This window comes from Mesorhizobium sp. P2_F5, assembly GCF_056403715.1.
In genome coordinates, this window is sequence record NZ_JBFUEY010000006.1 from 111,511 (window position 1) to 222,522 (window position 111,012).

General features: G+C 62.2%; 113 protein-coding genes, 1 tRNA gene, 3 pseudogenes and 1 riboswitch (1 of these 118 only partly in view). Of the genes and pseudogenes, 72 read left to right on the plus strand and 45 right to left on the minus strand.

The annotated features are described in order from the left end of the window. Positions 1-157 carry the final stretch of an acetolactate synthase large subunit gene (locus AC1DYO_RS11165; protein WP_477263103.1) on the plus strand. The gene continues 1,397 nt to the left of window position 1, outside the view, so 157 of the gene's 1,554 nt are visible here — the last part of the coding sequence; the start codon falls outside the window, past its left edge; its stop codon occupies positions 155-157. A 4-nt stretch (positions 158-161) separates the two neighbouring features. Here the strand turns inward: AC1DYO_RS11165 and AC1DYO_RS11170 are convergent, their stop codons facing one another. Then, on the minus strand, positions 162-464 hold the full coding sequence (locus AC1DYO_RS11170) for a BolA family protein (protein ID WP_477263105.1): 303 nt from the start codon (positions 462-464) through the stop codon (positions 162-164). A gap of 168 nt (positions 465-632) precedes the next feature. Between AC1DYO_RS11170 and AC1DYO_RS11175 the strand changes: the two genes are divergently transcribed. From AC1DYO_RS11175 to AC1DYO_RS11205, 7 genes are all read left to right on the plus strand, one after another. Beyond that, the gene (locus tag AC1DYO_RS11175; RefSeq protein ID WP_142866468.1) at positions 633-1,262 is read left to right on the plus strand and encodes a J domain-containing protein; all 630 of its coding nucleotides are present in this window, start codon (positions 633-635) and stop codon (positions 1,260-1,262) included. A 123-nt stretch (positions 1,263-1,385) separates the two neighbouring features. Then, a complete protein-coding gene (gene cobS / locus AC1DYO_RS11180) occupies positions 1,386-2,372 on the plus strand; it encodes a cobaltochelatase subunit CobS (RefSeq protein ID WP_181058211.1) in 987 nt (328 codons plus the stop codon). 11 nt (positions 2,373-2,383) lie between these two features. Then, on the plus strand, positions 2,384-4,282 hold the full coding sequence (gene cobT / locus AC1DYO_RS11185; protein ID WP_477263107.1) for a cobaltochelatase subunit CobT: 1,899 nt from the start codon (positions 2,384-2,386) through the stop codon (positions 4,280-4,282). Continuing rightward, positions 4,279-5,301: an esterase-like activity of phytase family protein gene (locus tag AC1DYO_RS11190; protein ID WP_477263109.1), complete on the plus strand. Its 1,023-nt coding sequence runs from the start codon at positions 4,279-4,281 to the stop codon at positions 5,299-5,301. Before cobT ends, AC1DYO_RS11190 begins: the two co-directional genes overlap by 4 nt. A 31-nt stretch (positions 5,302-5,332) precedes the next feature. Beyond that, positions 5,333-6,733 carry a hypothetical protein gene (locus tag AC1DYO_RS11195; RefSeq protein ID WP_477263111.1) on the plus strand — a complete coding sequence of 467 codons (1,401 nt, stop codon included), beginning with the start codon at positions 5,333-5,335 and terminating at the stop codon, positions 6,731-6,733. A gap of 193 nt (positions 6,734-6,926) precedes the next feature. Continuing rightward, complete coding sequence (locus tag AC1DYO_RS11200; protein WP_477263113.1) at positions 6,927-7,298, plus strand: ArsR/SmtB family transcription factor; 372 nt, start codon at positions 6,927-6,929, stop codon at positions 7,296-7,298. Beyond that, positions 7,295-7,798, plus strand: coding sequence for an SRPBCC family protein (locus AC1DYO_RS11205; protein ID WP_477263115.1), 504 nt, complete (start codon positions 7,295-7,297; stop codon positions 7,796-7,798). The genes AC1DYO_RS11200 and AC1DYO_RS11205 overlap by 4 nt, the downstream gene beginning before the upstream one ends. A gap of 36 nt (positions 7,799-7,834) precedes the next feature. On the opposite strand, the gene AC1DYO_RS11210 is transcribed toward AC1DYO_RS11205, so the two are convergent. The 3 genes from AC1DYO_RS11210 to rpmB all read right to left on the minus strand — a co-directional run bounded on the left by AC1DYO_RS11210 (position 7,835) and on the right by rpmB (position 9,611). Beyond that, complete coding sequence (locus tag AC1DYO_RS11210; RefSeq protein ID WP_477263117.1) at positions 7,835-8,509, minus strand: hypothetical protein; 675 nt, start codon at positions 8,507-8,509, stop codon at positions 7,835-7,837. 3 nt (positions 8,510-8,512) lie between these two features. Further along, complete coding sequence (locus tag AC1DYO_RS11215) at positions 8,513-9,193, minus strand: queuosine precursor transporter (RefSeq protein ID WP_477263119.1); 681 nt, start codon at positions 9,191-9,193, stop codon at positions 8,513-8,515. A 121-nt stretch (positions 9,194-9,314) separates the two neighbouring features. Then, positions 9,315-9,611: a 50S ribosomal protein L28 gene (gene rpmB / locus AC1DYO_RS11220; RefSeq protein ID WP_023670682.1), complete on the minus strand. Its 297-nt coding sequence runs from the start codon at positions 9,609-9,611 to the stop codon at positions 9,315-9,317. A gap of 262 nt (positions 9,612-9,873) precedes the next feature. Here rpmB and AC1DYO_RS11225 point away from each other — a divergent pair, with 262 nt between their 5' ends. From AC1DYO_RS11225 to AC1DYO_RS11235, 3 genes are read left to right on the plus strand one after another with little or no spacing between them, the layout of a single operon-like run. Further along, entirely contained in the window at positions 9,874-10,674 is an 801-nt protein-coding gene (locus AC1DYO_RS11225) for a DUF3108 domain-containing protein (protein ID WP_477263121.1), read from the plus strand. A 29-nt stretch (positions 10,675-10,703) separates the two neighbouring features. Beyond that, positions 10,704-11,591: an aromatic amino acid exporter YddG gene (gene yddG, locus AC1DYO_RS11230; RefSeq protein ID WP_477263123.1), complete on the plus strand. Its 888-nt coding sequence runs from the start codon at positions 10,704-10,706 to the stop codon at positions 11,589-11,591. Further along, positions 11,588-12,262 (plus strand): lysoplasmalogenase, encoded by a 675-nt coding sequence (locus AC1DYO_RS11235; RefSeq protein WP_477263125.1) that lies wholly within the window; start codon positions 11,588-11,590, stop codon positions 12,260-12,262. Before yddG ends, AC1DYO_RS11235 begins: the two co-directional genes overlap by 4 nt. On the opposite strand, the gene AC1DYO_RS11240 is transcribed toward AC1DYO_RS11235, so the two are convergent. After that, on the minus strand, positions 12,259-12,690 hold the full coding sequence (locus AC1DYO_RS11240) for a cupin domain-containing protein (protein ID WP_477263127.1): 432 nt from the start codon (positions 12,688-12,690) through the stop codon (positions 12,259-12,261). The two genes, AC1DYO_RS11235 and AC1DYO_RS11240, sit on opposite strands and share 4 nt — an antisense overlap. Positions 12,691-12,710: 20 nt before the next feature. Continuing rightward, positions 12,711-13,478 (minus strand): hydroxyacylglutathione hydrolase, encoded by a 768-nt coding sequence (gloB, locus tag AC1DYO_RS11245; protein WP_477263129.1) that lies wholly within the window; start codon positions 13,476-13,478, stop codon positions 12,711-12,713. Positions 13,479-13,577: 99 nt separating this feature from the next. On the opposite strand from gloB, the gene AC1DYO_RS11250 reads away from it, so the two are divergent. The 3 genes from AC1DYO_RS11250 to AC1DYO_RS11260 all read left to right on the plus strand — a co-directional run bounded on the left by AC1DYO_RS11250 (position 13,578) and on the right by AC1DYO_RS11260 (position 17,175). Continuing rightward, positions 13,578-14,360: a class I SAM-dependent methyltransferase gene (locus tag AC1DYO_RS11250; RefSeq protein ID WP_477263131.1), complete on the plus strand. Its 783-nt coding sequence runs from the start codon at positions 13,578-13,580 to the stop codon at positions 14,358-14,360. A 137-nt stretch (positions 14,361-14,497) separates the two neighbouring features. Next, positions 14,498-16,318, plus strand: a complete 1,821-nt coding sequence (locus AC1DYO_RS11255; protein WP_477263133.1) for an ABC transporter ATP-binding protein/permease — start codon at positions 14,498-14,500, stop codon at positions 16,316-16,318. Positions 16,319-16,380: 62 nt separating this feature from the next. Further along, positions 16,381-17,175, plus strand: coding sequence for a DUF1194 domain-containing protein (locus tag AC1DYO_RS11260; RefSeq protein WP_477263314.1), 795 nt, complete (start codon positions 16,381-16,383; stop codon positions 17,173-17,175). A gap of 52 nt (positions 17,176-17,227) precedes the next feature. Here AC1DYO_RS11260 and AC1DYO_RS11265 read toward each other — a convergent pair whose 3' ends face one another. Both AC1DYO_RS11265 and AC1DYO_RS11270 read right to left on the minus strand, forming a co-directional pair. Further along, positions 17,228-18,163 (minus strand): glycosyltransferase family 2 protein, encoded by a 936-nt coding sequence (locus AC1DYO_RS11265; protein ID WP_181061838.1) that lies wholly within the window; start codon positions 18,161-18,163, stop codon positions 17,228-17,230. A 1-nt stretch (position 18,164) separates the two neighbouring features. Further along, a complete protein-coding gene (locus AC1DYO_RS11270) occupies positions 18,165-19,160 on the minus strand; it encodes a glycosyltransferase (protein WP_477263135.1) in 996 nt (331 codons plus the stop codon). Positions 19,161-19,442: 282 nt separating this feature from the next. Between AC1DYO_RS11270 and AC1DYO_RS11275 the strand changes: the two are divergent. Continuing rightward, positions 19,443-19,765, plus strand: a pseudogene (locus AC1DYO_RS11275) (DUF1330 domain-containing protein). Positions 19,766-19,774: 9 nt separating this feature from the next. On the opposite strand, the gene metW reads toward AC1DYO_RS11275, so the two are convergent. Both metW and metX read right to left on the minus strand, forming a co-directional pair. Then, positions 19,775-20,389, minus strand: a complete 615-nt coding sequence (gene metW / locus AC1DYO_RS11280; RefSeq protein ID WP_477263137.1) for a methionine biosynthesis protein MetW — start codon at positions 20,387-20,389, stop codon at positions 19,775-19,777. Next, positions 20,386-21,555 (minus strand): homoserine O-acetyltransferase MetX, encoded by a 1,170-nt coding sequence (gene metX, locus AC1DYO_RS11285; protein ID WP_477263139.1) that lies wholly within the window; start codon positions 21,553-21,555, stop codon positions 20,386-20,388. The genes metW and metX overlap by 4 nt, the downstream gene beginning before the upstream one ends. 60 nt (positions 21,556-21,615) lie before the next feature. Then, positions 21,616-21,693, minus strand: a riboswitch (SAM riboswitch). A gap of 128 nt (positions 21,694-21,821) precedes the next feature. Here metX and hisC point away from each other — a divergent pair. Next, the gene (gene hisC, locus AC1DYO_RS11290; protein WP_477263141.1) at positions 21,822-22,931 is read left to right on the plus strand and encodes a histidinol-phosphate transaminase; all 1,110 of its coding nucleotides are present in this window, start codon (positions 21,822-21,824) and stop codon (positions 22,929-22,931) included. Between the two features lie 6 nt (positions 22,932-22,937). Next, entirely contained in the window at positions 22,938-23,873 is a 936-nt protein-coding gene (locus AC1DYO_RS11295; RefSeq protein ID WP_477263143.1) for a prephenate/arogenate dehydrogenase family protein, read from the plus strand. A 9-nt stretch (positions 23,874-23,882) separates the two neighbouring features. Here the strand turns inward: AC1DYO_RS11295 and AC1DYO_RS11300 are convergent, their stop codons facing one another. Further along, positions 23,883-24,818 carry a sugar kinase gene (locus AC1DYO_RS11300; protein ID WP_477263145.1) on the minus strand — a complete coding sequence of 312 codons (936 nt, stop codon included), beginning with the start codon at positions 24,816-24,818 and terminating at the stop codon, positions 23,883-23,885. 65 nt (positions 24,819-24,883) lie between these two features. Then, positions 24,884-25,882: a DUF2125 domain-containing protein gene (locus tag AC1DYO_RS11305; RefSeq protein WP_477263147.1), complete on the minus strand. Its 999-nt coding sequence runs from the start codon at positions 25,880-25,882 to the stop codon at positions 24,884-24,886. Positions 25,883-26,004: 122 nt separating this feature from the next. Here AC1DYO_RS11305 and AC1DYO_RS11310 point away from each other — a divergent pair, with 122 nt between their 5' ends. Beyond that, the gene (locus AC1DYO_RS11310; RefSeq protein ID WP_477263149.1) at positions 26,005-26,550 is read left to right on the plus strand and encodes a gamma-glutamylcyclotransferase; all 546 of its coding nucleotides are present in this window, start codon (positions 26,005-26,007) and stop codon (positions 26,548-26,550) included. On the opposite strand, the gene AC1DYO_RS11315 is transcribed toward AC1DYO_RS11310, so the two are convergent. After that, on the minus strand, positions 26,540-27,520 hold the full coding sequence (locus tag AC1DYO_RS11315) for a quinone oxidoreductase family protein (RefSeq protein ID WP_477263151.1): 981 nt from the start codon (positions 27,518-27,520) through the stop codon (positions 26,540-26,542). The two genes, AC1DYO_RS11310 and AC1DYO_RS11315, sit on opposite strands and share 11 nt — an antisense overlap. A gap of 167 nt (positions 27,521-27,687) precedes the next feature. Here AC1DYO_RS11315 and AC1DYO_RS11320 point away from each other — a divergent pair, with 167 nt between their 5' ends. The 3 genes from AC1DYO_RS11320 (at position 27,688) to AC1DYO_RS11330 (ending at position 30,468) form a co-directional block, all read left to right on the plus strand. Next, entirely contained in the window at positions 27,688-28,656 is a 969-nt protein-coding gene (locus AC1DYO_RS11320) for a GlxA family transcriptional regulator (protein WP_477263152.1), read from the plus strand. Positions 28,657-28,813: 157 nt separating this feature from the next. After that, complete coding sequence (locus AC1DYO_RS11325; protein ID WP_477263154.1) at positions 28,814-29,761, plus strand: aldo/keto reductase; 948 nt, start codon at positions 28,814-28,816, stop codon at positions 29,759-29,761. 80 nt (positions 29,762-29,841) lie between these two features. Continuing rightward, positions 29,842-30,468, plus strand: a complete 627-nt coding sequence (locus AC1DYO_RS11330; protein WP_477263156.1) for a LysE family translocator — start codon at positions 29,842-29,844, stop codon at positions 30,466-30,468. Positions 30,469-30,475: 7 nt separating this feature from the next. Here AC1DYO_RS11330 and AC1DYO_RS11335 read toward each other — a convergent pair whose 3' ends face one another. Then, positions 30,476-31,276 carry a lysophospholipid acyltransferase family protein gene (locus tag AC1DYO_RS11335; RefSeq protein WP_477263158.1) on the minus strand — a complete coding sequence of 267 codons (801 nt, stop codon included), beginning with the start codon at positions 31,274-31,276 and terminating at the stop codon, positions 30,476-30,478. A 116-nt stretch (positions 31,277-31,392) separates the two neighbouring features. Beyond that, positions 31,393-32,298 (minus strand): LysR family transcriptional regulator, encoded by a 906-nt coding sequence (locus AC1DYO_RS11340; RefSeq protein WP_477263316.1) that lies wholly within the window; start codon positions 32,296-32,298, stop codon positions 31,393-31,395. A gap of 103 nt (positions 32,299-32,401) precedes the next feature. Between AC1DYO_RS11340 and AC1DYO_RS11345 the strand changes: the two genes are divergently transcribed. Then, positions 32,402-32,953, plus strand: coding sequence for a carboxymuconolactone decarboxylase family protein (locus tag AC1DYO_RS11345; RefSeq protein WP_477263160.1), 552 nt, complete (start codon positions 32,402-32,404; stop codon positions 32,951-32,953). Positions 32,954-32,991: 38 nt separating this feature from the next. Beyond that, positions 32,992-33,624 (plus strand): pyridoxamine 5'-phosphate oxidase family protein, encoded by a 633-nt coding sequence (locus AC1DYO_RS11350; protein ID WP_477263162.1) that lies wholly within the window; start codon positions 32,992-32,994, stop codon positions 33,622-33,624. 96 nt (positions 33,625-33,720) lie between these two features. Here the strand turns inward: AC1DYO_RS11350 and AC1DYO_RS11355 are convergent, their stop codons facing one another. The 3 genes from AC1DYO_RS11355 to ftsE form a co-directional block, all read right to left on the minus strand. Further along, positions 33,721-34,446 (minus strand): YdcF family protein, encoded by a 726-nt coding sequence (locus AC1DYO_RS11355; RefSeq protein ID WP_477263164.1) that lies wholly within the window; start codon positions 34,444-34,446, stop codon positions 33,721-33,723. Positions 34,447-34,580: 134 nt separating this feature from the next. After that, the gene (locus AC1DYO_RS11360) at positions 34,581-35,570 is read right to left on the minus strand and encodes a cell division protein FtsX (protein ID WP_477263166.1); all 990 of its coding nucleotides are present in this window, start codon (positions 35,568-35,570) and stop codon (positions 34,581-34,583) included. After that, on the minus strand, positions 35,563-36,222 hold the full coding sequence (gene ftsE, locus AC1DYO_RS11365; protein WP_023685344.1) for a cell division ATP-binding protein FtsE: 660 nt from the start codon (positions 36,220-36,222) through the stop codon (positions 35,563-35,565). Before ftsE ends, AC1DYO_RS11360 begins: the two co-directional genes overlap by 8 nt. Before the next feature lie 180 nt (positions 36,223-36,402). Between ftsE and AC1DYO_RS11370 the strand changes: the two genes are divergently transcribed. The 3 genes from AC1DYO_RS11370 (at position 36,403) to AC1DYO_RS11380 (ending at position 38,184) form a co-directional block, all read left to right on the plus strand. Continuing rightward, the gene (locus tag AC1DYO_RS11370; protein WP_477263168.1) at positions 36,403-37,047 is read left to right on the plus strand and encodes a hypothetical protein; all 645 of its coding nucleotides are present in this window, start codon (positions 36,403-36,405) and stop codon (positions 37,045-37,047) included. A gap of 26 nt (positions 37,048-37,073) precedes the next feature. Next, positions 37,074-37,616 (plus strand): hypoxanthine phosphoribosyltransferase, encoded by a 543-nt coding sequence (hpt, locus tag AC1DYO_RS11375; protein WP_477263170.1) that lies wholly within the window; start codon positions 37,074-37,076, stop codon positions 37,614-37,616. Positions 37,617-37,812: 196 nt separating this feature from the next. Continuing rightward, positions 37,813-38,184, plus strand: coding sequence for a response regulator (locus tag AC1DYO_RS11380; protein WP_477263318.1), 372 nt, complete (start codon positions 37,813-37,815; stop codon positions 38,182-38,184). Positions 38,185-38,190: 6 nt separating this feature from the next. Here the strand turns inward: AC1DYO_RS11380 and AC1DYO_RS11385 are convergent, their stop codons facing one another. Beyond that, positions 38,191-39,141, minus strand: coding sequence for a DMT family transporter (locus AC1DYO_RS11385; protein ID WP_477263320.1), 951 nt, complete (start codon positions 39,139-39,141; stop codon positions 38,191-38,193). A gap of 222 nt (positions 39,142-39,363) precedes the next feature. On the opposite strand from AC1DYO_RS11385, the gene AC1DYO_RS11390 reads away from it, so the two are divergent. Next, complete coding sequence (locus AC1DYO_RS11390) at positions 39,364-40,227, plus strand: LysR substrate-binding domain-containing protein (RefSeq protein WP_477263172.1); 864 nt, start codon at positions 39,364-39,366, stop codon at positions 40,225-40,227. An 18-nt stretch (positions 40,228-40,245) separates the two neighbouring features. On the opposite strand, the gene AC1DYO_RS11395 is transcribed toward AC1DYO_RS11390, so the two are convergent. From AC1DYO_RS11395 to AC1DYO_RS11405, 3 genes are all read right to left on the minus strand, one after another. Beyond that, the gene (locus tag AC1DYO_RS11395; protein ID WP_477263174.1) at positions 40,246-40,617 is read right to left on the minus strand and encodes a glyoxalase superfamily protein; all 372 of its coding nucleotides are present in this window, start codon (positions 40,615-40,617) and stop codon (positions 40,246-40,248) included. 41 nt (positions 40,618-40,658) lie between these two features. Further along, on the minus strand, positions 40,659-43,271 hold the full coding sequence (locus AC1DYO_RS11400) for a TIGR02302 family protein (protein WP_477263176.1): 2,613 nt from the start codon (positions 43,269-43,271) through the stop codon (positions 40,659-40,661). Positions 43,272-43,408: 137 nt separating this feature from the next. Then, positions 43,409-44,350 carry a threonine/serine dehydratase gene (locus AC1DYO_RS11405; protein ID WP_477263178.1) on the minus strand — a complete coding sequence of 314 codons (942 nt, stop codon included), beginning with the start codon at positions 44,348-44,350 and terminating at the stop codon, positions 43,409-43,411. Between the two features lie 50 nt (positions 44,351-44,400). Here AC1DYO_RS11405 and AC1DYO_RS11410 point away from each other — a divergent pair, with 50 nt between their 5' ends. Then, positions 44,401-44,703, plus strand: coding sequence for an ArsR/SmtB family transcription factor (locus AC1DYO_RS11410; RefSeq protein WP_477263180.1), 303 nt, complete (start codon positions 44,401-44,403; stop codon positions 44,701-44,703). 20 nt (positions 44,704-44,723) lie between these two features. On the opposite strand, the gene lysA is transcribed toward AC1DYO_RS11410, so the two are convergent. The 3 genes from lysA to argH all read right to left on the minus strand — a co-directional run bounded on the left by lysA (position 44,724) and on the right by argH (position 47,756). Beyond that, on the minus strand, positions 44,724-45,992 hold the full coding sequence (lysA, locus tag AC1DYO_RS11415) for a diaminopimelate decarboxylase (RefSeq protein ID WP_477263182.1): 1,269 nt from the start codon (positions 45,990-45,992) through the stop codon (positions 44,724-44,726). A gap of 65 nt (positions 45,993-46,057) precedes the next feature. Further along, complete coding sequence (locus tag AC1DYO_RS11420) at positions 46,058-46,264, minus strand: hypothetical protein (RefSeq protein ID WP_112562243.1); 207 nt, start codon at positions 46,262-46,264, stop codon at positions 46,058-46,060. Between the two features lie 91 nt (positions 46,265-46,355). Continuing rightward, positions 46,356-47,756: an argininosuccinate lyase gene (gene argH / locus AC1DYO_RS11425; protein ID WP_477263184.1), complete on the minus strand. Its 1,401-nt coding sequence runs from the start codon at positions 47,754-47,756 to the stop codon at positions 46,356-46,358. Positions 47,757-47,791: 35 nt separating this feature from the next. Here argH and tlpA point away from each other — a divergent pair, with 35 nt between their 5' ends. Continuing rightward, positions 47,792-48,487 (plus strand): thiol:disulfide interchange protein TlpA, encoded by a 696-nt coding sequence (tlpA, locus tag AC1DYO_RS11430; protein ID WP_477263186.1) that lies wholly within the window; start codon positions 47,792-47,794, stop codon positions 48,485-48,487. Here the strand turns inward: tlpA and AC1DYO_RS11435 are convergent. Next, a complete protein-coding gene (locus AC1DYO_RS11435) occupies positions 48,484-50,931 on the minus strand; it encodes a bifunctional diguanylate cyclase/phosphodiesterase (protein WP_477263188.1) in 2,448 nt (815 codons plus the stop codon). The genes tlpA and AC1DYO_RS11435 overlap by 4 nt on opposite strands. A gap of 85 nt (positions 50,932-51,016) precedes the next feature. Next, positions 51,017-51,247 carry a hypothetical protein gene (locus tag AC1DYO_RS11440; RefSeq protein WP_477263190.1) on the minus strand — a complete coding sequence of 77 codons (231 nt, stop codon included), beginning with the start codon at positions 51,245-51,247 and terminating at the stop codon, positions 51,017-51,019. Between the two features lie 264 nt (positions 51,248-51,511). On the opposite strand from AC1DYO_RS11440, the gene AC1DYO_RS11445 reads away from it, so the two are divergent. The 5 genes from AC1DYO_RS11445 (at position 51,512) to AC1DYO_RS11465 (ending at position 56,789) form a co-directional block, all read left to right on the plus strand. After that, complete coding sequence (locus AC1DYO_RS11445) at positions 51,512-52,864, plus strand: extracellular solute-binding protein (protein WP_477263191.1); 1,353 nt, start codon at positions 51,512-51,514, stop codon at positions 52,862-52,864. Positions 52,865-52,987: 123 nt separating this feature from the next. Beyond that, entirely contained in the window at positions 52,988-53,872 is an 885-nt protein-coding gene (locus AC1DYO_RS11450) for a carbohydrate ABC transporter permease (protein WP_477263193.1), read from the plus strand. Between the two features lie 7 nt (positions 53,873-53,879). Then, positions 53,880-54,794: an ABC transporter permease subunit gene (locus AC1DYO_RS11455; protein ID WP_181061801.1), complete on the plus strand. Its 915-nt coding sequence runs from the start codon at positions 53,880-53,882 to the stop codon at positions 54,792-54,794. 14 nt (positions 54,795-54,808) lie between these two features. Then, the gene (gene ugpC, locus AC1DYO_RS11460; RefSeq protein ID WP_477263196.1) at positions 54,809-55,909 is read left to right on the plus strand and encodes a sn-glycerol-3-phosphate ABC transporter ATP-binding protein UgpC; all 1,101 of its coding nucleotides are present in this window, start codon (positions 54,809-54,811) and stop codon (positions 55,907-55,909) included. Positions 55,910-55,985: 76 nt separating this feature from the next. Continuing rightward, positions 55,986-56,789, plus strand: coding sequence for a phosphodiesterase (locus AC1DYO_RS11465; RefSeq protein ID WP_477263198.1), 804 nt, complete (start codon positions 55,986-55,988; stop codon positions 56,787-56,789). A gap of 85 nt (positions 56,790-56,874) precedes the next feature. On the opposite strand, the gene AC1DYO_RS11470 is transcribed toward AC1DYO_RS11465, so the two are convergent. From AC1DYO_RS11470 to AC1DYO_RS11480, 3 genes are all read right to left on the minus strand, one after another. After that, complete coding sequence (locus AC1DYO_RS11470) at positions 56,875-57,957, minus strand: ABC transporter ATP-binding protein (RefSeq protein WP_477263200.1); 1,083 nt, start codon at positions 57,955-57,957, stop codon at positions 56,875-56,877. After that, complete coding sequence (locus AC1DYO_RS11475; RefSeq protein ID WP_477263202.1) at positions 57,954-59,528, minus strand: ABC transporter permease; 1,575 nt, start codon at positions 59,526-59,528, stop codon at positions 57,954-57,956. The genes AC1DYO_RS11470 and AC1DYO_RS11475 overlap by 4 nt, the downstream gene beginning before the upstream one ends. A gap of 154 nt (positions 59,529-59,682) precedes the next feature. Then, positions 59,683-60,690, minus strand: coding sequence for an iron ABC transporter substrate-binding protein (locus AC1DYO_RS11480; protein ID WP_477263204.1), 1,008 nt, complete (start codon positions 60,688-60,690; stop codon positions 59,683-59,685). 205 nt (positions 60,691-60,895) lie between these two features. Here AC1DYO_RS11480 and AC1DYO_RS11485 point away from each other — a divergent pair, with 205 nt between their 5' ends. From AC1DYO_RS11485 to AC1DYO_RS11495, 3 genes are all read left to right on the plus strand, one after another. After that, on the plus strand, positions 60,896-61,432 hold the full coding sequence (locus AC1DYO_RS11485; protein ID WP_142866419.1) for a sigma-70 family RNA polymerase sigma factor: 537 nt from the start codon (positions 60,896-60,898) through the stop codon (positions 61,430-61,432). 1 nt (position 61,433) lies between these two features. Further along, complete coding sequence (locus AC1DYO_RS11490; protein WP_477263206.1) at positions 61,434-62,072, plus strand: NrsF family protein; 639 nt, start codon at positions 61,434-61,436, stop codon at positions 62,070-62,072. 200 nt (positions 62,073-62,272) lie between these two features. Then, positions 62,273-64,207, plus strand: a complete 1,935-nt coding sequence (locus AC1DYO_RS11495; protein WP_477263208.1) for a PAS domain S-box protein — start codon at positions 62,273-62,275, stop codon at positions 64,205-64,207. Positions 64,208-64,235: 28 nt separating this feature from the next. Here AC1DYO_RS11495 and AC1DYO_RS11500 read toward each other — a convergent pair whose 3' ends face one another. From AC1DYO_RS11500 to AC1DYO_RS11530, 7 genes are all read right to left on the minus strand, one after another. After that, positions 64,236-65,114: a 3-hydroxybutyryl-CoA dehydrogenase gene (locus AC1DYO_RS11500; RefSeq protein WP_477263210.1), complete on the minus strand. Its 879-nt coding sequence runs from the start codon at positions 65,112-65,114 to the stop codon at positions 64,236-64,238. Between the two features lie 120 nt (positions 65,115-65,234). After that, on the minus strand, positions 65,235-66,164 hold the full coding sequence (locus AC1DYO_RS11505; protein ID WP_477263212.1) for an electron transfer flavoprotein subunit alpha/FixB family protein: 930 nt from the start codon (positions 66,162-66,164) through the stop codon (positions 65,235-65,237). 20 nt (positions 66,165-66,184) lie between these two features. Continuing rightward, on the minus strand, positions 66,185-66,934 hold the full coding sequence (locus AC1DYO_RS11510) for an electron transfer flavoprotein subunit beta/FixA family protein (protein WP_023671670.1): 750 nt from the start codon (positions 66,932-66,934) through the stop codon (positions 66,185-66,187). A 216-nt stretch (positions 66,935-67,150) separates the two neighbouring features. After that, positions 67,151-67,951 carry a rhomboid family intramembrane serine protease gene (locus AC1DYO_RS11515; protein ID WP_477263214.1) on the minus strand — a complete coding sequence of 267 codons (801 nt, stop codon included), beginning with the start codon at positions 67,949-67,951 and terminating at the stop codon, positions 67,151-67,153. A 31-nt stretch (positions 67,952-67,982) separates the two neighbouring features. Continuing rightward, positions 67,983-68,564 carry a cob(I)yrinic acid a,c-diamide adenosyltransferase gene (locus AC1DYO_RS11520; protein ID WP_477263216.1) on the minus strand — a complete coding sequence of 194 codons (582 nt, stop codon included), beginning with the start codon at positions 68,562-68,564 and terminating at the stop codon, positions 67,983-67,985. Positions 68,565-68,583: 19 nt separating this feature from the next. Further along, entirely contained in the window at positions 68,584-68,775 is a 192-nt protein-coding gene (locus tag AC1DYO_RS11525) for a twin transmembrane helix small protein (RefSeq protein ID WP_112562259.1), read from the minus strand. A 23-nt stretch (positions 68,776-68,798) separates the two neighbouring features. Then, on the minus strand, positions 68,799-69,665 hold the full coding sequence (locus tag AC1DYO_RS11530) for an SDR family oxidoreductase (protein WP_477263218.1): 867 nt from the start codon (positions 69,663-69,665) through the stop codon (positions 68,799-68,801). A 60-nt stretch (positions 69,666-69,725) separates the two neighbouring features. Here AC1DYO_RS11530 and AC1DYO_RS11535 point away from each other — a divergent pair, with 60 nt between their 5' ends. Beyond that, positions 69,726-70,574 (plus strand): YihY/virulence factor BrkB family protein, encoded by an 849-nt coding sequence (locus AC1DYO_RS11535; RefSeq protein WP_181061787.1) that lies wholly within the window; start codon positions 69,726-69,728, stop codon positions 70,572-70,574. A gap of 70 nt (positions 70,575-70,644) precedes the next feature. Here AC1DYO_RS11535 and AC1DYO_RS11540 read toward each other — a convergent pair whose 3' ends face one another. Then, positions 70,645-71,550 carry a DMT family transporter gene (locus tag AC1DYO_RS11540; RefSeq protein WP_477263220.1) on the minus strand — a complete coding sequence of 302 codons (906 nt, stop codon included), beginning with the start codon at positions 71,548-71,550 and terminating at the stop codon, positions 70,645-70,647. A 215-nt stretch (positions 71,551-71,765) separates the two neighbouring features. On the opposite strand from AC1DYO_RS11540, the gene AC1DYO_RS11545 reads away from it, so the two are divergent. Then, positions 71,766-72,053 carry a hypothetical protein gene (locus AC1DYO_RS11545; RefSeq protein ID WP_477263222.1) on the plus strand — a complete coding sequence of 96 codons (288 nt, stop codon included), beginning with the start codon at positions 71,766-71,768 and terminating at the stop codon, positions 72,051-72,053. A 54-nt stretch (positions 72,054-72,107) separates the two neighbouring features. On the opposite strand, the gene gluQRS is transcribed toward AC1DYO_RS11545, so the two are convergent. Further along, positions 72,108-72,983, minus strand: coding sequence for a tRNA glutamyl-Q(34) synthetase GluQRS (gluQRS, locus tag AC1DYO_RS11550; RefSeq protein ID WP_477263223.1), 876 nt, complete (start codon positions 72,981-72,983; stop codon positions 72,108-72,110). A 74-nt stretch (positions 72,984-73,057) separates the two neighbouring features. On the opposite strand from gluQRS, the gene AC1DYO_RS11555 reads away from it, so the two are divergent. Further along, positions 73,058-73,699 (plus strand): DNA-3-methyladenine glycosylase family protein, encoded by a 642-nt coding sequence (locus AC1DYO_RS11555; RefSeq protein WP_477263225.1) that lies wholly within the window; start codon positions 73,058-73,060, stop codon positions 73,697-73,699. Between the two features lie 128 nt (positions 73,700-73,827). Then, a complete protein-coding gene (locus tag AC1DYO_RS11560) occupies positions 73,828-74,385 on the plus strand; it encodes an HNH endonuclease (protein ID WP_008874122.1) in 558 nt (185 codons plus the stop codon). Between the two features lie 401 nt (positions 74,386-74,786). Here the strand turns inward: AC1DYO_RS11560 and AC1DYO_RS11565 are convergent, their stop codons facing one another. Continuing rightward, a complete protein-coding gene (locus AC1DYO_RS11565) occupies positions 74,787-75,305 on the minus strand; it encodes a disulfide bond formation protein B (protein ID WP_477263227.1) in 519 nt (172 codons plus the stop codon). Positions 75,306-75,397: 92 nt separating this feature from the next. Then, positions 75,398-75,982: a YqaA family protein gene (locus AC1DYO_RS11570; protein ID WP_181062068.1), complete on the minus strand. Its 585-nt coding sequence runs from the start codon at positions 75,980-75,982 to the stop codon at positions 75,398-75,400. A 387-nt stretch (positions 75,983-76,369) separates the two neighbouring features. Between AC1DYO_RS11570 and AC1DYO_RS11575 the strand changes: the two genes are divergently transcribed. From AC1DYO_RS11575 to AC1DYO_RS11585, 3 genes and pseudogenes are all read left to right on the plus strand, one after another. Continuing rightward, a tRNA-Leu gene (locus AC1DYO_RS11575) sits at positions 76,370-76,454 on the plus strand. A gap of 691 nt (positions 76,455-77,145) precedes the next feature. After that, positions 77,146-78,302 (plus strand): annotated as a pseudogene (locus AC1DYO_RS11580) (IS30 family transposase). A gap of 151 nt (positions 78,303-78,453) precedes the next feature. After that, entirely contained in the window at positions 78,454-80,406 is a 1,953-nt protein-coding gene (locus AC1DYO_RS11585; RefSeq protein WP_477263229.1) for a mechanosensitive ion channel family protein, read from the plus strand. 179 nt (positions 80,407-80,585) lie between these two features. Here the strand turns inward: AC1DYO_RS11585 and AC1DYO_RS11590 are convergent, their stop codons facing one another. After that, entirely contained in the window at positions 80,586-82,304 is a 1,719-nt protein-coding gene (locus AC1DYO_RS11590; RefSeq protein WP_477263231.1) for a hypothetical protein, read from the minus strand. Positions 82,305-82,428: 124 nt separating this feature from the next. On the opposite strand from AC1DYO_RS11590, the gene AC1DYO_RS11595 reads away from it, so the two are divergent. The 4 genes from AC1DYO_RS11595 to cls all read left to right on the plus strand — a co-directional run bounded on the left by AC1DYO_RS11595 (position 82,429) and on the right by cls (position 85,167). Continuing rightward, positions 82,429-82,737 (plus strand): hypothetical protein, encoded by a 309-nt coding sequence (locus tag AC1DYO_RS11595; RefSeq protein ID WP_477263233.1) that lies wholly within the window; start codon positions 82,429-82,431, stop codon positions 82,735-82,737. Positions 82,738-82,855: 118 nt separating this feature from the next. After that, entirely contained in the window at positions 82,856-83,029 is a 174-nt protein-coding gene (locus tag AC1DYO_RS11600) for a hypothetical protein (RefSeq protein ID WP_477263235.1), read from the plus strand. A gap of 38 nt (positions 83,030-83,067) precedes the next feature. Then, on the plus strand, positions 83,068-83,394 hold the full coding sequence (locus AC1DYO_RS11605) for a hypothetical protein (RefSeq protein WP_477263237.1): 327 nt from the start codon (positions 83,068-83,070) through the stop codon (positions 83,392-83,394). A 336-nt stretch (positions 83,395-83,730) separates the two neighbouring features. Then, positions 83,731-85,167: a cardiolipin synthase gene (cls, locus tag AC1DYO_RS11610; RefSeq protein ID WP_477263239.1), complete on the plus strand. Its 1,437-nt coding sequence runs from the start codon at positions 83,731-83,733 to the stop codon at positions 85,165-85,167. Between the two features lie 69 nt (positions 85,168-85,236). On the opposite strand, the gene AC1DYO_RS11615 is transcribed toward cls, so the two are convergent. Next, a complete protein-coding gene (locus tag AC1DYO_RS11615) occupies positions 85,237-85,698 on the minus strand; it encodes a hypothetical protein (protein WP_477263241.1) in 462 nt (153 codons plus the stop codon). 542 nt (positions 85,699-86,240) lie between these two features. Between AC1DYO_RS11615 and AC1DYO_RS11620 the strand changes: the two genes are divergently transcribed. The 4 genes from AC1DYO_RS11620 to AC1DYO_RS11635 all read left to right on the plus strand — a co-directional run bounded on the left by AC1DYO_RS11620 (position 86,241) and on the right by AC1DYO_RS11635 (position 88,968). Next, entirely contained in the window at positions 86,241-86,768 is a 528-nt protein-coding gene (locus tag AC1DYO_RS11620; protein WP_477263243.1) for a hypothetical protein, read from the plus strand. A gap of 324 nt (positions 86,769-87,092) precedes the next feature. Continuing rightward, positions 87,093-87,569: a hypothetical protein gene (locus AC1DYO_RS11625; RefSeq protein ID WP_477263245.1), complete on the plus strand. Its 477-nt coding sequence runs from the start codon at positions 87,093-87,095 to the stop codon at positions 87,567-87,569. Positions 87,570-87,754: 185 nt separating this feature from the next. Next, complete coding sequence (locus tag AC1DYO_RS11630) at positions 87,755-88,222, plus strand: BA14K family protein (RefSeq protein WP_477263247.1); 468 nt, start codon at positions 87,755-87,757, stop codon at positions 88,220-88,222. Positions 88,223-88,503: 281 nt separating this feature from the next. Next, positions 88,504-88,968, plus strand: coding sequence for a histidine kinase (locus AC1DYO_RS11635; RefSeq protein ID WP_477263249.1), 465 nt, complete (start codon positions 88,504-88,506; stop codon positions 88,966-88,968). A 25-nt stretch (positions 88,969-88,993) separates the two neighbouring features. Here AC1DYO_RS11635 and ppk2 read toward each other — a convergent pair whose 3' ends face one another. Further along, on the minus strand, positions 88,994-89,818 hold the full coding sequence (ppk2, locus tag AC1DYO_RS11640; protein ID WP_477263251.1) for a polyphosphate kinase 2: 825 nt from the start codon (positions 89,816-89,818) through the stop codon (positions 88,994-88,996). A 48-nt stretch (positions 89,819-89,866) separates the two neighbouring features. Next, complete coding sequence (locus AC1DYO_RS11645) at positions 89,867-91,546, minus strand: SulP family inorganic anion transporter (RefSeq protein ID WP_477263253.1); 1,680 nt, start codon at positions 91,544-91,546, stop codon at positions 89,867-89,869. 82 nt (positions 91,547-91,628) lie between these two features. Here AC1DYO_RS11645 and AC1DYO_RS11650 point away from each other — a divergent pair, with 82 nt between their 5' ends. The 20 genes and pseudogenes from AC1DYO_RS11650 to AC1DYO_RS11745 all read left to right on the plus strand — a co-directional run bounded on the left by AC1DYO_RS11650 (position 91,629) and on the right by AC1DYO_RS11745 (position 110,661). After that, on the plus strand, positions 91,629-92,186 hold the full coding sequence (locus AC1DYO_RS11650) for a CYTH domain-containing protein (RefSeq protein WP_477263255.1): 558 nt from the start codon (positions 91,629-91,631) through the stop codon (positions 92,184-92,186). 137 nt (positions 92,187-92,323) lie between these two features. After that, a complete protein-coding gene (locus AC1DYO_RS11655; RefSeq protein ID WP_477263322.1) occupies positions 92,324-93,202 on the plus strand; it encodes a CHAD domain-containing protein in 879 nt (292 codons plus the stop codon). Positions 93,203-93,419: 217 nt separating this feature from the next. Further along, positions 93,420-93,746: a hypothetical protein gene (locus AC1DYO_RS11660; protein WP_477263257.1), complete on the plus strand. Its 327-nt coding sequence runs from the start codon at positions 93,420-93,422 to the stop codon at positions 93,744-93,746. A gap of 418 nt (positions 93,747-94,164) precedes the next feature. Continuing rightward, entirely contained in the window at positions 94,165-95,133 is a 969-nt protein-coding gene (locus AC1DYO_RS11665) for an ABC transporter substrate-binding protein (RefSeq protein ID WP_477263324.1), read from the plus strand. 68 nt (positions 95,134-95,201) lie between these two features. Then, positions 95,202-95,861, plus strand: a complete 660-nt coding sequence (locus AC1DYO_RS11670) for a L,D-transpeptidase (protein ID WP_477263259.1) — start codon at positions 95,202-95,204, stop codon at positions 95,859-95,861. A 133-nt stretch (positions 95,862-95,994) separates the two neighbouring features. Next, positions 95,995-96,213, plus strand: coding sequence for a hypothetical protein (locus AC1DYO_RS11675; RefSeq protein WP_477263261.1), 219 nt, complete (start codon positions 95,995-95,997; stop codon positions 96,211-96,213). An 82-nt stretch (positions 96,214-96,295) separates the two neighbouring features. Further along, positions 96,296-97,402, plus strand: coding sequence for an AI-2E family transporter (locus tag AC1DYO_RS11680; protein WP_477263263.1), 1,107 nt, complete (start codon positions 96,296-96,298; stop codon positions 97,400-97,402). Next, positions 97,399-97,854, plus strand: a complete 456-nt coding sequence (locus AC1DYO_RS11685; RefSeq protein WP_477263265.1) for an ion channel — start codon at positions 97,399-97,401, stop codon at positions 97,852-97,854. Before AC1DYO_RS11680 ends, AC1DYO_RS11685 begins: the two co-directional genes overlap by 4 nt. Before the next feature lie 360 nt (positions 97,855-98,214). Continuing rightward, positions 98,215-99,339 carry an HlyD family secretion protein gene (locus AC1DYO_RS11690; RefSeq protein WP_477263267.1) on the plus strand — a complete coding sequence of 375 codons (1,125 nt, stop codon included), beginning with the start codon at positions 98,215-98,217 and terminating at the stop codon, positions 99,337-99,339. After that, on the plus strand, positions 99,329-100,363 hold the full coding sequence (locus tag AC1DYO_RS11695; protein ID WP_477263269.1) for a DUF2955 domain-containing protein: 1,035 nt from the start codon (positions 99,329-99,331) through the stop codon (positions 100,361-100,363). The genes AC1DYO_RS11690 and AC1DYO_RS11695 overlap by 11 nt, the downstream gene beginning before the upstream one ends. Positions 100,364-100,772: 409 nt before the next feature. Continuing rightward, entirely contained in the window at positions 100,773-102,140 is a 1,368-nt protein-coding gene (locus tag AC1DYO_RS11700; protein WP_477263271.1) for a DUF3300 domain-containing protein, read from the plus strand. Between the two features lie 25 nt (positions 102,141-102,165). Then, complete coding sequence (locus AC1DYO_RS11705; RefSeq protein WP_477263326.1) at positions 102,166-103,122, plus strand: DUF2950 domain-containing protein; 957 nt, start codon at positions 102,166-102,168, stop codon at positions 103,120-103,122. 48 nt (positions 103,123-103,170) lie between these two features. Next, positions 103,171-104,514: an NAD(P)/FAD-dependent oxidoreductase gene (locus tag AC1DYO_RS11710; protein WP_477263273.1), complete on the plus strand. Its 1,344-nt coding sequence runs from the start codon at positions 103,171-103,173 to the stop codon at positions 104,512-104,514. Between the two features lie 141 nt (positions 104,515-104,655). Continuing rightward, positions 104,656-104,919, plus strand: coding sequence for a hypothetical protein (locus AC1DYO_RS11715; protein WP_477263275.1), 264 nt, complete (start codon positions 104,656-104,658; stop codon positions 104,917-104,919). A 262-nt stretch (positions 104,920-105,181) separates the two neighbouring features. Continuing rightward, the gene (locus AC1DYO_RS11720) at positions 105,182-106,468 is read left to right on the plus strand and encodes an alpha/beta hydrolase (RefSeq protein WP_477263328.1); all 1,287 of its coding nucleotides are present in this window, start codon (positions 105,182-105,184) and stop codon (positions 106,466-106,468) included. Positions 106,469-106,620: 152 nt separating this feature from the next. Next, the gene (locus AC1DYO_RS11725; protein WP_477263277.1) at positions 106,621-107,631 is read left to right on the plus strand and encodes an Lnb N-terminal periplasmic domain-containing protein; all 1,011 of its coding nucleotides are present in this window, start codon (positions 106,621-106,623) and stop codon (positions 107,629-107,631) included. Between the two features lie 191 nt (positions 107,632-107,822). Beyond that, a pseudogene (locus AC1DYO_RS11730) lies at positions 107,823-108,876 on the plus strand (sodium/glutamate symporter); the annotation flags it as partial. A 9-nt stretch (positions 108,877-108,885) separates the two neighbouring features. After that, positions 108,886-109,068 (plus strand): hypothetical protein, encoded by a 183-nt coding sequence (locus AC1DYO_RS11735; RefSeq protein ID WP_477263331.1) that lies wholly within the window; start codon positions 108,886-108,888, stop codon positions 109,066-109,068. A gap of 158 nt (positions 109,069-109,226) precedes the next feature. Further along, the gene (locus tag AC1DYO_RS11740) at positions 109,227-109,352 is read left to right on the plus strand and encodes a hypothetical protein (RefSeq protein ID WP_477263279.1); all 126 of its coding nucleotides are present in this window, start codon (positions 109,227-109,229) and stop codon (positions 109,350-109,352) included. After that, entirely contained in the window at positions 109,345-110,661 is a 1,317-nt protein-coding gene (locus AC1DYO_RS11745) for a hypothetical protein (RefSeq protein ID WP_477263281.1), read from the plus strand. Before AC1DYO_RS11740 ends, AC1DYO_RS11745 begins: the two co-directional genes overlap by 8 nt. Positions 110,662-111,012: the final 351 nt, after the last annotated feature.

Below are 111,012 nucleotides of genomic sequence, written 5' to 3' on the forward strand. Positions count from 1 at the left end.
CATGCTTGACCTCGACCATCCCGCGCTGGACTGGGTCGCGCTGGCCAACGGCATGGGCGTCGAAGCGGCCCGCGCCGACACCTGTGAGCGCTTCGACGCGCTGCTCGACAGCGCCCTGTCGCGGCCCGGGCCGTTTCTGATCGAAGCGGTGATCTGAGGGCTTACCAGCGGGTCTTTTCGCCGGGTGCTGCCGGTTCGATTGCCAGCGCATGGACGCCGGCCTGCAGCTCCGCAGCCAGCAGTTCGTTGACGGCGCGGTGGCGGTCGATGCGGCTCATGCCGGCAAAGACGGGCGAGACGATGCGAACACGGAAATGCGTCTCGCCGGTGCCGTCATAGGCGCCATGATGGTCGGAGCCGTCGTGGTGATGGCCGGCATGAAGGTGGCTTTCATTGACAATCACTAGCCGCTCCGGCGAAAACGCCTTGTTCAGCTTGTCTTCCATGGTCGCCTGTATGGACATCGCCACTTCCCTTCACCATATCTGCAAGGCGTGATCGGGAAATCGGGATCGATCTCGCTAAGCCGCCTCAAAAATCGCCATTCGCCCTGCTTTATGCCGCGATTCAGCGGTTAGGGCGATCATCGCGAAAATGTCAATTCTTGTTTCGCACGTGCGAACAGCCCATAAATGGGTGAGATGAAACCGTACCCCAAATATTTCGAGAAGATTCGGATCCGTCCCGAAAAGGACGCGGAGCTGAAGTCGCGCTCGCCAATCTGCCAGTGGGACGGTTGCAAGGAGGCCGGCACCCATCGCGCGCCGGTCGGCCGCATGAAGGAAGGCGAGTATTTCCAGTTCTGCTTCGACCATGTGCGCGAATACAACAAGGGTTTCAACTACTTCTCCGGCGTCCCGGACACCGAGATCGCCCGCTTCCAGAAGGAAGCGATGACCGGCCACCGGCCGACATGGAAGATGGGCCTCGCCGGCGCTTCGACCCGCTCTTCGCCCGATATGGCGCAAATGCGCTCCGGCCGCGCCGGCTATTACAACCGCATGCGCGATCCCTTCGACCTGTTCAAAGGCCCGAAAGACCCGCGCGAGGCGCGCGAACGCAAGGCCAAGCCGCTTGAGGCCAAGGCGCTGGAAACGCTTGGCCTTGATACAAAGGCGACTGGCAAGGACATCAAGGCGCGCTATAAGGAACTTGTGAAGCGTCACCATCCGGATGCGAATGGCGGCGATAGAGGTTCGGAAGACCGGTTCCGCGATGTGCTGCAGGCCTATCGCGTGCTCAAGCAGGCGGGTTTGTGCTGAGCGACCCAACGGTTCGTGTCGTTTTCCAACTTTCATAAGGGTGGAAAAGGCTCTAAGACCGCCCCCGGACAAAATCGATTGCCGGCGAAATGAGGCATTTCGCCCGTGGAGACGTGGATAGAGATGAACAAGGTCGATCGCGACATCGCCAATTTGCCGGACACGACAGTGTCGGTGAAGGACAAATTCGGCTTCGACTCCAAGATGGTGGTGCCGGCCTATTCGGTAACCAGCGAACATGTGCCGGACATCGATCCGGACTATCTGTTCGACAAGGCGACGACGCTGGCAATCCTGGCCGGCTTTGCCTACAACCGCCGCGTCATGGTCTCGGGCTATCACGGCACCGGCAAGTCGACGCATATCGAACAGGTCGCCGCCCGCCTCAACTGGCCTTGCGTGCGCGTCAACCTCGACAGCCATGTCAGCCGTATCGATCTCGTCGGCAAGGACGCCATCGTCGTCAAGGACGGCTTGCAGATCACCGAATTCCGCGACGGCATTCTGCCCTGGGCCTACCAGCACAATGTCGCGCTCTGCTTCGACGAGTATGACGCCGGCCGTCCGGACGTCATGTTCGTCATCCAGCGCGTGCTGGAATCGTCGGGCCGCCTGACGCTGCTCGACCAGAGCCGGGTCATCCGTCCGCATCCGGCGTTCCGGCTGTTTTCGACCGCCAACACGGTCGGCCTCGGCGACACCACCGGCCTCTATCACGGCACACAGCAGATCAACCAGGCGCAGATGGACCGCTGGTCGATCGTCACCACACTGAACTATCTGCCGCACGACAATGAGGTGAACATCGTTCTGGCCAAGGCCAAGCACTATCGCGACGGCAAGGGCAAGGAGATCGTCAACAAGATGGTGCGGGTCGCCGACATGACGCGCTCGGCCTTCATCAATGGCGATCTGTCGACCGTGATGAGCCCGCGTACCGTCATCACCTGGGCCGAAAATGCTGAGATCTTCGGCAATATCGGCATGGCGTTCCGGCTGACCTTCCTCAACAAATGCGACGAGCTCGAACGCTCGGTGGTGGCCGAGTTCTACCAGCGCGCCTTTGGCGAGGATCTGCCCGAGAGCGCCGCCAACGTGGTGCTGGGCTAAGCAGAGCCTCGATGGCGGGTCCGGGCGACAACACGCGCAACAAGTCGAAGACGGGGTCTGAAGCCGACAGCTTCAAGCGCGCCGTCACCGTCTGCATGCGCGCCATTGCCGGCGACAAGGAACTTGAGGTCGGGTTCGCCAAGGACCGGCCGGCGCTAGCCGGCAGCCGTGCCCGCTTGCCGGAGCTGCCGAAGAAAGCCTCGAAAGAGGATATCGCCATCACCCGCGGCCTCGGCGATTCCATGGCGCTGAAGCGCGCCTGCCACGATCAGCGCATCCACACCAAGCTGGCGCCGGAAGGCAAGCTGGCGCGCTCGATCTATGACGCCGTCGAACAGGCCCGCGTCGAGGCGATCGGCAGCCGCGCCATGCAGGGCGTCGCCGACAATATCGGCTCGATGCTGGAGGACAAATACGCCAAGGCCAACCTTGTCGACGTCAAGGACAAGGCCGACGCGCCGATCGAGGAAGCCCTCGCTTTGATGGTGCGCGAGAAGCTGACCGGACGGCCGATTCCGAAGAGCGGCGAGCGGCTGGTCGAACTCTGGCGCCCCTGGGTCGAGGAGAAGGCCAAGGCCGATCTCGACGGACTGTCGGCCAAGCTCGGCGACCAGCAGGCCTTCGCTCGCGTCGTGCGCGACATGCTCGCCTCGATGGAGATGGCCGAGGAACTCGGCGACGACCAGGAGACCGAAGACTCCGAGGACAATGACGAGAACCAGCCGCAAGGCGAGGAGCAGAGCGAGGAGGGCGGCGAAGATGATTCCGGCTCCGAGCAGTCGCAGTCCGAGGATGCCGAAGCGTCGGCCGATGACGAACAGTCGTCCGAGACGGAGGCCTCCGACGCCACCGCCGACGACCTCTCCGACGATGACGACGCGGACGCCGAAACGCCGGGCGAAGCACGCCGAAACGACAACCCCTTTACCAATCTGCCGAAAGAGATCGACTACAAGGTTTTTACCACCGCCTTCGACGAGACGGTCGGTGCGGAAGAGCTGTGCGAGGAAGAAGAACTCGACCGGCTGCGCGCCTTCCTCGACAAGCAACTGGCCAATCTTTCCGGCGTCGTCGGGCGGCTCGCCAATCGGCTGCAACGGCGCCTGATGGCGCAGCAGAACCGCTCCTGGGATTTCGACCTCGAAGAGGGCTATCTCGACCCGGCGCGGCTGGTGCGTGTCGTCATCGACCCGATGCAGCCGCTGTCGTTCAAGCAGGAGCGCGATACCAAGTTCCGCGACACGGTGGTGACGCTGGTGCTCGACAATTCGGGTTCGATGCGCGGCCGGCCGATCACGGTTGCCGCCACCTGCGCCGACATATTGGCGCGTACGCTGGAGCGCTGCGGTGTCTCCGTCGAGATCCTCGGCTTCACCACGCGGGCGTGGAAGGGCGGGCAGGCGCGCGAAAAGTGGCTCAAGGACGGCAAGCCGCCGAACCCCGGCCGGCTGAACGATCTGCGTCACATCATCTACAAATCCGCCGACCATCCGTGGCGCCGCGCCCGGCGCAATCTCGGCCTGATGATGCGCGAGGGCCTGCTCAAGGAAAACATCGACGGCGAGGCGCTGCTGTGGGCGCACAACCGGCTGATCGCCCGGCCCGAACAGCGCAAGATCCTGATGATGATCTCGGACGGCGCCCCGGTCGACGATTCGACGCTGTCGGTCAACCCAGGCAATTATCTCGAGCGCCATTTGCGCGCCGTCATCGAACTGATCGAGACGCGCTCGCCGGTCGAGCTTCTGGCCATTGGCATCGGCCACGATGTCACCCGCTACTACCGACGCGCCGTCACCATTGTCGATGCCGAGGAACTGGCCGGCGCCATGACCGAGCAGTTGGCCTCGCTGTTTGCCGAGGAAAACGCGCGCGACACACGCCGCGGCGGCTATCGGCGCGCCGGATGATCTTCTTGCGCGGCGGCTACAGGCAGACGCTCTTCGCCGCCACTGCCTTGTTCGGCATGGCTTTTCCGAGTCTTGCCGCCGGTCCAAGCTCGGTCGAGCCGGTTGAAGTCTCGGCACGGCCGATCAGCTCGTTCCAGATAGGCCATGACGGGAAAATGTTCGGCCCGCTGGAGTTCGTCGGCGGGCTGGAAATGACGTCGCCGACCCGTGATTTCGGCGCGCTGTCGGCATTTCGGTTCCTGAAGCCCGGCAGCGATTTCATCGGCGTGGCCGACACCGGCTTCTGGTTCTTCGGCTCGATCACCCACGATGCCGACAAGCATCCGTCAGGCGTCCAGAATTTCCGCATGCAGCAGATGGTCGATGAGAAGGGCCGGCCGATCGACAAGAAATGGCAGGTCGACGCCGAGGGCCTTGCGGTCAAGGACGGCATTGCCACTGTCGGTTTCGAGCGCAACCAGCGCGTCGCCCAGTTCAAGATCGACCCCGACAATATGAAGGCGCCTTTCAAGCAGCTGGACTTCCTGGTTCCGGCTCACGAGCTTCGGCAGAACCGCGGCTTCGAGACCGTTACCCACGCCAATCCTTACGGCCAGCATGAGGGCGGGTTGGTCGTGGTCTCGGAAAAGAGCCTCGACAAATCAGGCAACATCTATGCCGCCATCATCGAAGGGCCGCACAAGGGCGTCTTCACGGTCAAGCGCAATGGCGATTTCGACATCACCGACGGCGCCTTCCTGCCGGATGGCGACCTGCTGCTTTTGGAGCGCAGTTTTTCGATGGCTGGCGGGGTCAGGATGCGGTTCAGGCGCATCTATGGCGAAAGCGTCGAGAAGGGCGCTGTTGCCGATGGGCCGGTGCTGATGGAAGCCGACATGGGCTACCAGATCGACAATATGGAAGGGCTTGACGTCTGGACCCGTGATGACGGCGCGCTGATGGTGTCGCTGATCTCGGACGACAACCATTCGATCCTGCAACGCAACCTCTACCTGGAATTCATCCTGCACGAGGATTGAGCCGACCGGATTTCGGCTTTCCCGTTGCACCATGCACGGTTTGGTAACGCCGAATCGGCAAACTGCCGTGCAATCCCAGGTTTCAGTCGGGCGACGCCTTTGGAACCGTGCAACCGGTTCCGGACCCATGACGAGTGTCTCATCCGTATCTCGACAGCAGGTGGCCCTGCAATTGCTGCTGAGAGGCGATTCCGGTGAAAAGCCGAAACCGGTTGGCCTGCTGACCGATGGCCCAAGCCTTCGCCGAGGCGACAGCGCGCAGAAAAGTGCGCTGGAGAGGATCATCAAACTGTCGATGGAAGGGGCCTGGGCCAGCAATGGATTTCTGGTCGTGATGCCCGTCAACGCAGAGTTCATCGAAACCGGATCCGGCAACGACACGGTCAACATTACCTCGTCCGGCGATGACACCGCTCCAAACTACATCTCGCTCGGAGACGGAAACGATCGGCTCAATCTCGTGGCCATCGAGGATGCCACGTCAGACTACTGGCAGGGCAGCACAACGGCAGGCGCCATGGCGCTGAAGGCATCCGATGCCGTCAACCACGAAATCTCCGTCTTCGTGCCAGACGGTCGCGGCATCTTCGCCGGCGCCGGCAATGATGTCGTCAACATTGCTGCCGGACGGGATGTCTATAGCGTCTCGGCCGGCGAAGGCGACGACACGCTTACCGTTTCCGCGGGACGGGACATCTCAGGCATCTGGGGCGGCGACGGACGCGATGTGCTTGCCCTTGCGAGCGGAATGAACATCGCCAACATAACCGGTGACGCCGGCGACGATATCATCGCCGTTGCGGCGGGCAATGAAGCGCGCAGCATTTCAGGCGGCCACGGCCGCGACATCATCACTGTCTCCGGGCAAACGGTCGGTGATATCTCCGGCGGCCAGGGCTCCGATATCATCACGATCGCGAGCGGGCAGGCCGTCTTTGGCATCCGTGGAGACGATGGTGATGACACCATCGCCATCGCCACCGCCAAGGTCGATCGCGTCGAGGGTGGTCGCGGCGATGATACGATCAGGATCAATGCACGCACTGCCGATGCGATTTCGGGCGGGCTGGGCGACGACAGGATCGATCTCACGGGCACCGACAAGGCCAAGCTGTTCTTCGATCGTGGTGACGGCAAGGACATCGTCCGCGTTGCCGGAGAGACCACGATCGTCTTCGCCGAGCGTTCAATCGACGACGCCGACATCAGCTATGGCGACGGCAAGATCACCATCTCCTTTGCCGACACTGGCGATTCCGTGACGCTGGATTACAGCGCGGCGACGTTGAAAGGATCCACGCCCGAATTGAGCTTCGAGGATACAGACCATACCGACGTCCGCCGCGAAGCGCCGCATGGCTGGAATGCTTCCACCCTGTACCGGTATTTCGACGCTCACGGCGCAGGCGGTTTCTCGCTCACCCTGAAATAAGGCGCATCCGCTTTTTCACGGCCGACCGCCTTGCTGCGGCAGTTGCGATCCGGACGGCTTTGCGCCTTACGATTGGCCTTTCGTTTGTCCCTCGCTTTCAATCCTGCCTGGCTTGAGCCGGTCGATCGCATCACTTCGTGAAAATACTTTAGTCGCGACTTGACAATTTTCCGGCGTCGGAATACTCAAGCCCATGCTTAACTATTCCGAGATCGACAGCATCCTGCGAGCTCTTGTCGAGCCGACACGCCGCCAGATCCTGGAAAGGCTGAGCCGCGGACCGGCGACCGTCAGCCAGCTGGCGGAGCCGTTCGGCATGACCTTTGCCGCCGTGCTGCAGCATTTGCAGGCGCTGGAAGCCTGCGGGCTGATCCGCAGTGAAAAGATCGGGCGGGTGCGCACCTGCAGGATCGAACCGGGCGGGCTCGCTCCGCTCGCCGACTGGATCGCGGAACGCCGCATTCCGGCGGAACGCCACCTTGACCGCCTTGGCCAGATCCTGGCCGAGACGGACCCCAAAGACCAATCCCCCAAGAAAAATCAGGACAAGGACCAAGAGCAATGAACCAGATCGCCCCCGTAGAAGAGCACTCCGCCATCCACTCCACCTTCACCATCGAGCGCACCTATCCCCAATCGCCGGCCAAAGTCTTCCATGCCTTCGCCGACAAGGCGACGGTGCGGCGCTGGCGGGTCGGGGGCCACGGCTTCACCATCGCCGAGTTCAGCTTCGACTTCCGTGTCGGCGGCGCCGAGGTGTCGCGGTTCAGCTACGAGGGCGGCCCGGAGATCAGGCTCGACGCGCAGTTCCAGGACATTGTTCCCGACCAGCGCATCGTGTTTTCCTATCGGATGGCCGTCGGGCCGCAGCCAATGTCGGCGTCGCTGACCACCGTCGAGTTGTCGCCTTCCGGTGACGGCACCCGCCTGACCTTCACCGAGCAAGGCGTGTTTTTCGATGGCGTCGATTCGGCGCAAGGTCGCGAAGAGGGCACGCGCGGACTGTTGGAAGCCCTTGCCGCCGAACTGTCGAGACAGGTTTCATCAACAAGCGGGCGGTATTGAAGGCGATCCGCCCGCCTTTGCCGCTAAGACGGCAGACTATCGCGTGTTGGTTGCGATCCAGATCACGTGGCGCGCGCCGCGCTTGCCGTTGGCGCGCGTCTTCACCTCGTCCACGACAAAGCCCGCTTGCTTGAGCCTGCGCGTAAAGCCGCTGTCCGGCCCTTGCGACCAGACCGCCAGAACACCGCCCGGCTTCAGTGCGGCACGCGCCGCGCCGAGGCCCGCAGCGCCATAGAGGGCATCGTTTGCCTTGTAGACGATGCCCTCGGGACCATTGTCGACATCGAGCAGGATGGCGTCCCAGGCGGCCTTGTCGGATCTTATGATATGCCCGACATCGGCTTCGCGGACGCTCACGCGGGGATCCTCAAGGCAGCCGTCGAAAAGCTCTGCCATCGGGCCGCGCGCCCAAGCGATAACCGCAGGTACCAATTCGGCGACGGTGACGCCTGCGTCGGCGCCCAACTCGGCGAGGGCGGCGCGCAGTGTAAAACCCATGCCGAGCCCGCCGATCAGGATTTTCGGTTGGATGTGCCCAGCGATTCTCTCGCAGGAAAGTTTTGCCAGCGCTTCCTCGGAGCCACTAAGGCGGCTGTTCATCAGCTCGTTGGTGCCGAGCATGATCGAGAATTCAGCGCCGCGCTGCTTCAGGCGCAGTTCCTGTCCGCCATCCGGCGTTTTGGCCGAGTCGAGCTGGACCCAAGGGATCACAACCTAGACCGCTACGGCCGGCTGGCTCCAGCGGGCGGCGAGCAGCCGGTAGGGGATCAGCGCCACCACGGCGATGATCAGTTTCACCGAGAGGTCGCCGAGCGCCCAGGACACCCAGCGCATGGTCTCGACCGGCAGCACACCCATCAGCGGCGCCGTCTCCAGCGCGAAGCTGTCGTTCGGGCCGGCGAAGGCGAAGAGGGCCGAAAAGGCGACGCTGAAGAACACGACAGTGTCGAACACCGAGCCGACCAGCGTGCCGACGATCGGGGCGCGCCACCAGCTCTGCCGGCGCAGCCGGTTGAACACGGTGACGTCGAGCAATTGCGCACAGAGGAACGCCGCACCCGAAGCCGCGGCAATGCGTACCAGCCGGTTGGCGGCGGTCTCGAATTCGATCAGGCCGTGACGGAACAGGAAGGGCGGGACGAGGATCGAGCAGATCACCGCCGTCATGAAGCCGACAAAGACGATACGCCGCGCCACGGTCGGGCCGTAGCGGCGGTTGGCAAGGTCGGTGACCAGGAAGGAGAACGGGTAGGTGAAGGCGCCCCAGGTCAGGATGTCGGCCAGCGACAGACCGCCGACCTGGCCCTGCATCGGGAACTGTACGAGGATGTTCGATGCCACGACGACAAGCGCCATGGCGGCCACAAAGGGCAGATATCGCGAGAAGGAAGTCATTTTTTTATCCTGGGTAATGGAACCAGCCAGGCGCTATCCGCAGTCCGGATCGCGCTGCCTTATAATTTTGAGCATCGGATCGCTCCGATGCCCAAGGCGGTCGTCCCCCGCCTTAAAGTCTTTAAGCTGCGGGCTGGTCGGCCAGCTTCTTGGCGATCTGCTTCTTCAAGAGGCGCGCGCGCTGCGACAATTCCTTGGCGTCGGCCTTGGCCAGGAAGGCGTCGAGGCCACCGCGATGCTCGACCGAACGCAGCGCGTTGGCCGAAATGCGCAGGCGCACATTCTGGTTCAGCGCTTCCGAAATCAGTGTCACATTGACGAGGTTCGGCAGGAAGCGGCGCTTGGTCTTGTTGTTGGCGTGGCTCACATTGTTGCCGGTCTGGACTGCCTTGGCAGTGAGTTCGCAGGTACGGGACATGGTTCTAACCTTCAGTTCTTTCTAAGCCTGCCAAACCTTCGTTCCCGCGCCGGGTGGCGCGCGGTTTCGGTCAGGCGGCCTTATGGAAAAAGTTGGCGTTCCATAGTTGCATTTCGCCGAGGCGTCAAGCTCCGGCTTCCCCTGACATCCGGCGGCCTTTTCATATTAAGGCCGGAATTCAGCCTATAAGCGGTCGCATAGGGACATGCTAGGCCGGAGTTGCCCATCTGCGGCTTGGAAAATTCAAGGAACGATCCCCGCCATGCTTCGCTCGTCACATGCCGTTGTCGCCATGCTTGCCGTTGCCTTGCCGACCTCGACGCTTGCCGCCGCACCGGCAGCCACCGCACAGTCCTTCAAGGGCGAATATACGGTTTCGTTCCTCGGCCTTTCGGTGGCAAAGGCGAAATTCTCCAGCCATTATCAGGGCGATAGCTATTCCATCGACGGCACCGTCTCCAGCGCCGGCATCGCCACTTTGTTCGACGATACGAGCGGCACCATCTCGTCAAAGGGCAAGATCCTGGGCCAGCAGATGCAGCCGCAGGCGTTTCGCGCCGATTACAAGTCCGGCAAGAAGGCTTCCGTGGTCGACATCCGCTTTGCCAATGGCGCGGTGACCGCCACCCAGGTCATTCCCGAGCCGAAAAAGCGCAATCCCAAGACCTGGATACCGCTGGGTGGCAACGATCTGACATCGGTGCTCGATCCGATGGCCGCCACCGTCATCCATGCCGACAGCCTCGACAAGGTCTGCGGACGCAAGGTGAAGTTCTATGACGGCGAGATGCGCGCCGACCTGACACTGACCTACGCCTCGAAAGGCTCGATCTCGGTCAAGGGCTACAAGGGCGACACCGTCACCTGCAAGATGAGCTTCGAGCCGGTGGCGGGCTACCGAAAGGGCCGCAAGGCGCTGAATTACCTGAAGAACAAGAGCCAGATGATGGTGACGTTTGCACCGCTCGGCCAAACCGGCGTATATGCGCCGATCCACGCCACGGTCGGGACGCAGATCGGCACCTTGACCGTCAGCGCGGGGCGTTTCGAAGCTGTTGAATAGGCGTGCTTTGCGCGCCGCCGGAGATGGGCATGGCGCGCGCAACACTGATCGGTTTCTCGGCGGTTGCCATGTGGGCGCTGCTGGCGTTGCTCACCGACGCGTCAGGCGCCGTGCCGCCTTTTCTTTTGTCGGCCATCACCTTCACCATCGGCACCGCGGTCGGGCTGGTCGCCCGGCTGTTCATGCCGGTGACCGATAAAAGCCAGAAGATCCCGCGCCAGGTCTGGGTGATCGGCATTGCCGGCCTGTTCGGCTACCACTTCTTCTACTTCACCGCGCTACGTAACGCGCCAGCGGTTGAGGCGAGCCTGATCGCCTATCTGTGGCCGCTGTTGATCGTGCTCGGCTCGGCGCTGATGCCGGGCGAGAAGCTGGCCTGGAACCATGTCGTCGGCGCGCTGCTTGGGCTGGCCGGCACCGTCCTCATCGTCACCAAGGGCGGCGGCCTTGCCTTCGATGCGCGCTACACTTTCGGCTATGCGATGGCCGCCGTCTGCGCGTTGCTGTGGTCGTCCTATTCGCTGCTGTCGCGGCGTTTTCCGGCGGTGCCGACCTCGATCGTCACCTGGTTCTGTGCAGCCACGGCAGCGCTTTCCCTCGTCTGCCATCTCCTGCTGGAGCAGACAGTTCTGCCCGATGGTCCCGGCCAGTGGCTGGCCGTGCTCGGTCTCGGGCTGATGCCGGTGGGCGCCGCCTTCTACGCCTGGGATATCGGCGTCAAGCGCGGCAACATCCAGGTGCTCGGCGCGGCAAGCTATGCAGCACCGCTGCTATCGACGCTGGTGCTGATCGCGGCCGGCGTCGCCGAGCCATCGCTGCGCATCCTTGCCGCCTGCGTGCTGATCACCGGTGGCGCGGCCTTGGCGGCGAAATCGCTGTTCCTGCGCAAGCCGGCAACGGGTGGAGCAAGCGCATGACGATGCCGTTTGCCGGCGGCATCGACGCCAATGCCAATGCGACATTGATTTTTTCGCTGGTGGCGGCGGTGATCTACGCCTTCACCCTGGACATGCGGCCGACGCTGGCCCGCTCGGCGGCAAAGACGCTGGCCGTGGCCATGCTTGCCGTGCTGGCCTTCATGCAAGGTGGGCCGCTGCTGCTCGTCGCGGCTCTGGCGCTAAGCGCCGTCGGCGACGCCTTCCTGTCGCGTGACGGCGAAAAGGCCTTCCTCGGTGGATTGGCCAGTTTCCTGGCGGCGCACATCCTCTATGTGCCGCTCTTCCTGCGTAGCGGCAGCGGGCTGGATGTGCTGGGCGCTGAGACATGGCGCGGCGCCATCGCACTCGCCATGGCGGCTTTCGTTGTCGTCATGCTGGCGGCGCTCTGGCGCCGTGTCGGCCCCGGCCTGCGCCTGCCGATCGCCGTCTATATCGCGGCCATTCTGGCGATGGGCATCTCGGCGTTGACGCTCGACAATCCGTGGGTCATCGGCGGCGCCGTCCTGTTCATGGCGTCGGACGGGCTGCTTGCCGCAGAGAAATTCCTGGTGCCGGCCATCGCACCCTATCGCGCCGGCATCCGCTACGCGGTCTGGGCGCTGTACTACGCCGCACAACTGGCCATTACGCTCGGTTTCTTGCTAGGTTAGGGCTGCCAGCCAGGTTCGGCCATCTCGAAGGCGGCGAAGTCGAAGCCCGGCGCCACGGTGCAGCCGACCAATGTCCATTCGCCTAGGCTGCGCGCCGACTGCCACCAGCCGGCCGGCACGACGATTTGTGGCCGCTCGCCTGCCGCCAGCTCAATGCCGAGCACCTGCTCGATCACCTGGTTAAACTTTGGACTGCCTTCCTCGCACATCGACAGCGCCAGTGGCGCCCCGGCATGGAAATGCCAGACCTCGGCAGCGTCCTTGACCCGGTGCCATCCCGAAATCTGGTCCTGCTCAAGGAGAAAATAGATCGCTGTCGAATGGCCACGCGCACCGCCGGCGCCGTCGCGAAACGTCTCGGCATACCAGCCGCCTTCCGGATGAGCCTTGAGGCCAAGCGTGGCGATGATTTCAGCGGCGCTGGTCATGGCTGTTCCCAGAACGATGCTCAGAAATTGTCCTTGCGCTTGCGGATCTCGGCGAACACGTCGGCGTCGGAGGCCTTTTCCATGCCGAGATGCTTGCGGATCGCCGGGTCGTGCCAGCGCAGGAACGGATTGGTCGACAGTTCCTCGCCGATCGTGGTCGGCAGCGTCGCCTTGTTGCCGGCGCGCAGCGTCTCGATTTTCGCCGCCCGTTCCTTCAGCGCCGAATTGGTCGGGTCGACGGTCAGCGCAAAGCGGGCATTCGAAAGCGTGTATTCATGGCCGCAATAGATGACCGTGTCTGCCGGCAGCGCGGCGAGCTTCTTCAGCGATTCATACATCACCGGCGGCTTGCATTCGAACAGCCGGCCGCAGCCGAGCGCGAACAGCGTGTCGGCGGTGAACGCCACTTTCGAGGCCGGCAGGTGATAGGATACATGGCCCGCCGTGTGACCAGGCGTGGCGATGACGTCGATCCGCTCGCCGCCGAGATGGACGACCGAGCCTTGGCCGACGGTCTCGTCGATGCCGGGGATCTTTTCCTTTTCCGCTTCCGGCCCGACGATGCGTAGCTTGAAGCGCTCCTTCAGCGCCAGATTGGCCTCGACATGGTCGACATGGTGATGGGTGGTCAGGATCATCGTCGGCTTCCAGCCGGTACGCTCGATCGCGGCCAGGATCGGCGCTTCTTCGGGTGCGTCGATGATCGCGGTCTCGCCGCTTTTGGGGTCATGCACCAGCACGCCGAAATTGTCGCTGCGGCACATGAACTGTTCGACTTCGACCGGCATTTTCATCTCTCCATCTGTCGCCGCAGACATAGGGCGCTTGGCCCTCGATGTCATCCGGCTTTGTTGAACTTAGGGAGCATCGCAGCTACCGTCCCGCGCATGCATTCCGATATTGTCGATCTTCGTTCCTTCTATTCGACCACGCTCGGCCGCCTGGCCGAACGCTCGATCACCATGGCGCTGTCCTCGATATGGGCTGCCGTGCCCAATGAGCGGCTGGTCGGGCTTGGCTATACCTTGCCGTGGCTGGAGCGGTTCGGCACCGATGCCGAGCGGGTGTTTGCCTTCATGCCGGCAACGCAGGGCGCCGTGGTCTGGCCGGCGAGTGGGCCGACTTCGACGGCACTGGTCTTCGACGAGGAATTGCCGCTGGTCGATTCCTGCATCGACCGCATGTTGCTGGTGCATTCGCTCGAACATGTCGAAAACCCGCGCGAAACGCTGAACGAGATCTGGCGGGTGCTGTCGCCGGCGGGCCGCGTCGTCATCGTCGTGCCCAACCGGCGCGGCGTATGGGCGCGTTTCGAGCACACGCCGTTCGGCAATGGCCGGCCGTTCTCGCGCGGCCAGCTCACCGAATTGCTGCGCGAGGCGAACTTCACGCCGGCCTCCTGGTCCGACGCGCTGTTCTTCCCGCCATCGCCGCGGCGCTTCATGATGCGGTTCCACAATGTGCTGGAACGCGCCGGCCGGCGGTTCTGGCCGATCTTTTCCGGCGTCATCGTGGTCGAGGCGCAGAAGCGGCTCTATCAGGGCGTGCCGGCCGCGCAGCGCGCCTCGCGCCGCGTCTTCGTGCCGGCGTTGTCGCCGCACGGCGCGACGCGGCTTGGCCGCCGGGCCGAAGGGGTGACATCGACCGCGCGTCAGGTGACACCTTCGTGATCATGATGAAAACTGGTGTTGCGTGGGGTTTTCCCACCTATCTGTCGCAGATGCATTCGCGGTCGGTTTGAGCGGCGGATGCCTTCAAATCCCTCCATCCGGTTTCAGCACCGCTGTTGAACGCAAGGACCCAGGCCATGGCTGATCACCCGGACACGAACGCCGCCGCCCAGCCGGTTACCGTCGAAGCCAGCAGCCTGCGCGAACAGGTGGCGACCATCAAAAGGGCGCTGGTCGGCTCGCCAGTGCGCAAATGGCTGGTCTGGACGTCGGTCGGCATCATGGCGGTCATCGTCGCGACGTCGATCGGCCAGGTTCTGCTCAACCGCTGGAACCAGCCCTTCTACGACGCGCTGGCACGACGCGATATGGCGGCCTTCCTGCACCAGCTGATGATCTTTGCCATGATCGCCGGCACGCTGCTGGTGCTCAACATCGCTCAGACCTGGCTCAACCAGATGATCCGGCTGAAATTGCGCGAGGCGCTGACGCTCGACCTGATCGACCAGTGGATGCGGCCGGCACGGGCCTTTCGGCTCGCCAATGCCGGCGCCATCGGCGTCAATCCCGACCAGCGCATGCAGCAGGATGCCGCGCATCTGTCCGATCTGTCGACGGACCTCGGCGTCGGACTACTGCAATCCTTCATCCTGCTGGTGTCCTTCGTCGGTGTGCTGTGGCAATTGTCGTCAGGCTTCGTCTTCCACATCAATGGCTGGTCGTTGGCCATTCCGGGCTACATGGTCTGGGCCGCGTTCCTCTATGCCGGCATCGCCTCCTGGCTGAGCTGGCTGGTCGGGCGGCCGCTGATCCGTCTCAACAGTGATCGCTACACGCGTGAAGCCGAGCTGCGCTCCTCGATGGTGCGCGTCAACGAGAATGTCGATGCCATTGCGCTCTACCATGGCGAAGCCGATGCCAAGACACGGCTCGAAATGGACCTCGGCACGGTGTTGGGCGCGATGCGGCGCATCTATACCGCGCAGATCAACCTGTCCTGGGTGACCGACACCTATGGCTGGATCACCGTGGTGGCGCCGATCCTGGTGGCCTCGCCGGTCTATTTCTCGGGCGACATCAGCTTTGGCGGGCTGATGATGGCGGTCGGCGCCTTCAACCAGGTGCACTCGTCGCTGCGCTGGTTCATCAACAACATCGGCGGCATCGCCGACTGGCGCGCGACGCTGATGCGTGTCGCCGACTTCCGCATCGCGCTTGATGAAACCGATGTGCTGCACGACAAGGAAAGGCGCATCGAATTCGGCGACAACCCCAATGGCAGCCTGACGTTCGAAAAGCTCCAGGTGGCCTCGCCCGAGGGCTGTACCAAGCTTGCCGACAGCCATGTCGAAATCCATCCCGGCGAGCGCGTCATGATCACCGGCGACCCAGGCGCCGGCAAAACATTGTTCTTCCGCGCCATCGCCGGCCTGTGGCCATGGGGCAGCGGACGCATCGGCCTGCCGGCGGGAGAAACCCCGATCTTCGTGCCGCGCGTCCCATATTTCCCGGTAGGCACGTTGCGCGAGGTCCTCGACCACCCGAACGGACCAGCGCCGGCGAGCGATGCCGACATTTCGGCGGTGCTCGCTGAGGTCGGTCTCGAGCGGCTGTCGTCCTCACTCGGCCGCACGGCGCGGTGGGATCACGAACTGGGCGATGACGAGCAACGCGCGCTCGCCTTCGCCAGACTTGCCTTGCGGCAGCCGAAATGGGTGATCATCGACGAGGCGATGGATGCGTTCGACGGTCCGTCGCTGCGGCGCGTGCTGTCGATGCTGGAAAAACGCCTGCCCGACACCGCGATCCTCAACATCGGGCGCGGCCTGCACAATGGTTTCTTTCCCCGCGCGTTGAGCATCGTGAAGGATACGGAAGCGGCGGCGCTGAAGCGCGCCCACGTCAGGGCCGGTGCCATCGACCCGCCGCCAAAGGCGACCCACCGGCGAAAGAAGTAGCTGGGGCTTTATTTCGCCGCGATCGCGGCGAAGATTCCGATGGAAACATCGTGGGTCCGGCCATGCTCGACGCGCTCAGCCTGCTTGCCTGCCTTGCCTGCACCACGCCCGTGGCTGCTCCGGCCAATGCCGTTGCCGTCGATGTCGAACTGGTGCTGGCCGTCGACATCTCGCAGTCGATGGATGAGCGGGAGTTCGCGCTGCAGCGCGCCGGCTATGTCGAGGCGCTCAGGCATCCCGATTTCATCAACGCTGTGCGCTCGGGCACCACCGGCCGCATCGCGCTTGCCTATTTCGAATGGGCAGGCGTCGTGCGCGAGGATGGCGTCATCGCCTGGCAGGTCATCGACAGCCAAGAGAGCGCCAACGCCTTCGCCGACAGAATAGCCGCGCGGCCGTTCCGCAGCTTTCGCGGCACCTCGATTTCTGGAGCGCTTGCCTTCGGCGCCGGACTGTTCGAGGGCACCGGGTTCGATGCGCCACGCAGCGTCATCGATATTTCCGGTGACGGTCCCAACAATACCGGGTTGCCGGTCGCCACGACACGCGATGCCGCGGTGGCCAAGGGCATCGTCATCAACGGCTTGCCGATCCTGATCAGTCCGTCGCCGACCTTCAGCCATCTCGACAAGTATTATGACGACTGCGTCACCGGCGGGCCCGGCTCCTTCGTGCTGCCGATCTACGCGGCCTCCGAATTCGCCACCGCCATACGCCGCAAGCTGATCCTGGAGGTGAGCGGCATTGCCGATGCGACCGTGGTCCCGATCGATGCCGCAGCGCCCATGGACTGCCTGCAGGGCGAACGTGACCGGCGGCTTTACTCCGACCCGTATCTACCGGAACTCGACAAATGAGGTTTTGAGGCATTTCCGGAGGGAAAGCAGCAGTGCGGCTTCCCGGGAAGTTTCAGGCCGGCCGGGCACCGTATTTGTCGCGAAATTCGGCGTAGAGATCGCGGCGCCAGCGCCGGCCTCCGACATAGCCACGCAACAGTTGCGGCACCGAATAGCCGAGCGCCTTCGACGAGCGGTTGGCGATATAGCCGGAGAAGGCCTGCGAAACCCTGCCCTTGAGCGCGTCGGCGATGATCTGCCGGGCGATCATGTAGGGCGGAATGTCGGGATAGCGGTCGGCGATGTAAGGGTGCTTGTCGATCAAACTGGCATAGGCTTCGACATAGCCGTCGCGCTGCCCGGAGATCGAATTCTCCGAATTGTACTTTTTCCAGTCGATCACTTCGGACAGTTGCGCGCCGCTGCGACGGGCAAAGCGCAGCAGCAATTCGCGATCCTGCATGCGCGTGACGTCGCTGTCGTAACCGCCGATGGCCAGCAGCGACTCGCGCCGGGCAGTGATTGCCGATCCGGCAATGAAGATCGTCTGGGCGACGAGGGCCCGCTCCAGTGTGTCGCGGCTCAGAAACGCCTCGCGATTGACGCAATTGGTGCGGCGATTGCCCTTCAGCGACACAAACGAACTGATCAGCACCTCGAGCGAGGTATTGTTGTCGAACCGCTGCAGCGTCCGCTCCAACCGGTCGGGCAAATAGACATCGTCTGAATCGAGAAACGCGACCACCGGTGCCCGGGCCCGCTCGATACCGGCATTGCGGGCGGCATTGGCACCGCGCCATTTCGAACCGACATAAATCAGCCGGGGGTCACGGATTTCGGCAAGTGCCGCGGCCGTGCCGTCGGTCGAGCCGTCATCGACGACAATATGCTCGAATCGGGTAAAATTCTGCGCCAGAACGCTTTCGACGGCACGCACGACCTTGCTGCGCCGGTTGTGCGTGGGCGTGATCACCGAGATAAGGGGCTCGATATCCAAGGTCTTGGCCATTTCAGCTGTGACCCACATAGAGAGGCACATGTTCCGGTTCATCCCGGACCAGACCAAGCGCCATGGCCATCTGGGAAACAAAAACCAGGGTGCAAAAGACCAACCCGACGATCAGGGCAAACGGAATCTGCCAGACTGGCATTCCGAGTTGTGCCGCATGCGCAACGACGCGCCGGCTCAATCGCCAGAATGTTGAAAACCAGTGCCTTGTCGCCTTCAGCATGCGCCTGCCTTGCGATGATGATTCCAGCGCCACATATTTGCGGTCCGCGTCGCGCCCGGTAACCAGGGCGCGCCAGAAGAAAAAGCGCCAGCCGCGCGGGGCATAATGGCTGGCCCGGGCATCGACCCTGACAAAGTCATATCCGCTTTCTCGTAACTGGCTCGTCAGCAATGTGCAAGAAACCTTGAAACCGTTGCTAGCAGGGTAGGGGTGGTTGGCTAACCAGATTCTACGAAAAGCGCAATTGTTGGCGTTCATTGCCCGCTTTGAAGCGAAACGCTGGTCGCCCTCGCGCAGGGGGAAGAACCACAGAAGGGCAAAGGTGCGCGAGGTGAAATCGTCGCAGTCGAGATAGGTGTAGCCACTCACGGCAGTCTTCGTCGGGTCCCCCAGCGGTTTGAGCAGCGCCGGCAGCCAGCCTTTCTCAACAATCGTATCCGAATCGGTGAAAATGACGACGTCGCCCGTTGCAAACTGGGCGCCCTTGTTTTTGACCTCATAGTATCGGCCGCCGGTGCAGGCGCCGAAGACCAGGTTTGCTACCGTGCCAAGTCGCGGGACAAGTTCGCCGATGCGCTGCTGGAGCAGCGGCGTATCGGTATTCTGCCCGCTGTGGACGATAATAAGCTCCGGTTTGGCGTACTGTTCGTCCGCCGTTGCCCTTTCGATCTCGCGCGCCAAAGCAGTGAATGCAACGCCAATCTCATCTTCGTTGATGGACTTGGCATTCTCCATTTCGACAACAATCGAATAGGTCGGATTTTTCCGTTCCATGCCCCGCTCAGTATCACCTGCGAGGCAACGCTACAAAGAACATGTTCCCATGTCATCACGCGATGCGAGCGGCGACCAGCCTGAAATGACGAATTTCGAGCCTCGCGCCCCAATGGCAACACCCTCGCAGGATCGGGAGCCGTGCGTTGGAGGGAGGATAGGCGTGCCGCCTCGATGGCCGCGTTCCTATTACCTCAGGCGTAGTCGACCGATGGCCATCGTACCGGCAGATTGCGCCCACGAAGCCGGTCGTTCGGCTCCGTTTGAACAGGGAGTTCCGTCATGACCGCTTACGCCGTCGCCCATATGCGTCAAGTCACGATGGGCCCGCAGATTGTCGAGTATCTGCAGAGGATCGATGCCACATTGGAGCCATTCCGGGGGGGCGCTTTCTTGTCCATGGCGGCGACCTGGAGGTGATCGAGAACGAATGGCCCGGGCATCTGATCGTCATCGAGTTCCCGGACAAGGCGCATGCGCGCGGCTGGTACAATTCGCCTGCCTATCGGGAGATTCTGGCCTTGCGTACCGACAACTCCCACGCCGATGTGGTCATCGCCGACGGTGTCAGGCACCCGCACAAGGCCACGGACGTGCTGGAATAGGGGCAAACTCTACCGTTTCAGCAAGAACACCGCCTGCTGGCCGAAGAAATTCCAGAACCACCATGGCATCGACAGGCCGATCTTCTGGCCGTTGCCGTCGAGCGCGGTGGCTTTTTCGACCGAAGCGCCGAGCTCTTCGACCAGGTTGACGAAGTCGCGGATGGTGCAGAAGTGGATGTTGGGCGTGTCGTACCAGGAATAGGGCAGGTCCTCGGTCACCGGCATCCGTCCCTTGAAGAACAACGACAGCCGCACCCGCCAATGGCCGAAATTGGGGAAGGAGACGATGGCGCGGTTGCCTATCCTCAAGAGTTCGTCGAGCACCAGCTTCGGGTTGCGGGTCGCCTGTAAGGTCTGTGACAGGACGACGAAGTCAAAACCCTTGTCGGGATAGAATTCGAGGTCGGTGTCGGCATCGCCCTGGATGACCGAGAGGCCGCGCGCCACGCATTCGTTGACGCCGCGCTGCGACAGTTCCAGTCCGCGGCCGTCGACCTGCTTGGTTTCCTGCAGGAGTTCGAGCAACAGGCCGTCGCCGGAGCCGACATCGAGCACCCGCGACTGCGGCGGGATGAGGCCAGCGACGACTTCGAGGTCGACGCGCTGGGCGCGGTTGACGCTCATGAGGCGAGCCCTCTCGCCCTTGCGGCGGAGCCGATGAAGCCGTTGATGGCGGCGAACAGTTCCGGCTCGTCGAGCAGGAAGGCGTCATGCCCGCGATCGGTGTCGATCTCGACGAAGGAGACCGAGGCGCCGGCGGCGTTGAGCGCATGCACGATCGAGCGGCTCTCCTCGGTCGGGAACAGCCAGTCCGAGGTGAAGGAGACCAGGCAGAAGCGCGTCTTTGTGCCGGCAAAGGCATCGGCCAGCCGGCCGCCATGGTCGGCGGCGAGGTCGAAATAGTCCATCGAGCGGGTCATGTAGAGATAGGAATTGGCGTCGAAGCGGTCGACGAAGGTCATGCCCTGGTGGCGCAGATAGCTTTCGATCTGGAAATCTGCGTCGAAACCGAAGGTCAGCGCGTCGCGATCCTGCAGATTGCGACCGAATTTCCGATGCAGAGCGGCTTCCGACAGATAGGTGATGTGGGCGGCCATGCGCGCTACCGCCAGCCCTTTTTCAGGGCGCTTGCCGTGCTCGAAATATTTGCCGCCATGCCAGTCCGGGTCGGCCATGACAGCCTGCCGGCCAACCTCGTGGAAGGCGATGTTCTGTGAGGAATGGCGTGCGCCGGTGGCGATCGGCAGCGCCGAGAAGACACGCTCGGAATAGCACGACGCCCATTCCAGCACCTGCATGCCGCCCATCGAGCCGCCGAGCACGCAAAACAGCTTCTCGATGCCGAAATGGTCGACCAGCATCAGCTGCGCCCGCACCATGTCGCGGATGGTGATGATTGGCAGGTCGAGCCCGTAAGGCTTGCCGGTGGCGGGATTGGTCGAGGCCGGGCCGGTGGAGCCGAGACAGCCGCCGATGACGTTGGAGCAGATGACGAAGAAACGGTTGGTGTCGATGATCTTGCCGGGGCCGATCAGCACTTCCCACCAGCCGGGCTTGCCGGTCACCGGATTGGTGTTGGCGACATGCTGGTCGCCGGTCAGCGCGTGGCAGACCAGGATGGCGTTGGTGCGCGCGTCGTTCAGCGTGCCGTAGGTCTGGTAGGCGATCTGGAATGGCGACAGAAGTGTGCCGGCGTCGAGCTTCAGCGGCTTGTCAGGGCCGAAACGCAACACCGGGCTCGACGGGTTGTCGGCCTCGTTGTTGGTTTTTGCAGCGCGGAGCGCGGTCATGTGACTCTCCTTGCCCGCCGTCAGGCAATAAAAAACCGGCAATGCGATCGCAAAGCCGGTTACGTCACGCAAACGGCCCTTTAGCGAGTTGTTTAACGTGGCTGCAAGCCGACCGGCCAAATCACCACGGAAGTTCTGCGTTCTTCTAGAACTCGCGCGGCCCGGCGTCAACGGCAAGCTATTGCCGCCGCCTCTCGACATTCGCGGCCACGGCTTGTATTTCCGCTGCGGCCTCCGGACGGAGGCATTCTCGACGGATTTGCGACATGGACAAGACAGCGGACAAGGCACGGCCAACGCCCCGCGCGGGCATCATGGACATCGACGCCTATGTGCCTGGCAAGAGCACCGCGCCGGCCGGCGTCGCCAAGGTCCATAAATTGTCGTCGAACGAGAACCCGCTCGGCCCGTCGCCGAAGGCCATCGAGGCCGCGCGTGAAGTCGCGGCCAGGCTCGACGTCTACCCCGACGGCACGGCCCGCCGGCTGCGCGAGGCGATCGCCGAAGTGCATGGCCTCAACCCGGCAAACATCATCTGCTCCAACGGCTCCGACGAGATTTTGGGCCTTCTGGCGCAAACCTATCTGGCGGCCGGCGACGAGGCCATCATCACCGAACACGCCTTCATGATCTACAAGATCTACATCCAGTCGGCCGGCGGCACACCGGTGACGGTCAAGGAGACCGACGAGCGCGCCGATGTCGACGTGATCCTCGCCGCGGTGACGCCGCGGACCAAGATCGTCTTCCTCGCCAATCCCAACAATCCGACCGGCACCTATTTGCCGTTCCAGGAGGTCCGCCGTTTGCATGCCGCCCTGCCGGGCAATGTGCTTCTGGTGCTCGATGCCGCCTATGCCGAATATGTCCGGCGCAACGACTACGAGGCCGGCATCGAGCTGGCGGGCAGCGAGCAGAACGTCGTCATGACCCGCACATTTTCCAAGCTCGGCCTAGGCGGCGCGCGCATCGGCTGGATGTATGGCCCGCTGCACATCGTCGATGCGATCAACCGCATCCGCGGTCCTTTCAACGTCAACGCGACGGCAATCGAGGCCGGCATTGCCGCCATTCGCGACCGCGCCCATGTCGAGCGCAGTTCGTTGCACAACGAGACCTGGCTCATCTGGCTGAATGAACAGCTAACGAAGCTTGGGCTCAGGGTGACGCCCAGCGTCGGCAATTTCATCCTCATCCACTTTCCCGACGACAAGAAGCATTCTGCAGAGGCGGCGGACGATTACCTCACCCAGCGTGGCTATATATTGCGGCGGGTTACCGGCTATGGCTTTCCCAACGCGCTGCGCATGAGCGTCGGTACCGAAGAAGCCAATCGCGGCGTGATCGACGCCCTCACGACATTCCTGAAAAGCTGAAACAAGATGACGTCACCGATGTTCGAGAAAATCGCGCTGGTCGGCATCGGCCTGATCGGCTCGTCGCTGGCCCGTGTCACCCGCCGCGAGGGTCTCGCCCGCCATGTCGCCATCGCGACGCGCAGCCCGACCACGCTGGCGCGGGCGAAGGAGCTCGGTCTTGGCGAGAGCTACACCACCGACGCCAAGGAAGCCGTACGTGACGCCGACCTGATCATCGTTTCGGTGCCAGTAGGCTCATCAGGCGAGGTGGCGGAGGAGATCGCGCCGGCGCTGAAAAAAGGCGCCATCCTCACCGATGTGGGTTCGACCAAGGCCTCGGTGATCGCGCAAATGCAGCCTTATGTGCCGGCCGGCGTGCATTTCATCCCGGGACATCCGCTGGCGGGAACCGAGAAGTCGGGCCCTGATGCCGGCTTCGCCGAGCTGTTCGAAAACCGCTGGTGCATCTTCACCCCGCTGCCGGGCACCGATCCGGCTGCGCTGGAAAAGCTCTCCGAGTTCTGGCGCCGATGCGGCTCCAACATCGACACGATGGACCCGCAGCACCACGACATGACGCTGGCCATCGTCTCGCATCTGCCGCACATCATCGCCTACAACATCGTCGGCACCGCCGACGATCTGCAGTCGGTTACCAAGTCGGAAGTGATCAAATATTCGGCTTCGGGTTTCCGCGACTTCACCCGCCTTGCCGCTTCCGACCCGACCATGTGGCGCGATGTGTGCCTGCACAACAAGGACGCCATCCTCGAAATGCTGGCGCGCTTTTCAGAAGACCTCGCCTCGCTGCAGCGGGCGATCCGTTGGGGCGACGGCGAAAAGCTGTTCGACCTGTTCGCCCGCACGCGCGCCGTGCGCCGCTCGATCATCGAGGCCGGCCAGGATATCGATGTGCCGGACTTCGGCCGCCAGGCAGTCGAGCATCCCAAAGGGAGCTGATATTCAGGCTTAGCCTTGTTGGGATGTCGGCCAGGTCGTCGCGACCATCGCCATTGTCTCGGCTCGGTCTGGCGCTCCCAGCCGGCCACCAAAACGCTGGCATTTGAGCGCGGCGGCGGCGCTGGCAAAGCGCAACGCCTGCTCGATGGGCATGGCTTCCGCGAGCCCGACGGCAAAGGCGCCGTGAAACACGTCGCCGGCGGCCAGCGTGTCGACCGCCTTGACCTTCGGCGCTGCAATGTGGCGAACGCAGCCGGCGGACCGGTCATGCCACCAGCTTCCCGCCGCTCCGCCGGTCACCGCGACGAAGGCATCGGTGCGGCTGGCGAGATCCGCGCAAGCGGTTTCCGGGTCCAGCGCGTGGCCGCAGACGATGCGTGCCGCCGTCTCCGAAGCGACGATGTGCGAGGCCAGCGGCAACAGACGCTCCAGCACCTCCAGCGGCGCCGTGTCGGCATCAAGGATCGCCGGACGGCCGGCGCTGCGCGCGGCGGTCAAGGCAAGTGCAGCGGCGCCCGGCCAGCGCACGTCGACCAGCACGGCGTCGAAGCCGGAAAGATCGGCGACAGGCAGCGCCTCGGGATCAGCCTGCGCCTTCGGGTCGTAGAAAGGCACGATGATGCGTTCGCCATGGGCGTCGACCAGGATAGAGGCCAGCGCCGAACGCGCGCCTTTGACGCGGCGGACAAAGCTGCAGTCGACGCCCTCGGCTGCGATGCCGGCCAGCAGCTGGTCGCCGACGGCGTCGTCACCCGCACTGGCCCACAGGAACACCTCGGCGTCGAGACGGCGCGCGGCGCAGGCCGCACTTGTCGCCATGCCCGCAGCGATCTGGACGCCGTCCGAGGCGATGAACTTGCCCTGGTGCGTGGGCAAGGTTTCGACGCGCAGGATCGTATCCAGCGTCAGCGCCCCAACGCTGAGCAGTTTTACTGGCCGGCTCATGTGTTGTTGGCTTGGCTAGGCATGGATCTTCCCCCAAAAGCGGTTCCCGCCCTTGGGATCATGGTCTACTCGAGCGGCTTGATCTTGCCCAGTGGAATGAAGCCGAGCGAGGCCTTGCCCTTCACCACCTTAAGCGGCATCGACGGTTCGTTACCGAGCAAAGCCAGGCCGGCAAAGCCCTGCTCGATCTGGCTCTTCTGCTCGGGGATCGCTGTGGCGAGAATTGCCGCCACGGCCTTGGGATCCTTGAGCTTGATCGTCAGGTCGGCATTGACCAGACCATTTTCGTCGACCGATACCGGGCCCGAAACGGTGATGCGCGCCGTTCCCGAGGACAGGTCGAGCTTGTGGATGTCGGCCGCCTGGCCGCGCAGGCTCTTGGCCTGCGTCTTCATCAGCGCCACGCCGTTCTTCAGCGTCGCGTCGCCGCTGCCGTCGAGCGGCGGCAGCACCCGCCCGCCGATCGCGTCGGCATCGATCTCAAGATCGGTGAAGCTTCCGACATAGCCGACGTCCAGGCCGTCGGGCTGCAGCGCCCCCGCCGCCGTTCCGGCGCTGAACAGCGAGACCGGGTCGGTGTCATCAGCCGGATCGGTCTGACCGGACAGGCCCTCGGCCTGCAGCGAAATGCTGCGAGGCAAGGGCCAGGACAGCTTTGCATTCGCCTGCAGATTGTCCCAGTCGATCCATAAAGGCGTGATCCCGGGAACTGACGTCCGCAGCGGCCCGCGCAACTCGGCGGCGGGCGACAGCGGGCGGATGAGTTCGGCCACGAAGTTGAAGCTGCCGGTCGATGCGGCGACGTTCCTGGTGTCGTCCTCGTAAGCCAGCGTGTCACAGGAGACGGCAAAGCTCAGCGGATAGCCGCTGACCGTAAGGTTGGCGCAGCCGGCCTCGATGCCTTTGGTGTTCAGCTCCGCCACCGCCTTGTCGGCTTCGCTCTTGACGCGGCCGGCAACATAGAACCAGACGGCGCTGTAGACGCCGAACAGCATGACGGCGACAGCGGCGAGCCAGAACAGCCGGCGGGGTAACTTCGACGGGCGCTCGTCAGTAGACGTCATGCTGCGGCTTTCATTAACGCGGCGTGTTGCGGGTGGACTGTGGTTTACGCAACAAGCAAATAGACAGAAGAGCACCGATTCCGATGCGGCGTCGTCACTCTCGTGCAATCAGGCTTGGCGATATGGGCGATTTTTGGGTTTTTGGCTACGGCTCGCTGATCTGGCGGCCGGGATTCGCGCATGTCGAGACCCGCCGCGCCCGCCTTTACGGCTATCGCCGGTCACTCTGCGTCTATTCCTTCGTGCATCGCGGCACGCGTGACCGGCCGGGTCTGGTGCTCGGCCTCGACCGCGGCGGCTCCTGCATCGGGCTGGCCTTTCGCGTGCCCGGCGAGTTGCGCGACGAGGTGCTCGCCTATCTGCGCGAGCGCGAACTGGTGACCAACGTCTATCTAGAACGCACACTCGATATCAGCCTCGACGGAAGTGGCGCCGCTGCGGCTGAGAGAGTGAAAGCGGTCGCCTACATCGTCGACCGCCAACATGAACAGTATGCCGGCGGGCTCGATGCCATGCATGCGGCAAGCGTCATCCGCGGCGCCGTCGGCCAGTCCGGAAACAATGAGGACTATGTGGTGAGTACGGTCAACCACCTCCAGGCACTGGGTATCAGGGATCACTGGCTGGAAGAGGTGGCGAGACGGGTCGCGCCCAACGCTACATCGTGAAAATCTGTTTTCCCAGATCGGCGCGATCGAGGCTGTTTGCGACGGCAAGCTTGAACTCGGTCAGCGGGTGGATGCCGCCGACAGGAATATGGAAGCCAGGCTGGCCGAAGATGTCGACAATCTCGCGCAGTATCGGCCGGTCGGCTGCGACAGGCGGCGAAAAGAAGTAGCGATAAATGTTTGCCCTGATTTCGGCGCCGCTCAGCAGCACGTCGAAATTGTGCAGTTCGAAACGCTCGGCGCTCATGCCGCCGTTGATGACCATCTGCCCGCCAAGAGCAAGGGTGCGGATCAACTCGCCGCTGGCAGGCCCGCCGACATTGTCGATGATGCCGTTCAGTCCCGCGCCGCCGGTCATGTCCATGATGGCCTCCCGGATGTCGCCCTTCACGTCCGACAGGTCGAGGATGGCGGTGGCGCCAAGCTCCTTCAGGTCCAGCCTTTGATGCTGGCGTCGCACCACCGCGATGACGTTGATGCCGCGCCGTTGGGCGAACTGCATCACCATGGTTGAAATCGAAGAATAGCCAGCCGTGACCGCCAGCCACTGGCCAGGCTGCACCCTGGAATCCACCAGCAGGTCCCAGGCCGTGATCGGGTTCACCATCTGCCCGGCGCGTTCGGCGGGATAGTCGGCGGGCAAAGAGATCAGCCACTCAGCGGGAATGGCGGCGTATTCGGCCCAGGTGTTGTAGTGGCTGAAGGCGACAAGCGTGCCGGGTTGCAGCGCAATGCCTGTCCCTGCCGCCTCGACAATGCCGGCACCATGATTTCCGGCGATCTGCCGGGGAAAGTGCGGCTTCTTCGGTTCGGGATAGAGGTTCTGGATGAACAGAAAGTCGCCCGGGTTGACCGAAGCCGAGACCATCCTGACCAACACCTCGCCATCGCCGACGCGCGGGGTGGGAACGTCATCCAGGTAGAGCACGTCCCGCGGCGAGCCGATCTCGTCGAACACAATTGCTTTCATGTCGGTCTCCAAATGGGCCAGCGGTCTGGACGCGACCGGGCCAAACACGCCGATACATGCATCGGCGCGGCGGACCTTATGGGCGGTCGCCGAAAATCAGAATTGGCAGATTTGACAATCTATGTGCTAAACTTGCCATGTATTTTGTTCGTGCATGAGAAGGCACCTTGGCCGACCAACCCCTCCACGCCGTGATCTGGCTGCCGTCGACTTTCTATTCGGCGGTCGCCGCGACGCTGGTCGAAATGTTCGACCTGGTGAACACCCTTCGCGGCGCACCGGCGATCTCCTTCGAATTCGTGGCCCGGCAGGCCGATGCCACGACGACGTCGGGAATTTCCTTTCATACGAAGCGCGAACCCTCGCAGCGGATGGACCTGCTGATCCTGCTTGCCATGCCCGGCATGCGGGTGCCGGAGCTTGTTGCCGCGCTGGCGCAAGAGAGCCGCCATGCCGCGCCGCTGATCACCAGGGCACAGCGTGACGGCGCCATCATCGCCGCGCATTGCGGGGCCGGTTATTTCCTGGCCGATGCCGGCCTTCTCGATCGAAAACGGGCGACGATCTCCTGGTGGCTGAAGGACGATGCCCAGCGCCGTTTCCCAAAAGTGCGCTGGGACGCGTCGCGCGTGCTGGTCGGGGACGGCCGGATCTATACTTGCGGCGGCGGCTTTTCAGGCCTGGAACTCGGCAAGGCGCTTCTCAAGGATCTTGGCTTCGTCCAGGAGGAGCGGCTGGTTCGCAAACTGCTGGTGCTGCCGCCGTCGCGCCAGAGCCAGGCGCCATATGAATTCCCGCTCACCGATCTGCTGCCCTTGCATGAGCCGTTGCGTGACCGCCTCGAAGCCCTGGCAAGAAGCCAGCTCAGAATGCTCGACCTTGCCTTGCTTGGCGCGCAACTCGGCCTGTCGCCACGAACGCTGGCGCGCCGGTTTGCCGATGAATTGCACACGACTCCCGGCCGATGGATTCAGGACCAACGGCTCGAGGCCGCCAAGACGCTTCTCGAAAGCACCAAGCTTGGTATTGCGGAGATATGCTATCAGGTCGGCTATCAGGATGCGGCCTCGTTCAGCCGGCTTTTCAACCGCATAGTCGGACTGCCACCCGGCGAATACCGGCGCCAAAGCCAGTAGACAATTGGCCAGGTGTGGGCGAAGCGGTCGCGCCTTTGTGAAGCGCTGGTCCGCTGGAAAATTGGCCGAGGCCTTTGACCTCGGCGCGGCGAGACCTAGCTTAGCTGCGGCCCGAAGCATTCGGGTTCGCCCGCCGCCAGCCTCACGGAGCCCAATCTTGCAGAAACGTCGTCTCGGTCAAACCGACCTTTCCATCGCGCCGCTGGTTCTGGGCGGCAATGTCTTCGGCTGGACTGCCGACGAGAAGACCTCCTTCGACCTGCTCGACCGGTTCGCCGGCGCCGGCCTCAACGCCATCGATACGGCGGACGCCTATTCGCGCTGGGTGCCCGGCCACAAGGGCGGTGAGTCCGAAACCATCATCGGCAAATGGATGAAAGGCCGTGGCAACCGCGACAAGATCGTCGTTGTCACCAAGGTCGGCTCGGATATGGGGCAAGGCAAGAAAGATTTGTCGGCCGCCCATATCGAAAGGGCGGTCGAGGCGTCGCTCAAGCGGCTGCAGACCGATGTGATCGACCTCTATTTGTCGCACTGGCCGGACCCGACCACGCCTTACGAGGAGACGCTCGGCGCCTATGAGAAGCTGCTCGCCGACGGCAAGGTCCGCCATATCGGCGCCTCGAACCTCGACGCCGGCCAACTGCGCGCCGCGCTCGATGTGGCCAGCCTGCGCGGACTGCCGCGCTACAGCGTGCTGCAGCCGGAATACAATCTCTACGACCGCTCTTCCTTCGATGGACCGCTGCGTGATCTGTGCGCGGCGGAGGATATCGGCGTCATCACCTATTTCGCCCTCGCCAAGGGGTTTTTGAGCGGCAAATACCGCAGCGAGGCCGATCTTGGCAAAAGCGCGCGCGGCGGTGGCGTGAAGGCCTATCTCAATGCGCGCGGCATGCGCATCCTGGCGGCGCTCGACACTGTGGCGGCGCGGCATTCGGCCAAACAAGCCGAAGTGGCGCTTGCCTGGGTGATGGCGCAGCCGGGCATCACCGCCCCGATCGCCAGCGCCACGACGCTCGACCAGGTGGATAGCCTGGTTCGCGCCGCATCGCTGAAGCTCAGCGCGGAGGATATCGCGGCGCTGGACAAGGCCAGCGCCTAGCCTGAGCAGTTCGGCACGATCGTTCAAGACGACGGCAGTCCGGCTTGCCACACTGCTCTCCAGCATCGTGGGAGAGGAGAATGGCCGCAGACATTCTTGCGCAGGCGCAGCCCTGGCAGCAATTGCTGGCGCTGGTGCTGGCGGCAACGATCGTCATGGGCAGTCCAGGCCCGGCAACGATCAGCGTCACAGCGATTGGCGCGGCCTTCGGCCTGCGCAATTCGCTTCGCTATGCCTCGGGAATTGTTCTCGGCACGGTCGCTGTGCTGCTGGTGGTGGCCACCGGCGTCACGGCCATCCTCACCTCGATCCCGGGGGTAGCGCCGGTGCTGGCGGTCGCTTCTGCCGCCTACATCCTCTACCTCGCTTACAGAATAGCGACGGCGCCGCCGCTGGCCGCGCGCGAGTGCGGGGCAGTGCTGCCGACCTTCTTCGGCGGCTTCCTGCTTGCCGTCGCCAATCCGAAAGCCTATGTGGCGATTGCCGCCGTGCTTGCCGGCTCCTCGACCGCAGCCGGCGCCGATGCTCTCGGTGTCCCGGCAAAGCTGGCGGTCCTCACCCTTATGATCGTCGCAATCCATGTGCTGTGGCTGCTGGCCGGCGCGGCTTTCGCCCGCACCCTGCGCCAGCCGCTGGCGTCGCGGATCATCAACCTGGTGTTCGCGGCAACGCTGGTGCTGACCACCGCGCTGGCGGCGTGGCCGTAAGCCGAGGTCAGGCTTTGGTCTTTACGGCCGCGGCGAGTTCGGCCAGCCGCTTGACCGCCGTCGGCGGCATGGACGGCGGATTGGGTGCCAGTGATGCCTCGATCAGCAGCTGGTCGCAGGCGGCTTCCGTCTCGCCGATCAGCCGGTCCATGAATTCGTCCTTGCCGAGCCCCGGCGGAATCGGCGGCAGGAAGCGGGCCTTGATGGTGCCGGGGTAGCGCATGAATTTGCGGCGTGGCCAATAGAGGCCTGCGACATGGGCGACCGGCACCACCGGAACGCCAAGCTGCGCATAGAGCTCGACAATGCCGTATTTGTAGGCCGGCTCATCGCCCGGCGCCCGGCGTGTGCCTTCGGGATAGATGATCAGCTGGCGCGGATTGCGTGCCATTTCCTGCTTTGTCGAGGCAACGACCTGCTTCAACGCCTTGGAGCGGCTGCCGCGATGGACCGGGATCATCCGCATCTTCAGGATGTACCAGCCGAAGAAGGGGATCCAGGTGAGCTCGCGCTTCAGGATATAGAGCGGGTCGTGGAGGAACGGAAAGAAAGCGATCGCGTCCCAGAATGACTGGTGTTTCGGCGCCAGGATGAAGGAGCCTTCGGGCAGGTTTTCGCCGCCGGTGATGTCGCTCCTGGTGCCGGCGATCTTCTCGTAGAGCCACAGGCTGGTGCGCGACCAGAATTTCGGCACGAACCAGGCGCGGTGGCGCGGCGACAGGAAATAGTACGGGGTCCAGAGGATCATCTGGACGATCAGATTGACGTAGAAGACGAAGTTGAACGCCAGCGAGCGGATATAGAGCATGCGGGGAAGGGCCTGTTGAGGAGGTGTGCGTTGGTTACACCAAGCGCGGGCAAAAAGGAAACGCCGCAATGGCCTGATATAGGCAGGCTCGCTGTCGATCCGCAGCCAGCCTCAGCTCACCACGTCGCCTGCAGCAGCCGCTGCTTCAGCCGCGGGGCGGCGAAATCGAGAAAGGCGCGCAGTTTCACCGGCAGCAGGCCCTGGCCGGCATGGACGAGACTCACCGGCCATGGCTGCGGCTCGAAGGGCCGCAAGACCGGGACGAGTACGCCGGAGCGCACCGCGTCCGCGATCTGGTAGGACAGCACCCGCGTCATCCCGGCGCCGGCGATCGCGGCATCGATCGCCGCTTCCGCGGTGTTGACGCGCAGGCGCGAGCGGATCGGCACGATCAGTTCGCCCTTGCCGTCGGCAAAGCTCCAGCTGGCGAGAGCTGCCGATCCCTCGAAACTGATGCACGCGTGCGCCGTGAGATCCTGCGGGATTTGTGGCGCGCCATACCTGGCCAGATAGGCCGGGCTCGCGCACACGACGCGGCGGATCGAGCCGACACGGATGGCGATCATGTTCGAGTCTGGAAGCTGGCCGATGCGGATGGCGAGATCTAGGTGTTCATCGACCAACTGGGTTACCCGGTCGGCCAGCGTCAGGCGGATGTTCACCTGCGGGTAGGCCGCGAGGAAGTCAGTTACGACCGGCAAAACATGCAGGCGGCCAAAGACGATCGGCGCTGTGATGATCAACTCGCCGGTAGGCGCGCTGTATTCGCCGGCGGCGGTGCGCTCGGCTTCGCCGACCTCATCGAGAATTCGACGGCAGGCGGCAAGATAGGAATGGCCTGCGTCGGTCAATGTCAATCGGCGCGTCGAGCGGTTCAGCAGGCGTGTCTGGAGGTGCCGTTCCAGCTCGGAGACCTTGCGGCTGACCGTTGCAAGCGGAACGCCGGAACCGCGCGCGGCGGCGGAAAGGCTGCCGGCCTCCACCGTCGCCACGAAAAGGGACATGGCTTCGAGACGATCCATCACTTCTTTCATTAATTGGAAGGGTTGATTGCGAAAATACCATCTACATCCGAGATATGGAAGGTCGCATATGGGCTGGACGCACTCCAAAAAGGAAGTCTCCATGCCCCGTATCGCTACGCCTTCGTCCATTGCAGACGCCCCGGCCACCACCCAGCCCATGCTGCGGGCCGTCGAGAAACAACTCGGCGTGGTGCCGAACCTGTTCAGGATGGTCGCCAACAGCCCGGCCGCGCTCGAGGGCTATCTCGGCATGTCGGGGGCGCTCGCCAAGGGTCGCCTGCCGGCGCCTACGCGCGAGCGCATCGCGCTGGCCGTCGCCGAAATCAATGGCTGCAGCTACTGCCTTTCCGCGCACACCTATCTCGGCAAGAACCTCGCCAAACTCGGCGATGCCGAGATGATCGCCAACCGCCATGGCGGCTCCACGGATCCGAAGGCGGCAGCGGCGGTGCGCTTCGCGGCCAAAGTCGCGCATGCTCGCGGGCACGTCGATGATGAGGATCTCTCCGCCGTCAGAATGGCCGGCTATGACGATGGAGAGATCATAGAGATCGTCCAGCACGTCGCCCTGAATACCTGGACCAACTATATCAACGAGGTCGCCGGGACCGAGATCGATTTTCCGGTTGTCGCTGCCCGCGACGCGGCCTGAACGAGCAGCGCAAGCCCGGTCAGAGGAAGGACGCTTCCATGAACGCTCATACCTTCACCAGCGATGTCGCCTTCACACCGACGGTCAAGGCAATCCAGACCCGTAAAGGATCGCGCAAGGGCTATGCCAGCGCCGAGGAGCGTGGTGGATGGCGCGCCCATATCACGCCAGATCTGGCCGACTTCATCGCGGCGCAGACCAGCGTGTTTCTGTCGACGGCTAATCGCGAGGGCCAGCCCTATATCCAGCATCGCGGCGGGCCTGCCGGCTTCCTCAAGGTGCTGGACGAGAAGACCATCGGCTTTGCCGATTTCTCGGGGAATAGGCAGTTCATCACCCAGGGCAATCTTGCCGACAACAATCAGGCGTTCCTGTTCCTGATCGACTATGCGCATCGGCAGCGCGTCAAGATCTGGGGTACGGCGCGCGTCGTCGAGGACGATGCCGAGCTTTTGGCCAAGCTGATGCCGCAGGACTACAAGGCGCGCCCAGAGCAGGTCATCCTGTTCACCGTCTCGGCCTGGGATGCCAATTGTCCGCAACACATTCCGCAGCGCTTCGAGGCTGCAGATGTGGCGGCAGCACTTGCCGAACGCGACAAGCGGATTGAGCGCCTTGAACAGGAAATTGCGCGGCTGCGCGGCACCTCGGATGGCACGGCCAAGGGATAATCGGCGCCGTCAGAGCCGTTTGTTGGACGCAATTCCCAAGGGAAAGCGCACGCGCTTTTCCCGGGAAAACCGTTAAGCACTTTTCCTGGAATTGCTTTAGTCCTTGGCGGTCGAAACCTCGGCCAGCGCGACGCTGTCGGCGGACTGGCGGACCGGGACGATGCCGCGCGCCAGCGCCAGCAGATATTTGCTGTATTCGGTCAGAAGCACGCGCAGCGCTTCCGGCTTGGTCAGCCAGTCGCCATTGTCGAGATTGGTGTTGACCACGGGATAGGGTTCAAGCTTTGCGCCATGCAGCAGGCGGCCCATTTCCAAGAGGCTGCGCGGCATGTGGTAATTGTTGGTGACCAGGATGACGCTGCCATAGGCGTGGCTCTCCACCCATTTGGCGCTTTCCTCGGCATTGCCGATCGTGTCGAGCGCAGCGCGGTCGATGTCGACGCAGCAGGAAAACAGTGCCTTGTCGCCGCCGGTTGCGGCCTGCAATTGGCGGCGGCTGGCGGAGGGATGCACGCCTGAGATCAGCAGCCGCTCGCCCTTGCCCGAGGCAAGCAGATCGAGTGCGGCGTCGAGGCGGGCCTGGCCGCCGGTCAAAACGATGATCGCGTCGGCCTTGGCCGGATTGGCCGGGGTGGTCATGTGGCTGACCTTGCTGGCGAACCAGCCGAAGCCGCCGGCAAACAGCGCCACCAGCAGCAGCAGACAGAGGGAAGCGAGCCGCAGCGCGGTCCGCAAACGACTCGGGCCGGTGCGCACACGCGGACGCGCACCCACCACTGGCATCTGTCCAGCCGTCCCGGTCGAGTTCCGCGCGTCCATCATCCTATGGTTAATCCTGAAATGCCGCTTTGATAAGGAAAAAAGCGCACATTGCGTTACGTCGTTTTTCGATCCGTGATCGCCCCGTTGTTCCTGTCCTTGGCCTCCGAACTGTTTTTCGCCTCTGCCGTCATTGTTCAACTCGCTTCCGGCTGGCGGACATCGATGTCGCTGAGATAGGCGACGACGGTGGCGTGCGAGGTCGCTGCCGTCAGCCCGCCGATCACCAGAACCATCAGGCCGACGCCGAGATAGCCGGCCGATCCGATGGCGAAATTGCCGAACAAAGCGGTGGCCTGGTCGGCCTGCGGCGTTGCCATGTTGCGCGACGACCACCAGGAAAAGACGATGAAGACGAGGATCGCGGCGGCCCCGCCGGCGGCAGCGCCCTTCATGCCGGTGACCAGGAAATGCCAGCGGAATTCGCGCGCGATAAAGCGCGCTTCGGCGCCGACGAAATGCAGCACTTCGATGATATGGCCGTTACCGGCCATGGCGCCGCGCGTGGCGAACACCACCGTCAGCACCGTCGCCGACAGCATCAGCACCAGCACGGCGATACCGATGGTGACCGTGGTGCGGGCCATGGCGACCAGCCGATCGACCCAGGTGCGGTGATCGTCGAGCGAAGCACTTGGCAGCTTCGGCGTGATCGCCGCGCGGATGGCGGCAAAGTCGGGCGGGCTGGTCTCGTCGATGGTGACGATGATCAGCCGCGGCACCGGCAGTTCGTCGATGTTCAGCCCCGAGCCCAGCCATGGCTCCAACAGGCGGGCCGTCGCATCGCGATCGATGATCTTGGTCGCTTTCACGCCGGGGAACTCACCGGCGATCTGCGAGGCCTGGGCAAGGGCCGCCTCCATGTCGAGGCCGTTGACCGGCTTGATCTGGATCGTCGCCTCTCGCGAGATCTGGTTCTCCCACACCGAGGCGGTGTCGCGCACCAGCGTCACCGCGCCGAAGGTCAGGCAGGACAGGAAGGTCATGATGGCGATGACCAGCACCAAGGCGCGGCCGGCAATGTTCTGCGCCGGCACGATAGGCGCCATGCGGCGCTGGACGCGCTGCATCGTGCCTGCCGGCTCCGCGACCTCTTCATGCAGCTGTTCGGCGGATAGCTCAGTCATAGATATCCAGCCTTCCGCCGGCCAGGATCATGCGGCGCGCGTCGACCTGCTCCATCAGGCCGAGATCGTGGGTAGCGATCACCACCGCGGTGCCGAGACGGTTGAGCTCGATGAACAGTCGTAGCAACCGGCGCGCCAGCGGTGGGTCGACATTGCCGGTCGGCTCGTCGGCGAGCAGGATCTCGGGCTGTTCGATCAGCGCGCGGGCAATCGCGGCGCGCTGCTTTTCGCCGCCCGACAGGACCGGCGGCAGTACATGCATGCGCTCACCCAGCCCAACCCATTTCAAAAGTTCGGTGACGTCGGTGCGGTAACTGGCTTCCTCGCGGCCGCGCACGCGCAGCGGCAGGGCGACATTCTCATAGGTGGTCATGTGGTCGAGCAGGCGGAAATCCTGGAACACCACGCCGATGCGGCGTCTCAGATGCGGCAGCTCGGCGCGCGAGATGCGCGAGCGGTCCTTGCCGAAAATGGTGATCAGCCCGCGCGTCGGCTTCAGCGACATGAACAGAAGGCGCAGCAGCGTCGTCTTGCCGGCGCCGGAGGGCCCGCTCAGGAACTGGAAGGAGCTCTCCGGAATGTGCAGGGAGATGTCGCGGAGGATTTCCGGACCCATGCCATAGCGGAGGCCGACATTTTCGAAGCGGATCACGTGCGACGACCTGAAATGTGTGGCGGCGGCGTGCCAGCCCTTTCTGTCCAACGACCATCGGCCGCCATGGTTAACCGTCGGTTAATTTTCGCTGTTTTTGAATGCGTCACAAGGGTTCCGGTGGGGAAGCGTTAACCATTTCCATTTACGCAAAAGAAACGAAGAGCGAACAGCGGGGCCATGATGGCTGAGCAACGAACCGCGCGCCCGGTTTCCGGCGAAATCATGACCGGGCTGGGGACAAGTGTCGCGCCGGAATTGTGGCCTGTGGCGACCGACATCGTCGATGCCGATTATGAGGTGCTCCCGCGCCTGGTTCCGCGCATGGAGGCGGCCTCGCTGCCGGAGCGCGGCATTGCAACGCCGTCGATGGCGGGCATGAAGATGCTGTGCAAGCCGGAAGCCGCAACCGTGCGGCCGCCGGCGTCACGTGGCGGGCCAATCTTCTGGATCGCCGGCGTCAGTGCTGCGCTCGCCGCCTTCTGGGTCTCGGGCGGCCACGCGCTGGTGCGCCAGACGCGGTTCTGGACGGTCGAACAGCCGGCGGGCGCCGTACTTAGCATTGCCGGCGTCACCTCGCGTGTCGACGCATCCGGGTCCACCCCTGTGCTGTTCGTCGATGGCGAGGCCGTGAATGACGGGGTGAAAGCCGGGCCGTTGCCGGCGCTGGAAATCCGCGTCACCGGCAATGACAGCCGCATTACGCGCTATACGCTGGGGACATCCAACCGTTCGCTGGCGCCCGGCGAAAGATTCGGCTTTTCCAGCCGTCTCGACGTGCCTAGAAACGGTGTGAAGGCCGTCTCGGTCACTTTCGCCGGTTAGGCGACGATCTCTCGGAAAGGTTATTGATGCCAGTTGTGCGCGGCAAGGACATCGAAGTCCTGTTTTCGGCGTCCGCGATCGCGCGGCGCAATCTTGAACTCGCCAAGGAGATCGCCGAGCACGATTACCACGACCTGCTGGTGATTTCGGTGCTGAAGGGCTCCTTTATCTTCGCCGCGGATCTCATTCGCGCCATGCACGATGTCGGGCTGTCGCCGGAGGTCGAATTCATCTTCATTTCCAGCTATGGCGCCGGCACCACCAGCGGCGAGGTGAGGGTGCTGCGCGACATCGACAATGAGGTCGTCGGCCGCGACGTGTTGCTGATCGACGATATCCTCGAATCAGGCAAGACGCTCTCCTTCACCCGCAATCTGATGCTGTCGCGCGGCGCCAAAAGCTGCGCCATCGCGGTGCTGCTCGACAAGCGCATGCGCCGCCAGACCGAGCTCAACGCCGACTATGTCGGCTTCGACTGCCCGGATTATTTCGTCGTCGGTTACGGAATGGACGTCGCCCACGCTTTCCGCGAATTGCCATTTGTCGGTGTCGTCAAAGGCGACGCTTGAGACCTTTTGATAATTCTACTCCGGCGGCCATTTGGCGCGGTTTCCTGCGCTTCCGATGCTCACGGACTTGAATGTCCGCTGCGCTCCGGTTCTCGCAAACCACACCAACTGACTCACCGGAGCGAATTCTAAAAAGGTCTCATCGACGCTTCAAATTTTCAGGAAAAGTCAACTTTTGCCCGCCAAATTCCGGCGCATGGCAAAGCTTCTGATCGTCGAGGACGATGAGTCCGTCCGCACCCTCGCCGCCCGCGCGCTCGAACGCGCCGGGCATTCAATCGACATTGCCGCCGATGGCGCACAGGGGCTGGCGATGATCAGCGCGGCGGGTGGCGGTTACGATCTCGTCGTCTCCGACATCCGCATGCCGGAGATGGACGGCATCGAGATGGCGATCGCGGCGGCCAGGCTCTTTCCGGCGATGAAGATCCTGCTGATGACCGGCTATGCCGACCAGCGCGAGCGCGCCGAGGAGTTGAACGGCATCATTATCGATGTCGTACAAAAGCCCTTCACGCTGGCGGAAATCCGCTCGCGGGTCGACCAGGCGCTCGCCTGTTTCGCCTGATACGCTTCAGGCAGCATCCTGGCTTGCAGTAAGGACCGGCCCGGCGCTCCTGCGCCGTTCGGTGTTGAGCGCGAGCAGCCCGGCGCCGATGATCAGCGCCGCACCGATGGCGGTGGTCGAGCGCGGCACCTCGTTGAAGAACAGAAATCCCCACAGCGGCGACCAGATGATCCCGGTGTATTCGAAGGTGGCGACGCGGTTGGCGGGCGCCAGCCGGTAGGCCTGCGACAGAAGAATCATGCCCGCCGAAGCGACGAAACCGCAGGCGGCCATCTTGAGGAAGTCCGGTGTCGTCGGCCAAACCCATGGCCGCACCAGGAATTCGAGGCTGGGGTGGACCGCGTGGGTTATGCCGACAAGCCAGAACGTGCCGGCAACCAGGGCAGCACCGACGAGGTAGGCGCCGTTCTGGTAGAACGCCATGACTGTGGAGGATTCGGTGTCGCCGATCTTGCGCGCCATCAGCTGCGAAAAGCCGTAGAGCAGCGCCGAGCCCAGCGACAGCAGCGCCGCCCAGTCGAACAGGCCGGCGCCCGGGCGCAGCATCACGACCACGCCCAACATGCCGATCAGCACGGTGGCGAGCGTCTGCCAGGAGACGCGTTCGCCGAGATAGGGCCCTGCCATCGCCATGATGAACAGCGGCGCCATGAAGTAGAGCGCCACCGCATCGGCGAGCGGCAGAGCGGCGATCGCCAGATAGTAGACGGTATAGGAGCTGAACTGGATGAAGGCGCGTGTCGTCAGCAAGCCAAACCGCTTCGAGGCAATGGCGCGCAAGCCGACATCGGCACGAACGAGAACGATCAGGATCGGCAAGGCAACGATCGAGCGGATCCACATTACCTCGGTTACGGGATAGCCACCCGACACCGCCTTGACCAGCGGGTCCTGGAGCGAGAACACCAGCACGCCAAGGCACAGGCTGATGATGCCGAGAACGATCCGGTTGCGCATGTCGTTCAAGTGGCCCCTTGCCTGCCCGCAGCCGCCCGGCCGTGGGGTAAAAAGAACCCGCCACCGTTTCGGGCAGCGGGTATGAGTGAGGACTCTTCGATTGGTCCGCAACCGATTTCGCGGCCGCATATCCAATGGGTAAGCGGACTATCGTCCGGCGTTTGACATGTTGCAAACGAATTGGAATGATACCAGCAATCAAATTTGCTTATGACGGATTCGATGCGACCAACCCTCGACAGCGATCTCCTGCGCACCTTCGTCGCCATTGCCGAAGCGGGCAATTTCACCCGCGCGGCGGAGCAGGCCGGCCGCACGCAGTCGGCGGTGTCGATGCAAATGAAGAAGCTCGAGGAGCTGGTCGGCGACAGCCTGTTCGAGCGCGGCTCGCGCGGCGTCGCCCTGACGCGCCGTGGCGGCGAGCTGATCGTCAATGCCCGTCGCATTGTTTCCCTGCTTGACGAAACGGCGGCATCGATGGCGGCGGCCCCGCTCGGCGGGCCGGTGCGTATCGGTATCCCGGAGGAATATGGCCACGCCATTCTGTCGCGCGCGCTCGGTGCTTTCTCCAAGCGCCACACCAAGGTTGAGGTCACCGTACGATACGCACATTCAGGCGCGCAGCTGGCGGCGCTGGCTGCCGGTGAACTCGATCTCGCCGTGGTCTTCGAATGGCAGGATCCTGGCAGCGGCGAGGTGCTGATGCACGATCCGACGGTGTGGGTGACATCCAGCCTGCATCACATGCATGAGGAACGGCCGGTGCCGATCGCGCTCTACAACCGGGCCGGCTGGTGCAAGGATTTCGCCATCAAATCGCTGGAGCAGCGTGGGCTGGCCTACCGTGTTGCCTACACCAGCGACACCACCGGCGGGCTGAAGCTTGCCGTCACCTCGGGACTGGCGATCGCCCCGATCTCGCACAGCAACATTCCCGACGGCTGTCGCGAGCTCACCGCCGCGGACGGGTTCGGCCACATCGATTCCTCGAATGTGGTGATGCATCGCAATCCCAATGCCTCAGGCGAGGCGATCGACGGCATGCAGGAGGCGATCCGCGACGCGTTCGTCAACAGGTCCGATTAGGCTCTTTTCTGGACCTGCTCAGCCCGCCGTATCTTCATAGAAATGCAGGCGGTTACCGAAGGGGTCGGAGACCGACACTTCGCGGCTCTGCCACGGCGTGGTTTCCAGCCCCGGCCGCGCGAAGCGGTATTTCTTGCCGATGAGTTCGCGGTGCAGTGCGGCGATGTCCTCGACCTGGATGCGCATGGCGATGCCCGGCGCGCCATCGCCGTGATGTTCGCTGAGATGCAGCACGCAGCCGTCGCGGATTACACCCATGTAGAGCGGCGCATTGTCGTCGAAGCGGTGCTCGAACTCGACTTCGAAGCCGAGGAAGTCGAGGTAGAATTCACGCGCCTTGGCGATGTCGAAGATGCGCAGGATGGGCGTTACGGCACCGAGTTTCGGCATGGCGCTGATACCATTCAGTTCGACGGATGTTGCCTTGGAGGCTACTTCAGCTCCAGCAGCCGCTCAAGGTAGCTGCGCTCGATGTCGGGGCTGAGCGCGTTGCCGAGCCGCTTGCGGATTGCTTCGAGGATCTGGCGGGCGCGCTGCACGTCGATCTCGTCGGGCACCTTTACCGAATCGCCGAAATCAGGTCCGCGGCTGGCGCGCGGCCGTCCGAGCGGATCGCGGTCGGCGTCCTGTTGGCGGCCGCCTTCCTGGCTGCCGCCCTGGTCGCCCTGCATCGCCTGCAGCTGCTTCATCATCTCCTTGGCGCCCTTGCGTAGCGCTTCCAGCGCGCGACCCTGGTGGCCGACAGCCTGGTCGCCTTCACCTTGACCAAGCGACTTTTCGGCATTGCCCATGGATTTGCCGGCGTCGCCAAATCCCTCATTGGGCTGCATGCCCATGCCTTCCAGGCCCTTCTTCAGCTTGTCGAGTTCGCTTTGCAGCTGGCCCTGGCCCTCCTGCAGCTGCTTCATCGCATCGGCGAATTCCTGCGCCGTCATCGGCTTTTTGCGGGCAAGCGGATCGCGGTCGTCACCGGGGCCGGGTTTGTCCTGATCCTGTCCGCCGAGCTGCTGGTCGCCATCCTGCTGCTGGTCTTGATCTCGCTGGCCCTGGCCGCGCTGCATCTGGTCCATGCGGTAGGTGTCGTTCATCATCTCCTGCTGGCGGCGCATGATCTCGCCCAGCTTGTCCATCTGCTGGCGCATCTCGCTGTCCTGCTCGCCGCCTTGCTGCTGACGGCCGGCCTGCAGGTTGTTCATCATGTTTTCCAGCTGCGACAGCAGTTCTTGCGCCTTGTCGCGGTCGCCTGATTTCGCCAGGTTCTCGATCTGGTCCATCATGCGGTCGATGTCGCTCTGGCGCAGCTCGCGGCCGTTCTGCTGCATCTGCGGCGCGTTCGGGTTCTGCTTGGCGCGCTCGGCGAATTCCTGCAGGAATTCGTTCATCGCCTCGCGCAGTTCCTTCATCGCCTTTTCGATCTCTTCATCGCTGGCGCCACGCTTGATGGCATCCTGCAGCGCCTGCTGCGCCTGGCGCAGGCGCTTTTCGGCGGCCGAAAGGTTGCCCTCCTCGATGCCGAGCGCGATTTCCCAGAGATAGGCAACCTCGTTGCGCAGCTGGTCGTCGCTGTCGGCCATCTTCAGCCGGCTGCGGGCGCTCATGATGGCGAGGTAATGCGACATGTCGTCGAACGTGTCTTCGGGCCGAAGCGTGATGGCGTCCATCAGGTCGAGCACGCGCGGCTTGGCATTGGCGTCGAGCGCCAGCAGGCGACGTTGCTCGATCACCGCCCGCGCCAGCGGGTTGGCAAAGGGCCGCTCCGGCATCACAATAGTCTTGGTCTCGCTGGTCGCCGTGTGTCCGGCATCGTCGGTGGCGACAAGTGACAGCTTGACGCTGGCGCCGGCCCAGACGTGTTCGGTGAGGTCCTTGGTGGTCTTGGCGGCGTTCGCCTTGCCGCCGCGGCGCGGCAGCGCCAACGGCATCTCAGGCGGACCATAGAGCGGATGCGCATCGGGCGCTGCCGGGTCGGCCAGCGCAAAAACCGCCTTGGCGGTGGCCGCGCCATAGTCGTCGTCGATCTGGTAGTTGAGCTCGAAGGCGCCGTTGACGGCGCGCTTGGGCTCGCCGACGAAGCGGACCGTTGGCGGCCTGTCGGGGATCACGGCGAAGGCCCATTGACCGAGATCGGCTTCGCCCGATTTCAGCGTCAGCGTGCCGTCCGCCGTCAGCTTGCCGGTGAACTGGCGTAGCTTTGGCGTCGCGGGGTTGACCGCTGCTGCCTTGACGGCGGCGGCCTGCGGTCCCGTCGGGTCGATTGCGCGGGCATTGCCGCCCTTGTCGGCGAAGCTCAGCGTTTCCTCACCGGAGCCGCCGGTGACGCGCAGCGAAACTTCGCTGCCTTGCGGCACGATGAAGGTGGCGGTTGCCTGCTTGGCATTGTTGTCGATGACTGGGGTAGTCAGGAAGATGGGCGGCTTGCCGGTATAGGCGGGCGGGGTCACCCAGGCATCGATACGCGGCGGTACGATGTCGCGCGCCGCATGGGCGCGGAAGCCATCGGATATCCTGCCGCCGGACGGGCCGAAGGAAAAGGCAAAAGCGGTGACCAAAAGCAGCGCCGCCACGGCGCGCAGCCCCCACGGGTCGCGCTCCGGCACGCGGGTGCGCGGCAGATCGGCGCCAAGGCTGCCCAGCTTGTCGGCCATGCGCTTTTGGTGTTCGCGCCACAGCGCCTGGGAAAAGATGCTTTCCTTGCCGCTCGGACGGTCGGTCTGCACCAGCACAGGGCTATGCTGCAACTGGTTGGCTGCCTCGATGCGGCGGTCGATTTCGGCGGCAGAGGGAAGCTTGAAGAAACGCAGCGGATAGAGCGCCGCGAGCGTGGCAAGGCCGAAAACCGCGACCAGGACAATGCGCGCAATGTCAGGCAGGCGAGGAAAGAGGCCGAGCCAGGAGAGACTGAGGAACAGGCTGGCGACGATGACCAGCGGTAGAAGCAGCGGCCAGCCGCGCTCGACCGTCATCGAGACCCGTGTCGCCAACCGGCTCAGGGCAAGCCGCCCGGCCAGGCTGCGATCGCCACTGGAAATGGGGCGTTCCGTCATCGGCCCTTCCTGCCCGGGCGGGATAGCCCGGACTCAACAAGCGGAAGTTTACCAGCAAACACGGCAAAGGCGAGGCGGTTCCGGAAAACTTGAAGAGCTTTGGCGGGTTTCCACCGGCAATTCAGTCGATGCAAGAATCAGAATTTCGCCGGATCGGTGTTTGACCCGCAGACCAGGACGGCAATTCGTTCGCCTGGCGCCGGCGTGTAGCGGCCGGACAAAAGGGCTGCGAAGGCAGCGGCGCCGCCCGGCTCGGCGATGATCCGTACCCGCTCCCACAGCGCCTTCTGGGCGGCGATGATGGCGTCGTCGGTGACCAGGATGGAGCGTTCGACAAAGGCCTCGGCGATCGGGAACATCATCTCGCCGACGCGCTTGGGCGCAAGCGAATCGGCGGCGACGCCTTCGGCGGGCGCGTCGACCGGGTGGCCGGCCTCGAAGGCACGATGCAGTGTCGGCGCGCCCTCGGGCTCGATGGCGACGATCCTGATGCGGCCGGCAAACCAGGCGGCGATGCCGCCGATCAGGCCGCCACCGCCGACGGCGACCAGCAGCGTGTCGATCTGAGGCAGATCTTGCTCGATCTCGAGGCCGAGCGTGCCCTGGCCGACCAGCGTCTCTTCCTGGTTGAAGGCATGGATCTGCAGCGCGCCGGTCTTTTCGGCAAAAGCCTCGCTGGCGGCCAGCGCCTCGGCATAGCGGGCGCCGCCGACGATCAATTCGGCGCCGTAGCCGCGAATGCGCTGCAGCTTGGCCGGCGGGCTGACTTCGGGGACAAAAATCGTCGCCTTGTGGCCGAGCCGCATGGCGGCATAGGCGACGGCGGCGCCATGATTGCCGCCTGATGCCGCGACGACGCCAGCCTCGGGGACCGGTCGCTCCAGCAGATTGGTGAAGGCGCCGCGCGCCTTGAACGAACCGGAATGCTGCAGGCATTCGAGCTTGAGATCGACTGCCAGCGGTGTTCGGTCGAAATCGGCCATGTCGACGCGCAGCACCGGCGTGTGTCTGACATAGGGGCGGATGCGCGGTTCCATCGCGGCAATGCGTTCGCGCGTGATGCTGTTGCCGTTCGTCATGACCATCTCCTTGGGATTGACAGCAATTAGTAACTTGGCAAAATGGCTAAATGCAAGAGGTTGATGTCTTCAAAGCGATCGCCAACGAACGCAGGCTGCAGATCCTCGACTGGCTGAAGGATCCGCGGGCGCATTTTCCGGCCCAGGCAGACGGCGATCTGGTCGAAGACGGCGTTTGCGCGCTGCTGATCGCGGAGAAGCTCGGCATTACGCAGGCGACGCTGTCCGAACATATGCGCGTGCTTACCCAGGCCGGCCTGCTGCGCCCCAAGCGCATCAAGCAATGGACGTTCTACCGCCGCGACGAGGACAGGATCGCCGACACAAGGATGCTCATCCAGAACCGGCTGTAGCGCAGCCGGCACGGCGGCTTCTATTTCAGCCAGTCGGGCACTGAATCCAGGCCGATCAGTTCGTCATAGGTCTGGCGCTGGCGCACGATATGGAAACGGTCGCCGTCGACCAGTACCTCAGGCACCAGAAGCCTTGTGTTGTAGGTGCCGGATTGCACCGCGCCATAAGCGCCGGCCGTCGAGACGGCAATCAGGTCACCAGACTTCAGCCGGGGCAGGTCACGGTCGAGGCCGAGATAGTCGCCGGTCTCGCAGACCGGGCCGACGACATCGACCGCCATGCGCGGCGTGTCGGCCGGCGGCTGCACCACAGGCTTGATGTCGTGGAAGGCATCGTAGAGCGTCGGCCGGATCAGATCGTTCATGGCGGCGTCGACGACGAGGAAGTTCTTGGCGTCACCTTCCTTCACGAAGATCACTCCCGAGACCAGGATGCCGGCATTGCCGACGATCAGCCGGCCCGGCTCGAACATCACCTTTACCCCAAGCTTGGTGAGATGCTTCCTGACGATCTCGGCATAGGCATCGGGCAGAGGCGGCGGGCTGTTGTCGGTGCGGTAAGGAATGCCGAGGCCGCCGCCGAGATCGACGTGCTCGACGGCGTGGCCATCGCCGCGCAACGCGCCGACCAGTTCCGCCAGAAGCGCGAAGGCGTCGTCAAAGGGCTGCAACTCGGTGATCTGGCTGCCGATATGGGTGTCGATGCCAATGGGCTTGATGCCCGGCAGACCGGCGGCGCGGGCATAGACCTGGCGTGCCCTTTGCCACGGAATGCCGAACTTGTTCTCGGCCTTGCCGGTGGAGATCTTCCTGTGGGTCTTGGCGTCGACATCCGGGTTGATGCGCAGCGAGACCGGCGCCACCTTGCCGAGTGCTGTGGCGCGGGCCGACAGCAATTCCAGCTCCGGCTCGGATTCGACGTTGAAGCAGAGAATGCCGGCCTCGAGCGCGAAATCCATTTCGCGCGCGGTCTTGCCGACACCGGAAAACACGATCTTGTTGGCCGGGATGCCGGCGGCGAGCGCGCGGCGCATTTCGCCTTCCGAGACGGTGTCGGCGCCGGCGCCGAGCCTTGCCAGCGTGCGCAGCACCGCCTGGTTGGAATTCGCCTTCAAAGCGTAGCAGACCAGCGTGTCGAGCCCGGCGAAGGCCCCGGCAAAGACGCGGAAATGCCGGGTCAGAGTTGCCGTCGAATAACAATAGAACGGCGTGCCGACGCTTGCGGCGATGTCTGGTATCGCCACGTCCTCGGCATGGAGTACGCCGTCGCGGTAATCGAAATGGTTCACGAGAGTGTTTCCGGAAGTTGGAGCACGAGACCTGGTTTAGAAAGACCAAGCCGGTCTCATCGGCTCTAGAGCAGCGGGTCGAGGATGAACTTCTTGTCCACGACCGGTTTTTCCGGCTCCGGCGGCACGGGTTGCTTGGCGCGCTCGGCGTCCTTGCGCGCCTGGACGGCTGCTTCATAGGGCGTGTCGAGACCGGCCTTGCGGCCGCAGGCGGTCACGGCGACCATCGCCGTCAGCAGCGTCAGCGTCACCAAAATCCTGCGTGCGGTCATCGATCCATCCGTCCGAAACTTTTATGTGCTGCCGCTTTTAACCGAGTTTTCGGCGCATTGCACCCCGGATATTGCCGCGCAATATCCGGCATTATGCCTTGGCGATGCGCTTTTTCCAGGTGCGGATCTGCTTCCTGACTTCCGAGGGAGCAGTGCCGCCGAAGCTTGTGCGGCTCTTCACTGAATTCTGCACCGCCAGCACCGAGAAGATGTCCTGGGTGATGCCGGGGTTGATCGACTGCAGATCCTCCAGCGACAGCTTCTCCAGGCTCACCTTCTTCTCTTCGGCCAATGCCACGGCGCGCCCGGTGACATGATGCGCCTCGCGGAAGGGGAGGCCCAGCGTACGCACCAGCCAGTCGGCAAGGTCGGTCGCGGTCGCGTGGCCGGAGCCTGCGGCCTTTTTCATGGCGGCGGCATTCACCGTCATGTCGCGCACCATGCCGGTCATCGCCGCCAGCATCAGGTCCAGCGTCTCGGCGGCATCGAAGACGGATTCCTTGTCTTCCTGCATGTCCTTGCCATAGGTCAGCGGCATGCCCTTCATCACCGTCAGCAGGCCGACCAGATGGCCGGTGACGCGGCCGGTCTTGCCGCGCACCAGTTCGGCGGCATCCGGGTTCTTCTTCTGCGGCATGATCGAGGAGCCGGTGGAGAAAGAGTCCGACAGCCTGACGAAGCCGAATTGCGGCGTCGACCAGATGATGATCTCTTCGGCGAGCCGCGACAGATGCGTGGCGCAGATCGCTGCCAGGCTCAAGAACTCCAGCGCGAAATCGCGGTCGGAGACGCTGTCCAGCGAATTGCGCATCGGCTCGCGGAAGCCGAGCGCCTTGGCAGTCTTGTGGCGATCGATCGGGAAGCTGGTGCCGGCAAGGGCTGCCGCGCCCAAAGGGCTTTCATCCATCCGCTCGATGGCGTCGCGGACGCGCGACAGGTCGCGCGAAAACATCTCTACATAGGCCATGCAGTGGTGGCCGAAGGTCACCGGCTGCGCCGCCTGCATATGGGTAAAGCCCGGCATCACGGTTGCCGCATGCTCCTCGGCTCGTTCGAGGAAGGCAGCGATCAGCCCCTTAAGCGCCTCGGCGACCCGGAAACACTCGTCCTTGACCCAGAGCCTCAAGTCCACCGCGACCTGGTCGTTGCGCGAGCGGGCGGTGTGCAGGCGGCCGGCGGCCGGACCGATCAGATCGGCGAGGCGCGCCTCGACATTCATGTGAATGTCTTCAAGCCTGGTCGAGAATTCGAACGTGCCGGCTTCGATCTCTTTCAGGATCGTGTTCAGGCCGTGAGCGATTTTTTCTTGATCGGTCGTCGAAATAATGCCCGTTTCAGCCAACATTTCGCTGTGAGCGATCGAACCCCTTATGTCCTGTGCATAAAGTTTGCGGTCGAACGAGATCGACGCGTTGATCGCTTCCATGATTGCGGCCGGACCCGAGGCAAAACGTCCGCCCCACATCTGGTTGCTGGCCTTCTTGTCGCTCATCGCTATAACCCGTGCTCCGGAGCAGTTTTAGAATAATGGCAAATGGCAATAGATACTTCCCGGCCCCGCGCCTGATCCTTGCGGCCTTGGTGGCGGGCGTGTTGGCGGGCGCGGTCGCGGTATATGTCAGCGAGAGCGGTTCTGGCAACAACGCAGCCTCCGGCAGTGCGCCAGCGCAAGCTGCCACCGGCGGCAGCAAGGACGACGTCGCCTGCGCCGCCAAGAGCGACCGCGCCAAGAAGGTTGCGGCCGCAGCCACCGGCCAGGTCGCGGCATTGTTGCCGGCCGATCCGCCGCAATCGCTGAAAAGCCTTGCCTTCAACGGGCCGGACGGCAAGCCGATGACCATCGCCGACCACGCCGGCAAGACGGTGCTGCTCAATCTATGGGCGACATGGTGCGCGCCCTGCCGCGCCGAAATGCCGGCGCTCGATGCGCTGCAGAAGGAAAAGGGCAGCGATGCCTTCGAGGTGATCGCGGTCAATGTCGATGCCGGCGATGATGTGAAGCCGAAGAAATTCCTTGGCGACATCGGCATCGAGAAGCTCGGTTACTACCGCGATTCGACGCTGGCGCTGTTCAACGACGTCAAGACACGCGGGTTGGCGCTCGGCCTCCCTGTCACCATGCTGATCGACGGCGAAGGCTGCCTGGTCGCGCATATGAACGGGCCGGCCGAATGGTCGGGACCGGATGCCAAGCGGCTGGTCGAGGCAGCGCTCGCCCCTTAGGCTGAGCGAAGGGCCGCCGCCGGTTCGAGCATCAGGATGCTGCCGCCGCGCTGTTTGATCGGGGCGTAGTCCTCAGTCGCCGGCGCGGTGACGCCGGTCAGTTCGCTGAAGTTCTCGATCGGGCTCGGCCGGCCAAGATAATAGCCCTGGCCGATCTCGCAGGCCTCGGCGTCGAGGAATTTCAGTTCGCCCAGCGTCTCGACGCCCTCGGCCAGAACCGGCAGACCGAGACCGCGGCCAAGCCCCAGCACGGCGCGCACGATGGCGGCCACCTGGCCGTTGCTGTCGACCGATTTGATGAACGAGCCGTCGATCTTGATCTTGTCGAAGGGGAAGGCGCGAAGGTTGGACAGCGAGGAATAGCCGGTGCCGAAATCGTCCATCGCCACACGCACGCCCAGCGCCTTGACTTGCCGCAAGGTGGCCAGCGCGCGCGGCATGTCCTTGACCAGCGCCGTTTCGGTGATCTCGAGTTCGAGCCTGCCGGGCGTCAGGCCGGAGCCGAGCAGGACTTCATGCACCTTGCGGCTGAAATTCGGGTTGTGGAGTTGCACAGCCGAGACATTGACCGCGACGGTGAGAGGGTTCTTCCAGCGCGCTGCCTCGGCGCAGGCCGTCGCCAGCACCCATTCGCCGATCTGGATGATGACGCCGCTGTCTTCGGCCACCGGGATGAAGGTCGCCGGCGACACGTCGCCGCGCTGCGGATGGCGCCAGCGGATGAGCGCCTCGAACCCGACCATCCGTCCGCTGCTGATCTCTTTTTGCGGCTGGTAGACGAGGCGAAACTCATTGCGCGCTATGGCCTGGCGCAGTTCGTGCTCCATCACGCGCCGGTCGCGCGCCTCGGCGCCCATCGAGGCCTCGAAGTAACGGTAGGTGTCCTTGCCTTCGGCCTTGGCGCGATAGAGCGCGGTGTCGGCGTGGCTGACCAGGGCTGTCGGCTCGTCGGCGTCGAGCGGATAAAGTGCAATGCCGATGCTGGCCGACACCAGGCCGCCACCGGCCGACAGCCGGTTTTCCTCGCGCATCGACGCCAGCACCGCCTCGGCGATGCGGCCGGCTGCCTGCGGATCAGAAAGGTTCGGGGCGATGATGGCGAACTCGTCGCCGCCGAGACGCGCCAGCATCTGTCCGTGGCGGAGCACGGCGGAGGCGCATAGCGCCACCTTCTGCAGCATGGCATCACCGGCGCCGTGCCCGAACAGGTCGTTCACTTCCTTGAAGCGGTCGAGGTCGAGCAGCAGCAGCGCAAGATGCCCACCCTTGCCACCGCGGTCCATTGCGGCAATTTCAGCCTCGAGCCGGCCGGAGAAACTGCGGCGGTTGGGGAGCCCGGTCAGCGGATCGAAGTGGGCGAGGCGCAGGATCTCCTGCTCGGCCTTCTTGCGTTCGCGGATGTCGCGCACTGCGACGACGCTGTGCGGCCTGCCGCAATAGTCGATGCTCCTGGCGATCAGTTCGACGGGGATGGCGGTGCCGTCATGGCTTCTCAACTCGGCTTCCTGTGCCTGTCCGATGCAGTCGGACATGCTGGCCGCGGTGCGTTCGCCGAACAGGTCGCCGAGCAGCATCGCATTCAGTGCTTCCGGCGCCATGCCGGTGAGGGCGGCGATGCTGTCATTGGCGCTGACGATGCGGGCGCCGTCGCAGACGATCAGACCCTCGACGGCGGCGTTGGCCAAGCCGTGCATGCGCTCGGCCTCGAGCTTCTGCCGACGGAAGCGCAAGTCGATCCACAATGCTGCCGCTGAAAGCACAAGAATGACCAGGCTGACGGCCGCGGCGGCGAAGGCCTGCGACACCGGTTGGACCGTGAACTCAGATATTTCGATGGAGGAGTCCGGGAAGATCGACACTGCGGCCATGGCGATGAAGTGCAGGGTGCAGATCGCCAGCGTCAACAGGATGGCGGCGGCGATGGTCGCCTGCATGGATGGGCGCCGCAGCCCGACCAGCAGCGCCAGCGCGGCGAGGGTGACGCCTGCCAGCAGCGAGACGGCGACCAGCAGCGGATTCCAGACAATGCGTCCTTCGACCTCGAAAGCGGCCATGCCGATATAGTGCATGGCGGCGATGCCGGCGCCGAGGACCGCGCCGCCGACCAGAGCGTAGTCGATGCCCCGGCGTAAGGTGGCGATCCACATGCCGGCGGCTGTCAGGGCGACGGAACCGGCGAGCGAAATTGCTGACATTTCCGCATTGTACGCGTTGGGGATTCCCGGAGAAAAGGCAAGCATGGCGATGAAATGCGTCGCCCAGATGCCGAAGCCGGTGGAAGTGGCCGATATCATCAGCCAGGTATAGCGGTTGCGCTCGCTTGAGCGGTCGACATGGCGAAGCAGATTGACCGCCGAGAAGGAGGAAATACCGCAAATAAGGGCTGCCAGTGAGACCAGTCTCAGATCGTGCTCGTGCACGATGCAATTATAGACCGTCAGCATCTCGCCCCACCTGCTCTCCCGCAGCAATCAAGCCGTCGACCTGATTAGTACGGGGCGCTTGAAGAATCGGTTATGCGCACTACAACTACAGCGGGTTTTTCGGGTTGTACCTTGCGGCGATCCTCCGCTCGAGGTTCCAGGCCACCACTTTCAGGGTGTCGCCGGCTATTTCGCGCGACGCCTTGCCGCCGATCTCGATCTGGCCGAGCGCCGGAATGGTGGCCGCGTGACGCAAATGGGTGGCGCTGTCACGCGGGCCTTCGCTCATCGCCTGGCGGTCGGCGGCGGGCACATGCGTCAATTGCTGGACCAGCATTCGTGTCTCCACCTCGTCACAAGACCGGACATATTAGCCGGTTAATCATTGTTGCGGCGGGGCCTTTACGCCATTCCGACCTGCCCTAGCTACCTAGAGCGCCGATGTGACGGTTTCATGCCGGCGTGGCCGTCGAGGAGGAGAGACCGGCTGTCCACAGGCCCGAAAAGGGCACAACAGAACTGTCACATACCTTCTCTATGAGAGCGGCAAGGGACTTGCGCAAAGCCTGATGTCATCAGCCACTCAAGAGGGATAAAATCCATGTCGATCTTCAAGCAGGGCTTAGCTGCCCTTGCCGCCGGCGCCTTCAGCATCGCGCTGGCGCAGCCGGCCGCCGCGGAACCGGTCAAATTCGATTTCTGGTTCGGCCTGTCGGGCGACCTCGCCCGCGTTGTCGATACGCTGTGCAAGAACTTCAACGCATCGCAAGCCGACTATGAAGTCGTCTGCACCAGCCAGGGCAATTACGACGCCACGCTGCAGAACACCATCGCCGCCTTCCGCGCCGGCAAGCAGCCCGCCGTCGTTCAGGTCTATGACGTCGGCACCGCCACCATGATGCTGTCGGGCGCCTACAAGCCCGCTGACAAACTGATGGAAGAAAACGGCTACAAGATCGACTACGCCGACTATTTCCCCGGCATCGCCCGCTACTACGCGACGTCGAAGGGCGAGATGCTGTCGTTCCCGTTCAATTCCTCGACGGCGCTGATGTACTGGAACAAGGACGCCTTCGCCAAGATCGGCAAGACCGAGGCGCCGAAGACCTGGGAAGATGTCGGCGCCGACCTGCAGGCCATGAAGGACGCCGGCTATGAATGCCCGATGGCGATCAACATCTCGGCCAATGAAAGCTGGCAGCTGATGGAGCAGTTCTCGGCCATCCACAACCAGCCGATCGCGACCAAGAACAACGGCTATGACGGCCTCGACGCGCGTCTGGAAGTCAACAAGACCAAGTTCGTCCAGTACGTCACCGATCTGAAGAAGTGGTATGACGCCGGCCTGATCAAGATCAAGTCCAAGGATCTCGGCCAGGATATGGTCCAGGCCTTCGCCTCCGGCACCTGCCAGGTCATCATGACCTCTGTCGGCGACCACGGCACCGTCGGCAAGACGCAGAAGGAAGGCATGAACTGGGATGTCGCCGAACTGCCGGTCTATGCCGGTACCGAGCGCAAGAACTCGCTCGTCGGTGGCGCGTCGCTGTGGGTGCTCTCCGGCAAGTCGGACGCCGAATACAAGGGCGCTGCCGCGTTCCTGAACTTCATCCACGACCCCAAGACGGCTTTGTTCTGGTCGACCAACACCGGCTATATCCCGGTGACCAAGTCGGGCTTCGACTACATGAAGGGCCAAGGCTTCTACGACAAGGCGCCCTACAAGGGCCGTGAAACCGCGATCGCCAGCCTGACCGCGTCCGAGCCGACCGAAATCACCCGCGGCATCCGCCTGGGCAACTTCACCCAGATCCGCGCCGAGTTCGGCACCCAGATGCAGGCCATTTTCGCCAACAAGGTCAGCGTCCAGGAAGGCCTCGACACGCTGGTCAAGAATGGCGACGCCATCCTCGACCGCTTCCAGCAGACCTATCCGGGCAAGACCCTGCCCTGATCGCCTGAGGACTTCAGGGCCGCCCGTCACTTTCCGAGCATCATGCTAGGGTCGACGGGCGGCCATTTCGTTATTAACCTCACCTTGCTCTAAGCCAGCTGTCAGGCGGGCGTCGGCGGACCGATGGAAAAACGCGTTACCTTCAGCAGGTGGACTATCGGCATCCTTTTTGCGGTGCCGCAGCTCCTGCTGATTTTCACCTTCTTCTACTGGCCGGCCGGCCAGGCCGTGTACTGGTCACTGACGCTGCAGCAGCCCTGGGGCGGCGGCAACATCTGGGTCGGGCTCGACAATTTCCGTTCGATCCTGTCCAACGCCGACTACTGGAATTCGATCACCGCCAGCCTCATCTTTGCTGGCATCAGCACCGGGCTGGCGATGTTCATCGCGCTTGTGCTCGCCGCGCTCACCGACCGCCAGCTTGCCGGCTCGCGCCTCTATCGCGTGGTGCTGATCTGGCCCTACGGCATCGCCGCACCCGCACTGGCGATGGCGTTCCGCTTCATCCTGGCACCGGAAGCTGGCTTCATGGCCGTCGTCAACCAGGTCTGGCCGGGCTTCTGGGATCCCGGTCTCGATGGCACCGACGCCATGGCGTCGATCATCGTCGCCTTTTCGTGGAAGTATGTCGGCTATAACTTCATCTTCTTCCTGGCGGCGTTCCAGGCCATACCGCGTTCGCTGATCGAGGCGGCGGCGATGGACGGCTCAGGCGTCATCAGGCGCTTCTGGGACATCCAGTTCCCGCTGATCACGCCGACGATCTTCTTCCTACTTGTCATCAACATCACCGAAAGCTTCCAGGATTCCTTCGGTATCGTCGACATCATGACCTCGGGCGGTCCGGCCAATGCCACCAATCTGATGGTCTACAAGATCTACTCCGACGGCTTCAAAGGGCTCGACTATTCGGGCGCCGCCGCACAGAGCATCATCCTGATGCTGCTCATCGTCGTGCTGACCATTTTCCAGTTCCGCTTCATCGAGCGGCGCGTGCACTACAGGTGAGGCGGACATGGTAGAGCGCACCCCGTTCCTCAATTTCTTCACGCATGTGATCTTGTTCGTCGGCTTCGTATTCTGCATCGCGCCGTTCGTGGTCGTGATCATCGCCGCGTCGCACAACCTCAAGGACGTCAACGACGTGCCGATGTCGCTGCTGCCGGGCAACGACTTCTGGCTCAACATCAAGACGGCTTGGACGACGGCCGACCTCGGGCCGAAGCTGCTCAACAGCTTCATCATGGCTGCCGGCGTCGCCGCCGGCAAAGTGATCATCTCGGCGCTGACCGCCTTCTCGATCGTCTATTTCCGCTACCCCGGCCGCACCTTCATCTTCTGGCTGATCTTCGTAACCCTGATGCTGCCGCTGGAAGTGCGCATCGTGCCAACCTATGCGGTTGTCGCCAACGTGCTGTCGCCCTACCAGACCATCCTCGACATCACCGGCCTGACCTGGCTGATCGAGAAGGTGTCGGGCGTCCAGGTTTCGCTCAGCCTCGGGCTGCTCAATTCCTACACCGGACTGATCCTGCCGCTGATCGCCACGGCCACCGGCACCTTCCTCTACCGGCAGTTCTTCTTGACCGTTCCCGATGAACTGACCGAGGCCGCGCGCATGGACGGCGCCGGGCCGCTGCGCTTCTTCATCGATATCCTGTTGCCGCTGTCGCGCAACAACATGGCCGCGCTCGGCACCATCATGTTCCTGTGGGCGTGGAACCAGTATCTGTGGCCGCTGCTCATCACCACCGACCAGTCGCATGCGACGGCGGTGACCGAACTGAAGCAGCTCATTCCCAATGTCGGCGGCATACCGGAATGGAACATCGCCATGGCCGGCACGCTTATCGTCATGCTGCCGCCGCTGATCGTCGTTGTCGCCATGCAGCGCTGGTTCGTGCGCGGCCTGATCGCCACCGAAAAATAACAAGGAGACGGCCAATGGCCTCCATCACCATTCGCGACGTCACGAAGAGCTACGCCAAGATGCAGGTCGTGCATGGCGTCGATCTCGACATCGCCACTGGCGAGTTCGTCGTCATCCTCGGGCCGTCGGGCTGCGGCAAGTCCACACTGCTGCGCATGATCGCCGGGCTGGAGGACATTTCGGGCGGCACGATCGCCATCGACGGCACCGTCGTCAACAAGCTCGAACCGCGCGAGCGCGGCTGCGCCATGGTGTTCCAGAACTACGCCCTCTATCCGCATATGAGCGTGGCGCAGAACATCGGCTATTCGCTGAAAGTATCGGGCGTTCCCGCCGCCGAGCGCACCCAGCGCATCCAGGCGGTTGCCCGCACGCTGGAGCTCGAACATCTGCTCGACCGCAAGCCGATGGCGCTATCCGGTGGCCAGCGCCAGCGCGTCGCTATGGGCCGCGCCATGATCCGCGAGCCGAAGGTGTTTTTGTTCGATGAACCGCTGTCCAATCTCGACGCCAAGCTGCGTGTCCAGATGCGCTCGGAAATCCGCAAGCTGCATCGCCGGCTCGCCGCCACCTCCGTGTTCGTCACCCACGATCAGGTCGAGGCGATGACGCTGGCCGACAAGCTGGTGGTGATGAATGGCGGCCGCATCGAACAGGTCGGCACGCCGGCCGAAGTCTACAGCCGGCCGGCGAGCCGTTTTGTCGCCACCTTCGTCGGCGCGCCGGCAATGAACATGCTCGAAGGCACGGTGACGCTCGACGGCCTGTCGCTGCTTGGCGACAGCCGCAAGCTCAATGTTTCGCGCACGGGCCTGCCGGTCGGCAGCAAGGTCGCGGTCGGCATCCGGCCGGAGGCCGTGCGCCTGGTCGCGCCCGGCACGCCAGGCGCTCTGGAAGCGACCGTCGATCTCGTCGAAGAACTCGGCGCCGGCCGTGTGGTCTATGTCGATCTCGACGGCGCAGCGTTCTCGGTGGTGACGTCGGAGACCGTGCATCCGGTGCCGGGCAGCGCAGTCGGCCTGCAGTTTGCCGAAACCGACCTGCACTTCTTCTCGTCCGAGACCGGAGCCCGGCTCGACGTGTTCAAGGCTTCGGTGCCGGAGCCGGTGTTCTGATTCTTACAGGCCATCGGCAAGTGCCTTCCCGTCCGCTCAGGGCGGACGGCAAAGCAGTCTCCCAAGGAAAAGTCACATGAAGATCATCCAGGTCACCGATGTCCATTTGGGACGGCGCGGCGAGATCCGCTACGGCGTCGACCTGCATGAACGGCTCGACCGCTGCATCGACCACATCAATGCCCGCCATGACGATGCCGCCCTTTGCGTGTTCAGCGGCGACCTGACCGAGACCGGAGCGCCCGAGAGCTATGCCGATCTCAAATCGGCCTTGAGCCGGCTTTCGCTGCCGTACCGGCTGCTGCCGGGAAACCACGACAGGCGCGCCAATCTCATAGCTGCCTTTCCCGAAAACCCGACCGACGACAATGGCTTCGTGCAGTCGGTCTTCGACACGCCCCAGGCATCGCTCTTGTTCCTGGACAGCTTGGCCGAAGGCCGTGTCACCGGCGAACTCTGCGACAAGCGGCTGGCCTGGCTCGACGCGCGGCTCGGCGAGGCGGCGGGACGGCAGGCCTACATCTTCCTGCATCATCCGCCGGTCGAGCTCGGCCTGCCGCTGCTCGATCCGCTCGGGCTGGAACAGCCGCAGCGCTTTCTCGATGTGCTGACACGCCACGGTAATGTCGGCCACATCTTCTTCGGCCATGTCCATCGCGACATTGCCGGCACGATCGGAGGCATTCCGTTCACCGCGCAGCGTGGCCTGCATGCCCGTTTCATGCTCGACCTCGTCGGCGAGGAGATGATCGAGCAGGCGCCGCCGACCTACGGCATCGTGCTCATCGACGCTGCCGCCCGACGGCTGGTCGTGCACAATAACGACTTCCTTGAGAACTGGCCGCTCTGGTCACCGGCGACGGGCCAGAGGGTTGGGTAGGAATCCTCGTTTGCCACAATTCCCTAGGGAAAGCGCTATACGCTTTTCCCGGGAAAACCGCTTCACACTTTTCCTGGAATTGCTTTTAGACGAACACATGCGCCTTGCCGGAGACGGTCAGCCGTACGATCTCGCCGACGGCCGGCGCGTCGATACCCGGCTTGCGGAGCATCAGCGGCGTGTTGCCTATTGCCGCAGCATCAGGTGGATCGGGGTTGTTCAACAGCCGCACCGCAATGGTGCACATCGAACCGGCGAACTCTGATTCCGTCACCTCGGCGAAGATCGTGCCCGGCGGGCCCGACATGCCTTCGCGCGACGTGCGGTTCACTTGCACCTGCTCCGGTCGCAGCATGATGCGGGCGATGTCGCGGCGCTCCTTCGAGTCGACGGCAATGCGGCCGAGCGAGGAGGTGGCAAAGCCGCCTGAAATCTTCGCCGGCAAGATGATGGCGTCGCCGAGGAACTCGGCGACCATGCGGTCCTTCGGCTGCAGATAGAGTTCACGCGGCGTGCCGATCTGCGAGAACTTTCCGTCGCGCATGACCGCGACCTGGCTGGCGAAGGACAGCGCCTCGGCCTGGTCGTGGGTGACCAGGATGGTGGTGATGCCCGCGGCTTCGAGCAATTCGGCGACTGCCTTGCGCATCGAGGCGCGCAGGCCGGTGTCGAGCGCCGAAAACGGCTCGTCGAGCAGCATCAGCCTGGGTTTCATCGCCATGGCGCGCGCCAGCGCCACGCGCTGCTGCTGGCCGCCGGAGAGCTGGTGCGGACGGCGTTTGAGGATCGCCTTGTCGAGCCCGACCGTATAGGCGAGATCGGCGATGCGCTCGGCGCGCTGGTCCTCGCCGCGGGCCATGCCAAAGCCGATATTGTCGGCGATGCTGAGATGCGGGAACAGGGCGCCGTCTTGCGCTACGAGGCCGATGCCACGCCGATGCGCCGGCACGGCATGGCCGCCATTGGCCAGCACCTCACCGTCGAGCATGACGCGGCCCTGGTCCGGCGCTTCGAAGCCGGCGATCAGCCGCAGCAACGTCGTCTTGCCGCAACCGGAGGGGCCGACAATCGCGGTGCGGCTGCCGCTGGCGGCGCTGAGGTCGATGCCGGCAAGGGCGGCGACCGGGCCGTAGTGCTTGGTGAGGCCGCTGATTTCGAGAAAGCTCATCGTCCGGCCATCCGTTTCGACTGGACATAGAGCAGCCAGGTCAGCGGCAGCGACATCGCCACCATGATGAAGGCATAAGGGGCGGCGGAGGCATAGTCGATCTCGCCGCTGTAGGACCAGAACGCCATGGCCAGTGTGCGGGTGCCGTTGGGCGCCAGCATCTGGGTGGCGGTCAGTTCATTCATGATGCCGAGCGCGACCAGCGCCATGCCGGCCGCGGCACCTGGTGCCGACAGGCGGATCGTCGTCGACCACAGCGCTTTCAGCGGCGGCCGGCCAAGGCTGGCTGCGGCGCGTTCGAGCTCGACCGGCGCCTGCGCGATCGATGCCCTGAGGCTGATCAGCGCGCGCGGCAGAAACATCAGGGCATAAGCGACCAGGATGGTGAACAGCGTCTGGTAGAGCGGCATGGCGATGCGGACGGTGATGGTGACGAGCGCCAGCGCGATGACGACGCCAGGCAGCGCACCAACGATGTAGTTGCAGCCCTCGAGCAACCGCTGCAGCGGCCCCGGCGCGCGGATCGAGATCCAGGCCATCGGCATGGCGGCGATGGTCGCAAGCACGGCACCGGCGAGCGCCAGGAACAGCGTCTGGCCAAGCGCCAGGCCGATCTCGTCGAACCGCCAGACATCGGCGCCGCCGGCGACCAGCCAGCGGCCGATGGTGACGAAGGGCACGCCAATGGCGAGCAGCGTGGTGATGGCAGGCAGAGCCAGGCAGGGCAGCGTGGCGCGTCCGAGCCTGCTGCGCTGCCGGTGGCGCGGCGCGCCTGAGCCGACGCGGGCATAGCGTTCTTCGCCGCGCACCAGCACCTCCAGAGCGAGCAGCACGAAGCAGCAGGTCACCAGGACGCCGGCCAGCATATTGGCGGCCGGGCCGTTGAAGGTCGACTGGAACTGGTCGACGATCGCCGTGGTGAAGGTGTCGAAGCGGATGAAGACATAGAGGCCATATTCGGCAAGCAGATGCAGGCCGACCAGCAGCGCGCCGCCGCAAATGGCGAGCCTGAGCTGCGGCAGCACGACACGTGCGAATACGCGCCACGGTCCGAGGCCCAACGCTGCGGCTGCGTCTTCCAAAGCAGGGTCGAGCCGGCGCAGGGCGGCCGCGATCGGCAGATAGAGGAACGGGAAATAAGCGATGACGGAGACGAGCACGCCGGCCCACAGGCCGTGCAGTCCCGGCACCAGGGTAATCCAGGCGTAGGAATGCACGAAGGCGGGGATAGCGAGCGGCGCCACCGCGAGCCAGGCCCACAGCCTGGCGCCGGACAAGTCGCTGCGCTCGGTCAGCCAGGCCAGCGCTATCGACAACATGATGGCGATCGGCACGGTGAGCGCTACCAGCAGCACGGTGTTGACCAGGAGTTCGCCGACGCGTGGCCGGAAGACCAGGGCCGAGACGGTGTCCCAGCCCGTCTGCACCGCGGTCCAGATGATGAAGGCAAGCGGCAGCAGCGACAGCAGCGACACGATGATGGCGGCAAGCGCGATCCAGGACATGGGTTGTCGGTGGCGCGACCGCCCGGCTGCAGGGCCTGAACGTGCGAGATCGACCGCAGATTGCATCAGTTCGACCGCGCCACTGCCGCCGGGGCGGGGGCGCCGCAGGCGCGGCCGGAAACGCAATGTGTCGTCATGGACGATGCCATCTCGAAAACAGAGCGCTCCTGCGGAAAGCCCCGCAGGAGCGCAATCGTTGCCCTTTTAGGACGAACCCAGACTAAAGCAAGCCGGCTGCCGTCATCAGATCGGTCACCTTCTTGGAGTTCAGCTTTGCTGGGTCGACCTTCGGCGCCTGCAGATCGACCAGCGGCACCAGTTTCGGGTTGGACTGAGCGTCCTTGCCGACCGCGTATTCGAAGGAGGTGCCGGTCTTCAACACGTCCTGACCGCCCTTGCCGGTCACCCATTTCAGAAACGCCTGGGCCTCCTTCTGATGCTTGCTCGAGGCCAGCACGCCGCCGCCGGAAATCGAGACGAAGGCCCCCGGGTCCTGGTTCTTGAAATAGTGCAGTTCGACATTCTTGCTGTTTTCGCCGGTCTTGGCCTGATCGCCGAAATAGTAATAGTGGTAGATGACGCCGCCTTCGATCTCGCCGGCATTGACCGCCTTCATCACCGTGCTGTTGCCCTTATAAGCGGTGAAGTTCGCCTTCATAGCCTTCAGCCAGTCGGCGGTAGCGGCTTCGCCCTTGAGCTCGAGCAATGCACTTACGATGGCCTGGAAATCGGCGCCAGAGGGCGAAGCGGCCCAGCGGCCTTTCCAGCTCGGATCGGCGAGATCGAGCATCGATTTGGGCAGCTGGTCGGCGGTGAGCTTGGTCTTGTTGTAGGCAAAGACGGTGCTGCGCGCCGCGACACCCACCCATTTGCCGCTGCTTGGCTGGTAATCAGCCGGGACCTGGGCAAGCGTATCAGCATCGACGGGCGCAAACAGGCCCGCAGCTTCGACCAGGGTCATGGCCGGGGAGTTCTCGGTCAGGAACACGTCGGCCGGCGAAGAAGCGCCCTCGGCGACGATCTGGTTGGAGAAATCGCTGTCGCCGCCATTGCGCAGCGTGACCTTGATGCCGGTTTCCTTGGTGAAGCCTTTGACCCATTCCTTGGCGAGGCTTTCATGCTGGGCATTGTAGACGATAATGCCGGCGTCCGCGGCCATTGCCGGGCCGCCGATCAGGCTGATTGCCAGCGCGGTGGCGCCGACCAGGGTGGAAAGAGCATATTTCATGGCGTCATCCTCAATCTCGGCGGTTCTGGTTTTGCACGCCTGCTCCTACCAATACCTGATCATCATAGTCAACATTGACCGGCTGCTTCAATCGGTCGCCGCCCCTGCAAACTTTCGTGATTTTGCGGCACTTTGGCTTGGACATTATTTCGTTGGCCACGTAACAAATCAGCACCGAAGCGCGAAGATCGGGGAGTGAACTCTTGTGAGCGGCAAGGATGAGGCCGAGCTTTCCCGGCTGATGCGGGCCGCAATCGCGGGAGATGAAAGGGCTTACGCCGACTTTCTGCACCGGATCGCCGCGCTGGTTCGCGGCTTTGTCAGGCGCAAGATCGTACAGGGCGGGGTCGATCCCGAGGATGTCGTGCAGGAAACCTTGTTGGCCATTCATGTGAAACGGCATACCTGGCGCCAGGACGCGCCGGTGTTGCCGTGGATCTATGCGATTGCCCGCTTCAAGCTGATCGATGCCTTCCGGCGGCGCGGGCGGCGCATCGAGATCGAGATCGACGAGATCGCCGAGACCTTTGCCGAGCCGGAAGCCGAGACGGTCAGCGAACGCGACATCAATCGCGCGCTGGACGGCCTGCCGCCGGCGCAGCGGTCGGTGGTCTCGGCCATATCGGTCGATGGCCGCTCGATCGGCGAGACGGCTGCCAAGCTCGGCGTCAGCGAGACGGCGGTGCGGGTGTCACTGCATCGCGGGCTTGCCGCGATCGCCAAACGCTTCGGGCGGCAATGACATGAGAACCGAGGATCTCATCAAGGCACTCGACGCTGACGTGCGCAGCAAGGCGATGCCGCTGCGCTCGGCCTGGTGGATGGCTGCGGCTGCGGCTGCGGTGATCGCCGCGGTCGTCTTCTTCCTCACCATCGGCCCGCGCCCCGACATCATGATCGCCATGCACACGGTGCGCTTCCTGGCGAAATTCGTCTTCACGCTGGTGCTGGCCACCACAGCCTTCGCACTGATCCGGGCACTGTCGACACCGGGCGCTTCGACAGCGAGAACCGCCGCCTGGATGGCCGCTGCACCGCTGCTGGTGGCCGTGGCTGTGGCTCTCGAACTGTTCATGGTGCCGGAGCCGATGTGGAGCACGCGCATGGTCGGCTCCAACATGATGATCTGCATGGGCTTCATCCCGCTGATCGGCATCGGGCCGCTTGCCGTCTTCCTGTGGATGCTGCGCTATGGCGCGCCGACGCGGCCGGTGCTTGCCGGCGCGGTCGCGGGTCTGCTCGCCGGCGGCTTGGCGGCGACCTTCTACGCCGCGCACTGCTTCGACGATTCGCCGCTTTTCGTCGCCACCTGGTATACGCTTGCGATCGCCGTCCTCGCCGGGCTCGGCGCGCTCGGGGGACGGTTCTTCGTCCGCTGGTAGCAGGCCTGCAATCGCCGGCAATGATCACCGATCCTTAATCATGCCGGCAATTGTTTGCGGGTTAACCGTGTTGCCGATGGCTCCGGCGAAACCTTTCCTTAAAATCGATCATCCAAGGTTTTCCGCAGAAATGTGTTGCGCACGGGGTGGCATGCACAGTGACGCGATGGAAACGAAAAAGCCTGCGGGCTGACAGTCACGTGGCTTTGGTGCTCGCGGCCGGCGGATTTTGCGCTGCCGTGGTGGCGATGCTGCTGTCGTGGCTCGACGTCAGCGCCGAAGTGCTCAAGCTCTGCCTGCTGATATCGGTGCCGGTCGCCGCCGTGGCGCTGATGCTCGCCGCCCTGTTCATCTACCGGATACTGGACGACCGCCGGCAGATTGCCGAGAGCGAGCAGCGCTTCCGCCGCGCCATGGAGGATTCGGCGATCGGCATCGCCATTGTCGGCCTCGACGGCCGCATCCACGAAACCAATCCGGCCTTCGCCGCCATGCTCGGCTACAGCAAGGAAGAAATCGAGGCGCTGACCTTCTTCCAGATCACGCATCCCGACGATGTGCAGATCGGCCGCGAGACGATGGACGGCATGCGGGCGGGCACCGTCAACGCCTTCCACTTCGAAAAGCGCTACCTCAAGAAGGACGGCACGCCGGTGTGGGCGCATCTTGCCGGTTCCGTCATTCGCGACGAGAAGAGCGGTCGCCCGCTCTACCTCGTCTCGCAGATCGAGAATATCGACGCGCGCAAGCAATCCGAGGCGCGCATAGCCGAAGCCGAAACGCGCTGGAACTTTGCCCTGGCCAGTGCCGGACAAGGCGTCTGGGATCTCGACATGCGCAAGGGCGGCACCACCTACTCCGCCACCTGGGTGACGATGCTGGGCTATGCCGATGGCGAACTGGACGGCGATCCCGACCGCTGGCTGACGATGATCCATCCCGACGACCAAGAGAAGGTGGCCGAGGCCGATCGCGCTCATCTGGAGGGCAAGACGCCGTTTTTCGAAGCCGAATTCAGGATGCGCCACAAGGACGGACACTGGGTCTGGATCCTCGATCGCGGCAAGACGCTCGAACGCGACAGCGAGGGCCGCCTGATCAGGGCCATCGGCAGCCTGACCGACATCACCCAGCGCAAGCAGACCGAGGAAAGCCTGATTGTGTCGGCGGCGGCGCTGGCGGACGAGAAGGAGCGGTTGAGGGTGACGCTGCAGTCGATCGGCGACGCCGTCATCTGCACCGATGCCGCCAACCGCATCACTTTCATGAACCCGATCGCCGAAAAGCTGACGGGCATTCCAGGCGCAGAGGCGCTCGGCAAGACGCTTGGCCATGTCTACTGGGCGGTTGACGAGGAGACCGGGCAACGGATCGGCATGACGCGGCCGGCGCTCGGCGGCGCCAGCCCCGCCGACCAGAACAGCCGCGCCGTCCTCATCCGCCGCGACGACACGCGCTGCAGCATCCGCCAGGTCGTGTCGCCGATCATGAACGACCGCCAGGAGTTCTGCGGCCAGGTCATCGTATTCCAGGATTTCACCGATGCGCGCGCCTTGCAGCGCCAGCTCGCCTATGCCGCCGCGCATGACGCGCTGACCGGCCTTGCCAACCGCTCAAGCTTCATCCGCACTATGGAAGAACTGGTCGACCAGAGCCGTAAGGCTAGCGCGAAAAGGCCGGCGGGTGAGCATCATTTCATGTTCATCGATCTCGATCACTTCAAGCTGGTCAACGACACTGGTGGCCACGCCGCCGGCGATGCCCTGCTGAAGCGGGTTGCCGAGGCTGTTCGCGGTGCGCTGGGGCCGGAGGATATCGTTGCCCGCCTCGGCGGCGACGAATTTGCGGTCATCCTGAAGTCCGGCTCGAGCGCCGGCGCCAGGATTGCCGCACGCTCGATCATCGACGCCGTTCGCAGCCTGCAGTTCAACTGGGAGGGCCGGCCGCATGCGATCGACGCCAGCATCGGGCTGGCGCCGATTCACGCCGGCAGCGGCGAGGTCGACGAGATCATCGCCCGGGCGGATGCTGCCTGCTATGCGGCCAAGGCCGCCGGCCGCGGCTGTGTTTCCGTGGCGCCTGACGACAACGGGTCAGGCGGCCAAGCCGAGCCACCGCTGGCGGCGGCGTCCTGAGAGCCGCGCTGACTTTTCGTTCAGGTGGTTAGCGCGTCGGGACCGGGTGTTCGCCGCGATAGTCGTAGAAGCCGCGCCCGGTTTTGCGGCCGAGCCAGCCGGCCTCGACATATTTCACCAGCAGCGGGCAGGGGCGATACTTCGAATCCGACAGGCCGTCATGAAGCACCTGCATGATCGACAGGCAGGTGTCGAGCCCAATGAAATCGGCGAGCTGCAGCGGCCCCATCGGATGGTTGGCGCCGAGCTTCATGGCAGTGTCGATGGCGTCGACCGAACCGACGCCTTCATAGAGCGTATAGATCGCCTCGTTGATCATCGGCAGCAGGATGCGGTTGACGATGAAGGCGGGGAAATCCTCCGAGACGGTAATCGTCTTGTCGAGCTGCTTCACATAGGCCTTGGCCGCCTCGAAAGTCTGGTCCTCGGTGGCGATGCCGCGCACCAGTTCGACCAGCTTCATCAGCGGCACAGGGTTCATGAAATGTATGCCGATGAAGCGCTCGGGCCGGTCGGTCTGCGCCGCCAGCCGGGTGATCGAGATCGACGACGTGTTGGTCGCCAGGATCGCTTCCGGGTTGAGCTGCGGACAGAGTTGGGCGTAGATCTTGCGCTTGACGGTCTCGTCCTCGGTCGCCGCTTCAATCACCAGATCCGCACCAGCGAGATCGGCCATCGTGGGAGCCGCCGAAATGCGCGCCATCGCATCGTTGCGCAGCTTTTCGTCAAGCTTGCCGGAGCCGACCTGGCGGGCCATGTTGCCGCTGACGGTGGCAATGCCCTTTTCGATCCGGTCGGGCGAGACATCGTAGATCAGCACCTTGTAGCCCGAAAGCGCCGACACATGCGCGATGCCGCCGCCCATCTGGCCGGCGCCAATAATGCCGATCGTCTCGATCTTGGCCATTTGCAGCGATCCCGTCGAAAAGGCCTTTGCGGCCTGCTTTTTGTGCAGTGCAAACTAAAAGGGTGGGGCAGCTTCGTCTACCCCACCCTCTCACAATTTAATACGCTTTGGCAGAAAGCGTCAAAGCGCCTTTTGCAGCTCCGGCAGGATGACGAAAAGGTCGCCGACCAGGCCGTAATCGGCAACCTGGAAGATCGGCGCCTCCTCGTCCTTGTTGATGGCGACGATAACTTTCGAATCCTTCATGCCGGCAAGGTGCTGGATGGCGCCGGAAATGCCCACCGCAATGTAGAGATCGGGAGCCACGACCTTGCCGGTCTGGCCGACCTGCCAGTCGTTCGGCGCGTAGCCGGCATCGACGGCGGCGCGGGAAGCGCCGACGGCGGCACCGAGCTTGTCGGCGACCGGCAGGATGACTTCCTGGAATTTCTCCGCCGAGCCGAGCGCTCGGCCGCCCGAGATGATGATCTTGGCCGAGGTCAGCTCCGGACGGTCGGTATCCGACAGCTTGTTCTCGACAAAGGTGGACAGACCCGGGTTGGCCGCTGCCTTGACGGTCTCGACCGCGGCCGAACCGCCTTCAGGCGCCGCGTGGAAGGAAGCGGTGCGCACGGTGATCACCTTCTTGGCGTCGCTCGACTGCACCGTCTGGATGGCGTTGCCGGCATAGATCGGCCGCTTGAAGGTGTCAGGCGAAACCACCTCGATGATTTCCGACACCTGCGCGACATCGAGCAGGGCCGCCACGCGCGGCGCGACGTTCTTGCCCGACGACGTCGCCGGCGCGATGATCGTGTCGTAGGCGCCGGCGAGCGAAACAACCAGAGCGGCCGTCGGCTCTGCGAGGCGCTCGGCCAGTTCGTCGGCTTCCGCCAGCAGCACCTTGCTCACACCCTTGAGCTTGGCGGCGGCGTCGGCAGCGGCTTTGGCGCCTTTGCCGGCAACCAGTACATGCACGTCCGAACCGATCTGCAGGGCGGCCGAGAGCGCCTTGGCGGTCTGGTCGGAAAGGCTTGCGTTGTCGTGTTCTGCGATGAGGAGAATGGTCATGTTTTTATCCCTTCCCAGCCTTACAACACGCCGGCTTCGTTCTTGAGCTTGTCGACCAGTTCGGCGACGCTCTTGACCTTGACGCCCGCCTTGCGGCCGCTGGGCTCCTCGGTCTTGAGCACCTTCAGGCGCGGCTTGACGTCGGCGCCGTAGTCGGCCGGGCTCTTTTCGTCGAGCGGCTTCTTCTTGGCCTTCATGATGTTGGGCAGCGAGGCGTAGCGCGGCTGGTTGAGGCGAAGGTCGGCAGTGATGATCGCCGGCATCTTCAGCTCCACCGTCTGCAGCCCGCCATCGACTTCGCGCGTCACCTTGGCCTTATCGCCGTCGAGCACGACCTTGGAGGCGAAGGTGCCTTGCGCCCAGCCGAGCAAAGCGGCCAGCATCTGGCCGGTCTGGTTCGAATCGTCGTCGATTGCTTGCTTGCCGAGGATGACGAGGCCGGGCTGTTCGGCATCGACGACGCCTTTCAGCACCTTGGCGACGCCGAGCGGCTCGGTCTGTTCGTCGGTCTTGACCAGGATGGCGCGGTCGGCGCCCATGGCGAGCGCGGTGCGCAGGGTTTCCTGCGCCTGCTGCGGGCCGATCGAAACGACGATGATCTCTTCGGCCTTGCCGGCTTCCTTCAGCCGGAGCGCCTCTTCCACCGCGATCTCGTCGAACGGGTTCATCGCCATCTTGACGTTGGCGAGCTCAACCGCCGAACCATCAGCCTTCACGCGAACCTTGACGTTCGCATCCACAACCCGCTTCACGGGCACAAGGATCTTCATTTGCCTGTCACCTCTCTTGGGATATTCGGGCGCGCTATAGCAGCGCGCACCATTTCAGAGTTGTCGAAAGCCGACATTCCTGACTGAATTCCGGCCAAACGGAATTCTGGCCAGACGGAATTCTTGTCTTCTGCCGCCTAACGGTGGCGTCCTCCGTAGTTGTGGCAACGCAGCACGTCAATATGCCACGGCAGCGGCCAAACCACTCAAATCGGTTCAGTTCTGACCGGAAGCGCCACCCCGGCCCCAGCGCGTCTCAGGTTGCGTGGGAGCGGGATCGGCGGGCGCCGGCCCGGTAGAAGCGGCCGGCTGATCGGCGGGTTCGGGCTCGCCGTCGTCGCCGGCAAGCAGCGGCACGCCGCGGCTGCGCATAATGAGCACCAGAACGCCGCCGGCAATGATGCCGCCAATATGGCAGGCCCAGGATATCTGGTTTTCGCCGCCGGCGGCAAACATCACCACCTGGAAGCCGATCCACAGGATCAGAGGGATGAAGGCCGGGATGCGCAGCGGAATGCGGGCAAAGACCAGCACCCAAACCTTCACCCGGGGATAGAGGACCAGATAGGCTGCGACGACCCCGGCGATGGCGCCGGAGGCGCCGATCAGCGGCACTTGCGAATCCCAGGCGACGAGCCCCTGGAAAGCGGCTCCGGCGATGGCGCACAGCAGGTAGAAGATGAGGTAGCGGATGTGGCCGAGCGCGTCCTCGACATTGTCGCCGAACACCCACAGGAACAGCATGTTGCCGCCGAGATGGAAGATATCGGCATGCAGGAAGGCATAGGTGAGGTAGCTCAGGCTCTCCGGAATGACGATGAATTCAGGCGAGAGCTCTGCCGTATTGTGGACAACCGAAGGAATGAAGCCGAGGCCGAGCACAGCTGCGTTGTTGAAATTTTCGCCGCCGATCGTGGTGACGAGAAAGACCAGCGCATTGGCCACGATCAGGCCGATCGTGACATATTGCAGCCTTATGTGGCGCAACCTGTTGGTGTCGTAAAGCGGGATGAACATGCCCCAGGCCCTCGTCCGCTTCTTAAAAAACTCAGCGGTTCTTGCCGGGCACCCATAACACGTCGGCATTTCCGTTGTCATTGACCGCACGGGCGGCGACGAACAGAAAGTCCGAGACGCGGTTGATGTATTTCAGCCCCTCGCGGTTGACGTGCTCGGCCGGGTCCTGCGCCAGCGCCACCATGATCCGCTCGGCCCGCCGCGCCACGGTGCGGGCAAGATGAAGCGCGGCCGCCGCCGGCGTGCCGCCGTTGAGCACGAAGGATTTCAGCGGCTTAAGCTCCTTGTTGAGGAGGTCGATGTCTTTTTCCACGCGGTCGGTCTGCGAAGCGATGATGCGCAGCGGCTCGTAGCCGAGCGGCTTGCCGTCGTCGGGCACGGCGAGGTCGGCGCCGAGATCGAACAAGTCGTTCTGGATGCGGGACAGCATGGCATCGATCGTGGGATGGCTTGCCGCCGTATTCAGGCGGGCGATGCCGATGCAGGCATTGGCTTCGTCGACCGTGCCATAGGCATCGACGCGCAGGTCGGATTTCAGCCTGCGTTCACCGGTGCCGAGGCCGGTGGTGCCGTCGTCGCCGGTGCGGGTGTAGATTTTGTTGAGTTTGACCACGTTGCCTCCCGAACGGCCGTCACTTGCGGGTGAAATACACCACCAGCAGGATCAGCGCCAAGGCCACGGCCTGCAATAGCACACGGGCCTGCATCAGCTTGTTGGAGGTGACGCCGTCGCCGCCGCGCATCATGTTGATGAGGCCGCGGACCAGCACGATCAAGACCGCGGCCATGGCCACAACGGCGAGGATTTTGAAGACGGTGACCATCTGGCGGCTCCAGTTCGTTTCGGTCAGGCGCGCCTGGCAAGCACGCGATAGAGCAGGGACGCCGGCAGGATGCGTTTCAGCATCACGCCGATCTTAGCCGGCACTGTTACCACATAGTGAGGGCGCGGGCGCCGCGACAGAAGTGCATGGCGCAAGGCTGCATAGACCACCTCCGGCCCCTTTTTCAGCCGCGATGAGCTGCCGCCGGCCCGAAGCCGTGCCAGTTGCGCGGCGTAGGCGACATGGTGGACCGAATTCTCGTGGTCGATGTTTTTCAGGAACCAGAACAATCCGTTGCTGGCGATTTTCGACGTCACCGGCCCCGGTTCGATCAGTGAGACATGGACGCCGCTGCCCTGCACCTCCTGCTGCATGCACAGCATCAGCCCTTCGAGAGCGTGCTTGGAGGCTGAGTAGGCGCCGCGAAAAGGCACCGGCGCCAGGCCAAGGATCGAGGAACAGTGGATCAGACGGCCATGTCCCTGACGGCGCATCGCCGGCACGATGCGCTGGGTCAGGTCATGCCAGCCGAAGAAATTGGCCTCGAACTGCTCGCGCAATGCTGCAACGGGCAGGTCTTCGACGGCGCCGGGCTGTGCATGGGCGCCGTTGTTGAACAGGGCGTCGAGGCGTCCGCCTGTCCGCTCCAGCACCGATGCCGCAAGGGCAGCGATGGAGTCGGGCTCACGGTAGTCGAGGTAAAAGGCCTCGATGCCGTCGGCCTCAAGTGCGGCGATGTCTTCCGGCTTGCGCGCCGTTGCAAACACCCGCCAGCCATCAGCCTTCAGCGCCCGGGCGCAATAGGCGCCTATTCCGGAAGAGGCACCGGTGACGATGATGGTGCGCAATTCTTTCGCCGGCGGGATCGTGGTTTGAGCAAGGGTTGCCATTTGCCACAATCCCTTCCCATATTCGCGGCGTCGAGACAATCGAAGGGAACGCGGCTCTTGATGCGGAATATCGTCGTGCTGCGCCGCGTGCTCTATGACGCGCTTGGCCATTTCAACACCGACGACGGCTGGGCGATGGCCAGCCATCTGGCGATCACCTCGCTGATGGCGTTGTTCCCGTTCCTGATCTTTGCCACCACGCTGGCGAGCTTCCTCGGTGCGCAGGCCTTCGCCGATACCGCCGTGCACCTCGTCTTCGACACATGGCCCGAACAGATCGCCAAGCCGATCGCGCGCGAGGTGCTCAACGTGCTGACGGTGCGGCGCACCGATCTTTTGACCTATGGCGTGTTGCTGGCCGCCTATTTCGCCTCCAACGGTATCGAGGCGCTGCGCACTTCGCTCAACCGCGCCTACCGTGTCGCCGAGACGCGCGGCATCATCTACCGCCGGGTGCAGAGCATTTTCTTCGTGTTGATCGCCACGGCCGGGTTCCTGGCGATCAGCCTGCTGCTGGTATTTGCGCCCTTGCTGGCGCGGCTGGCGGAAGCTCATTTCGAGTGGATCAAGCCCTATACCGGCACGATCACGCTGTGGCGTTACGTCATCGCCTCAGTGGTCATCATCGGCGGGTTGTTTGCCGTGCATTATTGGCTGCCGGCCGGCAAGCGCCGCTTCGTCTCACTGGTGCCTGGCATCGTTTTCACCCTGGCCGCATGGCTTATCGGCTCGACGATGTTCGCGACCTATCTCGATCACTTCTCGTCCTATGTGACGACTTATGCCGGGCTGGCGTCGATCATGATCGCGGTGGTCTTCCTCTATATGCTGTCGGCGATCTTCATCCTCGGCGGCGAACTCAACGCCGCGATCAGCCGCTTTCTCGAGGCGCGCGCCAGGGTCGGATGAGTCGATAACGGCCGGATTGAGAATTGAGGAACTGGAGAAGAAGCACGCAGCGCCAGAGTTCCTCAATTCCTCAGTTCCCCCAGTTCCTCAATTCCTCAGTTCTCCCCTTGGCGGGCCGAGCCGTGGCCAGGCCGACGCCGAGTGTCGCGATGGCCATGCCGACGATCTGCACGAGGCTGAGCTGTTCGCCGAACAGCGCCCAGGCGATGACAGCGGTGACGGCCGGCACCAGGTAGAACAGCGAAGCGACCTTCGACATCTCGCCGTCGCGGATCATCACCATCAACAGGAAGATGGCGCCGATCGACAGCACCAGCACCAGCCAGGCCATGGCAAAGATCAGTTCGCCGTTGATGACGACCGTGTGCGTCTCGAAGGCCAGCGAAGCCAGGATCATCAGCGCGCCGCCGCCGATATATTGCCACATCGTTGCCGCCACCAGGTCGCCGCCCGAGGCATAGCGCTTCTGCCAGATGGTGCCGGCGCTCATGCCCAGCACCGACACCAGAGAGGCGATAAGCGTTTCTGGCGTGACGCCGCCGCCAAGCGCGCCGAGCTTCGGCCACAGCACGATGACGACCCCTATCAGGCCAACGGCGAGGCCAGCCCAGTGACGCGGCAGGATCGCCTCGCCGAGGAATCGGCCGGCAAGCACGGCCGTGATCAGCGGCTGCAGCCCGACGATCAGCGCCGAAAGCCCGGCCGGCATGCCCCGGTGGATCGCCCAGAACACCGCGCCGAGATAGATGCCATGCATGAGGATGCCGGCGACGGTGGCGTGAAGCGCTTCGGCCCTTGTGGCGCGCTTCGAGCCAAGCACGAGCATCAGGCCGGCGAGCAGCAAGGCGGCGATGACGAAGCGTACCGCCAGGAAGGTGAAGGGCTCCGCCCAAGGCATGGCATAACGCGCACCGATGAAGCCGGTCGCCCACAGGACGACAAAGGAGGCGGGGATGAACCGCTTGAGACTGTGCATTTTTCGGGGAAGCCGTTTCCGGGGGAGGCCGATTGAGTGAAGAGACAAATACGGCAATTGCTCTAATGCGGTTCAATCCGGCAAGCAAAGCGAAACAATTGATACATAAGCTCGCTCTGATGTAGGGGTGGCCGAATTCAAAGGGCGGCGTCGGACAATCGACTTCTGTCGATCGATCCGGCGACATGGCGTTTCGGCTTCGAGGAGGAGCGCGCATGCTGTTGCATCTCGACACAAGCTGGCTGTTGATGACGGTTGCGAGCGTGGCCGTGTTCGGCTTCTTCTTCGGCTCGGCGCTCGACGCCATCATGGAGGAGGACGGTTTTGGGTCGACCGGCAACACGCTGCTGTTCACGCTTGGTTTTTTCGTCGCGATCATGGTCGCGAACGAGCATGGCATCGTCCTTAGAGATCTGAAGCTCGCGGTTGCCTGGGGACTGGGCGGCGCCTTCGCGTTTATCGGCGTGTTGGCGCTGCTCAAGGCGGGGCTGGCACGCCTCTAGAGTGACGCAATTCCGGACGGAAAACCGCTCACACTTTTCCTGGAATTGCTCTAGCTAGAGACCGACGACCCGCCTGACATCGTCCGGCGAAGCGCCTGCCTGCTTGAGTGCGCCAAGGCCGGTATCGCCAAAGCTCTTCGACAATTTGCGCCCATCCGGTCCAAGCACGAGACGGTGGTGGAAATAGTTCGGCTGGGCCAGCCCGAGCAGTTCCTGCAGAAGGCGCTGGATGCCGGTCGCGGAATAAAGATCCTGGCCGCGCACGACATGGCTGACGCCTTGCAGGGCGTCGTCGACGACGACCGCCAGGTGATAGCTGGTCGGGATGTCGCGGCGCGCCAGGATCACGTCGCCCCAGTCCTGCGGACGCGCCTCGACGTGCGCCGTCGCCGACAGTGTCTCGTCGGTGAATTCACGCCAGGACAAATCCGTGCCGAGGCGTGCTCGTGCCGCTTCGACGTCGAGGCGCCAGGCGAAGGGCGCGTTGTCGGCGATCCGGCGGTTGCGTTCGCTGATCGGCAGCGCCTTGTCGGCGCCGGGATAGAGCGGCACGCCGTCCGGGTCGCGCGGCCAGTCGCGGCCACGCTTTTCGCTGTCGGCGATGAACGCCCTGATCTCGCTACGGCTCATGAAGGCGGGGTAGACGAGCCCTTCGCGGATCAGTCGGTCGAGCACCGCCTGATAGTCGGCGAAATGCTCGGCCTGACGCCGCACCGGTTGTTCCCATTCGAGGCCCAGCCATTCGAGGTCGCGAAAAATGCCGGCCTCGAATTCCGGCGTGCATCGGGTCGTGTCGATGTCCTCGATGCGCAGCAGCAGGCGGCCGCCGGCAGTGCGCGCCAGCCGCTGGTTGAGCAACGCCGAATAGGCATGGCCGAGATGCAGTTCGCCATTCGGGCTCGGCGCGAAGCGAAATGTCAGGAGCGTCATGTCAAAAGCGGCAATCGGGTTGTGCAGCGGTTTTGCCAATTGCTACCGTGCGGCCGGTTCAGGAACAAGAAAGCATGCAACGCATCGCCACGCTTGACGACATTGCGCAAGGGCTCGACGCGCTTTGCGTAATCGATCCGCGGCTGGAAAAGGTGCGCGGCATGGCCGGCGAGGTGCCGTTGAGGCTTTCTGAACCGGGGTTCCGAAGCCTGGCCTCGATCATCGTCTCGCAGCAGGTCTCCCGCGCGAGCGCCGATGCCATTTTCGGCCGGCTGGTGAAACTGGTCGATCCGATGACGCCGCAGGCCACCCTTGCCGCAGGCGAGGACATGTTTCGCGAGGCAGGGCTGTCGCGGCCGAAGCAGCGTGGCCTAATCGCGGTTGCCCAGGCCGTGGTCGACGGTCTCGACCTGCATCACCTCTGCTCGCTCGACGCCGGGGAGGCGATCGCGGCGATGACAGCGGTGCCGGGCATCGGCCCGTGGACGGCGGAAGTCTATCTTCTGTTTGCCGCCGGCCACCCCGATATTTTCCCCGCGCGCGACGTCGCGCTGCAAAGCGCGGTCGGCCATGCGCTGGGCATCGAGCCGCGCCCGCCGGAGAAAACACTCATCGCTTTGGCCGAATCATGGAGCCCGTGGCGAGGTGTCGCATCGCGGCTTTTCTGGTCCTATTATCGCGAAACCAGGGGCAGGGACGCCGCGCCACCGGCCTGAAACCGCAAAAAAGCATGAAAATCCTGCATTTTTGCCGCTTTTGGCGAGCGACAATCCGCTTCACATCCCTGTCATGTCGGGCTTACAGTATCCGCGCCGATCGGTTCTAGAACGAGGAGGTCAACAAGGTGACGGTTGCCGTATCTCCGGATGGGCTTCCTGCGCTGGTGCTGAATGCGGATTACCGTCCGCTCAGCTATTACCCCTTGTCGCTCTGGTCCTGGCAGGACGCCATCAAGGCGGTGTTCCTCGACCGGGTCAACATTGTCGCCGAATACGAGCATGCGGTGTCTTCGCCGACCTTCTCGATGAAGCTGCCGAGCGTCGTCAGCCTGAAGGCCTATGTGAAGCCGTCCAGGCATCCGGCCTTCACCCGCTTCAACGTGTTCCTGCGCGACCGCTTCCAGTGCCAGTATTGCGGCACGCCCGAGGATCTGACCTTCGACCACGTCATCCCGCGCCATCGCGGCGGGGCGACGACATGGGAGAATGTCGTTGCCGCCTGTTCGCCCTGCAATCTCAGGAAGGGCGGCATGATGCCGGCGCACGCCAAGATGTGGCCGCTGCAAAAGCCCTACCAGCCGACCGTGCACGATCTGCACAACAATGGCCGGTTGTTCCCGCCCAACCATCTGCATGAAAGCTGGATGGATTATCTCTACTGGGATGTCGAACTCGAACCCTGAGATCGTTCGAGAATTCGGGAGGCTGGCCGCCTGACGCAGCCTTCTGCGCTTCCGGTGCTGTTACCAGACCATGATAGTCTGACACACCCCGATAAGCGACCAGTTCGGCCGCGCTCACTTATCAGCGGCTTCGCGCTTAAGGACCGGCTTCCCCCACTCCGTCGCTGCTTCGCAGCGCCACCTCTCCCCCCTCCGGAGGGAGAGGAAGGGAGCCTGTTGGACGAGCGCTGGCTGCGATAGGCTCGCGCCTTTCCTCTACCCCGTCGATCGGGGGAGAGGTGGCTCGGCGAAGCCGAGACGGAGTGGGGGTCGACCTGGCTCGGACGTCGAAAACGGCGCCACGCGACTCACCTGTCGAATTTTTACTCGAACCCTGCGCTGTGGGGCTCAATCAAATTTGATCAGTCGCGGGCCAAGGCACTGCGAAAGGCTACGGCGGCGAGGATGAAGCTGGCTATGGCGTTCCAGCCGGCCAGCGACAGGCCGAGGATACGAAGTGCTGCCTTGTCGCAGGACGGCGGCACGAATTTGTCGAGCGCATCGAGCACGCCCTTGCCGCCGGTGTCGACCGGGCCAGCGCCGGCGGTGCAGTCGGCCGGGCCCTGCCACCAGGCCCATTCGACGCCCGAGTGGTAGACGCCGAGATAGAGGCCGTAGAGCATCAGCAGGCCGCCGATGGCGAGCAGGCCGCGCGTCAGCCAGGCGGGCGCGTTGAGCATCGAGGCGATCACCGCCAAAATCATCAGCGGGGCGCCGATATAGTAGGGCGTGCGCTGCTCCAGGCAGAGATGGCAAGGGATGTAGCCGCCTATGTGCTGGAAGGCGAGCGCGGAGCCGACCGTGGCGGCCATGGCGACGGCGAGAAACAAAGCGGTGCGCGTCCGCTGGCGTCCGGTATCGGCATTCATGGTCGCTGTCATGGTGTTGTGATCCGTTGAATTGCCCGTCCGCCTAATCTCTGTTTGTCCATGTCGTTGTCCCAAAACCGCTGCGCACTTTTGGGCGACATAGACTAGAACGCGTATTTGACCACGATATAGAGCAAAATCAGGGCGGCGGCGCCGGCGCCGACGATCAATCCCAAACGCTTCTCGATGAATTCCTTGATCTCTTCGCCATAGCGGCGCAGCAGCCAAGCAAGAAGCAAGAAGCGAGCGCCGCGCGCCAGGATGGCCGAGACGATGAAGACAACAAGATTGACGTGAAGCGCTCCGGCCAGAATGGTGACCACCTTCATCGGCGGCAGATGAGCAGCGCCGGATGTGACGAGCAGCACCAGCATCAGCCCGGTGCCGGACGACTGCCACTTCTCGAACGTGTCGAGGCCGCCGAAGTGCTCCAGCATCGGCCGTGCTATCGTGTCGTAGGCATAGTAACCGATGAGCCAGCCGGCAATGCCGCCCAGCACGGACGCAACGGTGGCGGTGAGCGCGTAGCGATAGGCGCGTTCGGGCCGCGCCAACGCCATGGGCAGGTACAAGACGTCGGCAGGTATGAAAAACACCGAGCTTTCGACGAAGGCGATGAAGGCCAGCCACCATTCGGCGGATTTGCGTGCCGCAAGCGACAAGGTCCAGTCGTAAAGTCCGCGAAGCATCGGCTCTCCTAATGCATGTCGCCCAGACGCAACGCGCTTTGATGCGGGCCTGTCTAGAAAGATTTTCCGCGCCGCACAATGGCAGGAGCGTCACGAAACCGAAAGGCGGGCTTTTGCCGCAAGCGGAGCACGGCGGCGCATTTGGCCAGTTGACGAACAGGCCTCCGACCGTATAGTCCGCGCCCATCCAGGCCCTCGGGCCTGAGCCCCTATGGCGGAATTGGTAGACGCGCTCGACTCAAAATCAGATTGCGCCTACCTTCCGCATGTAGAGAAATATCGATGCGTATCAATAGGTTAGGAGTATGCCGCTTCTCAATTCTCGCTCTTTCGGCTTTTGCTTGGGTGCAGCATGAGAGCGTTGAGAGACCAATGAGTTAGTGCTTTGCGGGTGTGGTGAAACTGGTAGACGCGCTGGATTCAAAATCCAGTTCCGAAAGGAGTGTCGGTTCGAGCCCGACCACCCGCACCAACTATCGGACAACGAACTTTGAGAACGGCGATCATTTCACTGTCGCAGGTCGCTTGGGGCTGTGGTGCTTCATTTTGCCAGCCGGCCAGCTCTGCGTCGGCTGCCAGGGCCCATCCTGACACGAATGCGCAACCCGTCGTGTTACGGTCTAATGGTTTTACGTCACTGGCCTGATCGCTATCAAAGCAAATGGGAGAGTTTGCCACGTCTAGGATCAATCGCCGCGCCTTGCTCTTCCACTCCGGCAGCGCAGTCGTCGCCTCGACGGTTGCGACAACGGCACTCGGCGCAGAGCCGCCGGGCCGAGACCAAGAACCGTCCAATAATCTGCGAGCGCTGATTAAGGCGCACACGACAGCATATGCCGCGTTCGGCAAAGCCCTGCATGACATAGGCGGTGGCAGCGGCGGCTCGGAGCTACCCGGGAGGAGCAGAGGGCGCTGCTCGCCATCTGCTGCTATGCTGCAGTTGGGGAAGGGGATCGGCTGGCCAAGGCCCGATATCTTTTAGAGATCGAGGCGCGCGGCGAACTTGATCTCGCAGAGCATATGCAGGCTGTTCTCCAATCGACGATGTGGAACGAATGAGGCGACCGGAGCGCAGAGGGTAAGCTGCCGATGTCCGGTATGCGCCGGTGGGTTCGACCGGTCATCGCAACACGCTTTAATCTGAGAGGATGAAGAGGTGTTGCATGGTGACGTCACGGATCTGGTTTACGTCAGCGCAGAAGGCCGAGCTTTGGGAGCGATGGAAGCGAGGTCAGAGCATTTCGTCGATCTCGCGGGCACTTGACCGCCGGAACAAGACCGGCGTTCAGCGGATCGTATCCTTACGCGGCGGCATTGCTCCGTCAGCCAGGCGTAGAGCGGCCTTGGCGCTCGGGCTGGCGGAGCGCGAAGAGATCTCTCGCGGGATCGCGGCGGGTCTTGCGATCCGCGCTATTGCACGAAGTCTCGGGCGATCCCCATCGACAATATGTCGCGAGATCTCGCGCAATGGCGGTGCACAAGCGTATCGTGCAACCCGGGCCGACAAGCATGCTTGGGAGCGAGCGCTGCGCCCGAAGCAGTGTCGCCTGGCATGCTCTGGGCGGCTACGATGGCGGGTGGCGCAAAAGCTAGCGCTGCAATGGTCCCCCGAGCAAATAGCGGGCTGGCTGAGGCGAGAGTACCCAGGCGATCCAAGCATGCGGATATCTCATGAAGCGATCTATCGCAGTCTATTCATCCAGTCGCGAGGGGTGTTCAAGAAGGAACTAACAGCGCACCTGCGTACCAAACGACAGATGCGGCTCGCCAAAGGCGCACAGAGCCGGACGGGGCAAGGACAAATACTCGATATGATCTCCATCCGCGAGCGCCCCGCCGAGGCTGAGGATCGCGCCGTCCCAGGCCATTGGGAGGGCGATCTGCTCACCGGGGCGAACGACACGCACATCGCCACCCTCGTCGAGCGACACAGCCGGTTCACGATGCTTGTAAAGGTGGCGAGGAGGGGCTCGGCCACCGTCGTGGCGGCCCTTGCCCAGACGATCGGCACATTGCCTGAAGAGTTGCGGCGCTCGCTAACGTGGGACCAGAGCAAGGAGATGGCTCGGCACAAGAGCTTCACCGTTGCAACCGATCTACAGGTCTACTTCTGCGATCCGCGAAGTCCCTGGCAGCGCGGCAGCAACGAAAATACCAACGGTCTGCTTAGGCAGTACTTCCCGAGAGAAACCAACCTCTCCCATGTCTCGCAGGCCCAACTCAACGCCGTCGCCCTGCGGCTCAATCAGCGACCACGAAAAACCCTGGACTTCGAAACGCCGGCCGATAGGCTACAGAAGGTGTTGCGATAACCGGTTGAACCCATCGCCTCTTGTCGGCCATTCACGATTCTTCGCTTCCCGCCCTAAAGCGGACTCCGCAGACAGCGAACTTCAGATCGAGGTTGTGCGCACTGAATAGTTCTGTAGGTGTTCAGGAGTGGATCACGCCGTGCACTCGGACCCGGGGCAATGGGCCGGGCAAAAAAGCTTGAATTGTCCGACGGTCGGGCGCTGGATAGCGAGACAGCGGCCGACGAGCGAGAGCCGGAACTGGCTTCAGAGGCGCTGAAGGGGGGTATCGTGGATACGACGGCGGAATCGGACGTTACTTCGTTAATTTCGGGCTTCGAACAGCTCGCCGAGCGTTTCGTCTCCGGACTGTTTGCGCGTTTTGCCGCTTTAAGCGGCGTCCCCGTCGAGCTTGAAAACCTGAGGGCCTCGCTCGCGGCCGGGGGAACGTCCCTCCTTATGCTCCTGTTCGAGATTGTGTTGGTTGTTGCGCTCGTCGCGGGCGTGTTCATCCTGCTCGCCCGGCGGTTCAAGAAGGCGAGTGCCACAAGCAATGCATGGCGCAGATTCTTCGCGGGCTTGGCGGCTGCTGTGGTGGCGCTGGTGATCGGCTTCATTGCTGCGCGGCTGCTGGCCGGTTCTGGCCTGCCTTTGCAAACCCTTCGCCTTTGGACGGTGGCGACCGTGCTCGGCTTCATCATCCTCGCCGCCGTCAGATCACTCTTGATGGCATCGCGGCGAACCGAGTTCGCGGAGCGCTCCGTCCATCTGGCGGCGCTCGTACGCGACCTCTCGCTTGCTATTGGCTTGGCGATCATCGGCGCTACGCTGTTCGGGACATTGCGGCTCTGGAGCGTCGGGCCGGCCTTGGCGGATCTGCTGCGAACAGGCTTGGGAATTCCGATCTACCTTGTGTTTGCATGGGCGGTATGGCGGCACAGACGCACAATGGCAGCCGCCGTCGCCGGTCCGCGCCCCAGAAGCCGGTGGCGCACCCGTCTCGCTAAAATGTGGCCGGCAATCGTGATCGCGTTCCTGATAATCACCTTTCTCAGCACTCAGGCCGCGCTGACCCTGGGAGCATCGCTTCGTGGGTCGGCCGTTCTGCTGACCGCGTTGATGTTTCTCGCGGCGCCGCATCTCGACGCAATGATCGGGAACTGGGCGCAGCGCGGATTGGAGTCTCCTGACATCTCGATCTTGGCAGCGGCAGGGCGACAGACGGCCCGCTTCACCATCGTGGCTATCATGATTGCCATGCTGGGAACGCTATGGGCGACACCGCTGGCTGCCGGGTTCGGCATAGATCTGCGAGAGGTCGCCAAGGGCGCGTCCGGTTTGGCGCTGATCATGTTGGGGGCGGGGTTTCTGTGGAATGTGGTCGGCACGGGGACGGCTCGCGCCTTGCGCGCGGAGTTACCTGCCGAAGGTGCTGACGAGGAGATGCTGGGTGCGCCGCGTTCACGGCTGGGCACGCTGGTGCCGCTGCTCGGCGCGGTCGGCAAATCGAGCATTGTGGCCTTAGCGCTGCTCTCGATCCTGGTGTCTATCGGGGTCAATGTCTGGCCTCTGATCGCCGGCTTGAGTGTGTTCGGGCTGGCCATCGGCTTCGGCTCGCAGACGCTGGTCAAGGACCTGGTCTCCGGGTTGTTTTTCCTGATCGACGACGCATTCCGCTTCGGCGAATATATCGAAACGTCAGGCGCCAAGGGGACCGTAGAAAAAATATCGGTCCGGTCGGTTTCCCTGCGCCATCAGCGCGGTGCCTTGGCGACAATTCCCTATGGTGAGATTGGCAAGATCCAGAATTTCAGCCGCGACTGGATGATCGAGAAACTGACCTTTCGCCTTGCGTTCGACACCGATGTCGACAAAGTCCGCAAGATTTTCAAGAAGATCGGCCAGGATATTTCGGCCGACCCGGAACTTGCTGGAGATCTGCTCGCCCCGTTCAAGAGCCAGGGAATTGCCGAGGTTGAGGACGGCACGCTGGTTATCCGGGCCAAATTCATGGCGAAAGCGGGCAAACACTTCATGATCCGCCGCGCCGTTTTGCTCGCCGTGCACCAGGCATTTCAGGAAAACGGCATTAAGGCCGTCCCAAAGCCACTGACATCTAATCCCGGAGCCTGAGCATTCCGGATAATCACGCCGCCCTGAAATTGTGTGATCGCAGACCCTTTGGATCCTGGGAGAGCACGAACTCCCAGTTGGAATCCTTCTCAATTCCGGTGATAGCGAAAACATACATGTCGCGTCATCGAGCAGTGCCACCGGGTGGTCTCCTCATGCCCGCCATGACGCCACGGCTCTCAGTCCGCCACGTCGAAGCCGGCTTTCTTCAGTGAGCCGATGAAGGTTTCGACGTCTTGCGAACGGGCCAACCGCATCGAAACGACCTGGCGGATGTTCTTCACCCAAGCCGGTTGATTTTGCGCCAGCCAGGCACGCTCGCGATCAGCCTCGATCTTGTAACCTCCTTCGCCCAGAATGGCGGCCGCAACAATATGATAGATCGGATTCGATCGAACCGGTGATTTCTTCATCCACATGACCGCCTGCGGATAATCGCCGCTGAAATAAGAGCAAAGAGCCAAATCCACCTCATAGTAGCCCAACGAACTCGGATTTTTTTGGCGCGCCTCCGTTATCAACGCGCAGCCGTCATGCCAATTTCCGGAGACCGCTAGGCGCTGTCCGTATTCGCCCATGAACTCGGTGTCGTTGGGGTTGATGGCCAAACCCCGTTTGCCCACTCCCAATGCCAGATTGATTTCCTTGCTGAAATAGAGGGCAAGCATTTCTCCCTGAAGCCCTCTTACATTGAGAGGGTCGACTTCCACCGCCTGCCTTGCGGCTGCCAGGGCGCGCTCGAGCGTGGCGGCGGACAATTTGGGGTCGTTTGGAAATTCGAACCGATAGTCATCGATGTAGACAAGCGAAAGAAGACCCCAGGCGGTGGCGTAATTCGGGAAGCGCTGTACGGCCTTCTCGAGGCAGGTACGAACGGATGCACGGGTTTCTGGGCTGAGGTCGACGCGATATGCATAGAAGGACAAGGTGCACGAATATGCCACCCAATCGTCGGGCGGATTGTCGACATGGAGATTGGCATCCGCCTGGAAGATGACGCCATAGGCTTGAGCCAGGCTCGTCGATACATTCCGCGCGATGTCTGACTGGGCCTCGACAAGTTCCGCGACTTTCATCCGGCCATCATAGCTGTCTGCCCACAGCACCGAACCGTTGGCTTGGTTGATCAACCTGACCCGAAGCAGAAAGGTATCGACCGACAGGTTGACGCTTCCGGCAAGGACAAATCGTGGTGGCGCGGTCGACGTATCGCCGTCCTTAGGCGCCGATTCCATGACCACAATGTCCTTGAACTTCGAAAGCTGACTGACAATTTCCTGCTTCAATCCGCTTGCAATGGCTGCCGCCGCGGTGGTGCCGGTCAGATCGTCAAACGGCTCAACAAGCACGTGGGGCGTTTCGGGCGCGCTTGACCTGACAGACGTCCACGACCACGCCAATACCGACGCTCCAGCCGCCGCGACAATGGCTGCAAACATCGCCGGCAGCAGGAACGCTATCCATCGGACCGGAGAGTGGGTGATCGTTGGAGAAACAACGGCCACCTGCGGTAGCGGCAACAAAGGCTGCGACCGGAGCGAGAAGACGGGATTATAACCCCCCTTTGGAATCGTAATCAGGATTGGGTCTGTGTGTCCGGCCGTCAGGTAGTACCGCTCGAGCGCACGCCTGAGGTGGCCAGCCTCGATGCGAACGATCGGATCCGTTTGCGGGTCGAACGCCTCGCCGCGACCAAACACTTCGACTGCGATGGAATAGGCCTTGATACGGTCGCCACGTCCCGACAAGGCTTCTTCCACCACATGGCTGAGGAAGCGGCGCTCGCGGCCGGTGGCATCGAAGTCCATACTGTCGAGGATAAGAGCAAGTTGGGCGCGACAAGCTTCGATGGGAAGCTCATGCTCCCCCGGTGCGGGCGTTTCCGCCTGGATCGCCATATCCTCACTTGGTCCCTTGCAACCGCAGTTTTTGTTGTTGTGCGGTTACATGCTTATCCACGTAACTTACCTTCTGCTGCCGTCTCTTTGCAATACGATTGCGTTAGGTCGATGAACTGGCGTCATGAACACAAAGGACGGATCGTCTGACAGACACCGAGCGGTCTCGGCGGCAGTACGCCGGTACCCCCAGTTTGAATTGACGATCCATCGGCTGATGGACCGAAGTGAGAGCTTTCGCGACATCTGCGAGGAACTCGCCGATGCGGAGTTTGCCCTTTCGAAGGTCGACGAGGCCCCGCCTGCATTGCGCGAGGCCAGACGAGCCGAATGGCAGGAACTGGTGGATCGGTTGGTTAGAGAGGTAGGAGCAGCAGTGCTGAACACCGACGCCGTCCGGAAGTCGGGTATCTACCCATGGCCACCACGGTGAACAGCCATGAGTGGCGGGCCGCCAGCGCGGGAAACATGCCCGACAGGCCGAGCGACCTGCGTGGATCGGCTGGTTGGCGTTTACTCGCTCACCCCGAAGTCTATCTCACGGGCTGGGGATGGTTGGCGCAGGCGGCGCCTGGGACGTCGCGGCCGCACTCGGCTATCGGCTCAACGAACAGTTTTCGGCGGTCGCCGGCTACCGCGCGCTCGGCGTCAATTACCGCCATGACGGCTGTATCTTCGATGTCGTCCAGCAGAGACAGATCATGGGGCTGGCCATGCGTTTCTAGGATTCGATTCGCATCAATGAACAACAATGGAGGAAGCGATGACAACGAAACTTATATTCCGTAACTGCGCCGTCCTGGCCCTGGCTTTGGCAACTTTCGTACAGGTCGATCCGGTCTCCCTGGTCACACTGGGATCGATTTCATCTCAAGCGCTGGCCCGCGTTGGCCATCCTCTTACGCCCGGCAGCGTGGCGGGCGTCGCGCGGCGCACGACCCGGCGCACGATCCGCAGAACCAGCGTCTACGTAGCTAGGCTACCGGCCGGTTGCGTCAGAACTTCGGTCAACGGGACATCAGTCTGGCATTGCGGCGGGAGATACTACCAGCACACGGGTTCGAAGTACGTGGTGGTGCACGTCAACTGACATCAGTCTGCGCCCGGCGACATTCGTTTGGTTCTGAAGAGACATCTGAATGTGTCCGTGCACTGGCATGTCGCCGGGCAACAATCCCTTAGGTCGTTGTCGTACTAACTGTACGCAAGGCCCGTTGAACCGTAATCCAATCATTGTCGTCGAATGTTTCTAACGGCTCGAGGGTTTCCGACGCCCGCCTGTTCAGCACGCCGACGCGACGTGCCTGGAAGCGTCCGGGAACCTTCAGAGAGGCCGAGATTCAAACTGCGATATTAGAATTATTAGAAATTGAGCCAAGGCAATCAGCGCGAGCCGACTGCCTGGCATCGAATTGAGCCCCACCTCATGAGCGCTGTTCTCGAATATTCGTTGATCACAATCGCCTTCATCCTGGTGGAGTTGGCCGTGCTCGCGCGCATTCTCCTACGTCCGAACCGCGATCCGACTTCCCGGCTTGCTTGGCTCTTTGTTGTTGGCGTGTTCCCGCTTTTTGGCATTTTTGTCTATTTGCTTTTCGGCGAGGTGAGCATCGGCCGGCGTCGTGTGGCCCGGCGCCGTGCGGTTCTGGCGCGACTTCAGGAGATGCAGGCTGAAGGGACCGAGACGATCGTGCCCGAGCGTCATTCGAATCTCTTTCGCCTGGGCCAGTCCATCAGCGGGTTTCGGCCCGCCGGCGGCAATATGGGGCGATTACTCTCCGACTCCAATGCGACGATCGATTCGATCGTGGCCGACATCGATGCGGCAGAGGAACACGTCCATCTACTTTTCTACATTTGGCTGCCGGACAATAACGGCTGCAAGGTCATCGAAGCCCTGAAGCGCGCCGCCGCGCGCGGTATCCCGTGCCGGGCGATGGCTGATGATCTGGGGTCGCGCACGCTGATCCGCTCCGATCATTGGCAGGCCATGCGCCGGGCAGGCGTGCGGGTGGCCAACGGGCTGCCGGTCGGCAACCCTCTGTTACGGCCCTTCATGGGCCGCATTGACCTTCGAAACCACCGTAAGATCGTCGTCATCGACGGTCGCATTACCTATTGCGGCAGCCAAAACTGTGCTGATCCGGAATTTCTGGTAAAGGCACGCTACGCCCCTTGGGTTGATGCGATGATGCGCTTCGAGGGCCCGATTGCCCGCCAGAACCAGTTATTGTTCGCCAGCGACTGGATGTCCCGTCTGGATGAGGATCTGGAAGGCCTCTTTCGCGAGCCCCACCTCCTGGCCAAATCCGATGCAATGCCCGCACTGGTGATCGGAACCGGACCGACGGCACGATTTTCGGCCATGCCGGAAATGTTTGAATCCCTGATGTATGCAGCGCAACGCGAACTCATCATTTCGACCCCCTATTATGTGCCCAGCGAATCCCTGCAAGGCGCGCTTTGCACGGCAGCCCGCCGGGGTGTGGATACGAAGATCATCTTTCCCGCCAGGAACGACTCCCGGATCGTGGGAGCCGCGAGCCGAAGCTACTACGCGGATCTCCTCGCCGCGGGCGTTGAGATCCACGAATATGTCGGTGGCCTTCTCCATACCAAATCGCTGACGCTCGACGGAGAAGTCACCTTGATCGGCTCGGCGAATATGGACCGCCGGAGCTTCGATCTGAACTACGAGAACAACATCCTGTTTTACGATCTCGATCTCACCGCCGCCATGCGGCAGCGCCAGCTTGACTACATCGCCCGCTCGACCCCCGTCACAACCAAGATGGTGGCTTCATGGTCCCTGTCACGGCGCCTTTGGAACAACAGCGTCGCCACGCTCGGACCCCTGCTGTGAGATCGCTCAGCCCTGGAGAGCCCGAAAAGTCGCTTGCTTCCTATGTGGAGTGAGCCCTGCGGTACGCTGTCAACGCACCCATCTGACGAACCGGACGATCACTTCCTCGGCGATGAGCATGGCGACGACCACGATAATCAGCGGAACCACGCCGTGCAGCATGCCTTCAAAGCGAACCCTATCCCCAAACACAAAGGTGATCACTTCCAGGATCACGAACTTGGATAGGAACAGCACCACCCATGCGCCGAAGAATCGCATGAACTTCATGAAGGCACCTTGCCTTGCCTGGAAGAACACGGCGACCTGATGCTCGATGGCGATAGTCCCCTTCAGAAGGGCCTGCAACAAGATGGCGGCGAGCAATGACACGCTGAAGGAAGAGACTGTGACGCTGTCCGAAAATTCATCGAACAGGTTCAGGACCACGAGGTCGATCAGGACTCCGAAGAGATAGCGTATGATCAATCGCTGGCGGTCGGTTGGCATTTCGGCCGTGGCCGGCAGAAAACCGTGGATTTTGTCAGCCATGACGTCCCCTTGTAAAACACCCCGCCGAGTGGCGCGAATTTCCGCATTACTTTAGCATCGGCCGTTTCGACGCGCCACGTAACTAACGGTAAGTATCGTGGGGCCACCGGCCCCAGTGCCGAAAAGATCGCCAGCTTACCGTGGTGGCGGAGGATTGAGACGCGATCCTACGGCGGCATCGTCGTTAGCAATTCTGCTCCCGGAATTGCGGCCCCTTCGAAGTCCTGCCACCACGTAACATACATACTGATTGTGGCACGGATGAACAGTCCGTGCGTATGGTTGCGCGCTTGCCGCAAAGCTCGCATTGGCTCCGACAGGCAAGGAAGCGGACTGGATCCAGACCATGCCCGGCAAAGGCTGGAACCCGATGCTGCCTCTACGGCTCGCTCGACCCGTGGTTCGATAAGAGGTGGCGGCCGAGGGAGATCGGACTGGTGAAATGAACCTCCGAGCGACGCTCCAGAATGAGCACGGCAGTAACGATCCCACAAAACGAGCATTCGTGAGCAAAGAACGGCAAACAAAGGGAAGAGAATACTATGCGAAACTTCATGACACTCATCGCGGCAACCGCAGTAGCACTTTCGTCTGCGACGGCAGCCTACGCACAAACACAAAATCCGCTTCCCAAGGCCAGCGATGTGCTCGTCCGATACGGGGACGACGTCGAGGGCTGGACGGTCTATGCAAATCAAACCCGCGGAGATTGCTTGATCGTGCGCCAAGATGGACCAAGTGCGGTGCAAATGGGCGTTACCGCAAATCAGGAGGTCGGGTATCTTGGCGTGTTCACGAAGGTGGATATCGGCCTTCAGAACGGGACCAAGTCGGACATCTTCGTCTCCATGGACGGCCATCTCTATAAGGGTGTGGCCACCAGCACCAGCGGCGAACTCAAGGGCGGATATTCTGGCGGCTACATCTTGACCGACGACCCGAAGTTCAAGCGCGACGTGGCGAAGAAATACAAAATGACCGTGTTTCCGGACACCAAGGGGACCTTCGTCGTCGATCTGAAGGGGACTTTCAAGGCAATGGCAGTGGGCCGCAAATGCCTCAAGCACTGACCGCCGCCAGGCAATATTCCCACCCATTTCCGCTACTGGCCGCAGCCAGCATCGGTTCAGGGATATGCGAATTTAAGGCAAGCGCTTCACCCCCAACGTGGTGACGGATATAGCATATCCGCGGCTCGGTTCGCGACTGTCGGCCGTGAGAAGCGCCGCCATCTACCAAGCGTCCGCTTTCCAACGGGCCATCAAACACAGCGGCAATCTGGTCGACGGCAGCCGACCAAAGGCGATACGTTGAAGTTGCATTTTCTACCGGGAACGGCATGGTCGGTGGCTATCCGACCAAAGGCGCCATCGCTGCGTCGAGGACAGTCCAGCATGACCAGCAACAGCATCCGCTACGTCTTATTGATGCTCGTTGAGACGGCCGCGACGATGTTCTTGTTTTTGACGATTTTCCCAATCTTCCGGCAAGTGATCACGCGATTGGGAGAACTACAGGATATCAGCCCCTATCAGCAGTCCGCGGTGGTTTGTGGTGCGCTCGTTCTGCAGGCCTGCTACTGGGTCAGGTTTCGCTGGGTTGCGATCCCCGCACCGTTTCGCAATGCCTTGGTGAGGCACCTGTTCCTGTTTGCCAGCCGGGTCAGCTTCTTCTTTGGCGGCGCTTTGTTTTCGGTCCTCTTTTTCCGCCACGTGCCGGAACTCGATCGGTTCCCTTCTGTCATTCAAGGAGCCGTCAAGCTGTTGGAAGTCCTGCTGGTTCTGTTCAGCCTGTTTTGCTATTCGCTCGAAATAGAACGGTTGGGCAGGGCAAGGGAAGACCATTCCTCCGCATCCGGCCGCACCAGATAATTCAGGCCGACCAAATCCAGTCCGTTACAAGGGTGCCGATGGTCGGCGGCCTTGCCTGCCTGTCAAACGTATGGAGCGGCTTCAGGCATTGGCAGGTCTCTGGAACAATTTCGGATCGACGACGTTTCGTTTAGTTAATGACGACGTTTCGCATACGGCAAATTGCCACCAGCGAGGACTCGATCATGAGGTTCCTGTCAGGCATAGCGACCTCCCTGGTCGCGACTTTTGCACTAACCAGCACTGTTCCAGTTGATGCCGCGCCGATCTTCGTGCCCAGGGCACAAGGCGCGCAGTCCGATGTCATCCAAGTTCGGGATGGCTGGTACAGGGGCTATCGCGGCCACCGCCACTACCACCGGCACAACGACTTCTGGGCCCCCGGCGGAGCATTTGTCGCCGGAGCGCTGCTCGGCAGCGTGATCGCCAACAACAACGGCTACTACGGCGGGTACTACGGAAGCGGCTTCTACGCCGATCCGTATTACGGCGGACCCTACTATGGCGATCCCTATTACCGCGACCGGTACTATGTCGATCCGTATTACCGCGACCGGTATTATGGCGACCGCTATTATGGCAATGGGTATCACTCAAACAGATCCTATCGCCCATGCTCGCCCAGAGAGGCGGATTCCGGCAATTGTTACTAGCGTGGCGCGACGGGGCCCGTCGCGACACAGTCTACCGCCTATCGCGAATTTGACCTTGATGTGCCCACATGCCATCATGGAATGGTAGCTGGACTGCGAAGACAAGACTTCTTGCCGCGGCGGCCGATCCCCTTCAACGTGCGGCTGGCAGCCTGCCTCAGGCATCTACCTATGCTGATTTCCGCCTTGCGGTTGGTGGGCATGAGCCCAACGAACGAGATTGGCAAGACGTCGATTTGCTTAGGTGTTCAATTCTCGAACGGTTTCGGGTGGAGGATCAAATGGCCAAGGACGTAGACATAAATGCGATGCCGCCGAGTGCTGAGCAACTGCGAATGGCTCTTCTAAAGGAGCAGATGGCGGAGGTAGACAAGCAGGAAAAGCTGCGAGCGCGAGAAAATCAGGAACTCACGAAGTTCACAGACAGTTTCCTGAAGGACCAGGTGAACGAGGATGAAATCGCGATGGTCCGTCGCTTGGTGATGAACGCTGTCAAGAATGGCAAGTACGAAGCACTGGTATACAGCTTCCCTTCGGCCCTTTGCACCGACAGTGGCCGAGCCATCAACAGCGCTGATCCGCAATGGACCGAAACCCTCCAGGGTAAAGCCAAGCAATTCTATCAGCGCTACCTTGAAATTGCGAAGCCGCAAGGTTACAGGCTCAAAGCTATGGTTATCAACTTCCCAGGCGGAATACCTGGTGACATCGGCTTCTTCCTAAATTGGGCGCCGGAACGTAAATAAAAACCAGTGCTGGTTCCGAAGCGGGTCAGAACACGTCCGGCACCAGGTTGCGCGGAGCTGCATCATCCGCGAAGTCGTCGGGCCGCTTCTGGCGTTTGCTGAAGTTGGGTTTTTCGAACTCGACGACCTCATAGGGGATTGAGCTCAGGATGTGCGAAATGCAGTTGATGCGCGCGCGCTTCTTGTCGTTCGACGGCACGATCCACCAGGGCGCATACTTTGTGTCTGTCGCACGGATCATTTCGTCGTAGGCACGGGTGTAATCCCACCAACGGTTGTACGATTCGACATCCATCGGGCTCAGTTTCCACTGTCGAAGGGGATCGTCGGCCCGCTGCCGGAAGCGCCGCTCCTGTTCTTCCTCACTCACGTCGAGGAAGTATTTGAGCAACGTTATCCCGCTTTGTACAATGGCGGCTTCAAAAGGCGGTGCCAGTTCGAGAAAGCGTCGCGCCTGCTTGTCGCTGCAGAAACCCATGACGCGTTCGACGCCGGGACGATTGTACCAGGAGCGGTCGAATATCACGATCTCGCCTGCCGCAGGAAAGTGCGCGAAGTAGCGCTGCATATAAATCTGAGTCTTTTCGCGATCCGTCGGAGCCGGCAGCGCGACGACCCGGAACACCCGCGGGCTGACCCGCTCGGTCAGGCGCTTGATCACCCCTCCCTTCCCGGCGGCGTCACGGCCCTCGAAAACGATCGCAATGCGGGCACCGGACTTCTTCACCCAGGCTTGAAGGTGAGCAAGCTCAACATGCAACCGGGCGAGTTCTTTCGAATACTTTTTCCCTCCCGGTTTCTCCTCGACATGCTCAGATACGACGGCCGACTTGTTCTTCTTCTTACCCATGGTTTCCTCCCTTCAACACAACTCACAAGGGGCAAATTCCTTGAACTGTCATGCCCGGATTTCGAACGCATGATACGCGTCTTCGAGAATGTCGAAGGCCATGTCGGAGCCAATGCGCTCGATCACGCCGGCCCGAACAAGGATATCGCGCGCTTCGGCGTGAAGCTCCGCTAGGCCAAGCCTGATCCCGCGATTGCGCAATTCGTCACATAGCTCCTCCAGCATTGCCGCTGCCGAGCTGTCGATCTGGGAAATTGCACTCGCGTCAATCAGCAGCCAGCGTGTGTCGGCCGGCAGTTCTTCGGCAATGGACCGCAGGCGCGATGCGACGTAATCGGTGTTAAAGAACAGCAGGCTGCCCTGAATAAGGCATACGGCGAGGCCGGGCACCTGACTGGCCTCGGGCGTTCGATGCAGTTTGTAGAAGCCGTCATGGCCTGGAACACGGCCGAGCATGGCGTCGCGGGGAAACATGAGCTTGCGCAGAACATAGGCCAGCGTCGCACCGATCGCGATGACGACCCCGTTGAGGACGCCCAGCCCGATCGGACCCCACATCGCAATGAGCGCGAAGACGAACTCCATGCGGCTGATGCGCCAAATCTGCCTAAGGGCGGCGAGATCGATCAGGCCGATTGCAGTAGCCGCAAGAATCGCCCCGAGCGCAGGGATCGGGATAATCCTTAGGGCAGGCCCGAGAAACAGCAGGGTCGCGATCAGGGTCGCGGCGGCCACGATGCTCGTCACTTGCGAGCGGCCACCAACGGACAGGTTGACCGCCGTGCGCGAGTCGGAGGCCGTAACCGGGAAGGCGCCGAAAAGGCCCGCGCCTATGTTCGCAGCGCCAAATCCGATGAGTTCGCGGTTTGGATCGACCGGGTAGCCGCCTATTGCCCCAAAGCTACGGGCAGTAATGATGCCGGCGCCGTAGCTCACGAGGAAGATTGCCGCAGCGCCGAAGGCCAACGTTTGGATCGGAAGGCCAGCGATCCCCGGCAACGACAACGAGGGCAACCCCGTCGGGATATCGCCGACTACGGCAATGCCGCGTCCTTCAAAGTCAAAGACGGCCGAAAGCACTGCGGAGAGGACCACAACCAGCACTGGCCCGGGAACCGGAAAACGCATGATCCGTGCGATCTGCAACAAACCGAACATCCCCAAGGCCAGCAGGAGAGACGGCCAATGGATCGATCCGGCCTTGCGCAGAAGTTCAAGCACCGGCCCGAGCAGGCCTTCCGCCTCGATCTTGACCCCGGTGAAGCGGCCGATTTGTCCGATCAGGATCGAAAGCGAGATGCCGATAAAGAATCCCGTCAGGATGGGACGCGACAGGAAGGTTGCAAGAATGCCGAGCCGGAGCACCCACGCTGCCAGGCAAAACAAACCGACGCCAAGCGCGAGGATTGCGGCGACCGCAGTGCGGTCCACCGTGAGTCCTGCAGGTAAGCTCGCCGTGACGGCGACCAAAACCGCCGCGAGCACCGTCATCGTTGCCGCGTCCGGACCGACTATGAGCTGACGCGAGGGGCCAAAGATCGCGTAGGCGATCAGTGGCGCGATGCAGGCGTAAATGCCGGTCTCAGGCGGCAGCCCCGCTATCGCGGGATACGCAATGGCACTGGGAAGCCCAACCGCGGCAACTGCGAGCCCGGCGGAGACATCGCTCCGCACCCAGCCCGGTTGATAACCGGAAAGGCTTGTGAGCACGGGAAGGCGCAAGCCCACCGGGTTTAATCCTTAGCTGGCATAGCAATTTTATTAGCACAGGTAGTCTACAGCCTTGTAACAAGTCTGACAACAATCGGCCATGAGAGAGATCGAGCTAAAATTCGTTATCGACGATCAGGGGACGAGGCAGCTTAGAGCATGTCTGAAGGCGCTCAGTCTGGGTAATGGCAGTCTGAAAATTAGAACGCTCAGCAGTATCTACTTAGACACCACCGAAGGCACGCTGAAGAAAGCAGGGATAACACTCAGGCTTCGGCGTGACGGGCGGCGCTGGGCACAGACCGTCGAGACCAAAGCTGTGCTGCACTGCGGTCTTTCGCAGGTTACTGAAGTGGAGAACCCGGCTCCGGGCGGACGGCTATGTCTGGAAGCGATCCCAGACGTAGCGATCCGGGAAGAAATCATTCGACGCGTGATTGGCGCGCCGCTCAGGCCGGTCTTCGAGACCATGATCAGGCGTTCCGCCAACGAGTTGTCTCTAGAGGACGGCACGCGTGCGGAACTGGCAATCGACATCGGCGAAATCCACGCCGGGGAGCACTCGGCCGAGTTGCGTGAACTCAAGATCGAACGCATCGAGGGCAGCCTGGGCGGACTGTTTGACATTGCACATCTCCTGTTCTTGAAGGGGGCTTGAGGTTCTCCCGCCTTTCCAAGGCGGCGCGCGGCTATCTGCTCGCGGAGCAGGGATGGATCGACCCGCCGCTCGCGCCCCGGAATTGCGCTCGATCGGGCTCAGATCGCCGAGCAAGCGGCACGCGACGTCCTTCGCGAGTGCGTCGATCAGATCGCCACAAATGTCGTGGTGATCCGGAAGCTGGACGATCCCGAAGGCCGCACCAGTTGCGGATCGGCCTGCGCCGATTGCGAAGCGCGTTCTCTATCTGCGCTTCCGTTCTGAAGAGCCCGGAAATGACGCGGCTCAACATGGAAGCCCGCTGGCTTGGTCGGGAGGTTGGGCGTCTCAGGGACCTCGACGTGGTGGCGAACGATATCGTGCGGCGGGAGGCCGAGGTCCACACGGATGAACCGGGTCTGCCGGCCCTTGCCGATGCTCTCTCGCGGCAGGCAGGGGGACAGCGTGATCACCTTCGCAAACTCCTCCCCGAGGCGCGCGTGCAGGCGTTCCTGATCGACCTGGCGCGGTTCGTGGAGACGCGAGGCTGGCTCGTTCCTGAGGATTCTGGCCAGATCGAACGGCTTGCAGCGCCGCTCGTCGAGCTGGCAGGCAAGGCGCTGAACAAGGGCTCGAAGAAAGTCAGCAAGCGCGCGCACCGACTTGAGACCTTGACGGTTGAGCAACGCCACGATCTGCGGAAGGAGCTGAAGACGCTGCGCTATGCGGTTGAGTTCTTCTCTCCCTTGTATCCCGTGAAACATGCGGAACCATTCCTGAAGCAATTGAAGAAACTTCAGGCGGTCTTCGGCGGCCTGAACGACGCGGCGACGGTCAGAGCCATTTTGACGGAGGCGGAAGCGCCTGGTGCCGACGATCCAGCCGCGCAACGCGTCATCGGATGGGTGATCGGGGCGAGCCAGGCGCGCCGAATTTGGCTGGGCTGGCGCAAAAGCCTTGTGGGAAAACCTGGACGAGACGCGCCCCTTCTGGAAGTGACCCGGCACGTTCCCGCATGGTCTTGCCGCCAATCATGATAGACCCGCTCGGCGTTGGCCCTGGCCTGCGCTAGGCCTAAACTTGCCAGATGGCACTATATGCGCGAAACTTGGTTTTCGAAGAGCCGCTCATAGAGCGGATGTGGGAATAGCGTGGTTGTCCTCACCACCGTCACAACCGAGCGATCAAGAATAACGGCAAGCAAAGTGGGGGTCCCAAACTATGGCATATGTCGCGTCTTGGCGGAATCCTCGCGTGAAGGCGCGTGGTATGGTCACAAGAGCAGCTTTCGCCGCTATTGCGTTATCGCAGGTAGGGGCGATCGCGCATGCCGGCGAGGGATCTTTTGATGACTTTCCCTTCTTAGTCCATTGCGAGGTTGGCGGCCTGCATCGTGCTTTCTATTTGTCCACAATTGGCCACGACGGGGTTGCCGTCTATATTTCGCCAGACAGGCAGGCCGGCACCATAACTGTAAAAGGCAAGGCCGATCCGGTGGGTGGAGCCGGGTCGGGAAGTTGCGCGGGAAAAACACTTGAGCAACTACGATCGACGGGTCAAGCATATGACTTGAAACACTGACCTTTGAGGAATGCTGTCTTTTTCTTTGACCTAGTATCTCATCCAGGACACCGGCGAAGGCCGGCTGAATGCGCGGTCTTCGTATCCATGCCTTGGAATGCGCAAAAAGTCGAAATTAGGTCCTGCAACGAAGGTACTTAACTGCGTCCCGTCGTCAGTGGCGAGGCGAGCCTTTCCTGGTCGCCCGGGGATGGATTCGACCCCTTCGAACGGCCTCGCAGTCAGAAAGTTACTCTGCCCTCCACGTAACTTACGTTCCGCCGCCGGCTCGGTCCGGTAGTCTCGGGACAACACGAACCAATAAACGGGATGGAACGCCGGCTGGCAGACGAAAGCGGTCTCGGCGGTGGTGTGCCGGTTCCGTGGCATATCGGGGGTCCTCTCGTTGCCGCCGCGGTTCATCGCAGGGAGGGAGAAAATGGGCAGTCGATTTCGGCGGCATCTGCTGAAAGTGTCGCTGGCGGCATTGGCGATGCTGGCGGCACATGGCCGGTCCCTTGCGGCTGACCTCCTCATTGCAATGCCGAACTGGCCCTCTGGCCAGGCGGCGGCCAACATCATCAAATACGGCATAAAGGAAAAACTCAACCTGGACGCCGACGTGCGCGAGATGGGCTCCATGACCGCATTCGCCGGAATGGATACCGGGGAGGTCGACGTCTATCCGGAAGTCTGGCTTCCCAATCTCGATTCACTCGTCAAGAAATACGTCGACGGGCGCAAGACTGTGGACCTCAGCCCCAAGGGTGTGTCGGCGACGCAGGGTATTTGCGTGACGCGCGAGACGGCTGACAAATATGGCGTCAAGGACATTTCAGATCTGGCCGATCCGAAAAAAGCCGCCGTGTTCGATACCGACGGCGACGGCAAGGGCGAAATGTGGATTGGCGCGCTGGGCTGGTCGTCGACGAGCATCGAGAAGATCCGAGCCAAGAGCTACGGTTATGAAAAAACGATGACGCTCCTTCAAATGCCGGAAGACATGGCCATGGCCGCAGTCGATGCGGCCGCGGCAACCGAGCAACCGATGGCATTCTACTGCTACAGTCCGCACCATATGTTCAAGCTCCATGATATCGTCCAATTGACCGAGCCGAAACACGATCCCGCCAAGTGGCACATCGTGATGCCGAGCGACGACCCTGACTGGCTTACGAAATCGGAGGCGCCGGTGGCGTGGGACGCATCACATTTCTACATCGGGTTTGCGTCATCGATGGCGACGCGCCTGCCGAAAGTGGCGGCCTTCCTCTCCCATGTCGACTTCACCCCAGACGAGGTCACCGAGATGAGCTACGCATTGCAGGTCGATCGGCAGGATCCTGCCAAGTTCGCGCAGGCCTGGATTGCAAATCATCAAGACCGGCTTAGCGCCTGGTCGAAATAGGGACAGGGACGACGATGACCCTTTCGCTCGCAAACCGGTCCGTCACTTCGAAAAGCAATGATTGCAGAATGGCTGGCCGCTGCTTCGTCTTTGGCGCAGCGCTTGTCATGACAGCGATCGGCGCGACATTGGCGTATGCCGCCCAGACGCAGGTATTCGATCCGCAGACCCATAAATGGGTCGACTACGACAAGAAGAAAGCGCGAAAATACTATGCCGCCCACAAGGAGGTGCCCGAGGCATTTCGCCCGCAGATGGTCAAGTTCCGAACCGCGGAGGCGCCCGGTACGATCATCATCGATGGCAACAAGCATTTTCTTTACCTTGTGCAGTCAGGTCAGCAGGCCATGCGCTACGGCATCGGTGTCGGTCGGGAAGGCTTTGGATGGGCCGGCATCGTGCGCGTCGGCCGGATGGCGGAATGGCCGACCTGGACACCTCCGGCCGAAATGGTCGCTCGTGATCCGAAGGCGGTCAAATATGCGGCAGGCATGCCCGGAGGTCCCGACAATCCGCTCGGCGCCAGGGCGCTCTATCTCTACGAAGGCGATCAGGACACGATCTACCGGATACACGGCACGCCGGAGCCCTGGACGATCGGGCTCGACGTGTCATCAGGGTGTATCCGGATGCGGAACGACGACATCACTGACTTGGCATCCCGCGTCAACGTTGGCGCCAAGGTCATCGTTCTGATGCAGGGGGCGGCCCTTTACAAGGGTGTGTGAAGCGACATTCGAAGAGGGACAAGCAATGTCGGCAAAACGTGCAGTGAGAAGATCGATCCTGGTCGTAGCTGTGGGATTTATGGCGCAGAGCTTGAGCGCTTGCGTCAGCACGCCGCCGCCTGCCCCCGAGCACATGTCGAGGACRCAGGTTGAGACGGCTCCGGCGGATCTGCAGCTTCTTTGCGCCAACGCGGTCGCCAAGTCGAGCGGCGTCGATAGCGCCAAGATACTTCCGGTTTCCTCGAGCAAGATCGATTCCAAAACTTACCAGGTCGAGCTCGACGCCGGCGGCAAGAAGACAAGCTGCCTCGTGGACACCGACGGCGCCATCAAATCCGTTGAGCCCATCTGATCCGCTTCGGTCGGATTCTCGAGCGGTCGCTCCAGCGCCGGGAATTGGTGACAGTGTATGACTGGGCAAGGAGGCATAGATAATGCACCCGAACGCGCCGAATCCCGATCATGCGCTTCCGCGCTCGACCATGATCGATGCCGCACTTAAAATCGGACTTTTGGCCTTGCTGGTCTACGCCTGCAGCCGGATCATATTGCCTTTTGCCGGCATCCTGCTCTGGTCGGTGATCCTGGCGGTGATGCTGAATCCGCTGCACCTTCGTCTGGCCGTCCGGCTTGGCAATCGGTGGTCGGCGGTGCTGATCGGCCTGGTCAGCGTTGTGCTGATGCTGGTGCCGATGATCACAGTGGTGACGTCGCTCGGGTCTTCGATATTTTCGCTTGTCGCGGCCTTGCAAAACCACACTTTGACCGTGCCGCCGCCGCCGCCATGGCTTGCAGACCTGCCGCTGTTCGGCCAGAAACTGACGGAGACCTGGGCGCTCGTCGCCACCAACACGCCGGCGGCGCTTGCCAAATATGGCCAGATGTTGAGCGGGCCAGCGACATCGCTGATGTCGTTCGCTGGCGGCCTGGCCGCTGGTGAATTGTCGTTTGTCCTTTCGTTCGCGATCGCCGCGGTGCTTGTCGCCTACGGCAAGGGTGCCGCCGAATTCGCCAGGCGCCTGTTGGAACGTATCACCGGCAGCACGGCACGCGGGGCTCACCTGGTTACGCTGACCGCCGCCACGATCCGCGGCGTGGCCGTGGGCGTGGTCGGCGTGGCGGTGATCCAGGCGTTGCTCGTCGGCATCGGCTTCTTCGCTATTGGCGTTCCGGGAGCCGGACTTTTGACGCTCGCAACGCTTTTGCTGGCCATTGTGCAGGTACCGGCGGTGCTGCTGACCCTGCCGGTCATGGTTTATGTCTTTTCGACGGAAGCAACCACACCGGCGATCATCTTTGCGGTCTGGAGCCTTATCGCAGGGCTCAGCGACAATGTCCTCAAGCCATTGATGCTCGGCCGCGGACTGGAAGCGCCGATGCCGGTAATTCTGATTGGTGTCATCGGCGGCATGCTTGTCGACGGTCTGCTCGGCCTGTTTGTGGGTCCGGTGCTGCTGGCCGTCGGCTATGTGCTGCTCAATGAATGGCTGCACCAGCCTTCGGTCGAAGACGGGCCACGGATCGAGGGTCCAGCGGCATGATCACGGTTCTTGTGGTCGGCTTGCTGGCGATGTCGGTATGCCTTGCACTGCAGGCTCTGGCATCGATGCTCGCTGCGCGCTATTTCGCCAGGGTCACCAAACAACCGCTGGGTCCCAAGCCGTGGCGGTCGATCTTCCTGCAATTCTCGATACTGATGATCGTGCTCATGATTGGCAACATCGTCCAGGTCGTGTTCTGGGCGCTGCTCTACAGGTCGCTAGGTGCTTTTGAGGACTTTGAAACGGCGGTGTATTTTTCGGGCGTCACCTTCACCTCGCTTGGTTATGGCGACGTGGTTCTCAGCGGCCGCATGCGGCTACTTGCGCCACTTCAGGCCGCCAATGGCCTGATGATGTTCGGGGTTACCACGGCCCTCTTCATCGCCGCTGTCCAGCATGCCACGGCCAAGTGGACCGCGGCGCATCCGGCCGGCGCGCAGGATGCAGGTTGAAGCTCTTCATGCCAAGGGGCGCGCTTCAACGGCCGAGGCATTGGCGAGATCGAGCAGCCGCCAACCTATGGTGTACCGCGTGGACGTCCGATGGCGCGAGCAGCTAAATCAATGTGCGACATCCGCAGTTGTTACCACGTAAATAACGTCCCAGTTGGCTGGAACCGTCAAAAGACTGTGTATAGTGTGAAGCGCCGGAGGGGGCGCCTACGCAATGAAAACCGGAACGCCGGTAAGTCATGACTACTCGCGCCTGCGCGCGCGGGTCCGCATGCCGGCTTGCCTGGGCCGAAGCTGACATGGAAGCAGGCGTCCGTCCGCGGCGTGATGCCCGCTTGGTCTGACAAGGGAGAAGATACCATGGCGTCCGATGCAACCGGAACCTCTCAAGACAACACCGCTGACGGCGCCGATACACAAGCGACGAAGAGGAATCCGCTGCGCCGGGTCGCCCTTGTCGTGCTGCTGCTGGCTTGCCTCTTGTTCGTGGTAGCGGTCTTCATGGAAAGGCGAACGCCTTCTTCATCGCAGGCGACGGTCAGCGCGTATGTCGTCGGTATTGCGCCGGAGGTCACCGGCCGGGTCATCGAAGTGGGCGTGGCTGACAACAGCGGCGTGAAGCCTGGCCAGATGCTGTTTCGCATCGATCCGCAGCAATACCAACTGGCCGTCGCGGAGGCCGAAGCACGGCTTGCCCGAGTGGGTCAGACGATCGGCGCTTCGACAGCCTCCGTCGATGCCGTCCAGGCACGCCTCGTGGAAGCAAGGGCAATTCGCGACAACGTCCAGGACCAGGCCAGCCGGGCCATGGAACTCGTCAAGCGCGGCGTCTATGCCAAGGCGAAGTACGATGAGGCGAAGGCGGCGGTGGACCAGGCAAATGCCTCGGTCGTCGCCGCTGAAGCGGACCTCAAGAAGGCGCAGGAAGAGCTTGGACCCGCCGGCGCCGACAATCCGCAACTGAAAGAGTCGCTCGCCGCGCTTGAACGCGCGCAGCTTGATCTCTTACGCACCACGGTCCTGGCGCCGGCGGAGGGCGTCGTCACCAACCTGCAGCTTTCCGTCGGAGGCGTTGTCAGCGCCGGCCAGAGCGCCATGACCTTCATCGACGTCGGCACGGTGTGGATCACCGCAGCGTTCAAGGAAAACAGCCTCGAAAACGTCGCAGCCGGCAACCACGCGGACGTCTTGTTCGACCTCTTGCCTGGCCAGGTTTTTGGGGCGACGGTCGAGAGCGTCGGGATGGGCGTGGCGCAGGGAAGCGTCGACCCCAAGACCGGGTTGCCGAAGATCTCCACTGAAAGCGGATGGGTGAGAACGCCACAGAGCTTTCCGGTCCGCCTGATCCTCGACGAGGGCAGGCCGAAGGGTGTGCGCTACGGGTCGCAGGTGAACGTGGTGATCTACACCGGCGACAATCCGGTGACCAACGCGATAGGCCGCATCTGGATGCGCGTGTTGTCGGTCCTGACCTATGTCAGCTGACGGCGACCTTGCGCACGCCAATGCCAAGCGCAAGGGTCTGCGCATCGCGCTGGCCGTAGCCGTCGGCTTCACGTGGTCGGTTCTGTCGGGGGCGATCCTCCCCTTTCTGGGACCATTGTTCGCGGCGCAGTTCCTGATCTCCAGTTCCCGCCCGCTGCAGCTGAAACAGGCCCTGGGAATGGCGATCCTCATTGTTGTTGCCGGCGCGCTTCTGCAGGCCGTCGCGGTGCTGACAGGCGACCGGCCGCCGGTCCTGTTGCTGCTGCTCGGGCTCGTCTATTTCGTGTGTTTCTACCTGCAGGCGAACGGCAAGGGTGGCGGGGCGATCTTTCTTGTCCTGGTGGTCGCCGTGATGGTGCCGCTGCTGACAGTGCTCAATCGCGATCTCGGCGATTCCATCCTGTCCATCCTTGTACAAGGCGTGGTCAGCGGAGCGATCCTGATGTGGATTGCCCATGCGATCATACCCGACCGAGGCAGCACCGATGTTCAGGCCCCGGTTCCTGCTGCAAACCCTCGCGCCGCGCGTTATGCTGCCGCAAATGCCACCATTCTGCTGATCGCCGTGCTGGCTTGCCTGACACGGGACGGCCTTGCCACGGCGATCGTCATTCCGATCACGGTCGCATCGCTGCTGTCACAGCTCGATGTCATCGCAAGTGCGAGGGCGGCGTTCGGCCTCGTCATGGTCAATCTCCTCGGAGGCGTGGTTGCATCGTTTGCGTTCGCATTGCTGCAGGTTCATCCCACGACCGCCTCGCTGTTTGTCCTGGTGCTGCTCGCCGGCCTGGTCTTCGGCGGCCGCGCCGCGCTGAGCAATCCTGCCGCCAAGCTCTACGCGGGCGCGCTGACAATCTTCCTCATCCTGTTTGGAACCGGCGTCTCGCCCTTGCCGGGATCGGCAGCGGAATCCTTTGCCACGCGGGTCAACTACATACTTGTGGCTGTCGCCTATACGATCTTCATGACGGCGTTGCTCTGGCCAGGACCGAGGCGCGGCGCTGAAGACAGGGTGTCGTCATAAAGCGCTTATGACCGCTCGGGCCGTATGTCTTTTCCGTTTCATCCCGGCCTCGCCTTAGCGGTATTCCGCTCCGCCGAAGCAGCCGAGCAAAGGCCTGGCCGATCGCCATCGAAGTCGCCGGCCGGCACGCCTGCTTCGGCGCCCAAAGAGACCTCATCGTTGGGACGCAGCCGATCCTCCGCGTCGCGCCTCGAACGCTATTATTGACGCGGACATTCGATCCGAAAGATGGCCTCGATCTCGACTGATCCGTTGGCAGGGTTTCCCAGTTCTGCACGTAGCATACAGTTACTTACCTTCCGCATCGGCAGGTAATGCGCCAACGTAACGCCAAGGCAAGTAGCATTCGCCCGGACTCGGCGACAGAACATCGCTGACCACCAGGTTCACATACCTTGGAGGGACGACAATGGAGATCAGGTTTCCGCGCTGGCCCGTTGGCACCGTGGCCATAATGGCGTTCTTGATGTGCTCAGGTCCTGCCTCTTTCGCGGTCGCCCAGGATCAGCCCGCTGCTACAGCTGGCGCAGCGGCCACCCAAGCCCCCGAACCGCTCGACGAGGATGAACTCGAAATCTTGGTGGCGCGAATTGCGCTCTACCCCGATGAACTTGTCGCGGTCATTTCCGAAGCGTCGCTTTATCCATTGCAGATCGTGGAAGCGAGCCGGTTTTTGGATCAGGTCGCCAAGAAGCCTGGCCTGAAACCGAAGGAAAGCTGGGACGGCAGCGTCATCTCACTGCTCAACTATCCCGACATCGTCAAAATGATGAGCGACGATCTGGAGTGGACCCAGTCGCTTGGCGACGCACTGACGTATCAGCAAAAAGATGTTCTGGTCGCCATACAGCAGTTGCGCGACACGGCTGTCGCCAAAGGCGTGATCAAGTCCGATGACAAGATCAAGGTTGTCGAGGAGAACGACAATGTCGTCATCCGGTCCGCTAGCGCGGACAAGGTCTATGTTCCACGATATGAGCCTGAAATGCTCTATGCCACCGACTATCCGGTTGCTCCGATCTCCTATTATCCAGACCCCTACCCAAGTTATTATTATCCCACCGCGCCCTATTTCGCGGCCTTCGTGACTGGCGCCGTCTGGGCAGCGGCGGTGGACTGGAATGGTGGGGGTGTGTGGGGAGGGCGCTGGAACGGCAACGATATCGATATCGACTGCAACAACTGCTTCAACAACATAAACGGCAAGGTCAATTTCAATGACGTCGACTGGAAAAACGTCGACCGTTCCAAGATAAGTTTCGACAAAAACCAATTCACCAAGATCGACAATACGAGCATCGGCAATCGCGTTAAAACGAACGATCGCAATAATATGCGCGACAAGGCATCCGAATTGAGGAGAGGCCAGATCAGCGCGCTGCCTGGGAATTCGGCGAAGATGAAAGACATCCGCCAACGCCAAATCAAACAAGGCCTGAAAGCCAAGCCAGCAACAAGGCCGGATCTCAAGAGGCCAACTAACACCAGGCCAATTGACCGTCCTGCGATCAAAGCCTCTGGGAAAATTAATCGTCCGGTCGGCAAGCCGAGGCCCGCAGCGAGAGTGGACAACAGACCGAGGAATCCTTCGGGTCTTGGCAACGTCAGCTCGGGAAAACGTCAGCAGATAGCCTCCAACCGCGGTGCGAGAAGCATGGGAGGCGGAATTCGCAGCGGTGGCGGCGGCGGCCACAAGATGATCAGACAGGGTGGTGGCAGGCAGGGCGCTGGCGGGCGCGGCGGTGGCGGGCGCGGCGGTGGCGGGCGCAGGCGTTGATAAGTTTGGCGAGAGGAAAACCGACATGAAAACGTCCGTCCGGAGTCTTGTTCTACGTTCGCTGCTCGGTGCCGGAATGATCTTCAGCATTGGCGCGGGATCCGCAAGTTTTGCCGGCGCGCAGGAGGTGCACAGCCTCTCGGATTACGTGGCCAAGAAAGGCCCGCCGCTTTTCGATGATCCTTCAGCGGCGGTGGAAGCGTTCAAGTCGGTCCTGGCGAAGGATGATTTCGATGGACTGGCCGGACTGCTTGGGCTGGATGCCGCGAAGCTGCGGACAAGCGAAGGCGTGATGGATACCTACGCGCAGATCCGGCAAGGCGCTGCGAAGACGGTGATCGTGCGCGATCTTGGCGACCGCAAGGAACTCGATATTGGCGACAAGCTATGGACGCTGCCATTCCCGATCACCAAGGGTAAGGACGGCAAATGGGCCTTCGATACCCAGGCTGGCATTGAAGAGATCATCAACCGGCGTGTCGGCGAAAATGAGATCGCGGCGATCGAAACGGTCCGCGCCTACGTGGACGCTCAACGTGACTACGCTGCCGAAGACCACGATGGCGATGGCGTGCTGGAATACGCCCAGAAGCTGATCAGCAGCGAGGGCCATGCCGACGGACTGTATTGGCCATCCGACGAGACCAATGGCGTTAGTCCGGCAGGCGATTTCATCAACCAGGCAGCTCTCGACAAGGCAAAGAAGAGCAATGGCTATTTTGGCTATCGCTTCCGTATCCTGACGGGCCAGGGCAAGAATATCGCCGGTGGCGCCTACAACTACGTCATCAACGGCAACATGATTGCTGGTTTCGCGCTTCTGGCCTGGCCTGTGAAATATGCCGAGACGGGCGTCAAAACTTTTGAGGTCAATCAGCAAGGTATTGTCTACGAGGCCGACCTGGGCCCGAACACGGAGGCTGTGGCTGGAGGGATAAAGCTGTTCAATCCCGATGACAAATGGCAGGTGACCGGTGACTAAACCGTATGCCCTGTTGCCGATCCTGGCCCCGCTGCCAAAGGCACCTTCATGATCAACCAGAATTGGTGGCTCACGACCCTGCTGACAAAGCAGTTTAAATATTGTCCGCCACTAAATCGGTCGATCAAGTGCGACGTGTTGATCGTTGGCGGAGGAATGAGCGGCATAAGTGCGGCGGTGGAATTCCTGCAAAAGGGGTTCAGCGTCGTCCTGATCGAAAAGAATATCGTTGGCGGAAGTTCTTCGGGCCGCAGTGCCGGTTTCTTGACCCCGGACAGTGAACTGGAATTGCACCAGCTGGTTCGTAGATACGGAACCGATGCCGCGCGGGAAATATGGGAGATGCCCTGTCGTGGAATTGATCGCATCGTGCAGGCCATCAAGAAGAACGATGTTGAGTGCGGGTTGCTCGAACAGGATTCGCTCTTTCTAGGCCTTGGCAAGAGCGGGGAGGAAGCGGTCGTATCCGAAAGGGAATGCAGAGAGAGTGTAGGGTTTACGGATCAGAAAACCTACGATGCGAAGGAGCTGAAGGGCATTCTCGGTGCCGAGGGGTTCAGCGCCGGGATTCGGTACACTGGAACTTATGGCATCAACCCGTTGCTGTGTTTGCAAGGTTTCAAAGACATCCTTATCGACCAGGGCATGCAGGTCTTCGAAAGCACAGAGATGGTGCGGATTGAGGACCACACGGCATATACGCACGGAGGCAGTGTCACAGCAGACCGCATCATAATCGCGGTCGATAAGCTGGCGAGCTCCGTCAGTCCCTTGGCCGAGGAAATCTTTCATGCCCAGACGTTCATGAGCGTCACGGAACCCTTGACGGATAGGGAACTCGGCCTGCTGTTCCCGGGCGGAAAACAGATGCAGTGCTGGGATTCCAAGCTCGTCTATTCCTATTTCAGATTGACAGGCGATAACCGGCTTTTGTTGGGAGGCGGAAGCGCCATAACCACTTTTCTTCCGGGTGCCTATAATGGCCATTCAGTCATCAGGAATGTGATCAAGGATTTCAAGACGCATTTCCCCTTCCTGAAGGATTTGAACTTTAATCAATTCTGGCCCGGCCTCATCGATACGTCCCGGGATTTGCTCCCCATCATCGTGAAGCCACCGGCACAGCCGCACCTGCAGTTCATTCTTGGGATTGTGGGTCTGCCTTGGGCTGCGTTCTCCGGTAGTTTTGCAGCCAGAAACATTCTGGACGAAGCCGCCGAGGACTACGAGAAGTACTACCCATATTTTTCAAACCGTCGGCACTTTGCGCTTCCCAGTGGATTGGGAAAGATAATCGGCAAGCCAGCGCTTTTTTCTCTCACGAACAGCTGGGCGAAATTCTGGCAGGTGGACGCAAAGCGAAAGCCGGTCTCGATGAAGGATGAGTTTTAGCGACGTTGTGCCCATTCGAGGCTTGAAGATTGACGGGTTGGAGAAGTTCATCCGCCAGCAGGAAGCGGCTGGGATCGCTCATTGCAACGGGCGAGAAAGCCTTGCGAAAAGCAACAGACGCGGTGTGAAAGATATCGTAAAATGTGGACGTCTCTCGTCGCCGTTATTGCTGTTTTTGCCGTGGGTGGTTCGACTTTCGCTGCGAGCGTAGTCAACAAGGACAGCGAGATTCGCACGCTGAACGTAACGGATGGCGGCCGCAAGATGAAGCTGCCGCTGCATCCCGGCGAAACCGTGGAATTCTGCCCGAACGGTTGTTTCGTCACCTGGCCTAATGGTGACCTTGAGGCCTTGACCGGCTCGGAAACTATCGAGATTTCGGGCGGCGTCGCCCGGATCAAGTAAAGTCGGCGGCATGAGGAGTAGGTTTCGACGACGGGCGGCCCCGCTGCACTCCGAGCCGAAACGTTACGACACATGCCAGCAGTTGCGCAAAACAGAGGGTTCCGATACTTCATTTGGCAGTGTGGAGCGGCATGCCCATCAGTCCTCGGGGGCCACTATCGTGGCAGTCTGTATCGACTGATCGCATGGCGACAACGGTATTAGCCACCTTGTCGAGGTTGCACACTTGGGGGGCGTTTTGAGAACCGGCGTTACAAGTAAGTTGAAAGTCGGGCGTGCCACCAGCGCATTGCTCGCCTTTGCATTGGTCGGCCTGCTTTTCGGCTGCGCGTCCCGCCCGAAGAATGTCTTGGTGCCAGTGGCCGATACGTCCCCGTCATCCAGCAAGGTGGAGATGCTGGTGACGACGACGCGGGCTCGATCTGCCAATCCGGCCGAAATGTATACGGGCGAGCGCGGAAGCGCTCCGTCTTTTGCGGACATCACGGTGTCGATCCCACCGGCGTCCGTGCGCAAGGTCGGCGAGGTCGCCTGGCCCAAGAAGCTGCCCTCAAACCCTGCAACCGATTTCGCGGTTGTCAAAGCCGAGGAATTGACACGGGATGGCGCGAAGGAGTGGCTGCACGCCTCCGTCAGGAAGAGCCCGGACCACAGCGTGCTGGTCTTCGTCCATGGCTTCAACAATCGCTTCGAGGACTCCCTTTATCGCTTTGCGCAAATCGCCAAGGATACCGGCACCGACAGCGCTCCGATTTTGGTCACATGGCCTTCCCGAGGCAGTACACTGGCTTATGGCTACGATCGCGAGAGCACCAACTACACGCGAGATGCGCTCGAGACGCTGTTCCAGTACCTGGCGCGCGATCCCGACGTAAAAGAGGTTTCGATCCTCGCCCATTCGATGGGCAATTGGCTTGCTTTGGAATCCTTGCGCCAGATGGCCATCCGCAATGGCGGCCTGCCGGCGAAGTTCAAGAACGTCATGCTGGCCGCGCCTGACGTCGATGTCGACGTGTTTCGCACTCAGATTGCCGACATGGGCAAACAGCACCCCCAGTTCACCCTCTTTGTCTCGCAAGATGACCGGGCGCTTGCATTTTCTCGACGGGTTTGGGGCAACATCCCCCGGCTCGGCTCTATCAATCCGGAAGAGGCTCCCTACAAGGAAGAACTTGCCAGCGAGAATGTAACCGTCATCGATCTGACGAAGGTCAAATCCGGCGACAGTCTGAATCATGGCAAGTTCGCCTCGTCACCGCAGATCGTGCAATTGATTGGAACGCGGATGGCTGCCGGCCAGACCCTGACCGACAGCAGGGTGGGCCTTGGCGACACCATCGTGCAAGCGACGACCGGTGCGGCATCGGCGGCTGGCAGCGCTGCAGGCTTGGTGATTGCGGCTCCGGTTGCAATGGTCGATCAGAACACCAGGGAAAACTACGGCAATGAGGTCGAGAACCTGACCGGCTCTCCAAGCAGTAAGAAGACGAATGCTGCCAGCAAGAATTGCAACCTGCCGGCAGCATCCACAAAAGGGTGCAAGAAATAGCGATTCAACGAAACCAAGGCGGCAGCGAAGCTTATTGATGTCTCATCTCGAAGTTGCTTGAACGTTTCGTGAGAATGGAATTCAGAGGGCAGAGAGCGAGCCCACACCTGAAGCGACGCTTCTGCTGTTCCCATCTGGCTGGAGGGAAATGAATGCCTCGCATCGCTCGGATATTGCTCGCTATCATCCTGTCACTAGCCATTGCGATTTTGACTGCCTGGGCCGGACTTGCCATGTGGTATCGCCTGCCTGCGGCAGAGCTTGGACGGGCTGTGGCCTGCGCCCTTTTTATCTTGTTCGGCATCGGCACCGTCATTGCCCTCTTCAGCCGTTTTCGCTTCAGGGCGTTCGTCCTGTTTCTCGCTGCGTTCGCTGCGGTTCTGGTTTGGTGGAGCACCATCAAGCCTTTGGGCGACGCCGACTGGGCGCCAGATGTAGCCCGTCAGGTAACCGGGACGCGCGACGGAAACCTGTTGACGCTGAAAGACGTGCGCGACTTCGAATGGCGCAGCGACACCGATTTCACCGAACGTTGGACAAGCCGGACCTACGACCTTTCCACCGTTCAGAGCGCCGACCTCTTCATGTCCTATTGGGCTGGACCGAAAATGGCCCATGTCATCATGAGCTTCGGCTTCTCCGACGGTGAATATCTTGCTTGGTCTATCGAGGTGCGGCGTCGTATCGGTGGCGAGTTTTCGCCCATAGCGGACCTGTTCAAGAGCAGTCCCCTGGTCATTATCGCGGCCGACGAGCGAGACGTGGTCGGCGTCAGGTCAAATGTTCGGGGAGAGGATGTCCAGATCTATCGGCTGAAAGCGTCGCCTGACGCGGCCCGGGCGCTTCTGCTGGAATACGTCTCGGACGCAAATGCGCTTTCCACGAAGCCTGCATTCTACAATTCCATCACGACGAACTGCACGACGACGATCGTCAAGATGATGCGAGCGGTCGGCGACGCCGTTCCCCTCGACTGGCGCCTTATCGTCAACGGCTATCTTCCCGAGTATGCGTACGACCGGGGTGCGCTCGACACGCGCTTGCCATTGTCGACCTTGCGGGAGTTGGCACACATAGACGACCGTGCTCGGAAGTCGGGCCTGTCGCCGGATTTTTCGAGATTGATCCGGGTTGGTGTGCCGTCTCCTCGCCTTGGCTATTGATCTGGGAAGGGCCTTGCTGGTGAGATCGAAGCGCCAAGGGAGCCGTCTCGCTGATCTCGCATTGGTGGTAAGCTGGTCGAGCAGCGCAGTTGTTATTTTGCATCGCCGAAGACGTTTAGCCATTCGCCGAAGCGAGATTGGTGGTGACGATGATGGAGGCGCTCGAAGACTTCGAGACGGGAGTTGAGGCGATGACCGCGAACCATGTTGAATTCTCGGAACTTGTAACGCTGATCATTGGTTTGATTGCGTTGGTCGCGGGAACCCGCATCCGTCAAATGGTTCCAGTGCTCAAACGCATCGACATGCCCAACGCCGTGATCGGTGCCATGATAGTGGCTCTGCTGGTTCTCCTTGCTCAGGCCATGTTCGCAACCGAGGTCGCCTTCGGCACAAAGCTCCGCGATCTTCTGTTGCTTGTCTTCTTCACGACGATCGGCCTGTCGGCGAAGTTGAACGCGCTGCGGGCTGGTGGCCGTCCGTTGGTCATCCTTTGCGCGGTGACAGTGCTTCTGTTGGTCTGCCAGAATCTGGTTGGCATCGGTGTCGCTACGGCTTGGGGTGCACACCCCTTCTACGGGCTCCTTGCCGGGAGCCTTTCCTTCGTCGGTGGGCCGGGGACAGCCCTTGCCTGGGCGAAGGAGGCGGAGGCCGTCGGGCTTCAGAACGCGCAAACGGTCGGGGCAGGAGCGGCGACTCTTGCTGTCATCACCGGCGCACTGGTGTCGGGACCCATTACCGGCTGGCTGATCGGGCGTCACAAACTCTCCCCGGTTGCGGCACCGCAGACCGAGGTCTCCTTCGCCGAGCCGCAAAAAGAGACACCGGCAGCAGTTCAGGAGGATCGCTCAAACCTTGAGAGTATTCTGGCGACCATCCTGATTATTGCGGTATCGGTCCTTCTTGGCGACAAGCTCAACAGCTGGGCCAAGGATGCAGGATTGTTGCTGCCTGGCTTCCTGTCGGCGATGCTCGCGGGAGTTTTCCTGACGAACCTTGTCGACTGGACCCGCTTCCGGCTGGATTTCGAGCCAATCCAAAAGGGCGGCGAGGTCGCTCTGAACCTGTTTCTGGTGCTCAGCCTTATGAGCACAAAGCTGATCGCCGTTGCCGCTATCCTCGGACCACTTTTCGTCAATGTGGTGCTGCAGATCATCGTCATCGTCGCGATTGCCTGTTCTGTTCCGGTTGCTGGGCCGTGACTATGAGGCAGCGGTTACGGTCGGTGGTTTCCTCGGCTTCGGGATATCTTCAATGCCCGTTGCGATGGCGACCATGGACGAGGTGGCGCGCCGCTACGGACCCGCCCCGAAGGCGTTCTTGCTGATCACCCTCGCAGGATCCTTCTTTGTCGATCTTGCCAATGCGCTCGTTGCGAAGGCATTCCTGGCGTTACCACTTTTCGACATGAAGGCCCTGGGCATCGCAGGGCACTGATTTCCGACAAATGCGGTCGAATGGGCGGCAAGCTGTCGACTGGCCTAGCGACGCCGCTAGCCGCCCCAAAGCGGACTCGCTATGCTTATCGCAAGGTCTGTCGGCCCCATAGGCAGCGGCGATCTTCGCGCGGTTCAAAAGCAACAGGCGAATGCGCATTGGGCGCAGCTGGTTTGCTGCTCGTTCAGATCGAACAACTCGCCCAGCGGATCAATTTGCACCTGGCGCTGGGCGGCAGTATTGAGACGCAACCGCAGTCCACCGCAGAGACCCGCCATGAATGATACTGCCACTACCGATGCGACTGGTCGATCGGATAACGCCGCTGCTGACACGCATCGGAAGGCGCTGGAGGTCAATCTCGACGCAACGAGTTTCGGCTCGTTCGCCGAGATCGGCGCGGGTCAGGAAGTGGCGCGATGGTTTCTGCGCGTTGGCGCCGCGTCTGGCACGGTGGCCAAGACCGTCTCAGCCTACGACAAGGAAGTGAGCGACGACCTTTACGGCTCCGGAACACGCTATGTGTCCAGGCAGCGGCTTGAGACGATGCTCGATTATGAATGGAAATCGCTTGTGCAACAGATCGGTGGCACGCGTGGCAAAGATACGCGCTTGTTTGCTTTCGTCGATACCATCGCCGCCCGCAACTTTGCGGGCACCAACGATTGCCACGGCTGGATCGGCGTCCGCTTTCAGGATCACCCGCGGGCTGAGGCGAGCGACATTCTGCTGCACGTAAACCTTCGCGATAATGCCAACCTGCTTCAGCAAGAGGCGGTGGGCATTCTCGGTGTGAACCTGCTGCATGCGCTGCTGAATGAGCGGGCAGCCCCCGGCGATTTGCCCGCGAGGATGTTCGACAGCCTTGCAAATGATCGCCTCGAAATTGATCAGATCGTGATGCGAGGCCGCGCGTTCGCGGGTTGCGACATGCGCGAACTGTACATGGCCTTGGCACGCGACGGCAGGGCTGAGGCGGTGACGCTGGACAGTGATGGAGTGGCCGTCGCTGCGAACGAGTTTCTCTATAAGAAGTCTGTGGCCATCGTACCGTTGGCGAGCGACCCACGCGACGACCTTTCACCTGAAGCGATTGCGGCGTGCCTGGAAACGCTCCGCCGCGAGGTCGCCGGGAATCCTGAGGTGAAGGATGTCATCGATGTGCGCCTGATGGTCGTCGATGCTGATACTCCGCTGCCTGCAATGGGCAAGGGCACGGCGATGATGATGCGGCACCGCCAGTTGTACCGCGCCACCGCATTCGTGCGTCGATACACACAGGCGCCTTTGCGTTTTGCCGTGCCGCTGCCTGCGTTGATACGGGTTTTCGACGATGTGAGATACCAGCACCTGGAAGGCCGCCTGCTCGAGGGTATCGCGCGGCTTTTCGGCTCCAACGTACGTGTACTGGCCTATCCATGCCCTCGCGAGGAGTTGCTTCCCCTGCTCGAAACTGAGTTGGGACGCGGATGGGAGGTTGACGATGGCCGGCAATGGATAACTGCCGATCAGTTGCGCCCCGCACCGCCGCTGCGGCATCTTTATGAATATCTGCTGGCCAGTGGCTTCCTGGTTGCGATACCTCACAGCTAGCGGTGGTATGTCTGCAAACTTCTCAACACTCCCACTCTGTTACGATGAAACCACTACCGTCGATTGGGTTATTGTCGTTTGGCAGCGTACTGCTTACCGTGAGGTGTTCGAACAGAGAGCTGCGTGAGATGTTGGTGTTCCGGAAGTCGAGCAGAAGAAAGCCACAAGAAACGCCTGATAGGCAGCGTAAATCAATTGTTCTTACGAGCATAGCCGAACCATCATTGGTGATCGTCGTGGAGTCGTCGGCAGAGCATGGGAGCCATGGCGTGTTCGACCGCCTGATCGCCAACGGATTTCATATGACCTTGCACGACGATTGAAGGCCGTGAGGCCGACCACAGCGAGAGG

Coding starts and splice junctions, on each gene's coding strand:
- AC1DYO_RS11170 (WP_477263105.1), bottom strand. CDS start 464: ATGTCCATACAGGCGACCATGGAAGACAAGCTGAACAAGGCGTTTTCG.
- AC1DYO_RS11175 (WP_142866468.1), top strand. CDS start 633: ATGGGTGAGATGAAACCGTACCCCAAATATTTCGAGAAGATTCGGATC.
- cobS (WP_181058211.1), top strand. CDS start 1,386: ATGAACAAGGTCGATCGCGACATCGCCAATTTGCCGGACACGACAGTG.
- cobT (WP_477263107.1), top strand. CDS start 2,384: ATGGCGGGTCCGGGCGACAACACGCGCAACAAGTCGAAGACGGGGTCT.
- AC1DYO_RS11190 (WP_477263109.1), top strand. CDS start 4,279: ATGATCTTCTTGCGCGGCGGCTACAGGCAGACGCTCTTCGCCGCCACT.
- AC1DYO_RS11195 (WP_477263111.1), top strand. CDS start 5,333: ATGCACGGTTTGGTAACGCCGAATCGGCAAACTGCCGTGCAATCCCAG.
- AC1DYO_RS11200 (WP_477263113.1), top strand. CDS start 6,927: ATGCTTAACTATTCCGAGATCGACAGCATCCTGCGAGCTCTTGTCGAG.
- AC1DYO_RS11205 (WP_477263115.1), top strand. CDS start 7,295: ATGAACCAGATCGCCCCCGTAGAAGAGCACTCCGCCATCCACTCCACC.
- AC1DYO_RS11215 (WP_477263119.1), bottom strand. CDS start 9,193: ATGACTTCCTTCTCGCGATATCTGCCCTTTGTGGCCGCCATGGCGCTT.
- rpmB (WP_023670682.1), bottom strand. CDS start 9,611: ATGTCCCGTACCTGCGAACTCACTGCCAAGGCAGTCCAGACCGGCAAC.
- AC1DYO_RS11225 (WP_477263121.1), top strand. CDS start 9,874: ATGCTTCGCTCGTCACATGCCGTTGTCGCCATGCTTGCCGTTGCCTTG.
- yddG (WP_477263123.1), top strand. CDS start 10,704: ATGGCGCGCGCAACACTGATCGGTTTCTCGGCGGTTGCCATGTGGGCG.
- AC1DYO_RS11235 (WP_477263125.1), top strand. CDS start 11,588: ATGACGATGCCGTTTGCCGGCGGCATCGACGCCAATGCCAATGCGACA.
- AC1DYO_RS11240 (WP_477263127.1), bottom strand. CDS start 12,690: ATGACCAGCGCCGCTGAAATCATCGCCACGCTTGGCCTCAAGGCTCAT.
- gloB (WP_477263129.1), bottom strand. CDS start 13,478: ATGCCGGTCGAAGTCGAACAGTTCATGTGCCGCAGCGACAATTTCGGC.
- AC1DYO_RS11250 (WP_477263131.1), top strand. CDS start 13,578: ATGCATTCCGATATTGTCGATCTTCGTTCCTTCTATTCGACCACGCTC.
- AC1DYO_RS11255 (WP_477263133.1), top strand. CDS start 14,498: ATGGCTGATCACCCGGACACGAACGCCGCCGCCCAGCCGGTTACCGTC.
- AC1DYO_RS11260 (WP_477263314.1), top strand. CDS start 16,381: ATGCTCGACGCGCTCAGCCTGCTTGCCTGCCTTGCCTGCACCACGCCC.
- AC1DYO_RS11265 (WP_181061838.1), bottom strand. CDS start 18,163: ATGGCCAAGACCTTGGATATCGAGCCCCTTATCTCGGTGATCACGCCC.
- AC1DYO_RS11270 (WP_477263135.1), bottom strand. CDS start 19,160: ATGGAACGGAAAAATCCGACCTATTCGATTGTTGTCGAAATGGAGAAT.
- metW (WP_477263137.1), bottom strand. CDS start 20,389: ATGAGCGTCAACCGCGCCCAGCGCGTCGACCTCGAAGTCGTCGCTGGC.
- metX (WP_477263139.1), bottom strand. CDS start 21,555: ATGACCGCGCTCCGCGCTGCAAAAACCAACAACGAGGCCGACAACCCG.
- hisC (WP_477263141.1), top strand. CDS start 21,822: ATGGACAAGACAGCGGACAAGGCACGGCCAACGCCCCGCGCGGGCATC.
- AC1DYO_RS11295 (WP_477263143.1), top strand. CDS start 22,938: ATGACGTCACCGATGTTCGAGAAAATCGCGCTGGTCGGCATCGGCCTG.
- AC1DYO_RS11300 (WP_477263145.1), bottom strand. CDS start 24,818: ATGAGCCGGCCAGTAAAACTGCTCAGCGTTGGGGCGCTGACGCTGGAT.
- AC1DYO_RS11305 (WP_477263147.1), bottom strand. CDS start 25,882: ATGACGTCTACTGACGAGCGCCCGTCGAAGTTACCCCGCCGGCTGTTC.
- AC1DYO_RS11310 (WP_477263149.1), top strand. CDS start 26,005: ATGGGCGATTTTTGGGTTTTTGGCTACGGCTCGCTGATCTGGCGGCCG.
- AC1DYO_RS11315 (WP_477263151.1), bottom strand. CDS start 27,520: ATGAAAGCAATTGTGTTCGACGAGATCGGCTCGCCGCGGGACGTGCTC.
- AC1DYO_RS11330 (WP_477263156.1), top strand. CDS start 29,842: ATGGCCGCAGACATTCTTGCGCAGGCGCAGCCCTGGCAGCAATTGCTG.
- AC1DYO_RS11335 (WP_477263158.1), bottom strand. CDS start 31,276: ATGCTCTATATCCGCTCGCTGGCGTTCAACTTCGTCTTCTACGTCAAT.
- AC1DYO_RS11340 (WP_477263316.1), bottom strand. CDS start 32,298: ATGGATCGTCTCGAAGCCATGTCCCTTTTCGTGGCGACGGTGGAGGCC.
- AC1DYO_RS11345 (WP_477263160.1), top strand. CDS start 32,402: ATGCCCCGTATCGCTACGCCTTCGTCCATTGCAGACGCCCCGGCCACC.
- AC1DYO_RS11350 (WP_477263162.1), top strand. CDS start 32,992: ATGAACGCTCATACCTTCACCAGCGATGTCGCCTTCACACCGACGGTC.
- AC1DYO_RS11355 (WP_477263164.1), bottom strand. CDS start 34,446: ATGATGGACGCGCGGAACTCGACCGGGACGGCTGGACAGATGCCAGTG.
- AC1DYO_RS11360 (WP_477263166.1), bottom strand. CDS start 35,570: ATGACTGAGCTATCCGCCGAACAGCTGCATGAAGAGGTCGCGGAGCCG.
- AC1DYO_RS11370 (WP_477263168.1), top strand. CDS start 36,403: ATGATGGCTGAGCAACGAACCGCGCGCCCGGTTTCCGGCGAAATCATG.
- hpt (WP_477263170.1), top strand. CDS start 37,074: ATGCCAGTTGTGCGCGGCAAGGACATCGAAGTCCTGTTTTCGGCGTCC.
- AC1DYO_RS11380 (WP_477263318.1), top strand. CDS start 37,813: ATGGCAAAGCTTCTGATCGTCGAGGACGATGAGTCCGTCCGCACCCTC.
- AC1DYO_RS11385 (WP_477263320.1), bottom strand. CDS start 39,141: ATGCGCAACCGGATCGTTCTCGGCATCATCAGCCTGTGCCTTGGCGTG.
- AC1DYO_RS11390 (WP_477263172.1), top strand. CDS start 39,364: ATGCGACCAACCCTCGACAGCGATCTCCTGCGCACCTTCGTCGCCATT.
- AC1DYO_RS11395 (WP_477263174.1), bottom strand. CDS start 40,617: ATGCCGAAACTCGGTGCCGTAACGCCCATCCTGCGCATCTTCGACATC.
- AC1DYO_RS11400 (WP_477263176.1), bottom strand. CDS start 43,271: ATGACGGAACGCCCCATTTCCAGTGGCGATCGCAGCCTGGCCGGGCGG.
- AC1DYO_RS11405 (WP_477263178.1), bottom strand. CDS start 44,350: ATGACGAACGGCAACAGCATCACGCGCGAACGCATTGCCGCGATGGAA.
- AC1DYO_RS11410 (WP_477263180.1), top strand. CDS start 44,401: ATGCAAGAGGTTGATGTCTTCAAAGCGATCGCCAACGAACGCAGGCTG.
- AC1DYO_RS11420 (WP_112562243.1), bottom strand. CDS start 46,264: ATGACCGCACGCAGGATTTTGGTGACGCTGACGCTGCTGACGGCGATG.
- argH (WP_477263184.1), bottom strand. CDS start 47,756: ATGAGCGACAAGAAGGCCAGCAACCAGATGTGGGGCGGACGTTTTGCC.
- tlpA (WP_477263186.1), top strand. CDS start 47,792: ATGGCAAATGGCAATAGATACTTCCCGGCCCCGCGCCTGATCCTTGCG.
- AC1DYO_RS11435 (WP_477263188.1), bottom strand. CDS start 50,931: ATGCTGACGGTCTATAATTGCATCGTGCACGAGCACGATCTGAGACTG.
- AC1DYO_RS11440 (WP_477263190.1), bottom strand. CDS start 51,247: ATGCTGGTCCAGCAATTGACGCATGTGCCCGCCGCCGACCGCCAGGCG.
- AC1DYO_RS11445 (WP_477263191.1), top strand. CDS start 51,512: ATGTCGATCTTCAAGCAGGGCTTAGCTGCCCTTGCCGCCGGCGCCTTC.
- AC1DYO_RS11450 (WP_477263193.1), top strand. CDS start 52,988: ATGGAAAAACGCGTTACCTTCAGCAGGTGGACTATCGGCATCCTTTTT.
- AC1DYO_RS11455 (WP_181061801.1), top strand. CDS start 53,880: ATGGTAGAGCGCACCCCGTTCCTCAATTTCTTCACGCATGTGATCTTG.
- ugpC (WP_477263196.1), top strand. CDS start 54,809: ATGGCCTCCATCACCATTCGCGACGTCACGAAGAGCTACGCCAAGATG.
- AC1DYO_RS11465 (WP_477263198.1), top strand. CDS start 55,986: ATGAAGATCATCCAGGTCACCGATGTCCATTTGGGACGGCGCGGCGAG.
- AC1DYO_RS11470 (WP_477263200.1), bottom strand. CDS start 57,957: ATGAGCTTTCTCGAAATCAGCGGCCTCACCAAGCACTACGGCCCGGTC.
- AC1DYO_RS11475 (WP_477263202.1), bottom strand. CDS start 59,528: ATGCAATCTGCGGTCGATCTCGCACGTTCAGGCCCTGCAGCCGGGCGG.
- AC1DYO_RS11480 (WP_477263204.1), bottom strand. CDS start 60,690: ATGAAATATGCTCTTTCCACCCTGGTCGGCGCCACCGCGCTGGCAATC.
- AC1DYO_RS11490 (WP_477263206.1), top strand. CDS start 61,434: ATGAGAACCGAGGATCTCATCAAGGCACTCGACGCTGACGTGCGCAGC.
- AC1DYO_RS11500 (WP_477263210.1), bottom strand. CDS start 65,114: ATGGCCAAGATCGAGACGATCGGCATTATTGGCGCCGGCCAGATGGGC.
- AC1DYO_RS11505 (WP_477263212.1), bottom strand. CDS start 66,164: ATGACCATTCTCCTCATCGCAGAACACGACAACGCAAGCCTTTCCGAC.
- AC1DYO_RS11510 (WP_023671670.1), bottom strand. CDS start 66,934: ATGAAGATCCTTGTGCCCGTGAAGCGGGTTGTGGATGCGAACGTCAAG.
- AC1DYO_RS11515 (WP_477263214.1), bottom strand. CDS start 67,951: ATGTTCATCCCGCTTTACGACACCAACAGGTTGCGCCACATAAGGCTG.
- AC1DYO_RS11525 (WP_112562259.1), bottom strand. CDS start 68,775: ATGGTCACCGTCTTCAAAATCCTCGCCGTTGTGGCCATGGCCGCGGTC.
- AC1DYO_RS11530 (WP_477263218.1), bottom strand. CDS start 69,665: ATGGCAACCCTTGCTCAAACCACGATCCCGCCGGCGAAAGAATTGCGC.
- AC1DYO_RS11535 (WP_181061787.1), top strand. CDS start 69,726: ATGCGGAATATCGTCGTGCTGCGCCGCGTGCTCTATGACGCGCTTGGC.
- AC1DYO_RS11540 (WP_477263220.1), bottom strand. CDS start 71,550: ATGCACAGTCTCAAGCGGTTCATCCCCGCCTCCTTTGTCGTCCTGTGG.
- AC1DYO_RS11545 (WP_477263222.1), top strand. CDS start 71,766: ATGCTGTTGCATCTCGACACAAGCTGGCTGTTGATGACGGTTGCGAGC.
- gluQRS (WP_477263223.1), bottom strand. CDS start 72,983: ATGACGCTCCTGACATTTCGCTTCGCGCCGAGCCCGAATGGCGAACTG.
- AC1DYO_RS11555 (WP_477263225.1), top strand. CDS start 73,058: ATGCAACGCATCGCCACGCTTGACGACATTGCGCAAGGGCTCGACGCG.
- AC1DYO_RS11565 (WP_477263227.1), bottom strand. CDS start 75,305: ATGACAGCGACCATGAATGCCGATACCGGACGCCAGCGGACGCGCACC.
- AC1DYO_RS11570 (WP_181062068.1), bottom strand. CDS start 75,982: ATGCTTCGCGGACTTTACGACTGGACCTTGTCGCTTGCGGCACGCAAA.
- AC1DYO_RS11585 (WP_477263229.1), top strand. CDS start 78,454: ATGGGCCGGGCAAAAAAGCTTGAATTGTCCGACGGTCGGGCGCTGGAT.
- AC1DYO_RS11590 (WP_477263231.1), bottom strand. CDS start 82,304: ATGGCGATCCAGGCGGAAACGCCCGCACCGGGGGAGCATGAGCTTCCC.
- AC1DYO_RS11595 (WP_477263233.1), top strand. CDS start 82,429: ATGAACACAAAGGACGGATCGTCTGACAGACACCGAGCGGTCTCGGCG.
- AC1DYO_RS11600 (WP_477263235.1), top strand. CDS start 82,856: ATGGTTGGCGCAGGCGGCGCCTGGGACGTCGCGGCCGCACTCGGCTAT.
- AC1DYO_RS11605 (WP_477263237.1), top strand. CDS start 83,068: ATGACAACGAAACTTATATTCCGTAACTGCGCCGTCCTGGCCCTGGCT.
- cls (WP_477263239.1), top strand. CDS start 83,731: ATGAGCGCTGTTCTCGAATATTCGTTGATCACAATCGCCTTCATCCTG.
- AC1DYO_RS11615 (WP_477263241.1), bottom strand. CDS start 85,698: ATGGCTGACAAAATCCACGGTTTTCTGCCGGCCACGGCCGAAATGCCA.
- AC1DYO_RS11620 (WP_477263243.1), top strand. CDS start 86,241: ATGCGAAACTTCATGACACTCATCGCGGCAACCGCAGTAGCACTTTCG.
- AC1DYO_RS11625 (WP_477263245.1), top strand. CDS start 87,093: ATGACCAGCAACAGCATCCGCTACGTCTTATTGATGCTCGTTGAGACG.
- AC1DYO_RS11630 (WP_477263247.1), top strand. CDS start 87,755: ATGAGGTTCCTGTCAGGCATAGCGACCTCCCTGGTCGCGACTTTTGCA.
- AC1DYO_RS11635 (WP_477263249.1), top strand. CDS start 88,504: ATGGCCAAGGACGTAGACATAAATGCGATGCCGCCGAGTGCTGAGCAA.
- ppk2 (WP_477263251.1), bottom strand. CDS start 89,818: ATGGGTAAGAAGAAGAACAAGTCGGCCGTCGTATCTGAGCATGTCGAG.
- AC1DYO_RS11650 (WP_477263255.1), top strand. CDS start 91,629: ATGAGAGAGATCGAGCTAAAATTCGTTATCGACGATCAGGGGACGAGG.
- AC1DYO_RS11665 (WP_477263324.1), top strand. CDS start 94,165: ATGGGCAGTCGATTTCGGCGGCATCTGCTGAAAGTGTCGCTGGCGGCA.
- AC1DYO_RS11670 (WP_477263259.1), top strand. CDS start 95,202: ATGGCTGGCCGCTGCTTCGTCTTTGGCGCAGCGCTTGTCATGACAGCG.
- AC1DYO_RS11680 (WP_477263263.1), top strand. CDS start 96,296: ATGCACCCGAACGCGCCGAATCCCGATCATGCGCTTCCGCGCTCGACC.
- AC1DYO_RS11685 (WP_477263265.1), top strand. CDS start 97,399: ATGATCACGGTTCTTGTGGTCGGCTTGCTGGCGATGTCGGTATGCCTT.
- AC1DYO_RS11690 (WP_477263267.1), top strand. CDS start 98,215: ATGGCGTCCGATGCAACCGGAACCTCTCAAGACAACACCGCTGACGGC.
- AC1DYO_RS11695 (WP_477263269.1), top strand. CDS start 99,329: ATGTCAGCTGACGGCGACCTTGCGCACGCCAATGCCAAGCGCAAGGGT.
- AC1DYO_RS11700 (WP_477263271.1), top strand. CDS start 100,773: ATGGAGATCAGGTTTCCGCGCTGGCCCGTTGGCACCGTGGCCATAATG.
- AC1DYO_RS11705 (WP_477263326.1), top strand. CDS start 102,166: ATGAAAACGTCCGTCCGGAGTCTTGTTCTACGTTCGCTGCTCGGTGCC.
- AC1DYO_RS11710 (WP_477263273.1), top strand. CDS start 103,171: ATGATCAACCAGAATTGGTGGCTCACGACCCTGCTGACAAAGCAGTTT.
- AC1DYO_RS11715 (WP_477263275.1), top strand. CDS start 104,656: ATGTGGACGTCTCTCGTCGCCGTTATTGCTGTTTTTGCCGTGGGTGGT.
- AC1DYO_RS11725 (WP_477263277.1), top strand. CDS start 106,621: ATGCCTCGCATCGCTCGGATATTGCTCGCTATCATCCTGTCACTAGCC.
- AC1DYO_RS11735 (WP_477263331.1), top strand. CDS start 108,886: ATGCCCGTTGCGATGGCGACCATGGACGAGGTGGCGCGCCGCTACGGA.
- AC1DYO_RS11745 (WP_477263281.1), top strand. CDS start 109,345: ATGAATGATACTGCCACTACCGATGCGACTGGTCGATCGGATAACGCC.